We start from the raw sequence: 110,642 nt of genomic DNA, 5'->3' as shown, positions 1-110,642 counted from the left end.
TGTTCGCGAACGTTCCCACAGGTTCACCCTCGCGCAAGCCGCTCGACAGCTTTCTCACGCTGCGGCTGCAGCGCATGGAAGCGGTCCTTTCGGAACGTGAGTGGCTGGCCGGCCGCTTCTCCATCGCCGACATCGTGATGGCGGACGTGCTTCGCCTCGTCGAACGCTTCGGCGGGCTGGTGGATTATCCGGCCTGCCATACCTACATGACCCGCGCCACCGCCCGTCCTGCCTTTGCCAAGGCCCATGCCGACCAGATGGCGCATTTCGCGGCGGCGGACTGAGTGGCGAGGCACGTCAGGATACAGGGATCAGCATGCTCAAGGTCATCGCACAGGATTTCATTCGCCCCGAGGCGGTCGATATCGTCCGGCCGCTCTACCGGGAGCTCATCGAGCTCACCCGCCGGGAGCCGCTGTGCATCAGCTACGATCTCTTCACGGACCAGAAGAATCCCGGCCACTTCGTCTTCATCGAAACCTGGCCGGACCGTGCGGCGCTGGATGTGCACTGCGCCACCGAACACTTCCGCCGCCTCGTCCCGCAGATCGACGCCCATCAGCGGGAAAAGGGTACCTATATCTTGATGGACGGCTTCGATCCGGCCGGCTGAAATCGGAAAGACGGGAAAATCATGCAGAAAATCGCCGCGATGCTCGAACGCGCCCAATGGGCGGAAAAGCCCGACGTCTGGCAGGGCGAGTTCGAAGGCCAGGCCTTCGGCACCGACGTCTCCGTCGTGTTCTACACCACGGACGAGATCGGGCGCGGCCCGCCGCTCCACCGGCATCCCTATGACGAGATCTTCATCGTGCGTCAGGGCCGTGCGCTCTTCACGGTGGGCGACCGGCAGCTTGAGGCAAGCGCCGGGCAGATCGTCTTCGGGCCGGCCAATGTGCCGCACAAGTTCGTCAATCTCGGCCCCGGCCGGCTGGAGACGACGGACCTGCATGTGACAGCGGTGTTCGCCCAGGAGGATCTCGAGTAGCAGGCATTCACGGTGCCATGCAAAAAACGCATGCCTACGCTGCAAGCATATGCATTTTTTCCGGGCACGCGATTGTTTATATCATTGGCAACACAAAGGAGTTGACCAATGAACATCTTCGCAAAGCTCAAGAAGAACGCCGCCGACCGCCGTGCCGTCCGTGAACTCAACGCCCTCGACGACCGCGCCCTCCAGGACCTCGGCATCTCGCGCTCGAACATCCAGTCCGCCGTCAAGGGCCTCGTTGTTTTCGGCTGAGCCATCCGGCAGGAAAGCCGGGCGCCAGGCCTGATGACGGGGCGCGCTTGATGAAGCGCTCGAACCGGTCGTCCCGCCCTCACCGGAAGGTGGAGCGCCGATGGCTTTGAAGACGCAACCCGCCGCAAGGCGGGTTTTGTTTTTTCGGGACTTTTCCCGCCACGCCGAGGCCCCAGTCCCCCCGGACCATTTGACGCCGGTGAGCCTCTCGGCATAATCTTGTCCGACAAGGCACGCCACGCATCGGCGCGCGCGGAGGGCGAATGGCACGGTCGGTTTTTCGGTTTCTGTCCCGGCAGTCCGACACCGTGGAACTTGCCGACGATCGGCACCTCCTGCGCCTGCCCCGCTTCCAGGACTACCGGCAATGGTATCAGCTGCGCTCGGAAAGCCGCCGCTTCCTTGAGCCGTGGGAGCCGACCTGGCGCAACGACGAGTTGACGGAGAGCGCGTTTCGCGCCCGTGTTCTCAGAAATGAACAGGAATTTTCCTCCGGCCAGGCCGTGCCGCTCTTCGTGTTCGCGCGCGAGGAAAAGGCGCTGCTCGGCGGGCTGACCATCGGCTATATCAGGCGCGGCGCTGCGCAATGCTGCATGATCGGCTACTGGATGGGCGAGCGGCATGCCGGCCAGGGCCATATGCATGGTGCCCTGAAACTGGTCATACCGTATATCTTTTCGAGCCTTCAGTTGCACCGTATCGAGGCAGCCTGTATTCCAGACAATCAGAGAAGCATCCGTCTCCTTGAAAAGGCCGGCTTTCGGCAGGAAGGCTACCTTCGGGAGTATCTGAAGATAAACGGGGAGTGGCGCGACCACGTGATGTTTTCGCTTCTGGCGGCCGACAGGCGGCCGTAGGCGGCACCCGGGGCGCGACAGGACTGGGCAGACCTAAGGACCATGCAGTTTCAATGAAGCCTCTATCCGTGCCGCAAACGCTGCATGCCAGCCGGTTGCTCGCTCTCATCCTTCTGGCCACGATGCTCCTTTCCGGCATGATGACGGGACGCGCCTTTGCCGTCGAACCCGTCAAGATCTCCCGTGACGACACCGCGCTCGACCTCACCGCCACCACGGAAATCTATACCGGCCGGGGCGAGGCCTTCCAGGTCTCCACGGCACCCGGAACGGACGGCATCGTGCGCCGCATCGAGGTGCGCGCCACCTCGCAGGACCATCAGGGCGACTGGGCCGTCTTCGCGCTCGCCAACGTCTCTGAAGAGCAGATCGACCGCCTGATCGTCGCCCCGCATTTCCGCCTCGTGCAGTCGAAACTCTTCTGGCCGGACCTTGGGGCAAAGCGCATCATCTCGATCACCCCGAGCGAAGGCTTCGCGCTCGACCGCCAGCCGAGCGACGAGGCGGACGTCTTCCGCATCACGCTCAACCCCGGCACGGTCGTCACCTTCGTCGCGGAGCTGGCGACGCCCGATCTGCCGCAGATCTATCTCTGGGCGCCAGATTCCTACAAGGACACGGTCAACGCCTTCACGCTCTATCGCGGCATCGTGCTCGGCATTGCGGGCCTGCTCGCCGTCTTCCTCACCATCCTCTTCGTGGTGAAGGGCACCTCCATGCTGCCGGCGACGGCCGCGCTCGCCTGGGCCGTGCTCGGCTATATCTGCGTCGACTTCGGCTTTCTGTCCAAGCTCATCAGCATCACCGCGGGGGACGAGCGCATCTGGCGCGCCGGCACGGAGGTGTTCCTCGCCGCAGGCCTCGTCGTCTTCCTCTTCACATACCTGAACCTCAACCGCTGGCACGCGCATCTTTCCTATGCGACGCTCGCCTGGATTCTTGGCCTCGGCCTGCTCTTCGGCGTCGCGATCTACGATCCGCCGATCGCTTCCGGCATCGCCCGTCTCTCCTTCGCCCTGACCGGCACGGTCGGCATCGTGCTGATCGCCTATCTCGGCTTCAACCGCTACGACCGCGCCATCCTGCTCGTGCCCGCCTGGGCCCTCATCCTCGTCTGGCTGTTCGGCGCCTGGCTGACGGTGACGGGACAGCTCAACAACGACATCATCCAGCCGGCGCTCGGCGGCGGCCTCGTGCTGATCGTGCTGCTCATCGGCTTCACGGTGATGCAGCACGCCTTTGCCGGCGGCGCCTACAGCCAAGGGCTGTTCTCCGATCTCGAGCGCCAGTCGCTGGCGCTGACGGGCTCCGGCGACACGGTCTGGGACTGGGACGTGGCACGCGACCGCGTCGTCACCATCCCCGACATCTCCATCCAGCTCGGCCTTGCCCCTGGCGTCATGCACGGCCCGGCGCGCAACTGGCTGCCGCGTCTGCATCCGGACGACCGCGACCGTTTTCGCGCGACGCTGGACGTGCTCCTGGAGCACCGCAAGGGCCGGCTCAACCATCAGTTCCGCGTGCGCGCCGAGGACGGCCACTATCACTGGCTCGCCATCCGCGCCCGGCCGGTGCTCGGCGCGAACGGCGAGATCATCCGCTGCGTCGGCACGATCATCGACATCACCGAACAGAAGAACTCCGTCGACCGCCTGCTGCAGGACGCCCTGCACGACAACCTGACGGGCCTGCCGAACCGCCAGGTCTTCCTCGACCGGCTGCAATCGATCCTGTCGCTCACCGCAAGCTCGGACACTGTGCGCCCGACAGTGCTGACCATCGACATCGACCGCTACAAGCAGGTCAACGATGCGCTCGGCATCGCCGCCGGCGACAACATCCTCATCGCCCTCACCCGGCGTCTGCGCCGCCTCCTGAAGCCGCAGGACACGCTGGCACGGCTTGCCGGCGACCAGTTCGGCCTTATCCTGATGTCGGAGCGCGACCCCGCCAAGGTCGCGGATTTCGCCGATGCGGTCAGCAAGGCGATCATGGTGCCGATCAATTTCGGCGGCCGCGAGATCATCCTGACCGCCTCGATCGGCCTCGTCTCCTGGGTCGACCAGCAGGAAGACGCGCCGGGCCTGCTCAACGATGCGGAACTGGCCATGTACCGGGCCAAGAAGGGCGGCGGCAACCGCGTCGAACCCTTCCGTCCCGCCTTCCGCACCTTCGGCGCGGATCGCCTGCAGATCGAGACGGACCTGCGCCGCGCCATCGAGCGCAAGGAACTCTCGCTCGTCTATCAGCCGATCGTCCGCCTTTCCGATGCCGAGATCGCCGGCTTCGAGGCGCTGATGCGCTGGGACCACCCCAAACGCGGCAACATCTCGCCGACGGAATTCATCCCGATCGCGGAAAGCTCCGACCTTATCAACCAGCTCGGCCTCTTCGCCTTCGACAAGGCGGCGAGCGACCTGATGGACTGGCAGCTCCAGACCGGCGACCTGCCCGTCTTCGTCTCGGTCAACCTCTCCAGCGCCCAGCTCCTCAACAACGAGCTCTACAACGACGTGCGTGCCGCGCTCGCCAAGACGCGCTGCGCGCCGGAAAAGCTCAAGCTGGAACTCACCGAATCCGTGGTGATGGAGAACCCCGAGCAGGCCCGCCTGATCCTCACCAAGTTGAAGGATGTCGGCCTCGGCCTCGCGCTCGACGATTTCGGCACGGGCCATTCCTCGCTCTCCTATCTCACCCGCTTCCCCTTCGACACGATCAAGATCGACAAGGCGCTGGTGCGCGACGGTTCCGACAAGCGCACCGTGCTGCTCCGCTCCGTCATCTCCATGGCGCGGGAACTGGAAATGCAGGTCGTCGCCGAAGGCATCGAGTCCGAAGAGGACGCGATCGAGCTCGGCAACATGGGCTGCGAATTCGGCCAGAGCTATCTCTTCGGCCCGCCGATCGGCTACGATTCCGTGCTGCGGCTGCTGAAGGAGCGCTTTCCGCTGATGAAGCGGGCATAGACGCCCGCTACGAACGCCTCACCAGCCTGTTGATGAAATCCAGCTTCTGCACGACCGGTGGCGGCAGGACGAAGGGGTAGCTGTCGGGCTGGCCCATCGAACGCTGGATGGCGTTCATGGCGACGCTGAGCGGGATCCAGGCTTCGACGAGGCGACCGGCATCCGGGGCACGGTAGGGATCGAAGGTGACCTCGGCCTCCAGCTCCTCGTGGCCCTTCGGATCGGTGTTGAGGCCGAAGGCGCGGGCGGTTTCCAGCGTATCGACGATGTGGAAGAAATGTGCCCAGCACTCGGCGAAATCTTCCGCCGGGTGGCAGCTGGCATAGGCGCTGATGAAATGTTGCGGCCAGTCGGCGGGCGGCCCCTGTTCGTAGTTGCGCCGGAGGGCGGCGGCGTAGTCCGCGCGCTCGTCGCCGAAGAGGCGGCGAGCCTCTTCCAGCGTCGCCTCCTCGCGGATGAGCCGGGTCCAGTAGAAGTGGCCGATCTCATGGCGGAAATGGCCAAGCAGCGTGCGGTAAGGTTCGTCCATTGACACGCGCACGCCCTCGCGCACCTCATCGTCGGCCTCGGCCGCGCGTAGACTGACGAGGCCGTCCTCGTGACCGGTCATGGCGGCCTGGACGACATTGCCGCCGGCATCCAGCTCGTCGGCCAGAAAATCGAAGACGAGGCCGCCGGCAGGGTCGTCCTCGCGCGTCGGGTGCGGCAGCTTCCAGCGCAGGATGGAATAGAAGAGATGGCGCTGGGCTGCGCCGATACGCCGCCAGCGCTCCAGCCCCTTCGGGTCCGTGGTGGGCACGATGCGGTTGTGGCGGCAGGCCTCGCAGAAGGCGTGCGCGCTGTCAGCCAGCAGCAGCCAGTTGCAGACATCCTGCGCGGCGTTGTCGCAGAAGCGGTAGACGCCCTCGCCCGGCGCGATCTTCCAGAGCCCCTCGCCCTCCGGCACCAGGGCATGCAATGTCATGTCCTCGGCAAGAAACCCGAGCGTGGAGCCGCAACGCACGCAGACGCGGTTGTCGAAGTAGGTGGTCTGGCCGCATGTCGCACAGGTGAAAAGTTTCATGATGCCTCGATACGGCGATGGCCCTTCGACAAAATACCCGCATCGGCCGTTGGCGATACGGGTATTTAGGCTTTGCGCTGGCGGGATGACGCGGCGCGCCGTCCCGCAAGTCGTTGGTCAGAGGCGATCGACGGCGCCCTTGACGACATCCTTGGCCTTGCCGACCGCTTTCTGGGTCTTGCCCTTGGCCTCCTGGACGGCGCCTTCGACGCGCAGTTTCGGGCTGCCGGCGGCCTTGCCTGCGGCCTGCTTTGCCTTGCCGGCCAACTCGTTGGCCGTGCCCTTGATCTTGTCGCTCGTGCTACCCACCATCGTACTCCTTGTTAGAGGCGCAATTGTTGACGCGCTCCATAAACGGCAGGCGTTGCGACAGGTTCCGGCAGCATTGGAGAAAATTTGCCGCGCCGCTCAGGCGTGGCCGGCCTCGGCGGAGAGCATGGCGGGCGAGATGCCCATCAGGGCGAGCGCACGCTCGTATTTGCTGTCAAGATTGGTGTCGAAGATCAGCTCCTCCTGGGCCGGGCAGGACAGCCAGCCATTGGCGCCGATCTCGTTTTCGATCTGGCCTGCGCCCCAGCCGGCATAGCCGAGCATCATCAGGCCCTTCTCCGGCCCGCGGCCGCGGGAAATGGCACGCACGATATCCAGCGTCGCCGTGAGGCAGATGTCGTCGCTGACGGGAATGGAGGATTCGGACATGTAGTCGTCCGAATGCAGCACGAAACCGCGCCCGCTCTCCACCGGCCCACCGCAGCGGATGGGAAAATCCAGCGTCGCGCCGGGCAGGCGGATCACCTCGTCCTCGCCGAGCAGGTCGAGATGCAGCAGCACATCGGAGAAGTTCAGCTGCTGCGGGCGGTTGATGACGAAGCCCATGGCGCCATCGTCCGAATGGGCGCAGATATAGACGACGGTGCGGGTAAAATTGGCGTCGGCCATGCCCGGCATGGCGATCAGGAACTGACCGTCAAGAAAGCCGCGTTCTCGCCTGTTTTTCAGAACCGACATAGCCATAATGGATGTAGCCTACCAATTCGCCATCAAATGAAAAGCGTTCTTTTCGCCGGCGCAGAACGCCAGCCCTGCAAGAAAGGTATGGTGTCCCGGCGGGCGATCAAGCTTTTATGATCGGTCCGTGCATTTTTGTTGCTGGAAAGCATTCCGCCGCAGCGCTAGATGTTGACCCATGAAACGCCTGCAAACTGCTGCAATCGCGCTGCTTTTCCTGTCCTCCGCCGCCTCGGCGGCAACCTCGCCCTGGGTGGAGACGCCGGGCGGCGACGTGCGCCTCGTGGTGCTTCCGGCGGAAACCGACGGTTCGGCGCGCGCCATGCTGGACATCCGCCTGCATGACGGCTGGAAGACCTACTGGCGTGACCCCGGCGGCAGCGGCATTCCGCCGTCCATCACCGTCTCCGGCGCAACGCTGACCTCGATCGGCTTTCCTGCGCCGCGCCGGCTCGGCGACGAGGCGAACCACTATATCGGCTATGACGCGCCGGTGCGCCTGCCGATGAAACTCGCCACGGCGGCGCGCGGCACTGTCACCGCCACGGTTTTCCTCGGCGTGTGCAAGGATATCTGTATCCCCGTGCAGGCCGAGCTGACGGTCGAGCCGGGCGGCGACGGCTTCACCAACCCGCTGGAGGAGACGGCGATCGCCGCCGCCGAGGCGACCCTTCCCGGGATGGCGGGCGACGGCTTCCGGCCACTCGACGGCCATTGGTCGGCGGACGGCAAGACGATTTCCGTGCGTTTCGAGGCACCGGCGGACGCGGCACCCACGGATGTCTTCCTCTCGGGCGCCCCGTTCGAATTCGGCGCGGCCGGCCCCGTGCGGCGGGACGGCAATGCCTTCGTCGCCGACATTCCGGTGCTGCACCGGCCGAAGGTGTTCGACCTTGCGAAGAACCCGATCCAGCTGACGCTCCGCTCCGGCGAGAAGACGATGGAAGCCCCGCTCGCCGTCGAGTGAACCCGCGGCGTTTCGGGCGGAAAACCGCTTCGCACTTTTGCCGGCGCTGCTTATAGTGCCGCCGGCAGGCCCCTTCCGGCCTTCGCCATTCCCTATCAGACAGGAGAGACTCCGTGACCATTTCCGTTGGAGACAAGCTGCCCGAGCTCAAGATCAAGGAGCGCACGCCGGACGGTCCCGCCGACATCTCGACCGCAGACCTTTTCGCGGGCAAGCGCGTCGTGCTCTTTGCCGTGCCGGGTGCCTTCACGCCGACCTGCTCGCTGAACCATCTTCCGGGCTATCTCGAAAACCGCGACGCGATCCTCGCCAAGGGCGTGGACGACATCGCCGTCGTCGCAGTCAACGACCACCATGTGATGGGCGCCTGGGCGACCTCCACGGGCGGCGCCGGCAAGCTGCGCTTCCTCGCCGACTGGGATGCCGGCTTCACCAAGGCGCTCGGCATGGACATCGATCTCTCCGCCGGCACGCTCGGCGTGCGCTCCAAGCGCTATTCCATGCTCGTCGAGGACGGCGTGGTGAAGGCGCTGAACATCGAGGAAAGCCCCGGCCAGGCGACCGTTTCCGGCGCGGCGGCGATGATCGAGCAGCTTTGAGATCAAAGGGGGGCTAGGCCCCTCATCCGGCTACCGCCCCTTCTCCCCGCTCGCGGGGAGAAGGTCCCGGCAGGGGAACGAGCGGCAATCAGCCGGAGCGCCCTACCCCTTCTTGAACGGCGCCATGCCCTTGCGGGCGAGCTCGTCGGCGCGTTCGTTTTCCGGGTGGCCGGCATGGCCCTTGACCCAGTGCCATTCCACCTTGTGGCGCAGGCGTTCGGCATCCAGCGCCTGCCAGAGGTCGCCGTTCTTCACGGGCTTCTTGTCGGCGGTCTTCCAGCCGTTCTTCTTCCAACCGAAGATCCATTTCGAAATGCCGTCCATGACGTATTTCGAATCCGTGTAGAGATCGACCTCGCAGGGCGTCTTGAGCGCGGCAAGCGCACTCATCGCCGCCGTCAGCTCCATGCGGTTGTTGGTGGTCTCGGCCTCGCCGCCGCACAGGTCCTTCTCGACCGTACCGTAACGCAGCACTGCGCCCCAGCCGCCGGGGCCGGGATTGCCCGAGCAGGCGCCATCCGTGAAAATATCGACATGCTTCATCGCGACAGACCGTATTCCGCAGGGTTTTGGATCTGACGGTGGAAGCGCAGCTTGCGCAGATATTCCAGCGGATCCTTCTTGACGACAAGCGCGCCGGGCGGCGTCATCAGCCAGTCGTAGAGCCGCGTCAGGAAGAAGCGCAGCGCCGAGCCGCGCGCCAGCAGCGGCAGGGCCGCGGCCTCCTCCTGCGAAAGCGGGCGCACGCTTTCGTAGCCTTCAAGCAGCGCCATGCCCTTGGTCAGGTTGAACGCACCGTCCTTCTCGAAGCACCACGCGTTGAGGCAGATGGAGACGTCGTAGGCGAGCAGGTCGTTGCAGGCGAAATAGAAATCGATGAGACCCGACAGGGCGTCGCCGATGAAGAACACATTGTCCTGGAAGAGATCGGCATGGATGACGCCCGACGGCAGGCCCTTCGGCCAGTTCGTCTCCAGGAAGGCGAGTTCGCCGGCGATCTCATCCTGCAGGCCGGTCTCCACCTCGTCGGCGCGGTCCGCCGACTTTTCCCACAGTGGCCGCCAGCCACCGACGGAGAGCGCGTTGGCGCGGGTGATGTCGAACCCTTCGCCGGCCAGATGCATTTCGGCCAGCGCGCGGCCGACCTCGCGGCAATGTTTCGCCGCAGGCTTGCGCAGCCACATGCCCTCGAGGAAGGAGATCATCGCGGCAGGGCGGCCCGAAAGCTCGCCAAGCAGCGCGCCGTCGTTGCGCGGCAGTGGCAGCGGGCAGGAAAGACCCCGCTCGGCCAGGTGATGCATCAGACCGAGGAAGAACGGCAGGTCGTTTCGGTCGACGCGCTTCTCGTAGAGCGTCAGGATGAAGGCGCCTGCCGTCGTGTGCAGCAGGAAATTGGAATTCTCCACGCCCTCGGCAATGCCCTTGTAGGACAGCAGCGTGCCCGCGTCATAGGCAGTGAGGAAGCGGGCGAGATCGTCTTCGGTGATATCGGTATAAACGGCCACGGTGGGTCTCAGGCTTGCGGGGTGGTAGGATCGACGGGACGGGATGGCATGGACGGCCGCCCCTCACCTGCCTGCCGGCATCCTCTCCCCGCAAGCGGGGCGAGGAGCGATGGGCGCACCGCTCTGCTCCTTCGCCCCGCTTGCGGGGAGAAGGTCCCGGCAGGGGGATGAGGGGCAATAGACGGCAGGGCCTGCAGGATTTTATTCCCCATTGACGAAGGCCATGTCGGCGGAGGTGAGTTCGATGGTGCGAAGCTCACGGTTGACGAGGAAGTGCTCGTTTTCCTCGACCGTGTCGGCAAGCTCCACGACGGCGTTGTAGCGCGCGCGGAAAGCCTCGATGATCTCGTTGACGATGACCTCGGGCGCCGATGCGCCGGCCGAGAGACCGACGGTCCTGATATCGCCGATGGTTTCCCAGTCGATCTCGGCGGCGCGCTGCACGAGCACGGATTTCGTCGCCCCGGCCCGCAGCGCCACTTCGACGAGGCGCTTGGAATTGGAGGAGTTCGGCGCGCCGACGACGAGGAAGAGATCGCAGCCCGGCGCGGCCTGCTTGACCGCTTCCTGCCGGTTGGTGGTGGCGTAGCAGATGGAATCGGCGGCCGGAGCCGTCAGATTCGGGAAGCGCTCGTGCAGGCGCTTGATGACGCCGGCCGTGTCGTCCACCGAGAGCGTCGTCTGGGTGACGAAGCCGAGATTGTTTTCGTCCGGCGGAACGTATCTGTCCGCGTCCTCGACGGTCTCGACCAGCGAGACGGAGCCTTCCGGCAACTGGCCCATGGTGCCGATCACCTCGGGATGCCCGGCATGGCCGATCAAAACGACGTGACGGCCAAGGCGCTGGTGGCGCATCGCCTGCTTGTGGACCTTGGAGACGAGCGGGCAGGTCGCATCGAGATAGAAGAGATTGCGCGCCTCGGCATCGGCGGGCACGGATTTCGGCACGCCATGGGCGGAGAAGACGACAGGCTGCTGGCGGTGCTCTTCCGGGATCTCGTCGAGCTCTTCGACGAAGATCGCGCCCTTGGCCTCCAGCCCCTCGACGACATAGCGGTTGTGCACGATCTCGTGGCGCACATAGACCGGCGCACCATAGGCCTTCAGCGCCAGCACGACGATCTGGATGGCGCGATCGACGCCGGCGCAGAAGCCGCGCGGGCCACACAGCCTGATGGTCAAGTCCGGTCGGGTATCAATCATGCTTCACTGTATCCGGCAATGGTCGGGGCCTTGCGCCCCATATAGGCCGGCAAGCGCCGCCGCGCCAAGAAAAAACAACTTGATCGCCCGCTTTCAGGCCCCTGGACGAGCGGTCTTCCGCCGCAGCACGGCAAAGAGGCCGACGCCGACCAGTGCGGCCGCCAGGCCATACCAGGTGACGGCATATTGCAGATGGTTGTTGGGCAGGTCGAACTGGGTAACGGCGCCGATCGGCAGCCCCTTGGGGTTCGGCGCATCCCCGGCATCGACGAAGAAAGGCACGAGCCTGTCTGCGGGAATACCGGTCGTCGCCGCCATCGCGTCGAGGTCCTTCCAGTAGAAGATGTTCTTCGACAGGTCGTTGTCTGGCACGATGGAGGACGGTTTTTCGGCAAGGCGGGCACGGGCAAGACCCGTCACGCTCTGCAGGCCAGTGAGCTGGCCCTGCTTGCGCATTTCCGGCTCCTTCGCCTCGAAGGGTGTAAAGCCCCGGTTGACGAAGAGGAAGCGCCCGTCGGCCAGCTGGAGCGGCGTATAGACGTGATAGCCGGTCTGGCCGCGCCAGGTGGCAAAGAAGTGCCGCTCCTTGTTGTTGGCGAAAACGCCCGAGACAGTCACGGGGCTGTATTCGATATCCTCGCCCCGCGCCGCCATCGCCTCGATATCGGCCAGCGACACCGGCGCGGCGATGCGGCGCGCCGCCATGTCGGAAAGAAGCTGCTCCTTCCAGTAGAGGCGCTGCAGCTGCCAGGTGCCGAGCGACAGGAGGATGGCGAGAGCGACGACGAAGGCAGTTCCCATGAGGATCGCCACGCCCCTGCTCTTTCGCGGCATCGCGCCGGCCGGGACCTCAGCCACGGTCGATCTCGCCCGGCCGGGCGTTGTTGCGGTATTGCAGCGTGATCAGCAGGCCCTTGAGCACGCGCGTCAGCCCGAGGCCGAGAATGATGACGAGCGGGATCCACAGAAGGAAATGCACCCAGAGCGGCGGGTTGACGTTGACCTCCATCCACAGCGCTGCACCGACGACGATGAAGCCGACGATGAGCAGTACGAAGACGACCGGGCCATCGCCCGAATCGGCGAAGGAATAGTCGAGCCCGCAGCTTGTGCAGGACGGCTTCACCTTGAGCAGGCCGTCGAACAGCTTGCCCTGGCCACAGCGTGGGCAACAGCCACGCAGCCCGGTGCTGAAAGGGTCGACGGGGGGATAAAGTGCCTTGTCCTCGTCCATGCTCGTATCCGTATGTTCACGCCCGGGTGGGCTGCCGCGGGCTCTTGCTTCAGGCGGCAAGGCCCCTCACCTGCCTGCCGGCATCCTCTCCCCGCAAGGGGATGAGGGGCCAAAGCGGCGCATATGTTCCTATACCGTCCTGCCCGCCGCCCGTCCAACCGAAAGGCCGCGACAAAGGGGCCCGAAACGGGAAACGGCCGCATCGCTGCGGCCGTTTCGACAAATCGAGCAAGGCTCGCTTACATGTGCGCGATCGGCGCGCCCCAGCCACCCCAGATGTAGATGGAGAAGAACAGGAAGAGCCAGACGACGTCGACGAAGTGCCAGTACCAGGCGGCCGCCTCGAAGCCGAAATGCTGCTTCGGAGTGAAGTCGCCGCGCATGGCGCGGATGAGGCAGACGATCAGGAAGATCGTGCCGACCAGAACGTGGAAGCCGTGGAAACCGGTCGCCATGAAGAAGGTCGCGCCGTAGATGGATTCCTTGAAGGCGAACGGTGCGTGGGCATATTCATAGCCCTGGACGAAGGAGAACAGCACGCCGAGGACGACCGTCAGGGCGAGGCCGTTGACGAGGCCCTTGCGGTCGTTGTGCAGCAGCGCATGGTGCGCCCAGGTCACGCAGGTGCCCGAAAGCAGCAGGATGACGGTGTTGTAGAGCGGCAGGTGCCAGGGGTCGAGAACCTCGATGCCCTTCGGCGGCCAGACGCCACCGGTGTGCTCGACGCGCGCGGCCTGGATGGCTTCGGCCGGGAAGAGGCTGGCATCGAAGAAGGCCCAGAACCAGGCGACGAAGAACATCACCTCGGAGGCGATGAACATGATCATGCCGTAGCGCAGGTGCAGCGAGACGACGCGGGTATGGTGGCCCTCATGCGCTTCCTTCACCGTGTCCGCCCACCAGGCGTACATGGTGTAGAGCGTGATCAGCAGGCCGATGTAGAAGATCCACGGATTGGCCAGGTTCAGGCCGAACAGGTGGAAGGTACCGCCCGACAGGTAGCGCATGTAGCCGATGCCGCCGAGCGCCAGGACGAAGGCGCCGATGGAGGCAAGCAGCGGCCACGGGCTGGGGTCGATGATGTGGTAGTCGTGTTTCTTCTGATGCGCATCGGCCATCTGACTTATCCCCAATGTATCGCGTTCCGTTCCCGGCATAGCCGGAAACGCTTGGTATTCAAAGCTTGTTCGCGTCGTCCGCCTTCACCTCCGCAGCCGAAGCCACCGGCTTCGACGCCTCATGCGGATAGAAGGTATAGGACAGCGTGAGCGTGTGGATGCCCTTCGTCTCGACCGGCTCGACGATCGCGGGATCGACGAAGAAGACGACGGGCATGATCAGTTCCTCGCCGGGCTTCAGCGTCGTTTCGGTGAAGCAGAAGCACTGGACCTTGTTGAAATAGGCGCCGGCCGCCTGCGGCGTGACGTTGAACGTCGCCTGGCCTGTCGTCGGCGTGGAGGCGAGATTGCGCGCCTTGTACATGATCTGCACGGTCTCGCCGATCTTCAGCTCGACCTCGCGCTGCACCGGCTCGAAGCTCCAGGCAAGGCCCGGGCCGACATTGGCGTCGAAGCGCACCTTGATCGTCTTGTCGAGGATGACGTCGGAGGCCTGCTCGACACGCTGCGTCGTGCCGCCGTACCCCGTCACCTTGCAGAACATCTCGTAGAGCGGCACGGCCGCATAGGCCATGCCGACCATACCGATGACGAAGGAGCAGCAGATGGCGACGATCGTGCCATTTCCCATCCTGCTCTTTTCGGTCTTTTGCATCTCGCTCATCGTCAGCCCGCCATTCCGCCGGAGAACTTCACGAGCGTGACGATGTAGAACAGCACGACGAGGCCCAGAAGCACCGCGCCGAGCGCGATGTTGCGGCCGCGGCGTGCCTTCTTCTGATTTTCCGTGAGATTTACGGTTTCCATTACAGCCCCCATCCGAATGACGCGATCATGTGATCGACCATCAGGCCGGAGAAGACCGCGAACAGATAGACGATGGAGAAGGCGAAGAGCTTCTTGGCCGGCACCATCGCGACGTCGCCCTCCGGCATGCGCAACACGCCGACAGAGTACCACACGAAGCCGAGGCCGAGGGCTGCGGCAAAGAGACCGTAGCCGAGGCTGGCGAAGCCGAGAAGGGTCGGCACGACGGCGATCACGGCGGTCAGCACCGCATAGATGAGGATCTGCACCTTGGTGGTCCGCTCACCGGCGACATTCGGCAGCATCGGCACGCCGACGGCGCCGTAGTCGCGCATCTTGAACAGCGCGAGCGCCCAGAAATGCGCCGGGGTCCACAGGAAGGTGATGAGGAAGAGCACGACGCTCTCGATGGAAACGCCGCCGGTGACGCAGGCCCAGCCGATCATCGGCGGAAAGGCGCCGGCCGCGCCACCGATGACGATGTTCTGCGGCGTCGAGCGCTTGAGCCACATCGTGTAGATGACGGCGTAGAAGAAGATGGTGAAGGCAAGCAGACCGGCCGAAAGCCAGTTGACCGCAAGGCCGAGGATCGCGACCGAGAAGGCGGAGAGCGTCAGGCCGAAGGCGAGCGCTTCTTCCGGGCGGATGCGGCCGGAGGGAATGGGACGCTTGGCGGTGCGGGTCATGACCGCATCGATGTCGGCGTCGTACCACATGTTGAGGGCGCCGGATGCTCCCGCGCCCACGGCGATACAGAGGATCGCGATGGCGGCGATGAACGGGTTGATCTCGCCCGGTGCAAGAATGAGGCCGGCGAAGGCCGTGAAGACGACGAGCGACATGACCCGCGGCTTCAGGAGCTCGAAGAAATCACGCGGCGACGCTTCGGAGAGGTAGACCTCGCCGCCGCCCGGAACCGTTTCGTGATGCTCGATGACCGCCATGTTCTTTCCGTCGCGTTCGGCCGATTCATTCGGCCTTTTCTACTGGCGGAGCCGCCGTTTCCGGCGGCTCCGATCTCAAGGGTCTTACTTGACCTTCGGGAGCTGTTCCCACTGGTGGAACGGCGGCGGCGAAGAGAGCTGCCATTCCAGCGTGTTCGCACCTTCACCCCACGGGTTGTCGCCGGCGACGCGCTTCTTGGCGAAGGCTTCAAAGACGCCGAAGAGGAAGATCAGGACGGCGAAGGCCGAGATGTACGAACCGTAGGACGACACCGCGTTCCAGCCGGCAAAGGCGTCCGGGTAGTCGATGTAACGGCGCGGCATGCCGGCAAGGCCGAGGAAGTGCTGCGGGAAGAAGATCAGGTTCACGCCGACGAACATGACCCAGAAGTGCAGCTTGCCGAGGAATTCCGAGTACATGTAGCCGGTCATCTTCGGGAACCAGTAGTACCAGGCCGCGAAGATCGCGAAGACGGCGCCGAGCGACAGAACGTAGTGGAAGTGGGCGACCACGTAGTAGGTGTCGTGCATGGCGCGGTCGAGGCCGGCATTGGCGAGCTGAACGCCCGTAACGCCGCCGACGGTGAACAGGAAGATGAAGCCGATCGCCCAGATCATCGGCGTCGTGAAGCGGATCGAACCACCCCACATCGTCGCGATCCACGAGAAGATCTTCACGCCCGTCGGAACCGCGATGACCATCGTGGCGAAGACGAAGTAGCGCTGGGTCTGAAGCGACATGCCGACCGTGTACATGTGGTGCGCCCACACGATGAAGCCGACGGCGCCGATCGCGACCATGGCGTAGGCCATGCCGAGGTAACCGAAGATCGGCTTGCGCGAGAAGGTCGAGACGATGTGGCTGACGATGCCGAAACCGGGCAGGATCAGGATGTACACTTCCGGGTGACCGAAGAACCAGAACAGGTGCTGGAAGAGGATCGGGTCACCGCCGTTTTCCGGCGCGAAGAAGGCCGTGCCGAAGTTGCGGTCGGTCAGCAGCATGGTGATGCCGCCTGCCAGAACCGGCAGCGAGAGCAGAAGCAGGAAGGCGGTGATCAGCACCGACCAGGCGAAGAGCGGCATCTTGTGCAGCGTCATGCCCGGAGCGCGCATGTTGAGGATCGTCGTGATGAAGTTGATCGCGCCGAGGATCGAGGAGGCGCCGGCGATGTGCAGGCCGAGGATCACGAAGTCCATGGCAGGACCCGGCTGACCCGACGTCGAGAACGGCGGATAGATCGTCCAGCCGCCGCCCGCGCCGTAGCCGCCCGCCGGGCCTTCGACGAACATCGAGAGCAGGACGAGCAGGAAGGCCGGGATAATCAGCCAGAACGAGATGTTGTTCATGCGCGGGAAGGCCATATCCGGCGCGCCGATCATGATCGGCACCATCCAGTTGGCAAAACCGCCGATGAGCGCGGGCATGACCATGAAAAAGATCATGATGAGCGCATGCGCCGTCGTGAAGACGTTGAACATGTGCTTGCCGCCGTCGATGGCAGCATCACCCTCGAAACCGTAGACCATCGAGGCAAGACCGTGGAAGATCTGGATGCCCGGCTCCTGCAGCTCCATGCGCATCACCACCGACAGCGTGCCGCCGATGATGCCCGCACAGATCGCGAAGATCAGGTAGAGGGTGCCGATGTCCTTGTGGTTGGTCGACAGGAACCAACGCTGGAAGAATGTGAGCGGCTTGTGTTCGTGGTGATCGTGGTGATCGCCGTGGGCAGCGGATGTTCCGGCCATGGTCTCTCTCCCTTGGAATTACTGCGCGGCGTTTGCGGCGACGTTGACGGACTTTGCCGCACCGTCGACCGACGCCATCAGGGCTTTGTTTGCATCGCCGAGGTTCGTCGCGGCGGCTGCGAGCCACGTATCGTACTTCTCCTGCGAGACGACGCGGATGGCGATCGGCATGAACGCGTGGTCCTTGCCGCACAGCTCGGAACACTGGCCGTAGAACAGGCCTTCACGGTCAGCCTTGAACCAGGTTTCGTTGAGGCGGCCCGGGACGGCATCGATCTTCACGCCGAAGGAGGGCATCGCGAAGGCGTGGATCACGTCGGCAGCGGTGACGAGGAGACGGACATGCTTGCCGACGGGGACGACGACTTCGTTGTCGACAGCCAGAAGGCGCGGATAGACGCCCCTGTCTTCCTTGCCGGCAGCAGCGCGATCGCCGTCCTGCAGCAGGATGCTGTCGAAGGAGAGCGGGCTCTCGCCGACCTGATACTCATAACCCCAGTACCACTGGTAACCGGTGGCCTTGATCGTCAGCTCCGGCTCTTCCGTCGGGGCGAGCTGCCTGGTCAGAAGCTGGAAGGAGGGAACGGCGAGGAACAGGAGAACGATGACCGGGCCGAGCGTCCAGACGACTTCGATCGCCGTGTTGTGGCTGGTCTTGGACGGAACCGGGTTCTTGCTCTCGCGGAACTTCACGACGACGACGATGAGCAGGACGAGAACGAACAGGGTGATCGGGACGATGAACCACAGAGTGTACTGCTCGAACCAGCGGATCTCTTCCATGATCGAGGTCGCGGCGGGCTGAAGGCCCTTCTGCCAGTCGAACGGCTGATCAGCGAAGGCGGTCGAAGCAAAGAGCAGACAGCCGATCGCGGCCAGAACTGCAAAAGCTTTGTTTTTCACAACGTATCTCCCCAAGGCGTTTGATCGGGATCAAACAGACGCGCAGAATCCCTGCTATACTGAGTGCTTAAAACCACAGTTTCATGCTCGCCGCAACAGCCATGGGGGACACCCCGTGCGGCATTTTTGCGCAAAAGCAAAAGCATGGGCCCGCTCCCCACAGTTTCTTCATAATTCCCTATAGCATGAAAGGTTTGGCCGCGGCGATCCTGCGTAAAGCCCCCTTGCTTCCCCTCATCCACCGTCTGCACCGGCGATCCGGCCCCGGGCAAGGCCCCTATTATAATGAGTAAAGAACCGGTCCAATTTCCGCCTTCAATCAATTGGAAATGAGCGCCCGGGGCTTTTCATTTCACCCCTGCCCCTTCAAAGATAGCCCGACTGATTCGAGATTCCGAGGTTTTCATGGGTTTTGCTCCCCTTTCCCGGCTGTCCCGCACGGCACTTGGCCTTGCCGCGCTCGGGTTCGGCGCTCTCGCGCTCCCTTCCCTTTCGGCAGCCCAGCAGCCCGGCACGGTGAAGTCGAACCACGGCGCCTGGTCGATCGTCTGCGACCAGCCGGCCGGCGCCTCCGGCGAACAGTGCGCGCTGATGCAGAACGTGCTCGCCGAGGACCGGCCCGAGCTCGGCCTGTCCGTCGTCGTGCTGAAGACCGCCGACCGCAAGGCGAAGATCCTTCGCGTGCTCGCGCCGCTCGGCGTGCTCCTGCCGAACGGGCTCGGCCTCAATGTCGACGGCAAGGATATCGGCCGCGCCTATTTCGTGCGTTGCTTCTCGGACGGCTGCTATGCCGAGGTCGTGCTCGAGGACGAACTCCTGAAGACCTTCCGCTCCGGCGCGACGGCAACCTTCATCGTCTTCCAGTCGCCCGAGGAAGGCATCGGCATTCCCGTCGATCTCAAGGGTTTCGGCGAAGGCTACGACGCACTGCCGTAAGCCCGCACCGGGCGGGCTTGCCGCCCGCCTTCCGGGGACTTACATGAGGCCCCAAGTCCAATGCTTGCGGAGCCTCCCATGAACACCGACCTTCTCTCCCTCTTCGATGTCGACGAGGCGTCCGTACAGGCGGTGCTCAAGGAGACGTTGAAGAACGCCGACGACGGCGAGCTCTTCCTCGAACACGCCCAGGCCGAATCCCTTTCCTTCGACAATGGCCGCCTCAAGGGCGGCAGCTTCAACACCGACCAGGGTTTCGGCCTCCGCGCCGTTGCCGGCGAAGCCGTCGGCTATGCGCATTCCGGCGAGATGACCCAGTCGGCGCTGAAGCGCGCGGCCGACGCTGCAGGCGCCGTCACGCGCGGCTTTTCCGGCGACTACGCCGCCGCCCCGCAGGGCACCAACCGGCAGCTCTATACGCCGGACAACCCGATCGGCACACCAAGCTTCGAGCAGAAGGTCGCCCTTCTCACCGAGATCGACGCGTATCTCCGCGCCAAGGATCCCAAGGTGCGGCAGGTAACCGCCTCGATCGCCGCAAGCTGGCAGGTCGTCAACATCCTGCGCGCCGACGGGCACCGCGTTACCGACATCCGCCCGATGACGCGCGTCAACATCTCCGTCGTCGCCGGTGAAGGCGACCGGCAGGAGACCGGCAGCTACGGCGTCGGCGGTCGCACCACCTTCGACGCATTCCTCACCGAGGAAAGCTGGCGTTTCGGCGCCGACGAGGCGCTGCGGCAGGCGCTGGTCAATCTCGAGGCCGTCGAGGCACCGGCCGGGACGATGGACATCGTGCTCTCCTCCGGCTGGCCGGGCGTCATGCTGCATGAAGCGGTCGGCCACGGGCTGGAAGGCGACTTCAACCGCAAGAAGACGTCGGCCTTCGCCGGTCTGCTCGGCGAGCAGGTCGCGGCCAAGGGCGTCACCGTCGTCGACGACGGCACGATCGACAACCGCCGCGGCTCGATCACGGTCGACGACGAGGGCACGCCGTCCGCCTACAATGTGTTGATCGAGGACGGCAAGCTGGTCGGCTACATGCAGGACCGGCAGAACGCGCGCCTGATGGGCATGAAGGCGACCGGCAACGGCCGCCGGCAGGGTTATGCCTATCGCCCCATGCCGCGGATGACCAACACCTACATGCTCTCCGGCGACAGGACGCCGGACGAAATCATCGCCTCGGTGAAGAACGGCCTCTACGCCGTCTCCTTCGGCGGCGGACAGGTGGACATCACCTCGGGCAAGTTCGTCTTCGGCTGCACCGAAGCCTATCTCATCGAGAACGGCAAGGTGACGGCCCCCGTCAAGGGCGCCATGCTGATCGGCAACGGGCCGGACGCCATGCGCCGCGTCTCGATGGTCGGCAACGACACGAAGCTCGACACCGGTATCGGCAATTGCGGCAAGGCCGGCCAATGGGTCCCGGTCGGCGTCGGCCAGCCGCATCTGCGCATGGACCAGGTGACGGTCGGCGGCACCAAGGCCTGATCCCGAAATCGCTCTACCGAGCCTCGACTTCAAGAACCAGAGACCGCAAAGCGCAGCAACAGCCATTCCCGGAAGGCGCGCGCTTCCGGGGAGAGGCGCTTGAAGTCACGGGCGACGAGCCAGTAGGCGCCATAGTGAATGGATATGTCGAAGAGCTGCACAAGGCGCCCTTCGGCGATGTCCTCGGCCGCGAAGGCGCGGTCGACCAGCGCGACGCCGTGGCCGCGCAGCGCTGCCTGCAAGACGAGATTGCCTTCGGTGAAGATCTGCGCGCGCCCGGGCGGCACATCCGCCAGGCCGGCGGCGGCAAACCAGCGCTGCCAGGCGCTGCGGTTCTCCTCGTGCAGCAGCGTGTAGGCGAGGATGTCGGCCGGCGTGCGCAGCGGCGCCCCCTCCTCCATCAGGCAGGGCATGACGACGGGCACCAGCTCCACATCCGCCAGGTGCTCGGCTGCAACGCGCGGCCAGGCTCTGGCGTCCATACCATGCCGGATGGCGACTTCCGGCTCGTGCGTGCGAAACTCGATGAGCCGCATGTCGGATTCGACCACGACGTCGATCTCGGGATGGTCGGCGTGGAAATCGTCGAGATGCGGCACGAGCCAGCTCGCCGCGAAGGAGGGTTCGGAGCTGATCTCCAGCAGCCCGCCGCCACGCCGGCCGCGAATCTCCGACAGGCTTGCATCCATCGCATCGAAGGCGCGCGACAGGACGTCGAGCAGCGCTTCGCCGGCGGAGGTGAGGCGGACGCTGCGGTGACGGCGCTCGAAGAGCGGTTTGCCAAGCTCGGCCTCCAGCTCCTTGACCTGCCGGCTGACGGCGGCCTGCGAGACGAGCAGCTCCTCGGCCGCCAGCGTGAAGCTGCCAAGCCGGCCCGCCGCCTCGAAACTCCTGAGCGCCGTGAGCGGCAACCGTCCGCGTTTCATCGCATAACCTCAAGTCATCCGAAATCGACGATAAACTCGTTTGAGCAAAAAGGGCAAGCAGGCGGACAATCCGTGCAGACAGAAAACACGGAGAACCACGATGTTCGACCCCATCACGCGCATCTTCATGGATGTGATCCGCATCCTCACCTTCCAGGCCGGGCGGCCGGCGCCGCCGCGCCACAGGAAAGCCGTTGTTAACCACTCGGATACCGACCGGGTGCGATAACGGCCGCGAGAGACGAAAAGGGACGACGAAGACGACATGCCGATTCGCAGCGTCATGCGACAGGGGCTGAGGCGCGCCATGATCACCGGCGGGCTGGAGTTCGCGCATCTGGCCGAGCGCGTCGGGCTGATGGCGTCCGCGCGCGGCATGGGTGCGATCTTCACGCTGCATCATGTGCGGCCGAAGACGCCGCAGACCTTCGATCCGAATGCGCATCTGGAGATCACGCCGGACTTTCTCGACGCGGCGATCGAACACCTGACGGAAGAAGGCTACCAGTTCGTGGCGCTGGCCGACATGCCGGCACGACTGGCTATCGCACGCGGTGGCGAGCGTTTCGCAGCCTTCACGCTGGACGACGGCTATCGCAACAATGCGGTTCATGCCCAGCCGGTCTTCACACGGCACAAGGTGCCCTTCACCGTCTTCGTCTCGCCGGGCTTTGCCTGCAAGACGCACGGCATCTGGTGGGAGACGCTGACGGAGCTTTTGCGCGTCGCGCCGCATCTGGAGTTCGATTTCGGCTCCGGCGCGATCGCCCTTCCGCTCGCAACCCTCTTCCAGAAGCAGACCGCCTATGTCCGGCTCGCCCATTTCATCCAGGCGGAGATGGATGAGGCTATGGCGATCGAGCGGCTCGATGCCGCCGCAAGGGCCCATGGCATCGACCCTCTGATGATCACCGAACGGCTCGTCATGCGCGAGCCGGAGCTGAAAAGCCTCGTCGTCAACCCCCTCGCCTCGATCGGCGCGCATACCGTGAGCCACCGGGCCCTCGCCCGCCTTGGCGACGCGGAAGCATGCCAGGAGATGGAGCAGTCGGCCGAGCGCATCGCCGCCATCATCGGCCACCGGCCGGACACGCTCGCCTATCCCTATGGCGGCCGCGCCTCCGTCTCGCCCCGCGAGCATCGACTTGCCAGGGACCTCGGCTTCCGCGTCGCCGTCACGACGGATCCGGGCACGATCTCGGCCCGCTCCTTCGACGCGCCGACGACGCTCCCGCGCATCTCGCTGAACGGGCACTACCAGAAAGCCAAATATGTCGGGGCACTGGCTTCAGGCATTCCCTTCCGGCTGATGCGGCGCTGAGCTTGGGCATGCGCCTTCCCCGTGATATGCTGGCGCACACTCGGAGACCGTTCCATGCTAGCCCTGCGCCTGCCTGCCGATATCGAAAAGCGCCTTGAAGAGCTTGCCCGGAAAACCGGGCGCAGCACGAGCGAACACGCACTCGAGGCCATCGTCGAGCATCTGGACGACCTAGAAGATCTCCACCTTGCCGAGCAGCGGCTTGCCGAACTGAAAAAGGGGCAGGCAGGCACCATCTCTCTTGCCGAGATGATGAAGGCCCATGGCGTGGAAAATTGAGTTTCACCCCGGCGCGGACAAGGAGCTCGAAAAACTCGGCACCGCGGCCGCCCGGCGTATCCTCCGCTTCCTCAGTGATCGCATCGCCCCGCTCGAGGATCCTCGTGCGATCGGGCAGGCGCTGAAAGGATCCGAACTCGGCGCCTTCTGGAAGTACCGCGTCGGCGACTATCGCATCATTGCGCGGATCGAGGATTCGGTCGTCACGATCTTCATCATTCGCATCGGCGACCGGAAATCCGTCTACCGCTGACCATTCACGGATACATCCTGACCTTCGTCCAGCCGGCACCGTCCGCCGTGCGGCGGAATTCCATGCGGTCGTGCAGGCGGAAGGGGCGATCGTGCCAGAACTCGATCGAGACGGGCTTGATGCGGAAGCCGGACCAGTGCGGCGGGCGGGGAATCTCGCCGATGGCGTAGCGGGCCGTGTATTCGGCAACCGCCCTTTCCAGCGCGAAACGGCCTTCCAGCGGGCGCGACTGCTTCGATGCCCAGGCGCCGATGCGGCTGCCGCGTGGGCGCGAGGCGTAGTATTCGTCCGCCTCGGCATCGGTGACGATCTCCACCTCGCCGCGGATGCGCACCTGGCGGCGCAGCGACTTCCAGTGGAAGCACATGGCGGCCTTCAGTGCGCCAAGGATTTCCACACCCTTCTGGCTCTCGAAATTCGTATAGAAGACGAAGCCGCGTGCATCGAACCCCTTGAGCAGGACCATGCGCACATTCGGCAGGCCCGCCTCGTCGACGGTGGCGAGCGCCACCGCGTTCGGGTCGTTCGGCTCGGTCTTCGCCGCCTCCTCCAGCCATGTGCCGAAGAGGGCGTAGGGTTCGTTTTCCTCGGTGAAGTCACCGCTTGTTAACGCATTTTCGCTCATATTCGATTCAATGCCGATCTATTAACTGCATGAGGCAGGTTGGAGTGGACGTCATAGCAAAGTCGCGCGCGCAGACAAAGCCATACAGGGCACATTGCCTTGCGGTTGTTGTCGTGACCCTGTGCGGCGCCTCTCTCTCCGGCTGCATGGGCGGTCTCGACATCTTCGACGGCAGCAAGGTCGATACCCTGCGCACCAGTTCCGTGCCCTCGGGCACCGAACGCCTGACCGACGAGATCACCGTGCGCAACGCCGTCTCCTCTGCCGATCTTGCCCGCACCGGCGGCAGCGCCATTCCGTGGGCGAACTCCGCCTCGGGCAGCGCCGGCGTCATCAGCAGCATTGCGGAAAATCGCGACACGACCGGGCGGCCGTGCCGCGACTTCGTGACGACACGCCATTCCTACCAGGGCATCGCCAACTATTCCGGCCGCACCTGCCTTGGCAATTCCGGCGAATGGCTGCTGCTCGCCTTTGATCTGCAAGGTTGAGGACACGCGATCTTTGCACTTTTTCAACTCTGGCCCGTAACCAGTGATTAGGACGTTCATCGCTATCATGGCCGGCAAAACGGCAACGGGTGGAAGTTATGCGTGACCCCTATTCGGTGCTCGGCGTGAAGCGAAACGCCGGGCAGGAGGAAATCAAGGCGGCCTGGCGCTCGCTGGCGAAGGCCGTGCATCCCGACCAGAACCATGACGACCCCAATGCCACCGTGCGCTTCACGGAGGCCGGCCGCGCCTACGACATCCTGCGCGACCCCGACAAACGCAGCCGCTACGACCGCCAGCAGCGCGAGGCCGAACTGCGCCGCATGGAGCAGATGCGCCGCCAGCAGGCCGAGCGCAAGGCAAGGAGCGAAGCCCCGCCGCGCGTGTCGAACGAGGATGCCGAGGACATGATCGCCCGCATCTTCGGCGTCGATTCGCGCGGACAGCCGGCAGAAGCAAAAGTCCAGGGGCAAGCGCAGTCCCAGCCGCGCCCCCAGCAGCAGGCACAGGCCGCCGGCGCCGCCGCGCAGGACGCCCGCAAGGCGGCCGACGAGCCTGAGATCGAAGAGGCGCCGCAGGGCCGCGGCGTCGCCCCGGCAAGCAGCCTCATCTCCGCCATCATCCGCCGCATCCGCGGAAGCCGCGTCAAGGTGGAGACGGCACCGGACTTCGTTGCCGACGTCACCGTCAGCGTCGAGGACATCCTCAACAAGGTGCGCCCGACAATCGAGACCCCGGACGGGCAGACGCTGCGCGTGCCTGTCGGCGCCGGCTCGACGGATGGCCAGGTGATCCGCCTCAAGGAGGCCGGTTACCGCATCGAGAACCTGAAGCGCGGCGATGCCGTCATCACCTTGCGCGTTGCCCCCGGTCGCTTCCGGGTCGATGGTTTCGACCTGAAGGTCGATCTGCCGGTGACGATCGAGAATGCCGTGCTCGGCTGCGAGACGACCATCGACGGCCCGCTCGGACCGCTGCCGGTAACGGTTCCGGCCTGGTCGGGCTCCGACCACCAGATCCGTATTCCCGGTGAAGGTCTGCTCATGGAAAACGGCGAACGGGGCGATCTCGTCGCCGAAATCCGCCTTCTCCTGTGGGAAAAACCGGATGACAAGATGATCGACCTGATGCGCAGCCTGCGCGAAGGGCTTTATCTTTGAGCCCTTTGTGACGCTTTCATAAAACATGCACCCATTGTTACGAGTGCTAACAGTTCCTGAACCCTCCCGCGCTTGAACCCCAATGCCGCCTATGCCATAGGCAAATCTGACTTAAGTATCAGGGGGCAAACCATGGTTCAGGCATCTGGTCTGATGAAGGGCAAGCGCGGCGTCATCATGGGCGTCGCCAACAACCGTTCCATCGCCTGGGGCATCGCCAAGGCTATCCACGCACAGGGCGGCGAGATTGCCCTGACCTATCAGGGCGATGCGCTGAAGAAGCGTGTGGAGCCGCTGGCCGTCGAAATCGGCGCCGTGCTGGCCGGCGATTGCGACGTTTCCGACGAGGCATCGATCGACGCCGTCTTCGAGAATATCGAGAAGACCTGGGGCAAGATCGACTTCCTCGTGCATGCGATCGGCTTTTCCGACAAGGACGAGCTGACCGGCCGCTACGTGGACACCACACCGGCGAATTTCGCCAAGACCATGCAGATCTCGGTCTATTCCTTCACGTCGGTCGCCCGTCGCGCGGAAAAGCTGATGACCGACGGCGGCTCGATGCTGACGCTGACCTATTACGGCGCAGAGAAGGTCATGCCGAACTACAACGTCATGGGCGTCGCCAAGGCCGCGCTCGAGGCGAGCGTGAAGTATCTCGCCGTCGACCTCGGCCCGAAGAACATCCGCGTCAACGCGATTTCCGCCGGCCCGATCAAGACGCTCGCAGCCTCCGGCATCGGTGACTTCCGCTATATTCTCAAGTGGAACGAGTACAATGCGCCGCTGCGCCGGACCGTCACGATCGAGGAAGTCGGCGATGTCGGCCTCTACATGCTGTCCGATCTGTCGCGCTCGGTGACCGGCGAAACCCATCATGCGGACAGTGGCTACCACGTCGTCGGCATGAAGGCCGTCGACGCGCCCGACATCTCCGTCATCAAGGACTGATACGAACGTCCGCCCCGGGGTTTTCGCCTTGCTCATCTACATGATCCGTCACGGCCAGACCGCGTGGAATGCAGAGGGCAGGCTGCAGGGGCAGAAGGACATTCCGCTGAACGAGACCGGCCGCCGCCAGGCGGCCGGCAACGGCGCCGCCCTCAAAGGCATTCTCGGCGCCGCGGCCGCCGATTTCGATTTCGTCGCAAGCCCGCTGGGCCGCACGCGCGAGACGATGGAAATCCTGCGCCGCGCCATGGGGCTCGATCCCCTCGCCTACCGCACCGACGACCGTCTCGTCGAATTGTCCTTCGGCGACTGGGAAGGCCATACCCTGCCCGAGCTGATGGCCGAAGCGCCGGCACGGGTCGAAGAACGCAGCCACGCGAAATGGAACTTCATTCCGCCCGGCGATGCGGCGGAAAGCTACGAGATTCTCTCCTGGCGCATCGCGTCCTGGCTTGCCAATGTCCGTGGTCCGACCGTCTGCGTCAGCCATGGCGGTGTTTTCCGCGCGGCCTTCCGGCTGAACGGCATGGACGAGGAAGAAGCGGCCAACACGCCGATCCACCAGGATCGCCTGCTGCGCATCGATGCGACGGGCATGCACTGGCTCTGAGGGACAAGAGCCCGCCTGGAAAAGCCGGACGGCCGTGGCGGAATGAAAGGCAAAGCCTTACTGGATGATCTCGAGATCGTTGATGACGCGCTTGCCGTCGACTTCGGTGTAGAACACCAGCACCTTCACGCCCGGTTCCAGCCCTTCGAAATTGAACTCTTCCGGCGCCTGGTACTTCTTGCCGTCATCGAGCGAGAGGCTGAGGTTCGTCGTGTCGACATTCGTGATCACGGCCTCCACGTCGGCGCTTTCGGCAGAAGCTGCGAGCGGCGAAAGGAAAACGGCCGTGGCCATCAGCGCGGCGATCAGAAAGCGCATCTTGCGAACCCCTGGGAATGAATCAGTCTTTTTGCTGGCCATGTCAGATGCCCCCCAAATATGGCGAAATTCGCCCGCCCCCGCGTGCGCTGGTGAAATGGATGGCCGGAAAGATCATACGAAGCAAGGCAGGCTGCCCGCTCATCCCCGGAATTGTCGGACAAGGGCGGCGGAGGGCCCGGAAAGCGGCTTGGCAACACTCTCCCGTATCGGGACGGAAATGCAAGTATTTCAGCTGTTTATAAATGCAATCTTAAGGAAGCCTCCCTTACCGTTTTGCGACCACCGGGGATTCTCTTTTTGCGCGTTCCAGCCGCCTTTCGCCACGCTCTGGCGTCCATAGCAGAATGGGCGAAACCGTCGCTCATTCCGGCGGCGATCGCCGGTTGCGTCATCCTGACGGCGGGCATCGTCTACGAGCGGCAGAACGAGCATATCTACCGCAACGAGCTGCAGAACCATGTGGCGGGCGACCTCGCGCTGGTCGCAGCCCGGCTGCAGAGCCAGGTGAACGGCAATGTCGCGGCCCTGCGCAGCGTCGCCAACATGTTCGCGGTGGCGCCGGAGCAGGCGACGCTGCAGTTCAACGTCTTCGCCCGCAAGCTGATGCTGCAGAACACCCATTTCCGCCGGGTCGGCGTCGCGCCGGAGGGCACGGTCCGGCAGGCCTTCCCGCTCGACGGCAACCAGCATTACCTCGGTACCAATTTCAACCGCTTCCCCTCCTTCCGCCGGGCCGCCCAGATGGACCGTTCGCGCGGGCGCCCGCTGATGTTCGGGCCGGTGCAGTTCGCCAAGGGCGGCCGCGGCTTCAACCTCTTCATACCGGTCTTCACCAATGTGGAGGCGCGGCACTATTTCTGGGGCTACATCGACGGGCTGATCGACGAGCGCAAGCTCTTTACCGACGCCGGCCTGTTCGATGCCGACCAGCCCACGCGGCACAGCGCGCAACGGCACGAAACCGATATCCAGCTCGCCATCCGCGACGTCAGCGTGCCCGACAATATCGTCGATCCGTTCTTCGGCGATGCGGAGGTCTTCGAGAAGGAACCCGTCCTCCAGGCGCTGGATTTTCCCGGCGGGCGCTGGCAACTGGCGGCCATCCCCTCCAAAGGCTGGCAGCACCCGCCTGAAAACCTCACCCAGATCCGGCTGATCATCGCCGCTGCGGCACTCGTCATCATCGTGCCGATCTTTCTGACCGGCGGCCTCGTCAGCGAACGCCAGCGCAACATCGCCCGGCTGCGGGCGCGCGAGCGGCAGGTGCAGTCACTCTCCCAGCGCCTCGACATCGCGCTCGACGCCTCCAAGATCGGCATCTGGGAAGTCGAGCTGTCGACCGGCGCGCGCAACTGGGACGAACAGATGCACCGTCTGCACGGCTTCCCGGAAAACGAGACGCCGAACGACCACGAATGGCGTTCCGTTCTCCACCCCGACGACGTCGCCATCGCCAGGGGCGAGATGGACCGGATCCGCGCCGGCGGCAACGACTACAAGTCGCAGTACCGCATCCTCATGCCCGACGGCAACTGGCACCATATCCGCAATGTCGGTTCACGCCTCACCGGTCCCAACGGCGAGGACAAGCTGACCGGCATCAGCTGGGACGTGACCGAGGACGTGCTGCTGAACGAGGCGCTGAAGAGTGCCAAGGACCATGCCGAGGTGCAGAACGCCGAGCTCGCCAAGCTGACGCAGCGCCTCGACCTCGCGCTCGATTCCTACGAATGCGGCCTGTGGGAGGCCGATCTGGAGGATGGGCTGACGCTGTGGGACGACCGCATGCACCAGCTCTACGGGATCACCAACACCGGCAAGCGCATCACCCACGACATCTGGATCAACGCCATCCATCCCGACGACCGTGCCGAGGCGGAAGGCAAGGCCAGCCGGACCATCGACGAGAACGTGCCCTATTCGCGCACCTCGCGCGTCGTGCATCCGGACGGATCCATTCGCCATATCCAGTCGGTCGGCAAGCTGCATACCGGGCAGGACGGCCGCCGCAAGCTGGTCGGGCTCGCCTTCGACGTCACCGACGACATGCAGATGACCGCCCGCCTGCGCCAGGCCAAGGAACAGTCCGAACGGCAGAATACCGAACTGGAACAGACCAGCCGCCGCCTCGACCTCGCACTCGATTCCTACCAGTGCGGCCTCTGGGAAGCCGATCTCGACCTCCGCCGGACCTACTGGGACGAGCGCATGCACCAGCTTTACGGCCTGGTCTTCACCGACGGCACCGTGACGCACGAGGAATGGCTCGCCGCGATGCACCCGGACGACCGGGAAGAAACGGTCCAGACCGTCAATCACTGCGTCGAACACGATTTGCCCTATGTGCGCGAGGCCCGCATCCTGATGCCGGACGGCGAGATCCGCCATGTGCGCTCCGTCGGCAAGGTCCACCACGCTCAGGACGGCGGCCGCAAGCTGATCGGCCTTGCCTTCGACGTCACGGAAGACGTGATCCTGAAGGAAAACCTGAAGGCGGCCAAGGAACAGGCGGACGCCAAGAACATCGAGCTGGAACAGGCCAAGGTCCGCATCGAGCACAACGCGCTGCACGACCCGCTGACCGGGCTCGGCAACCGCCGCAAGCTCGACGACGAGCTGACGGACATCGCCACGCGCAGCGAGACGAAGGATGCGCGCGTCGGCATCCTGCATATCGACCTCGACCGCTTCAAGCAGATCAACGACACGCTCGGTCATGCCGCGGGCGATGCGCTTCTCGTGCATGCCTCGCAGGTGCTTCGCGCCTGCGTGCACACCGGCGACCTCGTGGCACGCATCGGCGGCGACGAATTCGTCGTGGTGGTGACCAACACGACCGATCAGGTCTATCTCAGCGCGCTGTCGCGGCGCATCATCAGCCTGATGCAGCAGCCCGTCGAATATGAGGGCCATCTCTGCCGCTTCGGCGTCAGCATCGGCATCGCCCTTGCCGAGGGCCGGTCGATCGACACGGCCAGGCTGCTCGTCAATGCCGATATCGCGCTCTACCGGGCCAAGGCGCTCGGGCGGAACCGGCATGAATTCTTCACCGAGGCGCTGCAGGCCGAGATCATCTCGAACAAGCGCATCGCCGACGATATCCTGGCCGGCATCGAGAACAACGAATTCGTGCCCTACTACCAGCCGCAGATCGACGCAGGCACATTGAAGCTCGCCGGCGCCGAAGCGCTGATCCGCTGGAACCATCCGCGCGAAGGCCTGCTGACGCCTGACCACTTCCTGAAGATCGCCGAAGACCTCAACGTCATGGCCACGCTCGACCGCATCGTCCTGGAAAAGGCGCTGCTCGACTGCGCCCGCTGGGCGGCGCAGGGCCTGATCATGCCGAAGATCTCGGTCAACGTGTCGGCCCGGCGCCTCCGGGACGAGAGCCTGATCGACAGCCTCACCGGCCTCTCCATCCAACCCGGCCAGATCGCCTTCGAACTGGTCGAATCGATCTTCCTCGACGAGAGCGACGACGTCGTTCTCACCAACCTGGAACGCATCAAGGCACTCGGCATCGACATCGAGATCGACGATTTCGGCACCGGCCACACCTCCATCGTCAGCCTCCTGAAGCTGAAGCCGAAGCGGCTGAAGATCGACCGCCAGCTTGTCGCCCCCATTCTCACCGCCCGCAACGAACAGGCGCTGGTGCGCTCGATCATCGAGATCGGCCGCTCGCTCGGCATCGAGATCGTCGCCGAAGGCGTGGAGACGATGGAGCATGCCGAGATGCTGGGCCTGCTCGGCTGCGATCTCCTGCAGGGCTACGCCTTCGCCAAGCCGCTCTCCCGCGACGCCTTCCTCGCCTTCGGCAGCGAGATGCGGTGGAAGCTGGCGTCGTAAGGGCCTGGATCGCCCCTCATCCGCCTGCCGGCACCTTCTCCCCGCAAGCGGGGCGAAGGGGGTGTCGCGCCCGTTTCCCCAGACAGCGGCATCGTTGTTGGGGAGAACATCGCCCCTTGCCCCTTCTCCCCGCCTGCGGGGAGAAGGTCGCGGCAGCGGGATGAGGGGCAATCACCGGGCATGCTGACGGTAAAAGCGCGAAACCCTTGTCCCTACCCCGCCTTTTCCACTAAGAGAGGTCGCACTTTCCTGTGGGGTCCGGTTCCGCTCATGTCGCACAATACCTTCGGTCATCTCTTCCGCGTCACCACCTGGGGCGAAAGCCACGGGCCGGCGCTTGGCTGCGTGGTGGATGGCTGCCCGCCCGGCATCCGCTTCACGCTGGCCGAACTGCAGGCCTGGCTCGACAAGCGAAAGCCGGGCCAGTCGCGCTTCGTGACGCAGCGCCGCGAGGACGACCTCGTCAAGGTGCTCTCCGGCGTGATGCTGGACGACGACGGCGAGACGATGATCACGACGGGCACGCCCGTCTCCATGCTGATCGAGAACACCGACCAGCGCTCCAAGGACTACGGCGAGATTGCGAAACGCTACCGCCCCGGCCATGCCGACTATACCTATGACGTCAAATACGGCATCCGCGACTATCGCGGCGGCGGGCGCTCCTCCGCCCGCGAGACCGCGGCACGCGTCGCCGCCGGCGGCCTTGCCCGCAAGGTCGTGCCGGGGCTCACCGTCCGCGCCGCGCTGGTGCAGATCGGCAAACACAAGATCGACCGCAGCAACTGGGACTGGAACGAGGTGAACAACAACCCGTTCTTCGCGCCCGACCCTGCCATCGTGCCCGTGTGGGAGGACTATCTCGACGGCATCCGCAAGGCGGGCTCCTCGATCGGCGCGGTCGTCGAAGTGATCGCCGAGGGCGTTCCCGCCGGCATCGGCGCACCGATCTACGGCAAGCTCGACCAGGACATCGCCTCCCTCCTCATGTCGATCAACGCCGTCAAGGGCGTCGAGATCGGCGAAGGATTTGCGTCTGCCGAACTCACCGGCGAGGACAATGCCGACGAGATGCGCATGGGCAATGACGGCAATCCGATCTTCCTGTCCAACCACGCCGGCGGTATTCTCGGCGGCATTTCCACCGGCCAGCCGGTCGTCGCCCGCTTCGCCATCAAGCCGACCTCCTCGATCCTCACCGAGCGCCGCTCGATCGATGCCGACGGCAACAATGTCGACGTGCGCACCAAGGGCCGGCACGATCCCTGTGTCGGCATCCGTGCCGTGCCGATCGGCGAGGCAATGGTCGCCTGCGCCGTTGCCGACCACTACCTGCGCGATCGCGGCCAGACCGGCCGCCTGAAATAATCGGCTGAATAGGAGCCTGCCATGAGCTACGATCAGAAGCGTGTCGTCGATGCCATCCGCGCCTTCGAGGCCGGCGAGATCGTCGTCGTCATGGATGACGACGGCCGCGAGAACGAGGGCGACCTCATCGTCGCCGCCGTGCACTGCACGCCCGAAAAGATGGCCTTCATCGTGCGCCACACCTCCGGCATCGTCTGCACCCCCATGCCGCGCGAGGAGGCCAAGCGCCTCAACCTCAACGCCATGGTGGCGGAAAACGATTCGGCGCACACCACCGCCTTCACCGTCTCGGTCGACTTCAAGCACGGCACGACGACGGGCATTTCGGCCGACGACCGCACGCTGACGGTGCGCAACCTCGCCAATCCCAATGTCGGCGCCGCCGACTTCGTGCGCCCCGGCCACATCTTCCCGCTCGTCGCCCGTGAAGGCGGTGTCCTCATGCGCTCCGGCCACACGGAAGCCGCGGTCGACCTCTGCAAGCTCGCAAGCCTGCCGCCGATCGGCGTGATCAGCGAGCTCGTCAACGACGACGGCACCGTCATGCGCGGGCCGCAGGTGGCAGGCTTTGCCGAGCAGCACGGCCTCAAGCAGGTCTCCGTCGCCGACCTCATCGCCTATCGCCAGCGCAAGGAAACACTGATCGAGCAGGTCGACGGTTTCGACATCGATACGCCCTACGGCAAGGCGAAGGCCCTGACCTACACCCTGCCCTGGGACCCGATGCAGCACCTTGCCGTCGTTTTCGGCGACATCAGGGACGGCGTCGACATTCCGGTGCGCCTGCATCTCGAAAATGTCGGCGGTGATGTCTTTGGTGCGAGCCGCCAGATCGACGCGATCATGAAGCGCATCGCCGAACAGGGCCGCGGCGTGATCGTCTATCTGCGCGAGGGTTCCGTCGGCGTCGGCCAGTCCTCCACCGCGCGCAAGGGCAAACACGACCGCGAGGGCCACGACGAGGCGCAGGCGCGCGAAAGCGAATGGCTGGAAATCGGCCTCGGCGCGCAGATCCTGAAGGATCTCGGCATCACGTCGATCCGCCTGATGGCCTCGCGCGAGCGCCACTATGTCGGCCTCGAAGGGTTTGGCATCCAGATCAGCGCCACCGACCTCTGCTGAAACCGAATATCCCGCCTCCCCGAAACGTCTGAGTTTCACGCGGCAATCGGGGATCGCGGGATTTTCTCGGGGGATGGCGGGGCATGTGGGATTTCAGCATCGGCAGGACCATCGGTATCCTCGCCAGAACCATGCCGTTCATCTTCCTGCGGATGGTGATCTACTTCGTCATCACGCTCGCCTTCATCCTCGCAACGGGTGCGGGAGCCGGTATCGGCTACGGCGTCGGCTCGCTCAGTGAAAGCCCGGAATCCTACGCCGCCTGGGGCGGCTTCATCGGCATGGGCTTCATTGCCGCCGCCGTCTACTGGGCGCGCGAATGGCTGCTCTACATGGTCAAGGCCGCCCATATCGCCGTCATCGTCAAACTGATCGACGGCGAGGCGCTGCCGGACGGCAAGGGCCAGGTTACCTATGGCCGCGAGGTCGTCACAGCCCGTTTCGGCGAGGCCAACGTGCTCTTTGCACTCGACCAGCTCGTCAAGGGCGTCATCGCCGCCATTACCGGGCTCATCGGCGGCGTCGCCGCCTTCCTGCCGATCCCCGGGCTCGACGCCATCGCCCGCTTCGCCAACACGGTCATCCGCCTGTCGCTGACCTATGTCGACGAGATCATCCTCGGCTACAACATCCGCACGAACAGCGACAATGCCTGGGACGGCGCCCGCCGCGGCCTCGTGCTCTACGCGCAGAACGGCCTGAAGATGGTAAAGAACGCCGTCTGGCTCGCCGTCTTCCTCTGGGTGCTGTCGATCGTCGTCTTCCTCCTCGCCCTCGCCCCCGCCGGTGCGATCCTCTACGCCTTTCCGGGCGAGATCGCGGGCTACAGCTTCGTCGTCGCCATCGTCTTCGCCTGGGCCTTCAAGGCCGCCGTGCTGGAGCCCTTCGCGATCGCCGCGCTGATGGCCGTGTATTTCGACACGATCCGCGGCCAGGTGCCCGACCCGGAATGGGACGCCAAGCTGACGGGCGCCTCCGAAAAATTCCGTGCGCTTACGGAAAAGGGCAAAGCCGCCTTCGGCGGGCGGCCGGTGACGGCCTAACCCGCGTCCCCGCGCCAGCCGTCCAGATACCGCACCGTCTCCACGCCCGCGAACTTCGCAATGCGGGCCAGCTCTGCCTCAAGCTTCTCCTGCCTGCCGGCAGAGGCGCGGACCTTCGGCTCCCACCACAGCCGCTTGACGTCGAGCGTACCGGCCTTGCGGTCGGCCTTCATGTCGATGCGGCCGACGAGGCGGTCGCCCTCGAGCAGCGGGAAGACGTAGTAGCCATATTGCCGCTTGGGCTCCGGCACGAAGATCTCGATGCGGTAGAAATAGCCGAACAGCCGTTCGGTGCGGTTTCGGTCGCGGATCAGCGGATCGAAGGGCGAGAGCACGCGCAGGCGGGCGGGCGGTTCGGGCACATTGCCAAGGCAGGCCGGGAAATCGGCAAAGGCGTGCGAGGCGCGCGGCTTGCCGCCGTCCGCCGGCTCGATCGAGACCGGGCGCAGCTCCTCGCGATGGTCCTCCACCCAGGCCTTCGCCTCCTCCGGCGAGATGAGGTCCCAGAAGGCGGCGATCTCGCCATGGGTGGCAAAACCCAACCGCTCCAGCGCGCTGCGGCAGGCCCAGTCGACAAAGGCATCGTGCTCGACGTCCGGCGCATGGTGATGGGCCGGCACCACGCGCTCGACGAGATCGTAGACCTTCTGGAAGTTCTCGCGCCGGGCGATCGCCAGCTTGCCCGTGTGCCAGAGATATTCCAGCGCCGTCTTGTTCGGATGCCAGTTCCACCAGCCGCCGGATTTGTGGTCGTCGGCCTTGAGGTCCCGCGAGAGGACCGCGCCGCCGGAGGCGATGCGCTCGTAGGTCTCGCCGAACGCCTTGTCGAAGCCCTCGCCCTGCCATCGGCGCCACCGCTCGGTCATCGAGGCCTCCTTGCGGCGGAACCGGTGTTTCCAGTAGCGGAAGAAGCTGCTCGGGATGACCGAGGCATCATGGGTCCAGTGTTCGAAGAGGTCGCCGTCCTTCTCCAGCAGCGCCGTCAGATGCTCGCGGCGATAGGTCTGGTTGCGCGAGAACAGGATCTGGTGATGCGCCCGCTCCACGGTGGCGATGCTGTCGACCTGCACGAAGCCGATGTCGTGGATGAGGTTCAGCAGGTCCGCCTTGCCGAGCAGGCGGCCGGGCGGAGCGCTCAGACCCTGGCGGGCGAGAAAGATGCGCCGGGCCTCGGCATTGGAGAGAAGAATCGTCATGGAGGATGATAGACACATATTCTTGGTTTGTTCTACACATTTTCGATGGCCAAGCGGGATCGGACCGCTGTGCCCGTCACACGAGTGTCGCTTATCGAACAGACCGGCGCGGAAAACCTCTTCGCACATGCAGTAGAATTGCCTATAGCTCCCCCACCATCCACGAAACGGGACCCCGCTTTTGGATATCGTCTTTTCCGCCGCAACGGTGACCTATGCCGGACGCACCGCGCTGCACCCGCTGACGCTTGCGCTGAGCGAGCCGCGCATCGGCGTCGTCGGGCTCAACGGTTCGGGCAAGACCACCATGGCGCGGCTGATCAACGGCCTCGTCAAGCCGACGGGCGGCACGGTGACGGTCGCCGGGCTGGACACGGTGGCCGACGAAGCGGCTGCGCGCGGGAAAACCGGGTTCATCTTCCAGAACCCGCAGCACCAGATGATCCTGCCGATCCTGGCCGAAGACATCGCCTTCGGCCTCAAGAACCGCGGCTTCGACAAGGCGGAGATCGCGGCGCGGACGGAGGCGGTGCTCGCGCGCTTCGGCATATCCCACCTCGCACGGCGGCGCGTGCACGAGCTTTCCGGCGGCGAGACGCAACTCGGCGCCATCGCCAGCGTGCTCGTCACCGGTCCGGACCTCCTGATCCTCGACGAGCCGACCAACCAGCTCGACCTGAAGAACCGCGCGCTCATCGAGCGCACCGTTGCGGGCCTGCCGGAACAGGTGCTCGTCATCACGCACGATCTCGCCCTGCTGGAGGGGTTCGACCGGGTACTGGTGTTCCACGAGGGCCGGCTTGCGGCCGACGACCGGCCGGCCGAGGCGATCCGCGCCTATCGGGGGATCGCGGCATGCTGAACGGGCTCGACATCGAGGGCGACTCGCTGCTGCACCGCATGCCGGTGCGCGGCAAGCTGCTCACGCTCTTTGCCGCCGCGATCGGGCTCTTTGTCGTTGCCGACCTGCGCATCCTCGTGCCGGCGCTCGGGCTTTCGGCCGCCCTCTGCCTTTCGACCGGCATTGGTCTTCGCGAGGCCTTCCGGCGCGTGCGCTTCGTGCTCTTCACGGTGCTCCTCGTCGCAATCGCGAACTACGCCTTCCATTCGCTGCACGAGGCGCTGGTTGTCTTCTCCCGGCTGAGCGCACTGGTTCTGCTGGCTGCCGCCGTTACCGCCACGACCTCGATTCCCGCCTTCATGGACGAGATCACCCGGCTCCTGACACCGCTCGAACGCTTCGGCTTCGTGCGCGCGGCCGATGTGAGCCTCGCGGTCGGCCTCGTCATCCGCTTCGTGCCGGAGATCTTCGCGCGCTACGGCGAGATCACCGACGCCCACCGGGCGCGCGGCCTGCCGGTCCGGCCCTTGACCACTCTCGTGCCGCTCATCATCCTGACGCTGAAGGACGCCGATACGATCGCCATGGCGATTGACGCGCGCGGCTTTCGGCGGCACTAAGCATTCGACCCAATTTTGTCCACCGGGGAACCTGACATGACCACCAGAGACATCGTCCTCGTCGCCCTCTTCGCCGCGATCATCGTGGTGCTGGGCCTGCTGCCGCCGATCACGCTCGGCTTCATTCCGGTGCCGATCACCGCGCAGACGCTCGGCGTCATGCTCGCCGGCTGCATTCTCGGCGCAAAGCGCGGCGCGGCCGCCGTGCTGCTCGTGCTGCTGCTCGTGGCCATCGGCCTGCCGGTCCTGTCGGGCGGGCGCGGCGGCCTAGCCGTCTTTGCCGGCCCGACCGCCGGCTATCTCGTCGGCTGGTTCTTCGGCGCCTATGTCTGCGGCCTCATCGCCGAGCGCTTCGTGAAGGAAGACCAGCCGGAGCTGACCCAGTTCGCCGCCTTCCTCGGCGCCTCGATCGTCGGCGGCATCGCGGTCGTCTACCTCTTCGGCATTCCGTGGCTGGCCTATATGAGCGGCAAGGCCTTCTTCGAGACGGCCCTCGCCTCGATGGTCTTCGTGCCCGGCGACATCATCAAGGCCGGCGTCGCCATGCTGGCCGGCCGCGCGGTGCTTGCCGGCTATCCGCTGCTGCCGCAGCGCGCCTGAGCCGATGCCGCTTTCCGGCGCCCTCGAACGGCACGCCGCCGAAAACCCCTCGAACCCGGCCTTCCACCTGGAGGACCGGGTTCTTTCCTATGGTGCACTGGCGGCAACGGCCCGGCAGTTCCTTGCGGCCTTCTGTGATCTCGCGCCCGAAGGCCGCAGCACCATCGGGCCGAAAACCCGGCTGGTCGCGATCATGACCGGCAACCACGCGCTCTTTCCCGCCGCGTTTGCGGCTGCAACGGCCGGCATCCATTGCGCCGCCCTGATCGACCCGCACCTGCCGGAAGCCCAGCGTACACGCCTGATCGGCAAGATCGACCCCGACCTCGTCGTCACCGCCCACGGCGCCGATCTTGCCATCGAGAGTCGGCGCGACGGTGCCCGGCGGGTCATCGCCGAAAGCGCCGCGCTGGACACGCCCGTGCTGCCGGAAGGGGCCGACGACGACCCGTTCCTCATCGTCTTCACCTCGGGCACGACGGCCGATCCGAAGCCGATCATCCGCGACCGGCGCTCTTGGCGCGTCAGCCTTGCCACGGGCGCGCCCTTCTTCGGCATCGACCGGGCGCTGGATACCTATGCCCCCGGCCCCCTCGCCCATGGCCTTGCGCTCTATGCGATGACCGAGACGCTGCTTGCCGGCGGCGCCTTTCATTCCGCCGCGCATTTCGATCCGGATGCGGCGCTGGCAACGATCCGGGCCAACGCCATCCGCCGCCTCGTCCTGGTGCCCACCATGCTGCGCCGGCTCGCCGCAGAGCCCCCGGCAACCGGCGTTGCCGCCATCACGATTGCCGGCGCGAAGCTGACGGCGACGGACCACGCCCTGTGCACGGCGCACTTTCCCGCCGCAGCGCTGCGCGAATATTACGGCGCCTCCGAACTCGGCTTCGTCACCGTCGCCGCACCGGGCGATGCCGTCTCCTCCACCGCGGTCGGCAAGGCCTTTCCGGGTGTGAACATTGCCGTGCTGGACGATGCCGGTAACCCGCTGCCGGCGGGCGAGACGGGCACGGTCTTCGTCGAAAGCCCGCTGGTCGCCACCGGCTATCTCGGACAGGGCGACGGGGCGGGACTTTCCCGCTTCGGCACATTGGCGACGGTTGGCGACCTCGGCTTCCTGGAGGCGGACGGCACGCTGCACCTCCTCGGCCGCTCCGGCGGCATGGTGCTGTCAGGCGGCAACAACATCTATCCTTCCGAAGTGGAGACGGCGCTGCGCGATACGGCCCTGGTGCGTGCCGCTCATGTCTTCGGCATCGAGCATGCCGATCTCGGCAGCGAGCTCGTTGCCGTGATCGAACCGGAACAGCCGGGCCTGACACCAAAGGCGCTGACGGCGGCGCTCTCGGCGCTTCTGCCGCGCTACAAGCAGCCGCGCCGCATCTGGCTGTGCCGTGCCATACCCATGACGCCCTCCGGCAAGGTGGCAGCAAAGACCGTCCGGCAATGGGTGGCGGAGGAGAGCGATGCACTCGACCGTTTCCTCTGACCGCATTCCCGTCGTCGCCGCGGCCTTCCGCACGCCGATCGGCCGCATCGGCGGTTGGCTTTCTGCCATCGAGCCGGCCAGCCTCGCCGCGCCGCTCATCCGAAAAATCCTCGAGGAGACGGGACTGCCGCCGGATGCCGTTGACGACGTCATCCTCGGCAATGCCGCCAACAGCGCCGGCAATCTCGCGCGCCTTGCCGCGCTGGAGGCGGGCCTTCCGGTTTGCGTGCCCGGCATGACGATCGACCGGCAATGCGGCTCCGGGCTGGAGGCGATTACGCTGGCAGCGCGACTGGTGCAGGCAGGCGCCGGGCGCGTCTATCTTGCCGGCGGCACCGAGAGCACCAGCCGCGCGCATCTGCGCTTCCGTCCACCCTCAACGCCGGGCGGCGCGCCCGAGCCTCTCCGCCGCGCCCGCATGGCGCCGGATACGGTGGGCGATCCGGACATGGGCATCGCCGCCGAAAACGTCGCCGCCCATGCCGGCATCAGCCGGGAGCGGCAGGATCGCTTCGCGCTCGAAAGCCACCGCCGCGCCGTGGCGGCGCGCAAGGCCGGGCGCTTTGCCGGCGAGATCGTACCGATCGTCACACCCACCGGCCCGGTCCCTGACGATGAGTGCCCGCGCGAAAATACCTCGCTGGAAAAACTCGCCGCCCTGAAACCCGTCTTCCGTCCCGACGGAACGGTGACGGCGGGCAATGCGTGCCCGGTCAATGACGGGGCCGCCGTCGTGCTCGTCACCTCGCGCGCCGAGGCGCTAAGGCTGGGCCTGACGGTGCTGCTGGAAATCGTCGACAGCGCAGTCGCCGGCGTCGATCCGAACCTGCTCGGCCTTGGCCCCGTGCCGGCGATGCAGAAGCTCGCCGCGCGCCATCCCGGCCTTGACGCAGCGCGGGGCCCCTTCATCGAATTCAACGAGGCCTTCGCCTCCCAGGTACTTGCCAGCCTCGATGCGCTGGGCATCGATCCTGCCGCCGTCAACCGTGAGGGCGGGGCGCTGGCGCTCGGCCACCCCTATGGAGCCTCCGGCGCCATCCTCGCCACGCGGCTGTTCGCGCAGATGCGGACGGCGGACGCGGGCACGGAGGGGCTTGCCATGATGGGCATTGGCGGCGGCATGGGAATCGTGACACTTTTCCGGAAATTGTGAGGGGGATTATGGGCGAGAAGATCTATTCCGGCGGCTGCCTGTGCGGCGCCATCCGTTTCGAGGCGACGGGCGTGGCGGAAAAGCCGCATACCTGCTCCTGCCGCTTCTGCCAGCAGCACACCGGGGCCCCGACCGCCGCCTGGGTGGAGTTTCCCGCCGGGCGCCTCGCTTGGACCGGCAGCGGCGGCAAGCCTGCCACCTGGCGCTCCTCCGACTATTCCAGCCGCGCCTTCTGCCCGGCCTGCGGCAGCTCCATCGGGGCGATCGACGACGAGCCTGTCGTGGCGCTGCTGATCGGCGGCTTCGACGATCCGGCCGATCCCGCGCTCATGCCGCAATACCATTCCTTCGAGGATTGCCGGCCCGGCTGGCTGCAGGTCGAAACCGCGTCAGGCGAGGAATGACTTCAGCCAGTCGCGCACCGGCTGCGGCACGTTGACGGGCTGGCGGCCTGCGGGATCGACGGCGACCCAGACGATCTCCAGGTCGGCGACCGGTGCGCCCTCCGCGGAGATCGCCACGGCAAAGCTCAGCGAGGTCGCGCCGATGCGCGTGACGGACACCTCGAAGCGGGCGCGGTCGTCAAGCCTCAGGCCGCGGTGGAAGGTGCAGCAGGACTTGCGCACGAAATAGACCGGATCACCGGCGCCTTCCGGCCGGTGCCGCCAGAGCCCGGCGACGGCCGCCTCGGCATGGGCATAGTAAGCGGCATTGTGCATGTGGCCGTGCATGTCTATATCGCGGAAGGGTATCCGGACTTCGCTGACCGTGATGTCTGCCGCGTGTTCCACGTCTTGTCCCGGGGTAAACCATGCTTCGTGCCGTTGTTAGAGCGTTCGGCGATCCCCGGCAAGTGATCCGCCTCGAGGAGGCCGAGCGCACGTCACCCGGTCCCGGCGACGTGGAGATCCGCATCCGCCGCGCGGCGATCAACCCGTCCGACCTCATTCCCGTCACCGGCGCCTATCGCAGCCGCACGACGCTGCCCTTCGTGCCCGGCTTCGAGGGCGTCGGGGAAGTCGCCGCCCTCGGCGCGGGCGTCACCGGGTTTTCCATCGGCCAGCGCGTGCAGCCGATCGGCGCGAGCGGGTTGTGGCAACCCTTTCTGCTGCGCCCGGCCGACTGGTGTTTTGCCGTGCCGGACGACCTTTCCGACGAGGCCGCCGCGATGGCCTATGTGAACCCGCTCACCGCCTTCCAGCTGGTCGAGGCCGCCAGGACGCATTTCGGCGCGGTGGAGGGCCAGCGCGTCGGCGTGACCGCCGCCGCCTCTGCCATCGGGCGCATGCTGCTGGTGCTGCTGGCCGAGGCCGGCTTCCGGCCTGTCGCCCTCGTGCGCAGCCCGGCGAGCGCGGCGCGGCTGGCGGAGACGTTTGCCGGCGAGATCGTCCCCCTTGCCGCCCCGCCGCTCGATGCGGTGCTCGACGCGGTCGGCGGAGAGCCCGGCAACGCGCTGTTCCGGCAGATCCGCGACGGCGGCGCCTTCATCCAGTATGGCGCGCTGAGCGGCGCACAGCTCGACCCGGCGCTGGTGGCGAACCGGCGCGAGGCGGTGGCCTTCTCCTTCCTCTGGCTGCGCGGCTGGGTGCATTCGGCGCCGCGCGCGGCGATCGAAGCAGCCTTCGAACGCAGCTTTGCTGGCATCCGCGCCGGCTTTCTCGGCTCGGCCGTCGACCGCGTCTTCGCGCTTTCCGACCTTTCCGCCGCACTCGCCCGGCAGGACGATCCCGCGCGCGCCGGAAAACTGCTTCTTGCGCCCTGACGGTTGAAAAGCCGTGGACACCGGCCCATTTCCCGTGGACCTCGCGAACCGCAATGGGTAGCTTCCGGCCATGACGACGTGTCTCTTCGAGAACCCGATCTTCCTCGAGCACCATACGCCGGAGGGCCACCCGGAGCGGTCGGACCGCATCCGGGCGATCAATCTTGCGCTGGAGCACGAGCGCTTTTCGCCGCTCCTGCGCGAGAAGGCGCCGCAGGCGAACGAGGATTTCGTCCTGCTCGCCCATCCCGAGCGGCACCTCACCGCCGTCATGTCCGCCATGCCCGAGGAGGACATCGCCCAGGTCGAGGCCGATACCTATGCGAGCCCCGCGACGCTGCAGGCGGCACTGACCGGCATCGGCGGCGCCATCGCGGCGGTCGACGCCGTCTTCACCGGCAAGGCCGACAACGCCTTCGTCGTCGCCCGCCCGCCCGGCCACCACGCCGAACGCGACAAGGCGATGGGCTTCTGTTTCTTCAACAACGCCGCCATCGCCGCCCGCCATGCCCAGAAGGCGCACGGCGCCGAGCGCGTCGCCATCGTCGACTGGGACGTGCATCACGGCAACGGCACGCAGGACATCTTCTTCAACGACCCGTCGGTACTGTTCTGCTCGACGCACCAGATGCCGCTCTATCCCGGCAGCGGCGCGAAGGACGAGACAGGCGCCGGCAACATCGTCAACGCGCCCCTTTCGATGAACGACGGCAGCGACCATTTCCGCGATGCCTTCAGGTCGCGCGTCCTGCCGCGCGTCGCCGATTTCCGGCCGGATGTCATCATCATCTCCGCCGGCTTCGACGCGCACCACCGTGACCCCCTGGCGCAGATCAACCTCGTTGCCGACGATTTCGACTGGGCGACCGCCAAGCTGATGGAACTTTCCGAAAAATCGGCGAACAACCGGGTGGTCAGCCTGCTGGAAGGCGGCTACGACCTCACGGGCCTCGCCGAATCCGCCGCCACCCATATCTACCGCCTGATGAGAGGCTGACCATGACCAACGCCACCACCCCCGACGTCTCCGCCCTCTCCTTCGAACAGGCCGTGGAGGAGCTGGAAAAGATCGTCGCCGCCCTCGAGCGCGGCGACGTGCCGCTCGACCGCTCCATCGAGAACTACGAACGCGGCGAGGCGCTGAAGAAGCATTGCGAGACGCTGCTCTCGGCCGCCGAGAACCGCATCGAAAAGATCCGCCTCGACCGCGCCGGCAAGCCGCAGGGCACCGAGCCGCTCGACGGGGCATGAGCCTCTAGTCCGGCGCCGTCCCTGCCTCTGGAAAAATCCCCGTGAGCAGGGAGGCGCATTGCGCCGCTCGCGAGGCGGGGCGGTGCTCCCCGACATCGGCAAGCAGCCGAACCCGGCGACACACCGTCAACGCCCGCCGCCCTATCCACGCCCCTCCCCGCCCGCTAGCATGTGGGTCACACGGCAACGACAGGAGGGCGCCATGAGTTTCTTTCCCGGAAAGGACCCGGAGGCCGGTGATGCGGCGGCGTGCGATGCGCTGGAGCATCTGATCATTCCGCGCACGAGCGATATCGGCGGGCTGGAAGTGCGGCGGGCGCTGCCGACGGCCAAGCGCCGGCTCGTCGGGCCGTTCATCTTCTTCGACCGCATGGGCCCGGCGCTGCTGCGCGCGGGTGAGGCCATCGACGTCAAGCCGCATCCGCATATCGGGCTGTCCACCGTCACCTATCTCTTCGACGGCGAGATCAAGCACCGCGACAGCCTCGGCACCGAAATGGTCATCGCGCCCGGCGACGTGAACCTGATGACGGCAGGGCGCGGCATCGTGCATTCGGAGCGCTCGCCGGAGAACCTGCGCGGCAAGCCGCAGTCGATCTCCGGCCTGCAGACCTGGCTCGCGCTGCCGGACAGCCACGAGGAGATCGCCCCCGTCTTCGCCCACACGACCAAGGCGGAGCTTCCTGCCTTTTCGGCGGACGGCATCACCGGACGCACCATCATCGGCTCCTACGAGGGCTATGCATCGCCGGTCGCCGTTCCGACGCAGACGCTCTACACCGACCTGACGCTGGCGCCCGGTGCCGCCGCACCGCTTGCGGCAGACTGGGAGGAGCGGGCGGTCTACGTACTGTCCGGCACGCTGGATGTCGCCGGCGACGTCTTTGCACCCGACCAACTGCTCGTCTTCCGTCCCGGCGATGCGATCACGCTGAAGGCCGGCCCGCAGGGCTGTCACATCATGCTCTTCGGCGGCGCGGCGCTCGGCTCGAAACGCTTTATCTGGTGGAACTTCGTCTCCTCCTCCAAGGAGCGAATCGAGCAGGCCAAGGAGGAATGGCGCGCCGGTCGCTTCGACATAGTACCCGGTGACGAGGAGGAGTTCACACCGCTGCCGGCCGGCTGACCTATAGATGAGCGGGCATATGTTCGAGTGAGCCGAGCCGATGGTTTTCGGCTCCTCGTGCCCATCTTGACTTATTCATAGCCATACGGCTATAGAAAATCCATAGCTATCGAGGTATGGATCAACGTGGCCGAAGCACACGACGCGCTCTTCCGCACGCTTGCGGATCCCACTCGCCGGGCGCTGTTCGAGCGGCTGTGCCGCGAGGGGGAGAAGACGGTGGGGGCGCTGACGGCGCAGGCCGGCGTTTCCCAGCCGGTCGTTTCCAAACATCTCGCTTTGCTCAAGCAGGCGGGCCTGGTGCGCGACCGGCACGAGGGCCGGCAGACGCATTACAGCGCACAGCTCGATGCGCTCGCCCCGCTCGTCGACTGGACGAGCCAGATGGCCGGCTTCTGGCAGAGCCGGTTCGATCGCCTGGAAGACCTCCTGAAGAGAATGGATCAATGACAGAAACGCTTTCCGTCGTCCTGGAACGGCAAATTCCCCATCCGCCGGAAAAGATCTGGCGCGCGCTGACCCAGCCCCATCTCATCGCCGAATGGCTGATGGAGACCGATTTTGCGGCCAGTGTCGGTCACCGCTTCGATTTCCAGGCGGAATGGGGCTCGGTGAACTGCGAGGTGCTGGAGGTCGAGCCGCACCGCAGCCTTTCCTACACCTGGGGCGATTCGCGCCTGAAGAGCGTCGTCACCTGGACGCTGACGCCGGTCGGCGCGGGCACGACCCTGCGCATGGAACAGACCGGCTTCAAACCGGACCAGCCACGTTACTTCCAGGGCGCGCAGGCCGGCTGGCCGCGGTTCCTCGACAATCTCGACCGTGTCCTGAGCGATCTGGACTGATCGGCGGGCACCCCCTTCACCGTTGCGAGGAGGCAACCATGAACTGGAACATACGGATCCGGCAGATACACCGCTGGCTCTCGATCGTCTTCACCGTCGCCGTGCTGATCAACATCGCGGCCATGACGCAGGAGAACCCGGCCCTCTGGATCGGCCTTCTCGCGCTCTTTCCGCTCATCCTGCTGCTCGCAAGCGGGCTCTATCTCTTCGCCCTGCCCTATCTGGCGCGGCGACGCAGCCCGGAGGGCCTGCGATGACCGGGGACCCCAAACTCCTTTCCGGTGGCAATCCGCAGATCGCCAAAGGTTATGGCGACGGCCCGATCCAGGCCTATATCGCGGCGATGCCGGGCTGGAAGAGCGATGTCGGCCGCAAGCTCGACGCGCTGATCGCGAAGGCAGTGCCCGACGTCCACAAGGCCGTGAAATGGAACTCGCCGTTCTATGGCATCGAGGGAGACGGCTGGTTTCTCAGCTACCATTGCTTTGCGAAATACATCAAGCTGACCTTCTTTCGCGGCACGTCACTCGATCCGGTGCCGCCGGTCGCCTCGAAAACCCCTGAAACGCGCTATTTCCATATCCAGGAGGGCGACGATCTCGACAAGACGCCGCTTGCCGACTGGATCGCGCAGGCGAGCCGGCTGCCGGGCGAGCGCCTGTGACGAAGGAGACGACGACCATGGACGAGACGAAAAGCGAGACGGCCACCCCTTCCGCGCAGATCGACGCGCGCATTGCCGAACTTGCCGACTGGCGGGGCGAAACGCTCGCCCGGCTGCGCGCGCTGGTCAAGGCGGCCGACCCCGATATCGTCGAGGAATGGAAATGGCGTGGCGTGCCGGTCTGGGAGCATGACGGCATCGTCTGCACCGGGGAGACCTACAAGGCCGTCGTGAAGATGACCTTTGCCAAAGGCGCCGCACTGGAGGACCCGGCAGGCCTCTTCAATTCCAGCCTGGAGGGCAATACCCGCCGCGCCATTGACTTCCGCGAGGGCGAGGCCATCCGCGAGGACGCCCTGAAGGCGCTCATACGCGCCGCGGTGGCGCTGAACCAGGCTTCCCGCGCCAAGCCGCGGGCGAAAAGGGCCTAGGGGAATCACGACAGCGTGACTGCGAGCACCTCGTGTCCGCAAAATGCCCCAATTGCCCGGGAGAACGCGGGAATGCGTCGGTTTGCGCGGTATCAATCCGGCGAAATACGCTCTAGACTTGCTGAAACGGTTGAAATCGCGCGCCGCATTCTGCATGTGACAGGTGAGCGCGGCATGAGACCGCATGTCCGGGCCGGGTTCCGCAACGGAGCCAGGGCACACGGGCGAGAACACGAGGCATGAGAGTGACCCAAGCACCCGCCACCCCCCTGCTCGACAAGGTTCGCATTCCCGCGGACCTGAAGGCCGTGGACGACCGTGACCTGCCGCAGCTTGCCAGCGAACTGCGCGCCGAAATGGTCGATGCCGTCTCGCGCACCGGTGGACATCTGGGTGCTGGCCTTGGCGTGGTGGAGCTGACCATCGCCATCCACAAGGTCTTCGACACGCCGAAGGACCGGCTGATCTTCGACGTCGGCCACCAGTGCTATCCGCACAAGATCCTTACCGGCCGGCGCGAGCGCATCCGCACGCTGCGCCAGGAGGACGGCCTGTCCGGCTTCACCCGACGCGCAGAGAGCGAATACGACCCCTTCGGCGCGGCGCATTCCTCGACGTCGATTTCCGCCGGCCTCGGCATGGCCGTCGCGGCCGACCTTTCCGGCGAGCACCGCAACGTCATCGCCGTCATCGGCGACGGCGCGATGTCCGCCGGCATGGCCTATGAAGCGCTGAACAATGCCGGTGCGCTCGATGCCCGCCTCATCGTCATCCTCAACGACAACGACATGTCGATCGCCCCGCCGACCGGCGCGATGAGCGCCTATCTCGCACGCCTCGCCTCCGGGCGCACCTATATGGGCTTCCGCGATCTCGGCAAGAAACTGACGGCCTATCTCGGCAAGAAGGTCGACCGGGCGATCACCCGCGCCGTGGAGCACGCGCGCGGTTATGTCACCGGCGGCACGCTGTTCGAGGAGATGGGTTTCTACCATATCGGCCCGATCGACGGCCATTCCTTCGAGCATCTCCTGCCCGTGCTGCGCAATGTGCGCGACAATTCCAAGGGTCCGGTGCTGATCCACGTCGTTACCCAGAAGGGCAAGGGCTATCCGCCGGCGGAAGCTGCCGCCGACAAGTATCACGGCGTCAACACCTTCGACGTCATCACCGGCACGCAGGCGAAGGCAAAGCCGAACGCCCCCGCCTATACCTCCGTCTTCGCCGAGGCGCTGGTGCAGGAGGCGGGCTTCGACGAGAAGATCCTCGCCATCACCGCCGCCATGCCGTCCGGCACCGGGCTCGACAAGTTCGCCAAGGCCTATCCGGCCCGCATCTTCGATGTCGGCATTGCCGAGCAGCATGCCGTGACCTTTGCGGCCGGCCTTGCCTCCGAAGGCTACAAGCCGTTCTGCGCGCTCTATTCCACCTTCCTGCAGCGCGGCTACGACCAGGTGGTGCATGACGTCGCCATCCAGGGCCTGCCCGTGCGCTTCCCGATCGACCGCGCCGGTTTCGTCGGCGCCGACGGGCCGACCCATGCCGGCTCGTTCGACACGACCTATCTCGCCACCCTGCCCGGCTTCGTGGTGATGGCAGCCGCCGACGAGGCGGAACTGAAGCATATGGTGCGCACCGCCGCCGCCTATGACGAGGGCCCGCTCTCCTTCCGCTATCCGCGCGGCGAGGGCGTCGGCGTCGACATGCCTGTTCGCGGCGAGATCCTTCAGATCGGCAAGGGCCGCGTCGTCAAGCAGGGCTCCAAGGTGGCTCTCCTCTCCTTCGGCACGCGACTGGCCGACTGTTTGCTCGCCGCCGAGGACCTCGATGCGGCCGGCCTGTCCACGACGGTCGCCGATGCGCGCTTCGCCAAGCCGCTCGACCACGACCTGATCCGCCAGCTTGCCCGCCACCACGAGGTGCTGATCACCATCGAGGAAGGCGCCATCGGCGGTTTCGGCAGCCATGTGTTGCAGTTCCTGGCGCTCGAAGGCCTGCTCGACCATGGCCTGAAGGTGCGCCCGATGGTGCTGCCGGATATCTGGATGGAACAGGCCAAGCCCGAGGCGATGTATGCCAAGGCGGGCCTCGACCGTGCCGGCATCGTCTCCACGGTCTTCCAGGCCCTCGGCCAGAAGGCTGTCGGCGTGGGCGTCGCCGGCTGATCTCCGCGGCTTTTCCGCTGTTTCCGGCAGCGCAAAACGCTCTCCCTCACTGTTTTAAAGAAAGTGCGGCGCAATCTGCGCCGCGCGTTTGCGGGGATTGCCCTATTGGCTGCCCAGGATGCGGTCCGCCGCAGCCTGAAGGGCCTTGGCGTCGATGTCCATCGCCCGCAAGGCACGGGCCGCAACGCCATGCGGCATGGCGGCAACGATCGCAACGACATGGGCGCCAAGCAGCGGGTTGTGGCTGCCCCGCCCTTCCGCCAGCGTCTGCATGACCGCCTTGCCGGAGGGCGCGGCGTCGAAGACGGCATGCTGCGCGGGTGCCGGCTCCGGTTCCGTCAGGCCCGCGGCAAGCCCGGCGGGAAGCCCCAGCATTTTCAGCGCATCCGCATATTGGCGCGCGATGGCGGGACGAAACGCATCGGGATCGGCGCCGATCGCCTCGAAGGCGCGGCGGGCGGAGCCATCCGGCAGATCGAGCGCCGCGAGCAGGAAATGCTCCGCGCCGGGCTCCTTCTGCTGGTCCTGCCTTGCATGCTGTTCCGCCTGTTCACAAAGGGCCTTGATCGTGCCCATGCTTTGAAAGCGTTCCTTGATCCGGTCGAACACAAAACCTCCTATGCGGGATCGTCGCCCGCGGCGATATCCGAAAGCCGCTTGTGGGCGGCCTGTTTGGTGACGCCGAGCGCCTGCGCGATCCGCGCCCACGACCAGCCCTGCTTCAAGGCCGATCGCACCGTCCGCCGCTCCAGCCCGTCCGCGAGGCGACGAAGCGCAATCACCGCCGCAAAGGCGTTTTCCGGATCTTCGGGATCGGGCAGCTTTTCGAGATCGACCATGCGTCAACATTAGTTGACGATTCGATTTCCGTCAACCAAGGTTGACGCAGAGGATGCCGACTATGTGCGGCTTGGCTTCAGGAGCAGGATACCGGCCCCCGCTTCCGGCATTGCCTCCACCATCTTTCAGACCCTCCGCCGGACGGCTGTCAGGGTGGGCGCCGCGAATAGTCGCATCTCCGCCCTCAGTCTCCCGCTGAAAACAAAACGCCCCGGCGGATGGGCCGGGGCGCTTTCCTGTCGTTCAGGCAGAGATCAGAATTCGGTCCATTCCTGCGCGAGGGCCGTGTTGCCGCGGGAGACCGCCACCGGCCGGTGACCTGGGCGCGCGGCCGTCTCCATCGTGCGGTGCACGGCCCGGAGTTCGCGCGCCGCGCCAGGCAGGACGAAGCGGGAAATCTGATCGCGCAGGCGCACCGCCTCGTTGGCAAGCGATGCGCTGGCAGCATTCGCCTCCTCGACCATGGCGGCGTTGCGCTGCGTGACCTGGTCCATCTGGTTGACGGCCGTGTTCACCTCGCTGAGGCCGACGGACTGCTCGCGGGCGGAAATCGCGATGGCATCCATGTGCTGGTTGATGGTGGCGACATGCATGCCGATCGCCTCCAGCGAAGCACCCGTATCCTGTACCAGCCGCACGCCGCCCTCCACTTCGGCGGCCGAATTGCGGATCAGCTCCTTGATCTCGCGTGCTGCCTGCGCCGAGCGCTGTGCAAGTTCCCGCACCTCCTGCGCCACGACGGCGAAACCCTTACCGGCCTCGCCCGCGCGCGCCGCCTCGACACCCGCATTGAGGGCGAGCAGGTTGGTCTGGAAGGCGATCTCGTCGATGACACCGAGAATGTTGGAAATCCTGCTGGACGACGTCTCGATGCGCTTCATCGCCTCGACCGCGCCGGCAACGATCTCGCCGGATTTCAGAGCGCTGCGGTTCGCCTCGCTGGCGACGCTGCGCGCCTCTTCCGCCCGCTTCGTCGAACTCGCGACATTGGCCGTGATCTCGTCGAGTGCTGCGGCCGTTTCCTCCAGCGAGGCGGCCTGTTGCTCCGTACGCTTGGAGAGATCGTCGGCGCTCTCGCTGATCTCGCGCGAACCGTCGTCGATGGAGGTGCTGGAGAGCGCGACGGAGCCGAGCGTTTCGCCAAGCTGCGCGACGGCCGAGTTCAGGTCATGGCGCAGCTGTTCGAAATCGGGCGCGAAGGGTTCGGTCAGCTGGAAGCTGAGATCGCCGGACGCAAGGCGGCGCAGGCCGCCGGCAAGCCCCGAGGTGGCCTGCTGCAGACGCGCCTGCGCCGAAGCTTCGGCCTCGTCCTGCAGGCGGACACGCTCGGCCTCGGCACGAGAACGGTTCTCCGCGGCTTCCGCTTCCAGACGGCGATTGGCGATGGCCGCCTGACGGAAAACCTCGACCGCGCTGGCCATCTGGCCGATTTCATCCCGGCGGCTGGCGAAAGGGATGGCCGAGGCGGTGTCACCGCCGGCAAGCTGCGTCATCGCCTTTGTAGTGGCGACGATCGGGCGGGAAATCGAACGGCCGATGAGAAGGACCGTGGCGGCGATCGCCGCGATGGCCGCAAGGATCGCGACGATCGCGATCCTGTGCGTCGTCTCCAGGGCGCTTGCGCTTTCCGACTCGGCCTTCGCCTTGTCCGAGGCGATGGCGGCCGATACCCGGTCGAAGAACGGCTCGATGGCGGCAAAGGCCCCGGAGACACCGGCGCTGGCTGCAGCCTCGGTCTCGGCAATCGCCGCATAGTCCTCGAAAGCCTTGCCGTAGGTGTCCAGCGCCTTGAGGATGGTCGCCTGGTTTGCGGCACCGCCGAACCTGTCCACCGGCGCGCTGGCAAAAGCCGCGCGCTCCTCGGCATGCCTGGCGACGTACTTCGCGTCGCGGCGCATGATGAAGTCCTTCTCGTGGCGGCGCATCATCAGCATGCTGACCTGGAGGCCCTTGTCGTCGACGGTCTTCAGCAGCTCCTCGATCGAATGCACGGCCGACCGCATGGCGCCTTCCCGCCCGGACGACGGATCAAGCCCGAGCGCAATGCTCGCATCGGCGAGCGTTGCGAAACTCTTGCGGTAGGCCGCATACCCTTCCGAGATCGCCTGGAGGTCCGCACGGGTCGCCGGCGCTTCGATGAGGCCGTCGAGCGTGGCAAGCGTCTTCTCCGCCCGCGCGGAAATCTCCTTGTGGGCGGCGGTGTATTTCTCGTCCCGTCGCAGCAGGAAGTCCTTCTCCGCCCGCCGGTTCTGCAGGAGCTCGGTCTCCAGCACCCGCAGCTGCGCGTCGGCGCTGCGATGGCGCTCGACGGTGACACGGTAGTCGTCGGAGATGCGCTTTTCGACTTCGAAAATGCCGACGATGAGAAGGATGCCCGCGACAGCAATCGGCGCCATCAGGCCGATGCGGTGTGACAGACGAAAGGTCATACATGCTCCTTGCGCCCGCACCGGGCGGGCCGCTCGTTCATGGGAATTTGTGGATGCCCCCTGCTCGGGGGTCATGGGACAAGGCGCCGTCGTCATGCCGGCTTATGCTTAACAAATGCTAATTGTCATAATTTAAGGAGCGATGAATATAGCTCAACAGTTTTAGGGTTTTCATCTGTTCCAGCGAGCCTTGCCGGGCGCAACACACCGTATGGGGCTTGCCACCCGGGGCGTGAGGCGTCATGAGAGGCGATGTCCCAAACTACAGAAACCATCCGCCTCGACCAGCTCCTGCTGAATGCCGGCCTTGTCGCCAGCCGCTCGCGGGCGCGCGACGCCATCACGCGCGGCACCGTGCGCGTCAACGGCCGCGTCGTCACCAAGCCGAGTTCGAGCTTTTCCCCCTCCGTCACCATCGAGATCGACGATCCCGCCCAGGCCTATGTCTCGCGCGCGGCGCTGAAACTGAAGGCCGCGCTGGAGACCTTCGGGTTCGATCCCGCGGGCCTTGACTGCCTCGACATCGGCGCCTCCACCGGCGGCTTCACCGAGATCCTGCTGGAGCGCGGCGCAAGCCACGTCGTCGCGGTCGACGTAGGCCACGACCAGCTTCACCCGCGGCTCATGGCGGATGCCCGCGTCACCAGCCACGAGGGCCTCAACGCCCGCGTGCTCGACGCGGACCATCTCGACGATCGTACCATCGGCGGCGTCGTCTCCGACGTTTCCTTCATCTCGCTGAAACTGGCGCTGCCGCCGGCCCTCTCGCTCGCCGAGCCCGGCGCCTTCTGCGTGCTGCTCGTCAAGCCGCAGTTCGAGGCCGGGCGCGAGGCGATCAGCAAGGCGGGCCTGCTGAAAGACCCGGACAGCGCGCCGGCTGTTGCGGCCGAACTGGAGCGCTGGCTCGTCGAGGACATGGGCTGGCAGAGCCTCGGCCTCATTCCCTCACCGATCGCCGGCGGCGACGGAAATGTGGAGTTTCTTCTGGGAGGCCGCAAGCCATGACGACGGAAACGCTCACCATCGCCCGGCTCGGCAGCGGCGGCGACGGTATTGCGGAGGCAGCCGGTGGCCCGGTCTACGTGCCCTTCACCCTGCCGGGCGAGACGGTCGCCGTCGCGCGCGTCAAGAACCACGGCACGGTCATGTCCATGTCGGTCGCCTCGCCCGAGCGGGTGGAACCGGCCTGCGCACATTTCGGCCCCGACGGCAAGAACGGCACCTGCGGCGGCTGCACGCTGCAACACGCCTCCGATGCGCTCTACCACGACTTCAAGCGCGACCTCGTCGTTCATGCTTTGAAGAGCAAGGGCCTGACGCCCGAGGTCGCCCCGCTCGTCATCGCCCGGCCGGGTGAACGCCGCCGCGTCGTCTTCACCGCACGCCGGACGGAAAAGGAGATGCTGCTCGGCTTCAACCAGGCCGGCAGCCACCACATCGTCTCCATCGACCACTGTCCGATTTCGAGCGACGGCATCATGTCCATGCTGGAGGCGGTCCGCCGGGTGGCCGCCGCCATTGCCACCTCGGCCGAGCCCTTCCGCGTAACCGTGCTCGAAACCCTTTCCGGCCTCGACCTTGCCTTCGAGGGCGTGAAGAAGGTGGGCGACAAGGAGCGGCGCGCCGTTACCCAATGCGTCCTGTCACTGCGCGGCATTGCCCGGGTTTCCAGCGACGGCGAAATCCTCATCGAGCCGCAGAAGCCGGTGATCGATTTCTCCGGCGTGCGCGTCTTCCCGCCCGCCGGCGGCTTCACCCAGGCGACGAAACCGGCCGAGGACGCCATGGCCGAGCTGGTGCTGGCCGCGCTCGGCAAGGCCAAGCGCGTCGCCGATCTCTTCGCCGGCTCCGGCACCTTCGCGCTGCGTATCGCCCGGCAGGCCAAGGTGCATGCGGTGGAAGGCGAGGAAAAGGCGCTGAAGGCGCTCGACCAGGCCGCACGCAACACGCAGGGCCTGAAGCCGGTGACGCTGGAGCGGCGCGATCTCTTCCGCCGCCCGCTGATGGCCTCCGAGCTGAAGGTGTTCGACGCCGTGGTCTTCGATCCGCCGCGCGCCGGGGCGGAGGACCAGTGCAAGGAGCTTGCCCGCTCCGGCGTCAAGACCATTGTCGCCGTCTCGTGCAATCCCGTGAGCCTTGCCCGCGACCTCGCGATCCTCACCGCCGCCGGCTACCGCATCCGCCTCGTGACACCGATCGACCAGTTCTTCTGGTCGGCCCATGTCGAGGCGGTGGCGGTGCTGGAGAAGTAGGCCTCGTTCAATCGACCTGCGTGGCGAACACCCCGCCATCGTCCGCGTCCAGCACGATGGAGAGGGAGACGTGGCGCGGGCGCGTGACGGCGAAGAGCACGGCTTCGACCACATCCCGCGTGGTGCCGCGCGCGCCCTTCGCCCGCTCGGCCACCGCAGCCCATTCCGGCGAACCCGGCTGAACGTCATCGAGATAGGGCGGGTGCACCACGATGGAGCGCAGGGGCGTTCCCGCCAGCATCTGCTGCAGCCCCTCCGCGATGGCAGCCTGGGCGCGCTTTGCGGCGTAGAAGGGCACGGACACATCCCGCATGAGCGCATTCGGCAAGCCACTGATCGAGCCGATCGTCACGATATCGGGATGGCTGGACTGCCGCAGCAGCGGCAAGAGGCCCTGCGTGAACAGAAACGTACCGGTAACGGCGGAATTGACGGTGCTCAGCACGTCTTCCGCCCTGTGCGGCTCGTCGCTCGCCCCCAGCCACATCGCGCCGTTGTTCACGAGGAGATCGACACCACGCTGCAACCGGTTGATCGCCTCGACGCCGCGCTGCACGCTTTCGCTGCTGGCAAGGTCGACCTCGATGCAGGTCGGACGGGCGCCCGTTGCCTGCCAGACGGTCTCCGCGACGCGCTCAACCGCCGCCAGGGTGCGACCGCACAGGATGAGCTCGCACCCCGCTTGCGCAAGGGACATTGCAAGCGCCGCTCCCAAGCCGCGGCCCGCGCCGGTGATGACGGCCGTACGTCCCTGTAATTCAACCATTTTCTGCCTCTGCTATCTGAACTGCGTTCGGGTCGCCTATAGATGGAGCGCCATCGGCCGCACGGCAAGAAGTGGCCAAAAAAGAGAAAGGCCCGGGATCGCTCCCGGGCCTTTCCATGGTTCCCTATGCCTCAAGCCGCGCGGCGTGCCGGCGTTGCGGCGTAGCCGGCACCGCCCGAGCCAAGCTTGAACTGGGCGAGCAGCGCGGAGAGTGCGGCTGCCTCGCCGGCAAGGCCGTGGCTGGCGGCGGTCTGCTCCTCCACCATGGCGGCATTCTGCTGCGTGCCCTGGTCCATCGTGTTGACCGCAGTGTTGATCTCCTGCAGGCCCGTCGACTGTTCGCGCGCGGCAAGCACGATGGCGTTCACATGGCCGTTGATCTCCTGCACCTCGCGCACGATGGCTTCCAGCGCGGCGCCCGTCTCGTCGACGAGGGAAACACCGGAGCGGACCTGCTCGCCGGAGGCGGTGATCAGCGCCTTGATCTCCTTGGCCGCGTTGGCCGAGCGCTGGGCGAGCTCGCGCACCTCCTGTGCGACGACGGCAAAGCCCTTGCCCGCCTCGCCTGCCCGGGCCGCTTCCACGCCGGCATTGAGCGCGAGAAGGTTGGTCTGGAAGGCGATGTCGTCGATGACGCCGATGATGTTGGAAATCTCGTGCGAGGACTTTTCGATGCCCTGCATGGCCGAGACGGCGCGGCGGACGACGTCGCCCGACTTTTCCGCGCCCTGACGGGTGCGCGAGACGAGCGAGCCGACTTCTTCCGCGCGGCGCGTGGAATCCTTCACCGTCGTGGTGATCTCTTCCAGTGCGGCGGCGGTTTCCTCCACGGAGGCGGCCTGCTGTTCGGTCCGCCGGGCGAGATCGTCGGCGGCCGAGCGGATTTCCGTGGCGCCGGCATCGATGGCGCGGGCGTTCTGGCCGACCGTCGTCATTGCCGTGTGGAGCTTGGTGAGCGAGTGGTTGAAGTCGGTGCGCAGGCGATCGAGATGGCCGACGAAGGGCTTTTCGATACGGTGGGCAAGATCGCCCTCGGCAAGACGGCCGAGGCCGTCCGCAAGCGCCTCGACGGCGTGCTGGATCTCGCCGGCTTCGCGCGCCTTGACGGCTTCGCGCTCGCGGCGCTCGCTTTCGGAGAGCACGCGGCCTTCTTCCGCAGCGTTTTCAAGACGGGTGCGCTCGATGGCATTGTCGCGGAAGACCGCGACGGCAGCAGCCATGCGGCCGATCTCGTCGGTGCGGTTCTCACCGGGAATATCCGTGCGGACGTCACCCGCGGCGAGCTTGTCCATGGCCGATGTCATATCCTTGACCGGGCGCACGACGAGGCGGGAGAGCACGGTGGCAAGGAAGCCCATCATGACGACGACGGCAAGGATCGTGGCGATCGTCGCGGCGATGCGGAACTGGTCGATCGCCGCATAGGCCATGCCGCTGTCAATGGTGAAACCGAGATACCATTCGACCGACGGCAGACCGGTGACCGGCACGAAGGAGACGAGCACCGGCTTGCCGGCATAGGTCGTGTGCGTGATGCCGCCGCCGATGGCCGGCGTTGTCTCGGGGAAAGCATCGGTGAGCGTCTTGGTGACGAGCGCCTTGTCCTGGTGCACGAGGATCTGGCCGTTCTTGCTGACGAGGAAGGCGAAGCCCGTGCCGCCGAGATCGACCGAATTGACCATGTCGACGAGGGACTTCAACGAGAAGTCGCTGCCGGCGACGCCCAGCAGCTTGCCGTCGTGCTTGACGGGTGTCGCGGCGCTGATGATCAGGTCGTTGGTGGAAGCGTCGATATAGGGCTCGGTCAGCACGCTGCCGTTTGCCTTGACGGCATCCTGATACCACGGGCGCTTGCGCGGATCGTACCCCTCGGGCATCTCCGATTTCGGCCACTGGGTGAAGAGGCCCGTCTCGTCGCCCACATAGGTGGTCATGAACTGGCTGACGAGAACGTCATTCTGCAACACGGCTTCGATGCCCGTCGCATCCACGGCCTTGCCGGCGGCATTGCCGGCCATCTCGGTCAGCGAGACGCGGGCATTCAGCCAGTTGGCGATGCTCTGGGCGGCCTGTTTGCCGGAACTGTCGATGCTTTCCTCGACGGAATTCGTCAGGACGCTGCGCTGCAGGCTGTCGATATAGAGGGAAAAGCCGGTGAAGGCGGCAACGACGACGAGGGACGCGACAACGAGAATGCGCGTCATCAGATTGGAGCGCTTGGCCATGGGCGATGTTCTCTGGGGCGCCGCGCCGGAAACGGCGGGGACGCGATGCTGAACGGCATGCCGGAAGGCGGAAAATCGGGCGCATCATGCGGCCGCCGGCTGGACGCCGGAGAATGCCGCACAATAGGAAAACGTGTTTAAGGCGCCGTTAAAATTGACAGACCACAAATGGGGTGCAACCGGTGCCTGCGGAACGGGGTGCGGAAAATCGCCCGGATCGGGAGGTGCCGAAAGGCGCTCCAACCCACCAATCTGCCGGTTTTCCAGGTGGAAGAGCGGTTCCCGCTTTCAGGACCGGTTCTAGCGACGGGCCATGAAGGCTTCGAAGGCGGCGCGGGCTTCCGGGCTCTTCAACTGCGCCGCGAAATGTTCGGCCTCCTCGTCGATCCGCCTTGCCACATCCGCGCCGTCGCCCCGGATAAGGGTGCGGGCGATGGCGAGCGCCTTCGGCGGCTTGGCGGCAAGGCGCACGGCGGCGGCGAGCGTGTCGCGCTCCACCGCGGCGGGCTCGACGACGGCATAGACGAGGCCCGCCTCCCGCGCTGCGGTGGCGGAGAAGCCCTCCCCCGCAGCCAGCAGCGCGAAGGCCCGCTGGTGGCCCATCAGGCGGGGGGCGAGAAGGCTGGACGCCGCCTCCGGCACCAGCGCCAGGTCGACGAAGGGCGTGCGGAACTCGGTGCGGATCGAGGCATAGGTGAGGTCGCAGTGCAGATGGATCGTCGTGCCGATGCCGATCGCCAGACCGTCGACGCCGGAGACCAGCGGCTTGCCGTGCGCAGCGAGCACATGGAGAAAATCGACCACCTCGCGCCCCATCGTGCCGCCCATTGCGAAGGCGAGGAAATCGTTGAGATCGTTGCCGGCGGAAAAGCAGCCTTCCGAGCCGAGGAAGACGGTGGCGCGCACGCTGTCATCCGCATTGCCGGCCTTCAGCGCGTCGGTCATCGCCTGGTACATGGCGCGGGTGATGGCGTTCTTCTTGTCGGGGCGGTTGAGGCGGATCACCTGGACGCCCGGCGCGTTTTCCGGGTGCTCGATCAGGATGTGGTCGGTCATGGGTATCGGTTTCCTTCGCCGGATGGCAATCGTACGGGGCCGCCCCCTCTGCCGTAGTCCTATCGGTTCGATCGCGGCATCCTATCCCAGCACCACACGTGCGGCTTCAAGGCTCCCGGCACCGGAGATCACCCGGTCGCGCAGCGCAGCCGTCTCGCCGATGATGTTTTCCGCGGCGAAGCGGCACAGGGCGGCCCGTTCGCCGTTGCGGCCGTCACCGCCATCGGCAAGCGCGCCCTTGACGAGATAGGCCCCCGTCAGCACCAGGCCGAAGAGGCGCTGGTAGGGCGTGGCACCGGCAAGCGCTTCGGCCTGCCTGCCCGCGGCGAGCGTGGCGAGCAACCATTCGGTGGCGGCTTCGAGATCAGCGATGGCAATATCGAGGCGCTCGCCGGTTTCGCCGAGATCCGGCGCATTTGCCGTGCCTGCCCGAAGACGGGCCTTTTCGGCAATCTCGCGCAGTTCGGCGACGAAACCCCGCACATGGCCGCCGTCCGACAGCGGCAGCTTGCGCGTGACGAGGTCGATGGCCTGAATGCCGTTGGTGCCCTCGTAGATCGGCGCGATGCGGGCGTCGCGATAGAGGCGGGCGGCGCCCGTCTCCTCGATGAAGCCCATGCCGCCATGCACCTGCACGCCGAGCGAGGCGACGTCGACGCCGGCATCGGTGGCGAAACTCTTGGCGATGGGGGTGAGCAGGCTGGCGCGCTCGGCCCAGTGCCGTGCCTCCGCGCCATGGCTCATGTCCACCGCGTGGGCGCAGGCATAGGTGATGGCGCGGGCGCCCTGGGTCAGCACCTTCATGGTCAGGAGCATGCGGGCGACATCGGGATGCTCGATGATCGGACTCATGCCCGAACCCTGGTCGCCACCCTGCCAGCCCGGCGCCTTGCCCTGCGTGCGCTCCTTCGCATAGGCGATCGCCTTCTGCGTCGCGGCCTCCGCGATCGCCACGCCCTGCATGCCGACGGCGAGGCGTGCGTTGTTCATCATGGTGAACATGCAGGCGAGGCCCCGGTTCTCCTCGCCAACCAGCCAGCCGATGGCGCCCGGCTCGTCACCGAAGCGGCCGTCGCCGTAGATCATCGTGCAGGTGGGCGACGCATGGATGCCGAGCTTGTGCTCGATGGAATGGCAATAGGCATCGTTGCGGGCGCCGAGCGATCCATCCACGCCGACCAGGAACTTCGGCACGAGGAAGAGCGAAATGCCGCGCGTGCCGGCCGGCGCATCCGGCAGACGGGCAAGCACCAGATGCACGATGTTGTCGGTGAAATCATGCTCGCCATAGGTGATGAAGATCTTCTGGCCGAAGAGGCGATAGGTGCCGTCGTCACGGCGTTCCGCGCGGGTCTTCATCACGCCGAGATCCGAGCCGGCATGGGGCTCGGTGAGGTTCATCGAGCCCATCCATTCGCCCGACACCATCTTCGGCAGATAGGTGGATTTCAGGTGGTCCGAGCCGTGCGCCGTCAGCGCCTCGATGGCGCCGATCGTCAGCGTCGGGCCGATCGCAAAGGCCATGGAGCCGCTGTTCCACATTTCGAGCGCGGCGACGTGCAGCATGTGCGGCAGGCCCTGCCCGCCGAAATCGGGCGAAGCCGTCAGCGAGTTCCAGCCGCCTTCCGCCCAGGCCTTGTAGAGCGCCGGCCAGCCGTCGGGCATCGTCACCGCGCCATCGGCGAGGCGGGCACCCTGTCTGTCGCCGATCTCGGCAAGCGGCGCCACGGCTTCCGTGGCGAACCGGCCGGCTTCTGAGAGGATGGCATCGACGAGGTCGTCCGAGAGATCGCCGAGATGGCCGCCTTCGAGCGCGGGCGCAAGGCCCGCCACATGCTTCAGCGTGAACGCAATCTCCTCGACCGGCGCCTTGTACATCTCTATCCTCCTCCGGCCGCCTGCCCGCTTCGGCGGGGCGATCCGCTGGCGCACAGATTATTGATTTTTACGTAAACGTCAACTTGCGATGAGGCCCCAGAAACGGAAACGGGCCGGCCGGCCTCAACGACCGGTCAGCCCGTTCCAGGAGCCGGGGGACCGCCGGCTCGGAGAGGATTGCCCTATCAGCTATAGGGCGAGATGCACTGGCGGCGCGGACCGTTGTAGGGCTGGAACGTGTTGTCGTAGGCCCTGTACGAACGATAGCGGTTTGCGCACCAGTTCACATGCGAGCCACCACCGCCGACATAGGTCCGGTCGTTGGCAATCGCGCCGCCGATGATGGTGCCGATGCCGAAGGCGGCAAGCGGGAACCAGTAACCGTCATAATAACGATAGCCCGGGCGCTGATAGCGGTAGCCGCGATGGCCGCGGTACCAGCCGTAGCGGTCGCCGCGGTCACGCCAGCCCACATCCCGGTCGCGATAACGGTAGTCGGGGCCACGGTAGCGGCGGATATCGCGCCAGCCCCGATCGTCGTTCCAGCTGCGCCCGCGGCGCCAGCCGTCGTCGCCCCGCCCGCGGTCAGCGCGCCAGCCACGATCGGAATTCCGGCGCACCCAGATACGGCGGTCATGGTCGCGAACGAGCTGCACATCGTTGCCGCCGGCCGCGGTCGTCTGCACCTTCGGAACCCCAAGCGGCATGGCGCTGGCCGGCACGACCGGGGTGGCGGCAAAGAGCGCCGACATGGCGACCGCCAGGCATTTGTTGAGAAATCTCATGACACTTCTCCCTGAGAGGGCCTTTCGACTGTTGCTCGAACGGCAATTTGAACGCGAAACGCACCAAAGTCCCTTTCGTTCCATATGCGATCTTCTCGCGCGCGATTCAATGTTCAACGCCGGGTTTTGTGCATGTTAGCCATCCGTTAACCATGTTTCGCGCACCATGCGCACTTGCGCCGGCGCGATATCGAACAGGAGCGTCCATGAACCCGAAGCATCTTTCCGGCCTGGCCGCCCTTCTCCTGCTGGCCGCCCTGCCCTTTTCAGCAAGCGCCGCGAACGTCGAACCGTGGAAGAAGCCGGAAAACGCCATCGTCATCGATGCCTATGAGCTGAACGAGATCGACTGGTCGGAAATGCTGTCCGACACGCGCATTGCCGGCTTCATCTCCAAGGCGTCCGACGGCCTGCCGGAAAGCTTCAGCTGCAAGGGCGAGCACAGCGGCGACACGGTGGCGCATTGCAAGACCATGTGGCGCAAATATGCGGTGAGCCGCGAACTCTACGAGACCCGCCGGCTGCTCGCCCGCTCGAAAGGGCTGCTCTGGGGCGCCTATCACCTCGCCCGGCCGGGCAATCCGGTCGATCAGGCCAACCATTTCCTCGACTATGCCAATCCCCAGGACGACGAGATGATGGTGCTCGATATCGAAGGCATCGATCCCGACAACTACATGTCGCTGGAGGATGCGCAGGTCTTTGCCGGACACATCAAGACGCGCACGGGCCGCTATCCCGTGCTCTACACCAACCATTCGACCGCCCGGTTCATCGCCCTCAACCGTGACAGGTACCGCATCCTCTCGCGCCTGCCGCTCTGGTATGCCCGCTACAAGCCGGGCATCGAGGACGCCTTCCCGATGGGCAACTGGGACAATTACGCGCTCTGGCAGTTCTCCGCCGGCGTCAACTGCTCGAAACGGCGCTGCCCCTACCGGGTGAAGGGCGCGCTGACCGATATCGACGTCAACGTCGCGCCGATGACCAAGGCGGCGCTCGGCAAGGCCTGGGCCTTCGGCGAACTCCTGCCGGAAAAGCCCTTCGAGCCCGTCGACACCATGCTCACCGCCTCCATCCCGTCGGGCGGCAGCTTCAAGGCAACGGTAAGGGCCGAGGCCGAAGCCGGCACCGGCGCACAGACGGCCGGCGCCGTCACGCTCGCCTCGGGCGCGACAGCATCCTTCCCCGTCGCCGTGACGGCCGAAGTCCGCGCCGGCATCATGGCCAAGGGCACCGCGACCACCACGGTCGGCCGCCGCCTGGTGGAGGTGACGCCGCTGAACTATCAGGATTTCTGAAACGCTTGCGGCGGGCGCAGGCCCGCCCCCTACGCCTCGATCTGCACGTCGCCGACCGGCCGCGAGCAGCAGGCAAGGATGTAGCCTTCCTCGATCTCATCGTCGAGGATGCCGCCGTTGTGGCGCATGTCCACCTCCCCAGAGAGCTTCATCACCCGGCAGGTGCCGCACAGGCCGCCTTCGCAGGCCGCGCCGATGCGCACGCCGGCCGCCCGGGCGGTCTGGAGGATCGTCTGGCCGGGCGGGCATTTCGCATCCTTGCCGGCCATGGTGAAGGTGACGGTCGCAACGGCATTGGCATCGACGTCGTGCTCACCGGCACCGGCGCGGATGGCGATCTCCTCCGGGGCGGGCGCTGCGGCCGGCTGGAAGCTCTCCTCGTGGTAGCGCTCCATGTTGAAGCCGCAAACCTTGAGAAGGTCTCTGACGCCGCGCATGAAAGGTTCCGGGCCGCAGCAGAAGACGGTGCGCTCGCGAAAATCCGGCGCGAGCAGCGAGAGACGGGCGGCATCGATGCGGCCGCGCAATCCGTGCCAGCCGTCGCGCGGATTGTGCCCCTCGACGACGAAGCCGAGCGTCAGGTTCGGCATCTGCGCGGCAAGACATTCAAGCTCCGCCTTGAACAGCAGATCCTCCGGCTTGCGCGCGCAGGTGACGAAGGCGACGTCGGACTGCGGCGCGCAATCCGACATCCAGCGCGTCATCGACATCATCGGCGTGACGCCGGAGCCGGCCGAGATGAAGAGATACTTTTCGGCGGGATAGCGCACGAGGGAGAAGTCGCCGAGCGGGCCGAAGGCCTTCAGCTTCATGCCGGGCTTCAGGTTGTCGAACATCCAGCGCGTCCCGATCGAGCTCTTCTGCGCCTTCACCGTCACGGAAACGGAGAAGGGCCGCGAGGGCGTCGAGGAGAGCGTATAGGTGCGCAGGACGGGATCGTCCTGCGCAACCGGAATTTCCAGCGTGACGAACTGGCCGGGCAGGTATCGGAACCAGTTGTCGCGGTCGGACCGGAAGGTGAAGGTCATCACGTCTGATGTCTCCACCGTTGCGGCAATGCATTCCAGCATGTGCTGGCGATCGTTCCACGGATGAAGCTCGTCGAAATGACGGAAATGGCTTGCGATCGTCATGTCATGCCACCCGCGAGAGCGGCTTCTTGGCGCCGTCGAGCCGGTCGACCATGAAGTTCACGTACCATTCGACGAACTGCATGACGCCCCCCTCGTCTTCCGGCGAATAGGGGCCGGGCTGGTAGGCCGGCGAGCGGATGCCGAAGGCGTTTTCCTCGACGATGCGGCGGTCCTGGTCGTTGGTCTCAGTCCAGACATGGGTGAGCTCGTCAAGGCGGTAGTCGACGCCCTCGACCGCGTCCTTGCTGACCAGCCATTTCGTCGTGACCTGCGTCAGCTCCGGCCCAAGCGGCAGAACGCGGAAGGTGATGGCATGGTCGGCGAGCACATGGTTCCAGGTCGTCGGATAGTGGAAGAGCAGCAGCGTGCCGATGTGGTTTTCCAGCACGTCGTTCGACAGCGGGCGGTTGACGGCGCGGGCGCCGGACATCGTGTAGCTCTCGGCATCCTGGATGAGCGGCATGCGGGCCGCGCGGAACTGGCCGGTCGGCGACATGCGGAATTCGCTCGGCAGGCCCGCCGCCTCGCATTTTTCCCAGTGCGCGGCGATGACGGGATCGTCCTTGGCGCCCTGCACGCCGGTGGCGCTCGGCGCCTCGGGATAGGTGCGGCAAAGCTCGGGATGGTTGGCGGCGCAGTGATAGCACTCGCGGTTGTTTTCCCAGACGAGCTTCCAGTTGCCCTTCTCGACGATCGTGCTTTCGAAGGCGACCTTGGTCTCGCCGAGGCGGTGACGGGCAAGATAGGGCTCGACCAGGCTGCGGAAGGCGGAAAAGTCCGGCGCCTCGTTTGCAAGGCAGATGAAGATGTATCCGCCGACGGTCTCGCAGTGCACGCGCTTCAAACCGTGCTGGCTCTTGTCGAAATCCTCGGCCATGTGGCGGGCGAAGAGCAGCGAGCCATCCAGTTCGTAGGTCCACTGGTGGTAGGGACAGACGAGCTTGGCCGAGGCCCCCTTGTGCTGGGTGCAGACGCGCGAGCCGCGGTGGCGGCAGGAATTGTGCAGGGCGCGCACGGTCCCCGTGCGGTCGCGGGTGATGACCACGGGATAGTCGCCGACCTGCACGGTAAAATAGTTGCCGGCCTTCGGGATCTCGCAGTCATGGCCGATGAACAGCCAGTCGCGATACCAGATCGTCTCGAGATCGAGCCTGTAGTGATCGGGGTCGATGTAGAAGGCCTGCTCGAGGCTGTGGCCCTCGCGCCGGTTCTTGAGCTTGCGGAGCACGTCGCTGCTGATGTCCATGCCGGATCCTCGATATCCTGTTGGGGATGAGGCGCACGGAAGGAGACGGCATCCGGGCGCGGGGGCGCCGGACTGCACGCTTCCCGGCCGCCCGCCGCAGCCAGTCACGATCATTCCCAAGGCTGGTTTCCGGGCTCAGGAGCGTCCGTCAGGACCGTCGCGGCGCCTTCCCGGACTTTCTGTCCAGTGGCGTCTCGCCGCGCGTTTCTCCTACACCGTTGCGGGGGCAGCGCCGGATTTCAACCGGCTTCCCAATTCTCCGCTCTTCGTCAGAACGGCACCTCGAGTGTCCTTATCTAAACGCAAGACCGGGCAAACGACATGTCAGTTAGCGACATGCCATTCCGATTTGGCGACAGAGATAAAATGGGCAGAGGCAAGCCAACCTCAGGCCTAATTGCATATATTTCAATCAATTATGCAAAGGAAACGAGCAACATGAATACCCTTTGGGCCACCTGGCCTGCCCGGTGACACAATTGTCATATTGCGACCCCTCCGGAACCTTTGGAAAAAGCGGGGGCGGATTGGCAAGGAATGCTTAACGCCGTTTCCATAAACTTCATCGCATCGGGGCGCGAGGATGGAGTGCCGACGCGTGCAGCAAACCAAGTTCCGTTACTACGACGCAGTCGCCTACAAGCGCGCGAACCAGCCGAAATCGGCCGCCCATACCGAGTTCCTGCGCACCGGCCGCATCGACCGGAATGTCAGCTGGAGCCCGAACGAGAAGCGCTACCTCAGCTACCAGGAAGTGGCCGAGCGTACCGGCCGCAAGCTGGAGAATGCCGGCAGCGTCACGCATGACCGCATCAACGGCTTCCACCAGTCGATCCGCTTTCCCAAGCTGATCTTCCACCGCACGCTCGCCCAGACACCGCATCTCGGCTATTGCCACATCACCGTCGCCAATTCCCGCTTCGCGGAATTCGAGAATGTGCAATGGGCCTTCTACATGGCCAATTTCTTCGCCGAGATCGGTGAGGAGGAGCAGTTCTTCGCCGACATCTCGAAGAAGGCCGGGCGGATGTATTTCGCCGTCGCCATCACGCCGGCAGAAGAGGAAGGCCGCCTGCAGATCGACCGCAAGGTGCGCGGCAACGGCGTGCTCTTCCGCACCGACGATCCGAAGCTTGCCATGAAGAACGTGCTGATGCTCGGCGCGCACAACGAGGCGCTGCGCAAGATCATCCGGGCGCTCTAACCCCTACCCTGCTGCGTCAGGCCACCCCGGACGGCCGGTAGATCAGCCACTCCTTGCCGGCCGGCACCTCGTCGCCGCGGCCATAGACGACGATCTGGTCGCCGCCCGCGCCCCGCGCCTCCGCCAATGCCCGCTCGCAGGCCGCCGAAAGGTCGAGCGCGCTGTCGGCGCGGTCCGTCATGCACACGCCGGCAGACAAGGTGAGGTGACCCAGATTGCGCCCGGTGCGCGGATCGCGCAGCGCCACCGTCTGGAAGGCGGCGCGCAGCAGGTCGATCAGCCGCGTCACCTCCCCTTCGTCCGCGGTGTGAAACAGGAAGCCGAAGCGCAGGCCGTCGAAACGCACGGCCAGCTCGCCGGCGGGAAAAGCCTGGCGGATAAGGCCGCCGTAGAAGGTGACGAGATGATCGGACAGGGCCTCGATCTGGCCGGCGGAGAACCGCCGCTCGGCATCCACCTCGGCGATCGCGACGCCGCAGAGCATCGGCAGGTCCGGATTGACATAGACCCGGGCGAGCGCCTTGTTGAAGGCACGGCGGTTGCCGAGCTTCGTCGGCGGATCGACGAACTTCATCGCCTCGAATTCCGCCATCTCCCTCTGGATGCCGTCCATGACGACCGATTGCGCGGCGACCTTCTCCGCCATCTCCGCCGTATGGGTGACGCGCAGTTCGGTCGCGCGCTGCAGCGCCTCGAGCGAGGAGCCGAGTGCGCCCTCTCCGAGGCTGCCGGCATCACGGATGACCTGCGAGGCCTCGCCGATCAGGCGGCCGTAATCCGACAGCGAGGTGCGTTCCTGGCTGAGCAGATCCATGAAATTTGCCATCTCGTTGCTGATGGCGCCGGCCGAGCGCTGCAGCACGCCCGCCTCATGCTGGTGCGGCAGATACTTGCGGCCGAGTTCGTCGAGCGCGCCCTGCGTCTTGTATTTGCCGAGCGCGATGAAATCGCGCACCAGATCGGGATTGCACCCCGCATAGGCCTCGTAGACCAGTTCATAATTGCGCGGCAGGCCGTCGATGCCCATCTGCTTCATCGCCGTTGCGACGCGCAGGGCGATATCGGTCGTCGAGGATTTCTTATGCGCCATCAATGCGGACCTGCTGCTTGATTTTTCAACCCTCCATAGCAGCCACCACTTTCGGCCGATCTAATCCGGTCGCTCGCATTTTAGGCAATGGGCAACCCTTGGCTTTTGCGGGAAAAGCCCTGTAAAGGAAGCCCGGACAAGGAAGGACGACATGGCTGATATCGTGGATACGCGGACGGATGCAGAGACGGCGCTGGCCCGGGCCTGCGAAGCGCTCGGCCGGGGCGTGCCGGTCGCCATTCCCACCGAGACGGTCTACGGCCTTGCCGCCGACGCCACCAACCCGCTGGCCATCACGCGCATCTACGAGATGAAGGGACGGCCACGCTTCAATCCGCTGATCTGCCACATGGCCGACCTCGCCATGGCAGAGGAGCATGCGGTCTTCGATCCGCTGTCGCGCGCGATCGCCGAGGCCTTCTGGCCGGGGCCGCTGACGCTCGTGTTGCCGATCCGCCCGGAAAGCGCCATCCATCCGCTCGCCCGCGCCGGGCTCGACACGATCGGCATCCGCGTGCCCAAGGGCTTTGCCAGCCGCCTGCTGTCGGCCTTCGGCCGACCTCTTGCAGCGCCGAGCGCCAACACGTCCGGCCGCATCAGCCCAACCACCGCCCGGCATGTCGCCGAGGATTTTGGCGCAAAGCTCGAGCTGGTTCTGGATGCCGGGCCGGCCGTCGTGGGGCTGGAATCCACCATCCTCAAGGTCGAGGGTGACACGATCCGGCTGTTGAGGCCGGGCGGGCTGGATGCCGCCGAGGTCGAGCGCGTCACCGGCCTGAAGGTGGTGCGCAACGAAAAGGCGGGGGCCGCGATCGAGGCGCCGGGCATGCTTGCCTCGCATTACGCGCCCGATGCACCGGTGCGGCTCAATGCACACAACGTGGCGCCCGGCGAGGTGCTGATCCGCTTCGGCGGCGCGGCATTGCCCGGCGAGGCCGATGCCGCACTGGTGCTGGACCTCAGCCCCAGCGGCGACCTTGCGGAGGCCGCCGCCAATCTCTTCGGCTACATGAAACGGGCGGATGCGGCCGGCGCGCGCGCGATCGCCTTCGCGCCGATCCCCTCCCGCGGCCTCGGCGAGGCGATCAACGACCGACTGCAACGCGCGGCTGCCCCGCGCGGCTGACCGCTGCGAACCGATCCAAGCGCACCAGCCCTGTGCGAGGCGGCGCCAACGAGGACAGAGCCATGACCCAGGCGACGCTTGCCCCAGATCTCATCGACCGCTTTGCCACCATCACCGGCCCGGCCCACGCCCTGACGGCGGAGCGCGACATCGCGCCCTATCTCGTCGAAAGCCGGGGGCTCTATCACGGCACCTCGCCGCTGGTGCTGCGGCCGGGCTCCGTCGAGGAGGTCTCGAAAATCCTCGCGCTCGCCACGGAAACGCGCACGGCCATCGTCCCGCAGGGCGGCAATACCGGCCATGTCGGGGGCGCGGCGCCGCGTGAAGGGGCGACGGATGTCGTGCTGTCGCTCTCCCGGCTCAACCGCATCCGCGATGTCGATCCGGTCGGCAATGTCGTCGTCGCCGACGGCGGCTGCGTCCTCGCGGAGATCCAGAAGGCGGCCGAGGCCGCGGACCGGTTGTTTCCGCTGTCGCTCGGCTCGGAAGGCTCCTGCCAGATCGGCGGCAACCTTTCCACCAATGCCGGCGGCACCGCGGTGCTCGCCTATGGCAACATGCGCCAGCTCTGCCTCGGCCTCGAAGTCGTTCTGCCGACCGGCGAGGTCTGGAACGGCCTGCGCCGGCTGAAGAAGGACAATACGGGCTACGACCTGCGCGACCTCTTCATCGGCGCGGAAGGCACGCTCGGCGTCATCACCGGCGCGGTGCTGAAACTCTTCCCGCGGCCGCTCGGCCACGAGGTGGCCTTTGCCGGGCTGAAATCCGTCGCGGATGCGCTCGCCCTCTTCGAACGCGCCTCCAGCCGCTGCGGCACCGCGCTGACCGGCTTCGAGCTGATGCCGCGTCTCGGCGTCGATTTCACCACGCGGCACATTCCGGGCGTGCGCGACCCGCTCGCCAGCCGGCATGACTGGTACGTGCTCGTCGATATCTCGACATCCGACGCGGCGGAGACCGCCGCGCGCATGATGGAGGCCCTGCTGGCCGAGGGCATCGAGACCGGGCTCGTCGAGGATGCGGTGATCGCCGCCAGCGAGGAGCAGCGCCGGGCGCTGTGGCACATGCGCGAAAGCATGTCGCCGGCGCAGAAGCCGGAGGGCGGCTCGATCAAGCACGACGTCTCCGTGCCGGTCTCGACCATCCCGGCCTTCATGGCGGAAGCGGATGCGGCGGTCATGAAAGCCATCGACGGGGCGCGCATCTGCTCCTTCGGCCATATGGGCGACGGCAACATCCACTATAACATCTCCCAGCCCGTCGGCGCCGACAGGGACGCCTTCCTCGGCCGCTGGCGCGAGATCAACGACCTCGTGCACGCCATCGTGCTGAGCTATGGCGGGTCGATTTCCGCCGAGCACGGCATCGGCCAGCTGAAGCGCGACGAGCTCGCGGCGGTGCGCGCGCCGATCGAGATGGACCTGATGGCAAGGATCAAGCACGCCTTCGACCCCGCCGGCATCATGAACCCCGGCAAGGTCGTCAGGGGCTAGCCTATTTCCGCTTTTCTTCGAACAGCAAAAACGCTCTCTCTATCTGTTTGATGCAGTTCCGGGCGTAAAACCGCGCCGCGCTTCTGCTGGAATTGCGCCAGGCGATCAGCCGCCGGTGCGCAGCTGCGCCAGCGACATCATGAGATCGGCACTGATGCCGGCCGAACCCGAACTGGTGAGCACGGAGAGCGCCGGATCCGTCGTGCTCTGGTTCTCGAGATCGTAGAGCACGGAGAACTTCACGATCATCTTGGAGACCTTTTCCGAATCCTGCAGGTCCTTCAGCTCGAGATAGCGCTCGACCATGTCGGCCTGGGCGTCGACATCCGCGCTCGCGATCTCGTCGGGCAGCTGGTAGAGCACCTTGAAGACTTCGAAGAGCGCGTCGTCGGCCAGCAGGTCGTAGGGGCTCGAAACCGTTTCCGCCTTGCGCTCGAAATAGAGCGCGAGGCGCACGCCGGCATTGTCGTTGCCCGCATCCGCCTCCAGCTTCTGGCGCACGTAGCCGTCGATCGTCTGGTAGATGCCGCGGCGCGACTGAATCTCGGCATCGTCCTGCCGCTCGACCTGGCCCTCGGCATTGAAGTTGAACGAGGCCACGATCTGGCGATAGGCGCGGTCGGGCTGCTGGTTGGCGAAACTGTCGGGGTCGTCGAGGTCGGAGGTGAAGATCTTCGCCATGAACTCGGCATCGACGCTCTTCGTATCGATGCCGTTGGCCGTCAGCACGAAGGCGACGAGGCGCGGATCGGACAGGAATTCCTTGACGCTGTCGATCTTCTGCATCTGAAGGGAGTAATATTTCGCCTCCTCCTCCGCCAGTTTCTTGTCATCTTCCGTTCCGAAACGGGATTTGGCCGTCACATAGGCGCGCGACATGACGAGGATCTCGGATTCGGACTGTGCCAGCTTCGGCGCCGTGATGTTGCCGTCCGACCCGAAATTGAACGCCTTGGCGAATTCGACGAAGCGCGGGTCGCCGAGCTGGTACACGTAGCTCTTCGGATCGTTGAGATCGCTCTTCAGCACGTTCTTGACCGTCAGGGCCGAGACCTTGGCCGGATCGAAACCGAAGGCCTTCAACGCGAAGTCGTAGAGGCTCGCCTCGCCGACGAACTCGTTGACGGTCTTCACCGCGCCGATCTGGCTCTTGAACCGCCGGATGGCCAGCTCGTCCGCCTCGTCGTCCTTGTCGTTGTAGCGGCTCATGTAGCCGGAGGCGACCGTTGCGGTCTGGGTCGCGGTCTGCGCCGCATCGCCGGCGGCCAGCGTGCCGTCCTCCTGGAAGTTGAAGGCGGCGCGCAGGGCGAAATAGGCTTCCTTGTCCGATCCGCCGAACTTGTTGATGTAGCTGTTGGCGTTGTTCGGGTCAGGATCGCTGGTCAGGATGTTGGCGATGGTCGAGCTGACGATCGACAGCTTGTCGAGGCCGAAGGCCACCTTGAGATAATTGACCATGCGCGGATTGCCGGCAACCTCGCTTGCCGTCGTGACGCTGCCGATCCGGCTTTCGAAATACTCCTTGTGGATCAGCGCGGCGGCCGATGTCGCGCGCGGATTGGAGAGTGTGTAGAGCTCGGTTGTGCTCGTCTTCTGGCTGGCGTTCTGCACCGTGCCGGCGACCGCCGTGCCATCGGCGGCAAAATTGAAGGCGCTGGCGAGCGTGCCGTATTTCTCGGCATTGGCGATGATGGCGCTCTGGCGAACGATCTCGGCCCTGAGCTGGGCGATGCGGGCCGCGTTGGCGTCGTTGGGTTCGAGTGTCGCCAGCTCGTCATTGGCTGCCTGCATGGCTGCCTGCGCGGCGGTCGCCTTGGCGCCGAACTCCGTGTTGAAATAGCTGGCGGGATCGTCAAGGTCGCTGGTCAGCACCCCGCGGATCGTCTGGCGCGACCAGGTCGACGGATCGATGCCGAAGGCCGTGAAGACGTAGCTGCGCAGCCGGTCGTTGTTGAGCAGCTGATCGACGCTGGTGACCGTGTCGATGACGGCATTGTAGTAGCGCGTCTCCTCCTTGATCGCCGCGCCGGCATTGGCCGCCGTCGCCGAATAGAGGCCGATGATCTCGTCGAGCTGCACCTCGGTCTGCGCCGAGGCGGTCGACGCCTCGAAGCTGAAGGCGGTGGCGAATTCCCGGTAGCGCGAATCCGTCAGGAGGTTGACGAAGCTGTTCGCATCCGACGTATCGCTTTCCAGCACCTTGCGCATGAAGGCGGTGGCATAGGTCATCTCCTCCAGGCCATAGGCTTTCATGGCATAGGAATAGAGCTGGTAGTCGTCGAGGAACGCGTCGACGCTGGTCACCTTTCCGATGTTTTCCTTGTAGTACTCGGCCTCGCGCGCGGTGACCGTCTCGCTCGCCGTGCGGTCCAGCGACACCAGCATGTCACGCGCGATGAGGTTGTAGCTCGTATAGGTGGACAGCATCGGAGGGGTCTCTTTCGACAATGCGGGCGGGCCGATCGGGGGCCACTCTCGCGCGCGAGGCTTGTCCCGACCTGTCGCACGCGTTCACCTCTCCTAAACCCTAGCCCGTGCGGTTTTGCTAACCATCAGGAACTGCAAAGTTTTCTTAACCGCGATTTTTAAGCGGCTCGGAAGGGGGTGCGCCTATTCTCGCCCTCAGAGGACGAAAAGTCCCGATGAGAAGACCGGACACCGGCTCTCAAGGAAAACAAGGGCGAAAGACATGCTGAATACCGTTTCCAAGCCGGCCTGGGCCGGCACCACGCTCCGGCTCGATCCCAAGCGCTTTCCGCAGCAGGTGACCTTCGAGCTGCGCGCCGAGGGAACCGACGCCACCATCACGCTCGACGAACGCGGCGCCGTGCTGCGCAAGGTTCTGCCGTCCAGCGGCCTGCCGCTCTCGATCGCCCTGCCGGCCCGCGCCTTCAAGGGCGTCGCCGCCCGCGCCATCGACCACGGCAACGGCGACGTGACCGTCACCCTCGAACTGCACCACGACGATCCGGACCTCTGCATCCCGCTCCTGGTGGCGCACGACCTGTGCGACATCGCCGCCGACTGGCGCAGCTGGGCCGAGGCCTACCGCATCCCCATGCTGATGGTCGAGGCCGACGGCATCGCCCGGCCGCTCGACGACAACCTGACGGTCGGCAGCCGCCCCGCCAAGCAGCGTCGCCGCCACTCCTACTTCGCCGACCGCCGCCCCCGCTTCCTGGTGCGCCGCACCACCGGCAAGCTCGGCGTGCAGATGAAGATCGACGGCCGGGAAATCATTGCCCGGCGTTGAGCCTGGGACAGCCGCATGACCTCCAGAAAAGCCGGCCGTTCCCTGCGGCCGGCTTTTTCGTGCGCCCTTGCCTGTTCCCTCCGGAACACTTTTCCCGTGCCCGGCGTGGGAAACAGCGTTCAACACACCGGGTTCGTACCGGGGAACGCGAAGCAAGGGACAGATCACGATGGCAAAGTTCTTCACCACCCTCCTCGGCCGCATCCGCACCGTCGACAGCGCGACCGTCGATCGCGTTCGCCCGCCACGCCGCGGTTTCGAGATCGCCCTTCATCCGACGACGCTGCGGCGCGGCGAAGACCGTCCGCAGACCGGCTCGCGCGGGCCGCGGCACCGCTGATCAGGCGAACGGGATGGCGACGGTGAGCGCAAGGAAGAGGCAGAGGCCGACGACGCCGTTGAACTTGAAGAGTGCGAGGCACTGTTCCGGGTCGTCGATGTCGAGCGTGGCGATCTGCCAGGCGAGCATGGCGGCAGCCACGCCGAGGCCGAGCCAGGCGACGATGCCGATGCCGGCAAGCCAGAAGGAAAGCGCGATCAGCACGACCGTCAGGCCGTAGAGGCCGATGAGCCATCCCGCGGTCTTCTCGCCGAAGAGGCGCGCGGTGGAACGCACGCCGATCAGTGCATCGTCCTCCTTGTCCTGGTGGGCGTAGATCGTGTCATAGCCGATGGTCCAGGCGATGGCGGCGACGTAGAGCGCCAGCGAGGCAGCCGACACTTCGGAAAATTCCGCCGCCCAGCCCATCAGCGCCCCCCAGGAGAAGGCCATGCCGAGGAAGAATTGCGGCCAGTCGGTGAAGCGCTTCGCGAAGGGATAGATGGCGACGATCGCCAGCGAGGCGATGCCGAGCACGATGGTGAAAAGATTGAACTGCAACAGCACGACGAGGCCGACAAGCGCCTGCAATGCCATGAAGATCTTCGCCTGCCGGCGCGTGACGCGGCCGGAGGGCAGCGGACGCGAGCGGGTGCGGGCCACCGCCTGGTCGATCTCGTGGTCGACGAGGTCGTTGTAGGTGCAGCCGGCGCCGCGCATCGCGACGGCCCCGACGAAGAAGAGGAAGAGCTGTGTGACGAAGCGCGCAAGATCGAAGGTGCCGATCGCCGCCGAGACATTGGCCGCCAGCGCCGCCGACCAGAGGCACGGCAGGAGGAGAAGCTGCCAGCCGATCGGCCGGTCCCAGCGGGCGAGCTGCGCATAAGGCCAGGCCGCGCGCGGCAGCACGCGGTAGACCCAGTTTCGGGACGGCGCATCGGCGACGCGGCCGGAATCGGAGGGAGAGCTGATCATTCCCCTAGATCGCAAGCCGCCCGGCGCCGGTCAAGCCGGCACCGCGCCGCAGGGTAGGTCGCGCGCGCCGAAAAGGTTACGGCAGCGTGAAATCGAACCGGTAGGTGGCGGAAAGGCCGATCAGCACCTGATCGCGGCTGCCGCGCTCCTTGACGAGGCTCGACTTGGCCGCGTCGCCAACGAGGCGCTTGTATTCGGCAAAGGCGCTCGTCTCGATCTTCTCGTTGACCTGCCAGGTGATCGCCGCGCCCGCGCCCACCGAGTGGATGCCGCCGTCGGGATCGTAGGCGGAAAGACCGGACTTGGCGACCTGGTTCGGCTTCACGCCATAATAGGTGTCCATATAATCGTTCGAGGCGAGCGTCACACGCGGGCCGGCCGAGATGCGCACATCAGGGCGCACGTCGACGAAGGCGTCGGCCGCGATATCGGCAACGATACCGTCATGGCTGCGGATGCCGTGGCGCACCTCGCCGCGCACGCGCAGCCAGTCCGTCGGATAGGCTTCGGCGAAGGCGCCGAGTTCGCCGCCGAACTTCACCGGGGTCAGGCCGCGCAGATCCTTCGAATCGTCGTCGTCACGCGGCATCACGAGTTTACCCGTCGCACCGGCACGAAAGCCGCCATTGTCGATCAGCGCGAAGGACGGGTTGTCATTGCGCGAGGAGAAGCGGACGGTGCTGCCCGCCTTGCCGAGCGAGATCATCGGCGTGACCTGGAACAGGTATTTTTTCGCCCCCTCGTAGCGCGGCGCGGCAAAGCCGGCGGCGCCGACCTTCAGATACCAGTCGCCGGACCAGAAATAGCCGCCTTCGCCGGCAAGGGCGGAAACGGGCACAAAAAGGAGAGCGGCCGCAGTCATTGCGGTCGAAACACGGATACTCAAGACACAATCCTCGCTTCACCGGCAGACCCGCCGCGGGCTGCCGAAACCTTTGATTGCGTGAACATTAGCTGCGTTTCATTACCGCTTTGCTAACCATCCGGCCCGGCGGCGCGCGGAACGATTCGGCCGCGCCGACGTTTTTACGGGGAACGAACAAGGAGTTTCCCGATGACCGTCAGCACGATGGAACTGAAGCTGCAGGCGATCCGCAACGACAGCGGCCTTTCCCGCAAGGAGAAGATCGCCAGGCTGGAAAAGCTGCGCACCGAAGCCCGCGCTCTCCAGCGCGCCGCCACCGAAAGCGCCATGGTGGAGGATGACGGCTGGTACGAGGACGTGCACCTGATCGACACGGAGCTGGAGGCGCTCGGCCGTACCGTGGAGGAAAAGGGCGCGGCGACCCTATAGGGGCGGTACCGTGCAGTCACGGCAGCGGGATGAGGGGCAAACCTGACATTCTCCTCCCCGCGCGCACTCCCGGTCCCGGCAGCCCTTGACCTTTCAGCCCCATCCCCTTAACCCGCCAGCAACGAAGGACGGATCGAGGATATGGGCATGAAGGTTCTGTTGATCGGATCGGGCGGGCGCGAACACGCCCTTGCCTGGAAGCTGGCGCAATCCCCCTTCCTCGAAACGCTCTACGCCGCCCCCGGCAATCCCGGCATCGCCGACTGCGCCACGCTCGTCGCGCTCGACATCGAGGATCATGCGGCCGTCGCGGCCTTCTGCAAGAAGAACGGTGTGACCTTCGTGGTGGTCGGACCGGAAGCCCCGCTGGTCGCGGGCATGGCCGACGAGCTGCGCACCGCCGGCATCGACGTCTTCGGCCCCTCGGCCGCCGCCGCGCAGCTCGAAGGATCCAAGGGCTTCACCAAGGATCTCTGCGCGAAATACGACATTCCCACCGGCGCCTACCAGCGCTTCACCGACGCCGCGGCCGCCAGGGCCTATGTGGAGCGCGAAGGCGCGCCGATCGTCATCAAGGCGGACGGACTTGCCGCCGGCAAGGGCGTGACGGTCGCCATGACGCTCGACGAAGCGCTGGCCGCCGTGGACGACTGCTTCGACGGCGCCTTCGGTGCGGCGGGCGCGGAAGTCGTGGTGGAGGCCTTCCTCGATGGCGAGGAGGCGAGCTTCTTCTGCCTGTGCGACGGCGTGAACGCCCTGCCGCTTGCTTCGGCGCAGGACCACAAGCGCGTCGGCGACGGCGACACCGGCCCCAACACCGGCGGCATGGGCGCCTACTCGCCCGCCCCCGTCATGACGCCCGACTTGGTCGCGCGCACCATGAAGGAGATCATCGAGCCGACGATCCGCGGCATGGCGGCAGACGGCCATCCCTTCCAGGGCGTGCTCTTCGCCGGGCTGATGATCACCGCCAAGGGCCCTGAGCTCATCGAGTACAATGTGCGGTTCGGCGACCCGGAATGCCAGGTGCTGATGATGCGGCTCGAAAGCGACCTGCTCCCGATCCTGCATGCGGCCGCGACCGGCCGGCTCGACACGGTTTCCGCCAGCTGGCGCGATGCCCCCGCGCTCACCGTCGTCATGGCCTCGAAGGGTTATCCCGGCGCCTACGAGAAGAACACGCCGATCCGCGCGCTGCCGACCGACGACGCAGCCAGCAAGGTGTTTCATGCCGGCACAGCCCTGAAGGACGGCCAGCTGGTGGCGACCGGCGGGCGCGTGCTCAACGTCACGGCCGTCGCCGCGACTGTCGCGGAGGCGCAAAAGGCCGCCTATCAGGCGCTCGACCGGGTGGAATGGGACAACGGCTTCTGCCGCCGCGACATCGGCTGGCGCGCCGTCGCGCGCGAAAAGGCGTGAGGTCCGGCACGAAAAACCCCGGATCGCTCAAATTTTACCATTTCCCCTGACGGGACCGTAACCGGCGGGCGCTATTCTCCCTACAACCATAAGGGAGAACCGTTGATGCGTACCCTGCTGCCGACCTTTGCTTTCATGCTTCTCGCCGCCCCCGCCCTTGCGGGTTCGATCGAGCCCGTTGCCGGCGCATCGTCCGAGGGTTCGAGCATTTCGGCGGTCCGCTGCGGCGACTGCCCGGCGCTGAAGCCGAAGCCCAAACACGCCACCTACCAGGTCGATGCCATCGACCCCGGCACGCAGAAGGTGGAGATCCGCGAGGAGAACGGCGAGCGCAAGATCTTCCGCACCGAAGCCTGGATGGGCGGCTCGCCCGTGCTCTTCGTCAGCAAGGCCCCGGCGGAAGTCCGGCAGGCGGCCGCTGTCGAAACGACGGTGGACGAGAAGGCCACGGCCGTGGAAACCGTCGATGCCGGCGCCCATACCAGCGCGCTCGACGAGACCGCCGCCCGCAAGACGGCGGCGGCCGGCATGGCAACTTCACAGGAGTTTGATCCGTCAGGGTTTGAACTTCGGGTCAACTGACCCCATAGTGGGCACGCCCTGCCTCTCAGTCCCTCCAGGCTGACAGGAATCCGCGGAAGCGGACGTTTTGCGCCCCTGACCTCAAGCGGGGGCGCAGGCGTATCAGCCCCTCTCTCCGAGATCGCCGACCAGCCGATCGACCTCCCGGTCGGAATAGACCGCGATGCCGCCGCGCCGCAGCAGCGCCGCCGTCACTCCCTGCCCCGCATGCCGGATACCTGAAAACGTGCCGTCATAGACGAAGCCGGACCCGCAGGACGGGCTGCCGTCGATGAGCAGCGCATGCCGGCAGCCATTCTCCCGCGCCACGTCGAGCGCAATGCGCGCGCCCGCGATGTAGGCGGCGGAAACATCCCCACCGGACACTTCCAATACCCGCGCCCGGCCGTCGAGCACATCCTCGCCGTCAAGCCCGTTCTCGATCTCCGCTGGCGGCCGCGGCACCTGGAAGCCGCCGGAAAGCTCCGGACAGAGCGTCACCAGCCGCCCCTCCACTCGCCAGCGCTCGACCGCGCCATGGACAAGCGGCTTGGCCGACCCGTTGTACCGCACCGGCAGACCGGCAAGACAGGCGCTGATGAGGATCTTCGCCGACATCAGCGCCCTTCCCTCATCCCGCGATCTTGGAGAAATCCGCGACCGTGCCGGTTGCGGCGCGGATGGCGGAGAGCAGGGCGAGGCGGTTGGCGCGGATGGCGGGGTCCTCGTCGTTGACGAGCACGTCGTTGAAGAACTGGTCGACCGGGGCACGCAGCGCCGAAAGGGCTTCCATGGCGGAACGGAAATCTTCCTTCGAAACGGCGGCAGCGGCGTCCTTCGTCGCGGTCTCGACGGCGGCGTGGAGGGCCTTTTCGGCATCGAGCAGGAGAAGGTCGGCCGAGACGGCGCCTTCGACGACGGTGCCTTTCTTCTCTTCGGCGGCGAGAAGCTGCGTGGCGCGTTTGGTGCCGGCGAGCAGGTTCTGCCCCTCTTCCGAGGTGATGAAGGCCGTCAGCGCCTCGACGCGGCGGGCGACCATCAAGAGATCATCGGCTTCGGGCGTCAGCACGGCATCGATGAGATCGTGGCGCGCGCCCATGTCGCGGAGATAGACCTTGAGGCGATCGTGGAAGAAGACAACGAGGTCCGGATCCTTCGCGACGGAGGCGAGCGGCAGGCGGATGTTCTTTTCGAGCAGCATGCGGATGACGCCGAGGGCGGCGCGGCGCAGCGCGTAGGGGTCCTTCGAGCCGGTCGGCTTCTCGTCGATCGCCCAGAAGCCGATCAGCGTGTCGAGCTTGTCGGCGAGTGCGACGGTAAGACCGACCTTGCCGGCCGGTACGCGGTCCGAGGGGCCCTGCGGCTTGTAGTGATCCTCGATCGCCTCGGCCACCGCGGCGTCCTCGCCCTGGAGCGCGGCGTATTTCCGGCCCATGATGCCCTGCAGCTCCGGAAACTCGCCGACGGCCTCGGTGCGCAGGTCCGCCTTGGCGAGCACCACGGCCCGGTCGACGAGCGCCGCATCGGCGCCGATGACGGGGGCAAGTTCGCCTGCAAGCGTGCGGATGCGCTCGACGCGGGCGCCCTGGGTGCCCAGCTTGGCATGGAAGGTGACGTTCAGCGCGTCGAGCTTGGCCATGCGCTGGTCGAGCGGCTTCTTCAGGTCGAGGCCGAACTTTTCGGCCGATGCCTTCAGCGTGTCGAGGTCCGGCAGGTCGCGCTGGTCGCGCAGCCAGAAGTGCTTTGCATCGGAAAGACGGGCCCGAACGACCTTGCCGTTGCCGTGCACGATCTCCTTACCGCCGTCCTTCGCCTCGATGTTCGAGATGAGGATGAAATGGTTGGAAAGTGTTTCGGCGCCCGGCTTGCGAGTGACGAAGCATTTCTGGTTCGTCTTGATGGTGAGGCGGATGATTTCCGAGGGGATCGCCAGGAACTCCTCCTCGAAGGTACCCATCAGCACCTGCGGCCATTCGACGAGGCCGGAGACCTCCTCCAGCAGGCCCTCGTCCTCGACCAGTTCGAGGCCGTTCGCAAAGGCGATGTTGCCCGCATCCGTCGCGATGATCTGCTTGCGGCGTTCGGCATCGAGCACGACCTTCGCCTTCTCCAGATTGGCGACATAATCCTCGAAGCGCCGCACGGTGATCGCGCCCGGCGCATGGAACCGGTGGCCATAGGTGACATTGCCGGCGACGAGCCCGTCGACCTCGAAGGGCACGATGCGGGTTTCCTCCGTCTCCGAGCCGAAGGTGCAGACGATCGACTGCAGCGGGCGCACCCAGCGCAGCGCACCGGGCTTGGCCGAGGCGGCGCCGGAGCGCATCGATTTCGGCCAAGGGAAGTTGCGGATGATGCCCGGCATCACCTCGGCGATGATCTCGTCGGCCGGGCGGCCCGGCTTGACGATGTGGGCGACGTAGAAATCGCCCTTCTTCGGGTCCGAATGGACATGGGCTTCGGAAACCGAGGCGAGGCCCGCCTTGCGCAGGAAGCCCTGGATCGCCTGTTCGGGGGCCGAGGTCGTCGGGCCCTTGATGTCCTCGCGCACGTCGCTCGAGCGGGCGTTGAGGCCGCGGATATCGAGCGTCAGGCGGCGCGGCGTCCAGTATTCGCGCGCACCCTCATAGGTCAGGCCCGCATCCACCAGCGCGTCCGTGACGAGCTTCTTCAGATCGCCCGCGGCCTTCCGCTGCATGCGGGCGGGGATTTCCTCGGAGCGGAGTTCAAGCAGAAGATCGGGCATGTCAGCTTTCCTCGCCCTCCCCTTCGCCGGAGAGGGCCGGCGCAGCGGCCGGAGTGGGGTCAAAATCGTGCGCCTCTGCTAGCAAAGTTCGGCGGTGCTGTTCAACGGCAAATGTGCGCCCCGCCGCCCAATCGCGCCGAATAGGCGGACCGGACGGCGTTCCCGCCGGCCCGCGCTTGCCGTTCAGGCGGCGACGCTGGCCGCCACTTCCCTCGCCAGCTGCTCGAGCAGCCCCCGCGTTCCCTCCTTGCGGCCTTCGATGTTGCCGTCGCGATAGGCGCCCTGCTCGGTGAGGAGAAGACGCGTTCCGCCACCCTCCGCCTGAAACTCGGCCGTCAGCAGCGAGGCGGAGAGTGGTGCCCCGTCCAGCGTCATCGCATAGGCGAGGATGACGCATTCCCCCTCGCGCACCTCCAGGAAAGTCGTCTCGTTGGTCAGCACGACATCCGCGCCGGGCGGGCTGAACTTGCTGAATTCCTGCGCGCCGGCAGCGACGCGCCCGGCGGGCCGATATTCGTGCACCGTCCAGCCGTCAGAGCTGATGAGCCAGCGGTAACGCGCCTCGGCTTCCACATAGGCGGCAAAGACCTTTGCCACGGGCGCATCGTAGAGACGGTCGAGCGTGAAGCTGCCGTGAATGATCTTCGGATCGGTCATGTTCATTCCTCTTCCTTGGTTTCTTTCAGATAGGCATCGAGATGGTCGAGCTTGCGCTCCCACGGCCGGCTTTGCGCGGCAGCCCAGCGTTCCAGATCCTTCAAGGCCCCCGGCTTCAACGACACGGTCCGCACGCGGCCGACCTTTTCCGACACGATCAGCTTCGCCTCTTCGAGCACGCCGAGATGCTGCATCACCGCGGGCAGCGAGATCGGCGCGACCTGCGTAAGGCCGCTGACGGAGCATGGCCCCTTGGCCAGCCGCTCGACGATACGTCGGCGCACGGGCTCGGAAAGGGCGTTGAGCAGGATGTCTATCGGGTCTGAATGGTTAGGCATGCACTTAAGTATTGGAAGACGACCTTCCCTGTCAACAAAAAAACTTCAGCCGCGACTTAAGTGTTTGAGAAACGAGCTCCTGCGGCATGTGCCGTCGACGGAGCAAGCCAGCTGCCAATGATTGTGCCTGAGCCGGCCGGCTACCAGCCGCCGCCTCCGCCGCCACCGCCGCCGCCCCCGGACGAGCCGCCACCGCCGCCCGAGGAGAAGCCGGAAGAGGAGCTTTTCGGCGGATCCGGCAGGGAGGAGGTCATGGTGCTCGCCATGGAGCCGGCAAAGCCGCCCATACGATCGGAAAACCGGCCGGAGGAAAAGCCGTCGCCGCGGTACCAGACGGGCTGGTAGGCGGCAGCGGCGGCACCGGCTGCCGCGGCGGCGACGAGCCAGCGGTCGAAGGTTTCAGACCAGGGTTTCTCGACGCCCAGCGCCACGGCATAGGGCAAGAGGGTTTCGTAGTGGCGCGGCGACATGTCCGGCACGCCGGCCATGTTCATGCGGTCCTTCTCGGCAAGCGTCAGATACTGGCGCAGGCCCTCGATGCCGTCCATCATCCTGCGGCCGAGCGGCGTCGGCGCGCCCATCAGGAAGAAGAAGACGAGATTGGTGACGACGATGCCGCCGACGGCGGCAAAGAGCGGCATCTGGCCGGCGGCGGCGCTGGTGACGAACAGCGCAAGGATGATGCTGCCGAAGACCGTGAGGAAGACGAAGCCGACGAAGGCGATCATAACGACGGCGAGGATGCGCGCGCCGAGCGACTTCGCCCGCCGAAAATTCTGCCCGAGCGCCAGCGCGAAGATGGAGATGAAGACCGAGGCGAAGACCGGCAGGATGACGAGCGCGATGCCCTCCTCCGGCAGCGAGCCGAAGATGAGGAGAGCCGCAAGGCAGACGAGCGACAGGAGAATGCCGCAGATCACCTGCGGCCAGTTGGCAAGGTAATACTTGTAGCGGTGCTCCTTCTCCATCGCCTCGCTGAAGTCCAGGCCGAGCGTCTGCACCCGCTTGCCGTTCGACTTGTCGATGATGAAGGTGCTTCCCGCCGAGCCGACGGTCTTCAGCAGGGTCGCCTCGCCGGTCGGCAGCGCGCCTTCGACCGGCTTTTCCGTCCGGGTGACGGTGATCGAGGTCTTCAGGTCCTTCAATTCGACGAGACCCTTGACCGCAAGGTTGAGGAAAGCGGCGGAAATCGCCGTCCAGCCCTGCCCGCCGAAGCCTTTCTCGTCGATATAGTTGACGAGCGCCGGCGACAGGCCCTCCGGCGCATCCCAGCGCGGCACGATGACGCCACGCGCCGGATCGCGGCCCACGGAAAGCCAGGCCCAAAGGTAATAGCCGACGACCAGCACGAGCCCGCCGAAGGCGAGGAAAAGGTTGCGGTTGTCCTTGAGGAACAGGGTCCGCTCTTCCGCCGCCGTCGGGCGGTCGATGCTGCCGGCCGGCATTTTCACGCCGATCGTCAGCCCCTCGTTCGGGCCGAGTTCGCGCGTGGTCTCGAACGTTGCCCGGTTGCCCTGGTTTTCGCCGCGCGCGTCCTTGCCCGTGGCACCGAGCGGTCCGGTGAAGACGGTCAGTTCCTCCGCCCGCACCCCCTCGGGCAAGGTCACCGTCGCCGTGGCCTTGTCTATCGGAAAGGCCCATTCGGTGCCGGTGACGTTCCAGAAGAGTTCGTCATGCGTGTCGAAGAAACGGATCTGCCGCGTCGTCTCGTAGGTCAGGCGATACTGGTGGAAGCCGGGATCGAGGAGCACGTCGGCCGAGCCGAAATAGATGCGGATGCCGCGGCGGATGGTTTCCGTGCGGTAGGGCTCCGGCCGGCCGTCCCGCTCGACGCTGAGGATCTTGAAGCCCACCTCCCGCTCCCGCCCGCCGGCGTCGACGAAGGTCAGCGGAAAATCGCGATAGATGCCGCGGCGGATCTGGTTGCCCTCGGCGTAGACGCGGATCGTTTCCGTCACGGTCAAGGTGCCGTTCTTCGCGACAGCGATGTCGGAATGATAGCGGTCGAAATACTCCTCCGCCCGCGCCGCGTTGCCAGCCAGAAGGCAGAGCCACAGCGTCAGGACAACGGCAATCCGCATCATGAAGGGCTCCGGTATTAGAACTTGACGGTCGGCACGGCCCGGTCGGCCGGGTTCTCGATCTCGAAATAGGGCGCCTTCAGGAATTTGAAGAGGCTGGCGACGAGATTCGAGGGGAAACTTTCGACCTTGACGTTGAGATCGCGGGCGGCGCCGTTGTAGTAGCGGCGGGACATCTGGATCTCGTTTTCCAGTGTCTCCAGCGTCTCCTGCAGCTCGGCGAAGTTCTGGTTGGCCTTGAGGTCCGGATAGGCTTCGGCCAGCGCGAAGATGCGACCCAGCGCCTGGCTGAGCAGGCCTTCCGCCTGCGCCCTGCCCGCGACGTCCCCGGCCGGCACGGCCTGCGCCCGGTTGCGCAGCTCCACCACCTTTTCCAGCGTGTCCTTCTCGTGCGCGGCGTAGCCTTTCACGGTTTCGATCAGGTTGGGGATGAGGTCGGCGCGGCGCTTCAGCTGCACGTCGATGCCGGACCAGGCCTCCTCCTTCACCTGACGGGCTTTGACGAGGCCGTTGTAGAGAATGATGGCGTAGAGGACGACCACCGCCGCGATTGCCAGACCGATCATGAAAGCCTCCGCTCGTTCTTTGTCCCGGGCACGACCTTAGCATCCGCATCGCCGCAGAAAAGCCCCCCAAGGGGCCTGGCGCCGTCTCCTCTTTCTCAAAGCAGGCGAGCGCCCGCAAACCCTGTCACCCCGGGAACCGCGCCACCGCGCGCTTTGGCCGATAGTCGCTTCACCACCACACGAACCCTGAAGCAACCGCCATGAAAGCCCTCGTCCTCACCATCAACGTTCTCGGTTTCACCGCCCTCTTCCTCGCCTACACGATGGGCGCTGCGGTCGACCGTCCGAAGGGTGTACGCCGGGCGCTCCAGACCTATGCGGGCCAGCTTCCCACCGGCGCAATGCCGACGCTGAAGCCCGTCTGGGAACTCGGCGTGAAGGTTTCGACCCTCGCCTGAAGAAAATGCCGGACCGGCCGGACCGGAGAGGCACAACGAGGCATCCTGCTTTCCGCCTCAGATCGCGCGCGTGATGCCGCCATCGACGCGGATGTTCTGGCCGGTGATGTAGGCGGCGCCATCGGAGGCGAGGAAGGCCACCGTCGCGGCGATCTCCTCGCTCGTGCCGTAACGCTTCATCGGCACACCGTCGCGCCGCTCTTCGGTCGCCGGCAGGCTGTCGATCCAGCCGGGCAGCACGTTGTTCATGCGGATGTTGTCAGCCGCATAGGTATCGGCGAAGATCTTGGTGAAGGAGGCAAGACCCGCGCGGGCGACGGCCGATGTCGGGAACATCGCGCTCGGCTCGAAGGCCCAGGCGGTGGAGATGTTGATGATCACGCCGGACTTCTGCTTCTGCATGACCGGAGTGACGAGGCGCGTCGGGCGCACGGCGTTGAGGAAATAGACGTCGATGCCAGCGTGCCAGTCCTCGTCCGTCAGATCAAGGATCGGCTTGCGCGGGCCGTGGCCGGCGCTGTTGACGAGGACGTCGATACGGCCCCAGCGTTCCAGCGCCCCATCGACGAGCCGCTTCAGGTCGTCAATCGACTGGTTCGAGCCGGTGACGCCGAAGCCACCGGTCTCGGCGGCCAGCGCCTCGCCCTTGCCGGAGGAGGAGAGGACGGCGATCTTGAAGCCATCCGCCGCCAGCCGCTTTGCCGCCGCCGCACCCATGCCGCTGCCGCCAGCCGTGATGATTGCCACTTTTTCTACTGCCATCGCTTGTCTCCCTCTTGAGAACCGGTTGCGGGAAAGCCGCCTTTCTTCATTTTCCGCCAAGTGATATCATTGCTCCAGCAGGAGTGCGAGCCAGTTCCACTCTCATCATCCAGTAGAAAATCTACTCCATGACAGACGCCATACGACGCCTCCCCCCACTCAACGGCCTGCGTGTTTTCGAGGTGGTGACACGGCATCTCAATTTCCGGCTGGCTGCCGAGGAGCTCGGCGTCACCCAGGGCGCGGTGGCCCAGCAGATCCGCGGGCTGGAGGCCGAACTGGGGCTAAAACTGTTCGACCGCCAGCCGCGCATGCTCGCGCTCACCGAGGCCGGGCGCAGCTATGTCGCCAACGTCCGCCGCGCCTTCGAGCTGATCGCCGAGGCGACGGAGGCCCTGCGACCGGAGCCGCAGCACCTGACGATCAGCGTGACGCCGACCTTCGCCTCGAAATGGCTGATCCCGCGCCTGCCCGAATTCACCGCAGCCCATCCGGACATCGACCTGCGCATCCTGGCGACGGACCGGATCTCCAATTTCCAGACGGATGCGGTGGATCTCGCCGTGCGTTACGGCCGCCCGCCCTTCGGCCCGGGGCTCGATGTGGACCTCCTGTTCGAGCAGGTGCTGGTAGCCGTCGCCAGCCCGCTCCTCATCGAGAAGCTGGGGAACCCGACACGCCCGGAGACCTTCGCCCGCTACGCGCTGCTGCACGATGCGCATGACTTCTGGCCGCAATATCTCGAAACGGTCTTTCCGGATGGCACCCCCGCGGCAGCGAAGAACATCCGCTTCAACCAGACAGCCCATGCCATCGAGGCCGCGATCGCCGGCCAAGGCATGGTACTGGCGAGCCGGTTCTTCGTCGAGGAGGATATCCGCACCGGGCGGCTGGTTCGCCTGTTTGCAGGCGACATGCGTGCGGGGGCGGACTTCTATGCCGTCTCGCCCCGCAAGCCGCGCCACGCCGCATCCGTCGCAGCGGTTCGCGCCTGGCTGGCCACCACCGGCGGCCAGGCCTTTCGGAGCCCGCGTTTCCGCTGAAAGACGGAAACGCGGAAAAACAGGCTCAGGCCGCGTCCTTCGTCCAGTTCACGCCGCCGGCATCCGTCAGCAGGAAGGCCTCGCCGCAGGCCTTTGCCAGCGTGCGCACGCGCAGGATATAGCTCTGGCGTTCGGTGACGGAGATCACGCCGCGCGCATCGAGCAGGTTGAAGACGTGGCTGGCCTTGATGCACTGGTCATAGGCCGGCAGCACGCATTTGTGCAGGCGCTGGTTTTCCGCATCGCCCGGTGCGCCGGCCGCGAGCAGCGCCTGGCATTCCTTCTCCGCATCGATGAAATGGCGGTGCAGCATGGCCGTGTCGGCGAACTCGAAATTGTGGCGGGAATATTCCTGCTCGGCCTGCAGGAAGACGTCGCCATAGGTGATCTTTTCAGCGCCCTCTCGGCCGTTGAAATTGAGGTCGTAGACATTGTCGACGCCCTGAACATACATGGCGAGGCGCTCGAGACCGTAGGTCAGTTCGCCCGCAACGGGGGAGCACTCGATCCCGCAGACCTGCTGGAAATAGGTGAACTGCGAGACTTCCATGCCGTCGCACCAGCATTCCCAGCCGAGGCCCCAGGCGCCGAGCGTCGGGCTTTCCCAGTCGTCCTCGACGAAGCGCACATCGTGCAGCAGCGGATCGAGGCCGATGGCGGCCAGCGAGCCGAGATAGAGCTCCTGCAGGTTCGACGGGTTCGGTTTCAGGATGACCTGGTACTGGTAATAGTGCTGCAGGCGGTTCGGATTCTCGCCGTAACGCCCGTCGGACGGGCGGCGCGAGGGCTGCACATAGGCGGCGCGCCACGGGCGCGGACCGAGCGCACGCAACGTCGTTGCCGGGTGGAACGTGCCGGCGCCCACTTCCATGTCATAGGGCTGAAGCACCGCGCAGCCCTTGTCCGCCCAGTAGTTGTGCAGCGTCAGGATCAGCCCCTGGAAGGAGCGCGTCGGGTTCATGTGGTCAGGCAGGGCGGCAGGGGTCATCGGTTTCGTCCGGGCATTCTGGAAAAAGGTGACGGACTGGTGCCACGATGCGCCTTGGGGGTCAAGGGTTTCGGCCCCCGGCCCCGCATGCGTCAATGCCGTTCGAGCGAACGGAAGAGCCCGGAGCCGGCCGCCTGGGTGACGGCCTGCACGCGCTGCGGGGCGAGATCCGGCACATGCCGCACCTGACGGCGCAGGCCGACCGGAATGCGTGCGCCATACCAGGCGGCAAGCATGGGTAACTCGCGGCGCAGTGTGCCCTTCGCCTGCCAGCCGAGCGCCTTCAGCGCCCGCGTGTCGAGCGGCGGACGGCTGACATTGTCCGGCCGGCCAGCCGTGAAGCTGACGCCGGAAACCGGGTCCTGCACGGCGTCGAGGACAAGGCGGGTGATTGCAAGAATGTCGAGAAAGTCGTCGCCGGCGACATTGTAGGTGGCGTTCTCCGCCCCGCGCGTCACCACTGCCCGCAGCGCCGAACAGAAATCCGCCATGGTGACGAAGCCGCGCGTCTGCAGGCCGTCGCCATGCACCGGAAGCGGGCGGCCGACGGCGGCAAGCTCGAGGAAGCGCGGCAGCAGTTTTTCCGTGTTCTGACGCGTGCCGACGATGTTGACGGGGCGCAGCACGCGGATATCGAGATCGAACGAGCGGCGCAGGCCGGCGATCAGCATTTCGGCGGCGGCCTTGGAGGCGCCGTGCGGGTTGTCCGGCAGGAGCGGCGCAAGCTCGCCCATCGGCTGGCCATTGCCGGCGCCGTAGACCTCGGCGGAGCTGACATGGATCATCAGCGGCACGCGGCGGCGCCCCATCGCCTCGACCAGCACCTGCGTGCCGAGCGCATTGGCCAGCGTGAACCGCTCCGGCACCGAGAAGGCGCGCTCGACATGGCTTTCGCCCGCCGCATGCACGACGAGGTCGGCATCCTTCAGCATTTCGGTGACGAGATCGAGATTGCCGACATCGCCATCCTGCAGCGTCACGCGGCCGGTGCGGAAGGCGGCATCGAGATGCGACATGTCGGCGGCATAGGTGAAGGCATCGAGCACGCGGATGCGCGCATTCGGGCAATGGGCGAGCAGATCATCAACGATGTGCGAGCCGACGAAGCCGGCACCGCCCGTTACAACGATGGTGCGAATCCAATCGAGGTCGAGCGAGGCCATGCGCATTCTCCGTTCACTGCCGGGCCTCCCTCATGGCGGCCCTGACCGCTAGATCGGCCTTCCTGCGCGCGGGGGCAACGCCGGCCGGCAGACGCAAAAGCATAAATCCCGCGTTAACCTTACGGAGCGTGGTTAATGTGCCGGGGCCGCACGGCAGGCCTTCTCCTCCAGTCCCGCGCTGGCACACAGTCGTATCGCGACGACCGGTTTTTTCAACGTGCCCGCGAACCGAAGGTGTAAAATGCTTGCAAGCCGGGCTGACACAGCCCTAGTCGTCGTCACGGCGCAGGCGGTATTCGCCGGTTTCCGGATCCTTGACGAGCGTGCCGTTGGCGCCGGTGCGGCGCTCCTCCTCGGAACGCTTGCGCGCCTTGCTGAGGCGCTCGGCATCGGCCACGAACTTGCGATAGCCGAACCAGGCAAGGCCGACGAGCAGCAGCAGAAAGATGATCTGGGCCATCGCCCCTCCCCTCGTTTTCCCGACGCCTTATCCGGAAAGGCCGAAGCGGCCCCACAGCGCCTTTTCTTCCGCGAGGCCCGCCACGGCGGCCACGCCCGCAGAGCCTATACGCTCCGCCACATCCGATGAAAGCCCCCCGATGCCCGGCGCCTTGCGACCAAACAGCCCCTTGGGCGCGGAGACCAGCTCCAGCCGCGTCTTGTCGCCATACCGCTTCTTCAATTCCGAACGCATGTCGGCAAGGCCGTCGACGAGGCCGAGCGTCACGCCGCGCCCGCCGGTCCAGAACAGGCCGGAGAAGAGATCGGGATCGTCGGCGAGTTTCGCACCGCGGCGCTCCTTCACCATGTCGATGAACACCTGATGGATCTCGAGCTGCAGGGATTTGAGATATTCGATCTCGTTTTCACGCTCGGGCTGGAACGGATCGAGGATCGCCTTGTTCGTGCCGGCCGTATAGACGCGGCGCTCGACGCCGATCTTCTTCAGCATTTCCGGAAAGCCGAAACCACCCGAGACGACGCCGATCGAACCAACGATGGAGGTCGGGTCGGCATAGATCTCGTCGCCAGCGAGCGCGATCATGTAGCCGCCGGAGGCCGCCACGTCCTCGACGAAGACGAGCACACGCTTGTTTTTCTCCGCCGCGAGCTCGCGGATGCGCTGGAAGATCAGTCGCGACTGCACGGGCGAACCGCCCGGCGAATTGATGGAGATCGCGACGGCGGGCGCGTCCTTGTAGGCGAAGGCCTTTTCGAGCGCCGGCGCGGCGGTGGCCAGATTGAGCGGCGGCCGGAACTGGCTGCCCGATGCCATGATCGCCCCGTGCAACCGGACGACCGGGATCGCGACACCCTCCTTGCGGAACCTCTTCGGCACCAGCGTCTTCAAAAATCCGGCCATCGCGCGATCCTGTCTCCTGTTCGTTTGCCCGGCTGATGTATGCACGACGAGCGAAAACGCAAGACAATCACGGAATATTCAGGGCTTCGACAGGCGTGGATAGCTTGTTCGACCGTTGTTGAGATCGTCGACGAAGGGGGTGAAGGCGTGCCGACCGGGCTCGTGCATGACGAACGGCATGCGCAGCGCCAGTCTGGCGCGCGAGCCCTTGATGGCGGTGACGAGGATGCGCAGGGCCGGCTCGCCGGAGCGGGGATGGAGCGCCGTGATCTCGATGCCGCCGAAGCGACGGCCACAGGCGGCGACGATATCGGCGATCGATTCCGGCCGGGCGATGAGGGAAAGCTGGCCGCCCGGCTTCAGGATCGCGCCCGCCGTCCGGATCCAGCGTTCGAAGAGGTTCTGCTCCATGGCATGGGCCTCGGCCTTCAGCGCATCCGGCGTGCGGCTGCCGATGCGGTCGTTGAAGGGCGGGTTCATGATGACCTGATCGAAGGCCTCGTCGGCAAGGCCCGCCGCGACACGCGCCGTGCCCGCGAGCCCGACATCGGCCTCCAGCACGCCGACACGGGCGGAAAACGCGGCGTTTGCCGCAAGCGCTATCGACTTGCGGGCAAAACCTGCCATCAGCGGCGAGCGCTCGACAAGCAGCACCTCCGCCTTTTCGTTGCAGGCGGCAACGGCAAGGCCGGCAGCCCCCGCCCCCGCACCGAGATCGGCGACACGCGTCGGCCCCTCGCCGTCCACCAGCGCGGCGAGCAGCATGGCATCCATGCCGGAGCGATGGCCGATACCCTTCGGCTGGACGACGTGGAAGCGGCCACGATGGAAGGCGTCGATGGTCTCGGTGACCGGTTTTTCCGGCGCCGGGTCGGCTTCGCTCACGCCCGCAGCTCCGCCACCAGACCCGCATCCGTCAGGATCTGCCGGGCCTCGTCCTCCCGGTCGCTTTCGACCAGGAAGCGGCGCGGCAACATCCCGAGCGAACCTTCTAGGATGCTCATCGCCTGATCGGCGATCAGGCAATGGATTCCGGCCTCCTTCATCAGGCTTTCCGCGAAGGAGAGCAGAACGGCGTCGTTGGTGCGGATCAATTCGATCATTCCGGTCGTTTTCCAGCCATAATTGGGGAGGCGGGACAATTCGCCTCTTGCCGCAGGAAGCCCCGCTTTCTATTGTCTTTCAACAAAAATGAACAGGAGTCCGGGCATTTGGGCGTCGTGATACCGCTTGAAGAAGGCAAAAACAAACAGGCATCGGTGAAGCCGCTCGTCGATCTGACAAAGGCCGACATGGAGCGGGTGAACCAGCTCATCCTGTCGAAAGCCGGCTCCGACGTCGCGATGATCCCGGAGGTCGCCAATCACCTGATTTCGTCCGGCGGCAAGCGTCTGCGCCCGATGCTGACCCTCGCCTCCGCCGCAATGTTCGGCTACGACGGCGACCAGCATATCAAGCTCGCGACCAGCGTCGAGTTCATGCACACGGCGACGCTGCTGCATGACGACGTGGTGGACGAGAGCGACATGCGCCGCGGCAAATCCACCGCCCGCATGATCTGGGGCAACCAGGCGAGCGTACTCGTCGGCGACTTCCTGCTCGGCCAGGCCTTCAAGATGATGGTGGAAGTGGGGTCGCTGGAGGCGCTCGATGTGCTCTCCACAGCCGCCACCGTGATTGCGGAAGGCGAGGTGCTGCAGCTCTCCGTCGCCAAGAACATGGAGACGACCGAGGACGACTACCTTCAGGTCATCCGCGCCAAGACGGCGGCGCTCTTCGCCGCGGCCGCGGAAGTGGGCCCCATCATCGCCAATACCAGCCGGGCCGAGCGCAATGCGCTGAAATCCTACGGCATGAATCTCGGCCTTGCCTTCCAGCTCGTCGACGATGCGCTCGACTACGGCGGCAAGGCGGCCGATCTTGGCAAGAACACCGGCGACGATTTCCGCGAGGGCAAGATCACCCTGCCGGTCATCCTCGCCTGGCGGCGTGGCACGGCGGAAGACCGCGCCTTCTGGCGCGAGGCCATCGAGGGCGGAAAGAGCGACGACGCGAACCTCGAGCGCGCCTTCGGCCTCATCACCCGTTATGGCGGGCTGACGGACACCATCGCCCGTGCGCAGCACTACGGCATGATCGCCCGCGATGCGCTGGCGCCTCTGCCGGCCTCGCCGTGGAAGAACGCCCTGCTCGAAGTCATCGACTTCTCCATCGCCCGCGTGAGCTGATCGGCGGCCACCCAGGCCTGTTGCCATCAGAGGCGGCCGTGGCGGAACGGCCGCCCTCTTGTGACGCTTTCATAGCGGCAACGTCGGTGCCCGAAGCGCGCCGTTCCATCTCGCGCAAGACGAAAACGATCCAGCAGGATTTTCTTGCCGCACCGCGCCAAAAAAGCCATTCTCTACCGTCATGAGTCCGTGACTGATTTGGGTGCCATCGTGGCTGAATTTGCCGCGGCAGGTCCTATATGAGGGTTGCGGCGTCCTTGCGAGGATGCCGTACGGGGCGGACTCCATAGATTCTGGCGAAAGGCATTTTGATGCGGCATTCCCTTTTCCTTCGGCTTTTCTCCGGCGTGGCGCTTGCGGCCAGCATAGCGTTCACCGGTCCTCTGGCGGCATACGCGGAGGAAAAGCCCGCAGCCGCGGCCGCAGAGGAAACGCCGTTCGACCCCTTGAGCGTCAATACGTTCTCCGGCGCCTTCCTTGCCGCCCGCACGGCCGACTATGACAAGGAATACGAAACCGCCGTCGCGCTCTACAAGATCGCCCTGCAGTTCGACCCCACCAACAAGGACGTCAAGCAGCGCCTGATGGTGACGCAGCTGATGAACGGCGAGTTCGAAGAGGGCGTCAAGCTGGCCGACGCGCTGCGCAACGACCCGGCCGTCGAGCGCATCACCGCCGTGGTGCGCGGCATGGAGGCGATCCGCAAGCGCGAATACAAGAGCGCCGAAAAAATCCTCGTCTACAAGGGACCGAACGACCTCGACCGCATGATGAACGACCTCCTGCTCGCCTGGGCCAAGTTCGGCGACGGCAAGTCGAAGGAAGCAATCAAGCTGATCGGCGGCATGGAGGGACCGGACTGGCTGGCCATCTTCAAGAACTACCATGCCGGGGCGCTGGCCGCCGCGGCCGGCGACAAGGCGACGGCGCGTGCGCGCCTCAACGACGCCATTCTCGACCGCAACGGCGCCAGCGCCGCGCCGGACACCTTCATCCGCGCCGTGATGGCGCTTGCCCGTCTCGAGGCTCATGAGGGCAACAAGCAGAAGGCGCTCGATGCCATCTCGGTCGGCGACAACTTCATCACCAGCTATGCGCCGCTGAAGGCGCTGCGCCAGAGCATCGAAGCCGGCGAAAAGCAGGAACAGCAGGTCCGCAACGCTGAACAGGGCGCTGCCGCCGTGCTCTTCTCCATCGGCGGCGCGCTCAACCGCGACGGCGCGGAAGACATCGTCTCGCTCTATCTCCAGGCCGCCCGCGCGCTCGACCCCGACAGCGACGACATGCTGGTGCTGCTCGGCGGGCTGGCCGAGAACCAGAAGAAGCCGGAGCGGGCGATCGAATATTACCGCGCCGTGCCGGAAAAATCGCCGATGCGGCGCATTTCCGAGCTGCAGCTCGGCCTCAACCTCGCCGATACCGGCAAGGTTCCCGAGGCGAAGAAGCACCTTCAGGCACTGATCGAGGCCGATCCGTCGGACCTTCGTTCCTACCTCGCGCTCGGCAGCGTGCTGTCGGATGCCAAGGACTACAAGGACATGGCCGCGCTTTACGATCGCGCTGTCGCCGCCATCGGCCCCGTTCCGACGCGCAACCACTGGAGCATCTTCTTCCAGCGCGGCATCGCCTATGAGCGCCTGAAGGAATGGGAGAAGGCCGAGCCGAGCTTCCGCAAGGCGCTGGAGCTGAACCCGGAGCAGCCGCAGGTGCTGAACTATCTCGGCTATTCCTGGGTCGACATGAACATGAACCTCGACGAAGGCCTGGACATGATCCGCCGGGCCGTCAGCATCAAGCCGGATGACGGCTATATCGTCGATTCGCTCGGCTGGGCCTACTACCGCCTCGACCGCTTCTCCGACGCCGTGGCGGAGCTGGAGCGGGCGGCGGAACTGAAGGCCGGCGACCCGACGATCAACGACCATCTGGGTGACGCCTACTGGCGCGTCGGCCGCAAGCTGGAAGCCACCTTCCAGTGGAACCGCGCACTCGGCCTGAAGCCGGAAGAGGCGGAAATCCCGAAGATCAAGCTGAAGATCGAGAACGGCCTGCCGGAGCTGAAGAAGACCGAGCCGGCCTCCGCCGAAGCCAAGGACGAAAAGCCGGTGCAGACCCCCTCGCCCGAGGGCACGGCGGCCGACCGCAAGTCCTGACGCCCTATGGCTGACGCCGACGCCTTGTCGGGGTTTGCGGTGGTCGAGCCGGCCCCGGCCAAGATCAACCTCGCGCTTGCCGTCACCGGCCGGCGCGAGGATGGCTACCACCTCCTCGACAGTCTCGTGACCTTCACCGCCTTCGGCGACCGCATCGGCCTTGCGCCTGCCGCCGAGGACCGCTTCACCCTGTCCGGCCGTTTTGGCGAAGCGCTTTCGGCCGACGCCGACAACCTCGTGACCCGTGCCCGCGACCGGCTGCGCGCGGCGCTCGCCCCGATGGGCCAGGCGACCCCGCCCGTGCACATTCATCTCGAGAAGAACCTGCCCATCGCGTCGGGCATCGGCGGCGGCTCGGCGGACGCGGCCGCGACGCTGCGCGGCCTCCTCTCGCTGTGGCGGGCGGTTCTGCCTGGCGACACGCTGGAGGCGCTTGCCCTCGGCCTTGGCGCCGACGTGCCGATGTGCCTTGCCAGCCGTCCGCTGCTCGCGCGCGGCATCGGCGAGGCAATCACCCCCGTCGCCCTGCCGGCCCTTCCCATGGTGCTGGCCAATCCGCTCGTCGGCGTTTCGACGCCTGCCGTCTTCAAGGCACTCGCCTCGCGGAACAACCCGCCGCTTGCCCTTGCGGGCGCCGCTGGCTGGGCGGAGGCGCTTGCGGGCCTGCGCAACGACCTGGAGCCCCCTGCCCGCACGCTCTGCCCGGAGATCGTCGCGCTCTCCGAAAGCCTTGCGACAACAGGTCCCGGCCTGGTGCGCATGTCCGGTTCCGGCGCGACCTGCTTTGCGCTATACGATACGGACACGGCCGCAAGAGGCGCGGCAGCGGCACTCGCGCGCCGGCATCCGCACTGGTTTTTCACCGCCACGCGCACGCTTGAAGCGAAAGGCAAAGGAGCCGACGATGGCGCATGTTGACGAGACGAGACCCTTCATTCCCGTCGGCATCGCCGTGCTCACCGTCTCCGACACGCGCACGCTCGACACGGACCGTTCCGGCGACACGCTGGTCGCACGCATCACCGAGGCCGGGCACCGCCTTGCCGACCGCGCCATCGTGACGGACGACGTGGCCGCGATCCGCGCCAAGGTGGAAGCCTGGACGCGCGACGACGCGGTGGACGTGGTCATCACCACGGGCGGCACGGGCTTTACCGGCCGCGACGTGACGCCGGAGGCACTGGAACCGTTGTTCGAAAAGCGCATGGACGGATTTTCCGAAGTCTTCCACCGTATCTCCTACGACAAGATCGGCACCTCGACGATCCAGTCGCGCGCGACCGGCGGCGTTCTCAACGCCACCTTCATCTTCGCGCTGCCGGGCTCGCCCGGCGCCTGCAAGGACGCCTGGGACGGCATCCTGAAGGCGCAGCTCGACTATCGCCACATGCCCTGCAACTTCGTGGAAATCATGCCGCGGCTCGACGAGCACCTGAAGCGCACGGCCGGCTGACCTGTTCCCCGGGGGACTGCGCGCCTCCCGCCGCACCCCTATGACTTTCCCGGCATCACGGAGCTGAGGAGAGACAAATGGCACGCACGATCACCGGAACCAACGGCGCAGACCGCATCGTCCAGGGCGGCAACATCAACAACACCGAACTGACGATCTTCGCCCGCGGCGGCGCGGACACCATCATCCTCAACCGCACCGACGATTTCGGCGGCCGCAACCAGGTCGATGCCGGCAAGGGCAACGACAGCGTCGTCAACATGAAGGAAGACGGCAACGTCATCCTGCTCGGCGCCGGCAACGACACCTATGTGGGCACCGGCTTCGGCTCCTTCGTCAACGAGCGTGCCGATATCGTCAAGGGCGGCTCCGGCAACGACAAGATCGTCGTCAGCACCTTCAAGAGCAGCTATTTCGGCGAGAGCGGCAAGGACAGTTTCTTCTCCGTCGGCCAGCAGAACACCTTCCACGGCGGCTCGGGCACCGATTCGATCAGCTACATCGCGCGCGACGACGACACCGTGCTCGGCGGTTCCGGCGTCGCCATCGATCTCGGCGCAGGCCTGGCGCAGACCGGCGCCAATCGCTTCGAACGCCTCATCAGCATCGAGAATGCCGCCGGCACGGGCGTCGCCGACGCCATCGCCGGCTCCAGCGTCGGAAACGTCCTGAGGGGGCTTGGTGGCGACGACGAGATTGCCGGGCGCGGCGGCAACGACGTGCTCGTCGGCGGCCGCGGCCGGGACCTGCTGCAAGGCGACAGCGGTGCCGACCGGTTCGACTTCAACGGCGTGCTCGATACGGCGTCCGGCGCGCGACGCGACGTCATCCTCGATTTCAACAGCGGCGAAGGCGACCGCATCGACCTGCGCGACATCGATGCCGATGCCGGCCGCGGCGGCAACCAGGCCTTCGATTTCATCGGGGGGAACAGCTTTTCCGGAACGGCCGGAGAGCTGCGCTTTTCCGGCGGGATCGTTGCCGGCGACACCAATGGCGACGGCGCGGCCGATTTCGAAATCGAGCTTTCCGGCGTCGGCAGCGTCTTCCGCAGTGATTTCCTGCTCTGAGAAAGGCACGGCACGGCCGCCGTCAGCCGGGGTTGCTCAACCGATCTCCGCCCGCATGGCCTTTGCGACCCAGGCCGGCACCAGTTCCACGGCGAGGCGGCGAACGCCGGCGCCCGTGGCGATGTCGGCGAGCGTCATGCCGGTGCGCACGGCGGCCGAGGCCTGGCGCTTGCTGACGAGATACCCCTGCTCCAACGGCGCGCGGCGGCGCGCAAGGCGCTGGAAGAACGGCCGGCGATGGCTGCGCGAGCCCAGGAACTGCGCCGGATTGCGGTTGACCGCCACATGGTCGACGACGGCGTCCACCCAGCCCGACATCGGCCGGGCACCCGGCTCCAGCAGCAGCAGCCAGTCGCCACGGGCCGAGCCCACCACGTCCTTCATGTCCCAGCTTGTCAGGAAGCGGCAACCCGCGGCGTCCGCCACCTCAGAGGAACCGTCGCGCGAGCCGTGATCGAGCACGATCACCTCGCGAACGACCCCCTCGACGGCGCCGGAAACCAGCGCCGACAGCGTCTGCGCAAGCTCGGCCTCATTGTCCCGGCATTCCATGATGATGGTCAGCATGTCCTCCCATACCGCATTGCAGCATCGATTTCCACCGCAGGCTTCCGTGATGTTTCCTGCATGGTTAGGCAGCATGGTTAGCGGCACCCTGAAATTTGTTCTTGCATTGTTCTCATTCGCGCGATAGGAATATAGTCATTGAATCGGGGCCTGTCCCCGGCGGAGACACCCATGAACGATCTGGCCAGCCTCAGGCAGGGCGCCCTTGCGCCCGGCCATGCGAAAGACGTTGCCGAAGCGCTGATGGCCGAGACGGGCATGCGCGTCGAGAGCGAGCGCCGGCGCGGCCGGGGTGCGGGTCTCAATTTCACCGGCCGCTTCGAGCCGATGACGCGGGAGACCTTCGACGACGGCTGGCAGACTCTGGAGGAGCTGCCGCCCTTCCGCACCGAGGTGCAGGTGGAGAAGCCACGCACCATCATCACACGCAACGAATCGCCCGACATCCCCTTCGACCGGTCGATCAACCCCTATCGCGGCTGCGAACACGGCTGCATCTACTGCTTCGCACGGCCGACCCATGCCTTCATGGGTCTGTCCGCCGGCCTCGATTTCGAGGCGCGGCTGTTTGCCAAGCCGGATGCGCCGAAGCTGCTGGAGCGGGAGCTTTCCAAGCCCGGCTATAAGCCGCGCGTCATCGCGATCGGTACCAACACCGATCCGTACCAGCCGATCGAAAAGGAATGGCGCATCATGCGGCAGATCCTCGAAGTGCTGGATGCCGCCAATCATCCGGTCTCGATCGTCACCAAGTCGGCGCTCGTGCTGCGCGACATCGACATCCTCTCGCGCATGGCGGCACGCGGCCTTGCCTGGGTCGGGCTATCCGTCACCACGCTCGACCGCAAGCTCGCCCGCACCATGGAGCCGCGCGCCGCAACGCCGCCGCGCCGGCTGGAGGCCATCCGTACGCTTTCGGAGGCCGGTATTCCCGTCGCCATCATGATGGCGCCGATCATTCCCGGCCTCAACGATCATGAGATCGAGCGCGTGCTCGATTCGGGCAAGGCCGCCGGGGCGCTGGAGGCGAGCTATGTGCTGCTCCGCCTGCCGCTGGAGGTGAGCCCCCTCTTCCGCGACTGGCTGCTGCGCCACTACCCGGACCGCTACCGCCATGTCATGTCGCTGGTGCGCTCCATGCGCGGCGGCAAGGACTACGACGCTGAGTTCGGCAAGCGCATGAAGGGCGCCGGTCCCTATGCCTGGCAGATCGCCCGCCGTTTCGAAATGGCGGCCAAGCGGCTGGAGTTGACCCGCACCCGCCGCAGCCTTGCCTGCGACCAGTTCGTGCCGCCCTCGGGCAGCGGCGTGCAGCTCTCGCTGCTGTGAGGCGGAAAGTTTTCCGCCCGCGTTCCCCAACGCGTTTGGCAGGGCAAATCAGGCCGCCCTCCCGAAGGGACTGACAGCGCGGGGAGATCCGGTTCGGCCCGAGCCGGACGGACTGCAAAACGAAATCCCGCCGGGCGTCCGCGCCCGGCCTCTTCTTCCGGTCTGCCTTTCCCCGGGGCACACCGGCGCTCCTCCGGCGTCCGCCTCCTGCCGGAGGACTTGCAGGGAATCGGATGGATGTGCGAGGTTCGCCGCATGTCCCGTACCGCATCCTCCGATTCCCGCCTTCTTTTCGACCTGCCCGAAGGGCCGGATTTCCAGATGGAAATCACCGCCCGCAAGCGCGGGATCTGGCCGGTGGCCGGCACGGACGAGGCCGGCCGCGGGCCTTTGGCAGGCCCCGTCGTCGCCGCTGCCGTGGTGCTCGACCCGGACAACATTCCCGCTGGGCTCAACGATTCCAAGCAGCTCAATGCCGCAAGGCGCGAGGCGCTCTTCACGCTGATCCTGCAGTCAGCCTTCGTCTCCGTCGCCTCCAGCTCATCGCGCCACATCGATACCAGCGACATCCGCAAGGCGAGCCTCGACGCCATGCGCCGCGCCGTGGCCGGCCTGGAGGTTGCGCCGAAACTCGTGCTTGCCGACGGCCGCGACGTGCCGCCGGGCCTTGCCTGCGAGGGTCGCGCCGTCGTCAAGGGCGATGCCCGCTCGCTCTCCATCGCCGCCGCCTCCATCATCGCCAAGGTGATGCGCGACCGCATGATGGCACGCGCCGAGGACACCTATCCCGGCTACGGCTTTGCCATCCATGCCGGCTATGCCACCGAGGTGCACCGCAAGGCCATCACCGCGATCGGCCCCTGCCGGCTGCACCGCATGAGCTTCCGCCCGCTCCGCCAGGACTGAACCCGGCGAAGACCGGCCGCTCCTGCCGGCATGAAGGGCCATTGCAAATCAGATAAGTCTATGCTTATCTCATTCTCATGATCGAGAACGAGATATTCAAGGCCCTTGCCGATCCCACGCGCCGCACGATCTTCGAGAAGCTGGCGGACGGCGCCATGAATGCCAGCGCCCTGCGCGAGGGCATGGAGATCAGCCAACCCGCCATGTCCCAGCATCTGGCGGCGCTGCGCAATGCAGGGCTGGTGCGCGAGGAGCGGCAGGGGCGTTTCATCAACTACGAGGTCGATCCGGACGGGCTTGCGCTCATCGCCGGATGGCTCGCGAGGTACCGGGCCTACTGGCCGGCACGGATCGACGCCCTCAAGGATTTGCTGAAGGACATGGACCAATGAGCGGCAGGCAGGCCGGGCAGGCAACGGATCTCGTGCTCGAATACGACCTCGACGCACCGACCGAAAAAGTGTGGCGGGCGATCAGCATTCCGGCCTTCCGGGAGCGGTGGCTGCCCGACGGCGCGCTTGCCGATGCCGAGCCGATCCTGGCGGCGCCCGGCGAGGAAATCCGCTTCAGGATGCGGGACCGGGAACCGCCCCATCTCGAAAGCGTCGTGGCGTTCCAGCTGCGCCCGAATGAACAGGGCGGCACCACGCTCCGGATCGTCCACGGCCTTGCGGACGCGCGCGCCGCGCCGCGCCCCCTCAACGACAATGGCAACGACAATGGGCGCACGCTGATGCGCGCCGCCTGACCTACCCCCCTCCCCGAAACAATCCGGAAGACAGGAGTTCGCCCATGCGCGAAACGATGCAACTCGTCCCTATGGTCGTCGAACAGTCCAGCCGGGGAGAACGCTCCTTCGACATCTATTCCCGCCTTCTGCGCGAGAGGATCATCTTCCTCAACGGCGAGGTGAACGACACCGTGTCCGCACTCGTCTGTGCCCAGCTGCTGTTCCTGGAGGCCGAGAACCCGCAGAAACCGATCCAGCTCTACATCAATTCGCCCGGCGGCATGGTGACCAGCGGCTTTGCGATGTACGACACCATGCGCTACATCCGCGCGCCCGTTCACACGCTCTGCATGGGCACGGCCCGCTCGATGGGCTCGTTCCTGCTGATGGCCGGCACCCCGGGCATGCGGGCCGCCCTGCCCAATGCCAGCATCCTCGTCCACCAGCCCTCCGGCGGCTTCCAGGGTCAGGCCTCCGACATGCTCATCCATGCCGAGGAGATCCTGAAGACCAAGCAGCGCATGACACGGCTTTATGCACGCCATTGCGGGCGCAGCTACGAGGAATTCGAACTGGCTATGGATCGCGACCGGTTCATGACGGCCGAGGAGGCGCTGGACTGGGGCCTGATCGATCGCATCCTCACCGAGCGTGACGTTCTCGAGATACAGCACGCCGGTCCGTGAGCGGCGCTTCGGCGATCGATAGGCGCCACCAGTCTCACGACGACATGGCCCGTTTTGCCATCCACTCCGCCATGATCTGACGGCTGTCCACGGCAAACGTCGCCTCGAGCACCGTGGACCTGACGATGCGTTCGGCCCGGAAATGCCGGAAGTCTCCGCGCAATTCGCACCAGGCCGCAATCAGCGTGACATCGACATAATAGACCGTGGCGATCGGCCAGATCGTCCGCTGCGTGCGGCGATCCTGTTCGTCGCGATAGGTGATGCGGATCTTCCGGCAGGCACGAATGGCGTTGCGCACGTCGAGCAGAGCGATGCCCTCGGGGCGCACGGTGTCGCCTTCGGAGACCAGAAAGCGCGGGGCCTGCAACTGCGCACAGAGTTCCGCCGGAATGGCGTGCTGGAGCTTGCTCAGCACGCTTTCCGCCGCATCCTGCAACTTGGGATCCCGAATGCGGTGGACGAGGTGCGCGCCGATGGAGATGGCCTCCACCTCCTCCATCGTGAACATCAGCGGTGGCAGGTCGAACCCCTTGCGCAGCACATAACCGAGCCCCGGCGCGCCCTCGATCGGCACGCGCCGGGCCTGAAGGGTGGCTATGTCGCGATAGATGGTGCGGGCCGTCACCTCCAGCCGCTCCGCCAGCGCCGCCGCCGTCATCGGCTTGGCGCGGCCGCGCAGCGTCTGGATGATGTCGAACAGGCGATCGGCGCGGCGCATGCGAAACTCCCGAACACCACTGACAAAACGCTGTCAGCAGCATGGGCCTATAGACATCCCGAGACAAGGGAGGGCGTTATGCGCGACGACCAAAACACCTGGCTGGGCACGGTCCTGATCGTCGGATCAGCGATGGCCTACAGCCTGTCGGGCTACTTTACCCGGCTGATCACATTCGACGTCTGGACGATCCTGTTCTGGCGTGGCCTTTTCGGTGGGCTCTTCATCGCCGCCTTCCTCGCCTGGCGCCATCGGCACGAGGGGTGGGCCGCCATCCGCGCCATGGGCCTGCCCGGCCTGTGGGTGACGATGCTCTCCACCCTTGCGACGATCTGCTTCATCAATGCCCTGCGCTTCGCGCCGGTCGCCGATGTCATGACGATCCATGCGGCGATCCCGTTCATGACCGCCATTCTCGCCCTGCTTGCCACCGGCGAGCGGGAGGACTGGACGACATGGGGCGCCAGCATCGTCGCGCTCATCGGCGTGGTCATCATCGTCGATCCGGGCGCCTCCGGCGGCCATCGCCTGGGTTATGTCTTCGCAACGGTGATGGCCCTCGCCTATGCGGCGATGATGGTGATCATCCGCCAGAACCGGCATGTCTCCATGCTGCCGGCCGCCGCGCTCTCGGCGTTTCTCTGCGCGGCCATCGCCCTACCCTTCTCCCGGCCGTTGCAGGTTCCCCTGGCGGACATGCCGGATCTCGTGCTCTTCGGCGCCGTACAGTTCGGCCTTGGCCTTTTGCTGATGACAATCGGAACGCGGTTGATCTCGGCCACCCGCTCGGCCCTCATCGGCAGCATGGAAAATCCGCTCGCCCCGCTCTGGGTGTGGCTTGCCTTCGGGGAACGCCCGCTGCCGGCGACCTTCATCGGCGGCGGGCTGGTCATGGGGGCGGTGGTGCTGGATGTGCTGGCGAAGTCGCGGCGCCAGAGACGCGCCGTCATAGCGGCGCAATGATATCCGCCGGGGTCTTCAGGCAAAGAAAAAGGCCGGATCGCTCCGGCCTTTTTTGAAATTGGTCGTCCGGCAACCTCAGTTGAGGCGGGTCTTGACTTCGCTGATGGCGTTGTCGAAGAGCGCCTTGCCGGTCGTGGCATCAGCCTTGGCAGCGATCACCTTTTCGGCGGCGGCGACGGCGAGGTCGACGGCGGCGGCGCGCACGGCATTGATCGCGTCGGCTTCGGCCTGGCGGATCTTCTGCTCGGACAGCGTCGTGCGACGGGCGACGTATTCCTCGGTCTTCTGCTTGGCGTCGGCCGTCAGGGCGCTTGCCTCGCGTTCAGCGGCGGCAACGATGCTTGCGGCTTCCGCCTCGGCATCCTTGCGCTTGCGCTGGTATTCGGCGAGCAGGTGCTGGGCCTCCTCGCGAAGACGCTTGGCTTCCGCCAGCTCGTTCTGGATCTTCTCGGCGCGGGCGTCGAGACCCTTTGCCATCATGCCGGGAACCTTGAGGTAGGCGATGAGGGCAAGGAACAGAAGGAGGCCGACAAAGGCATAAAATGTTGCGTCGAATGCCATGATGTCCTCCTTATTCGCCCGCTGACGTCTTCACGGCGGAAGCGATCTCGGCTTTGGTGGCCTTGGCACCGAGCACCTGCTCGACGAGGGCTGCCGTGGTGTCCTCGGCGATCGAGCCGACATCGGCGAGGGCCTTGGCCTTGATCTCGGCGATACGGGTCTCGGCACCGGCAATCTTTTCCTGCAGCGAGGCTTCGATCTTGGCGCGCTCGGCGTCGGCCTTGGCCTTGGCTTCTTCGCGGGCGGTCGAGGCGATCGCATTGCCCTTGGTGCGGGCGCTGGCAAGGTCCTGCTCGTAGGAAGCAATCGCGGCGTCGGCTTCCGCCTTCAGGCGCGAGGCCTCGTCTAGATCCTGCGCGATACGGTCATGACGCGTCTCGAGGATCGAGCCGATGCGCGGAATGACGACCTTCGACATGAGAAGGTAGAACAGACCAAAGGTAATCGCCAGCCACAGGAGCTGCGATGCGAACGTGGTCTGGTCGAAAGGCGGGAAAACGCCGGAACCGGCTTCTTCACCATGGGCAACACCCGTTTCGGTGTTGACTTCGCCTGCCGGCTGAGCCGCATGCGCATCCGCAGGGGTCTCATGCGACGTCGCAGGGGTTTCCACCTGGGCGATTTCGAAAGGGGCGGACTCGGCCGATGCCGGGGTCACGGACATGCTCACCTCCAGGGGGCACTCTCAGATCTTGTACGGAACGTACGATGGACCACGGCCCGAAGGCCATGGTCCAGTCCTCGGCCGATATCAGACGGCGAAGAGGAGGAGGAGAGCGATGAGCAGCGAGAAGATGCCCAGAGCTTCCGTAACGGCGAAGCCGAATACGAGACGGCCGAACTGGCTGTCAGCAGCAGACGGATTGCGAAGAGCGCCGGCCAGGTAGTTGCCGAAGATGTTGCCGAGGCCGAGAGCCGTGCCGGCGAGACCGAACGTGGCAAGACCTGCGCCGATGAACTTTGCTGCTTCCGCTTCCATGTTGAACTCCTTGAATGGGTTGTTGCGGCTTATGAGCGACGCCCGAAGGCGCCGACGACTGTTTCCTTAGTGACCACCCGGATGCACGGCATCGTTGAGGTACATGCATGTCAGAACTGCGAAGACGTAGGCCTGCAGGAACGACACGAGGAATTCGAGACCGGTCAGGGCGACGGTCATGAGAAGAGGCAGGATCGCACCGGCGACACCGACGGCGCCGAGCGCGCCGAGCGAGGTGACGAAGCCGGCGAAGACCTTCAGCGTGATGTGACCCGCCAGCATGTTGGCGAAGAGACGGATCGAGAGGCTGATCGGACGCGAGAGGAACGAGATGACCTCGATCGAGACGACCAGCGGCAGCAGCGCGCCGGGAACGCCCGACGGCACGAAGAGCTTCAGGAAGCCGAAGCCATGCTTGTAAAAGCCGTAAACCACCACGGTGCCGATGACCAGGATGGCAAGGGCGAAGGTGACGATGATCTGGCTGGTGACCGTGAAGAAGTAGGGAACCATGCCGAGCAGGTTCGCCGTCAGCACGAACATGAAAAGCGAGAAGACCAGCGGGAAGAACTTCATCCCGTGGCTGCCCGCCCCTTCGCGGAGCATCGAGGCGATGAACTCGTAGGACATTTCCGAGACGGACTGCATGCGGCTCGGAACGAGGCCGCGCTGACCGGTCGTGAAATAGAGGAAGCCCACAGCGGCCGCGACGGTAGCGACCATGAACAGCGAAGCGTTGGTGAACGAGAAATCGATACCGCCGATTTCGATCGGAACAATCTTGTTGACCAGGAACTGATGGGTCGGATCGTTTGCCACCGTGTATCTCTCTCGCTTGCCCGCCTTGCGGCGGAAGTCACCCGTGAATGGGACAACGCCGTCAGGCGCCGTCCTTCGTGTCTTTCTTGTCCCGTCCGCTGCCGGCCTTGCCGGGCTCTCGCCCCGCCAGCCTGTCGACCGGATGGGGCGCTGCCACCATGCCAGCCGCGCGCATGACGTTCAGAACGCCGGCACAGAAACCGAGGAGCAGGAGTACGATCATCCCCCACGGCCCTGTACCCGCAAAATGGTCCAAAAGATAGCCCAGAAGCGCCCCGACGATAACGGCAGCGACGAACTCGCTCGAGAGCTTCATGGCCACCGCATAGCCCTTGCGGCTCTCCGATGCCCGTGCCTCGGCGGCTGCTTCCGCCCCGTCATCCTTGCGCCGTTCCGCGAGTTCCGCGTCCAGGCGCTTCAGCCGGTCTTCCAGACTTGTCTTTTGATCGTCGGCCATGGCGCGTTCCTCATACCCTTCCGCGGGGCTTTCGCCCCATTGCGGACATATTGCAGGCTAGGATTCAAGCCATATCCGACCCCTTTCGAAGTCGGCCGCAACATAGTTTTAGGTGCCAGTATAGTCAAGGCATGGCGAAGCTTTGCGCAACAGCAAATATTTTGAGGAAAATCAATAGATTAGCCGGAATCGCACATCAGGTGTGACCGATCGCCCCGGGAATCGCGAAGGCTGTGGCACGGACTCACCACACGCCGCCCTCAGCTCCAGCCGCCGCCATAGGTGCGGTAGAAGATGTGCTTGCCGATCTTGGCCACCCGCTTCATCGTGCGGCCCCACGGCGGCTTCACATAGGTCGCGTGGTAGTGGGTGGAAGAGCCCACGTCATCAAACCAGATCTTTCCCGCGGTGACCGCCATGGCGATCTCCTTGGCGGTCTTCCAGTGCCAGGGCGAGAGGATCAGGTCGGGAATGCGGTCGCAGGCGAAGGAGAACTGGCAGCGGTTGCGCCAGTTTTCGTTCTGGTAGACGACGCCGCAGATCGTGTTCGGATAGGCAGGATTGCGCACGCGGTTGAGGATGACCTGCGCGACGGCGGCCTGGCCCTTCAGCTCCTCGCCGCGCGCCTCGAAATAGATGCCCTCGGCCAGGCATTTCTGCTCCTTGGCGGTGAAGACTTCCGCCGGCAGCGGGGTGGCGGCCCAGGCGTGGTCGTCCGGCGAGATATCGGGCACGAAGCGGCCAAGCTCCTTCTTCGGCTTGAGAATCGAATCGAAGGGCGATTCCCGGGCATAATCCGGCTCGACGCGGGCATAGGCAGTCGCGAGAACGTCGGCCTTGTCGTTGGTGACGAGGCTCGCGATCATCGGCGAGACACCGGGATCCTTGCGCACGGGCTCCTTTTTATAGAAGGCGGTGGCGATCTCGATTTCCTTGCCCTTGATCCTGGGCTTGTCGAACGCCATGCGCTGGCCGCTGTCAAAGGCCGGGGACAACAGGAAACTGGTGCGCTCGAGGATGGAGCCGGCGGCGAACCCCTTCGGCGGCAGGACAGGCAGGACGGCGATGATGCGGCCCTTCTTGTCGCGGCGGTTGACGCGATCCTCGTCGGGAATGCCGCCCGCACCCTTGTGCTCGCTGCGCAGCGCCGCCGTCACGCCGCCCGGAAGCTCGACGCCGGCACCGCTTTCGACACCGCCCGTCGTCATGGCGTCGGCAAAGTCGATCTCGATCTCATGGACGGAACCGGCGGGCGAACGGGTGAGCACCATGGTCTGGTTGCCGCCCTTGCGGTTGAGGCCGGCGAGATAGGTGGCAAGGTCCGTATGGGCGATGGGCGTCGGAAAGGTGGCGACGAGGCCGAGGCCGACGGCCAGGGGAATTTTCCATTCCCGCTTCAGATAGGCGAGGAAACGGCCTGCCCCTGCATGACGAATGCTACGCTTACGCAACTTTTTACTCCGCACGCATGCGCAGGCGCGCCGCCCCTGTCTGTGGCGTGTCTCCTGCCCGAAACTGACTGTATGGGAGCCCTGCCGCACCGAAGCACGGGCCCGAAGCGGCTCGTTGTCAGGGTAAAATGAAGCATTAACCTTGATGGTTGGTTAATGCTGATAAACGGCTTTCGGGGAGGCACCCGCCTCCCCTTCACGTTTTCGTCAGATCACCACATGCGAGCCGAGCTCGACCACGCGGTTGGTCGGCAGGCGGAAGTAGTCGGAAGGGTCGGTGGCGATGTTGGCGAGCGCGATGAAGAGCCTGTCTTGCCACATGGGCATGCCCGATTCGGCATCGGGCACCAGCTTGCGGCGGCCGAGATAGAACGAGGTCGACATGATGTCGAACTTGTGCCCTGCCTTGCGCATCAGGCCGAGGGCGTGGGAAACGTTCTGCGTTTCCATGAAGCCGAAATGCATCTCTATGCGCGAAAAGCGCTCGGAGACCTTCTCGACCGAGAATCGCTCTGCCGGAATGACGCGCGGCGTGTTGGCGGTCTTGATCGTCAGGATGAAGTTGCGCTCGTGCAGGACATGGTTGTGCTTGATGTTGTGCAGGAGCGCGGCAGGGGCGAAATCCGGATCGCTGGTGAGGAAGATCGCCGTGCCGGTGACCTGCACCGGGGCATGCGCGCTCTGCTTTTCCACCGACTTGACGAAGGCCGGCAGCGGCACCTCGATGCGCCGGGTCTTTTCGCGCAGGATCTTCGTGCCGCGTGTCCAGGTCCACATCAGGACGACGACGACGCCGGCGATCATGACCGGCACATAACCGCCGTCATGCACCTTGAGCAGGTTGGCGCCGAGGAAGGTGAGTTCGAGCAGGAAGAGCGGCAACAGCACGGTGGCGGTGGCCAGCAGCGACCAGCGCCAGCGCTTGCGCAGGAACTCGAAGGCGAGCACGGTCGTCACCACCATCGCGCCGGTGACGGAAATGCCATAGGCGGTCGCCAGCGCTTCGGAGGAGCCGAAGATGAAGACCAGCATCATGACGCCGAAGAGCAGCACCGTATTGACGCCCGGCAGGTAGATCTGGCCGGTCTGGGTTTCCGATGTGTGGAAGATCTCCATGCGCGGCAGGAAGCCGAGATGGATCGCCTGGCGCGTCAGCGAGAAGGCGCCCGTTATGACAGCCTGGCTGGCGATGATCGTCGCGAAGGTCGCAAGGACGACGACCGGCAGCAGCGCCCATTTCGGGAACATCAGGAAGAACGGATTGGCGATCGTCTCGGGATGGGCGAGCACCAGAGCGCCCTGGCCGAGATAATTCAGCGTCAGCGCGGGGAAGACCAGACAGAACCAGGCCCACTGGATCGGCCGGCGGCCGAAATGGCCGAGATCGGCATAAAGCGCTTCCGCGCCCGTCACCGTCAGGAAGACCGCGCCCAGAACGACGAGGCCGACATAGCCTTCGTTGTACATGAACAGCACGGCGTAATACGGGTTGAAGGCGGCAAGGATGCCGAGGTCGTCGCTGATATGGTTGATGCCGCCTACGCCCATGACGATGAACCAGAGGGCGGTGATGGGACCGAAGAACTTCGACACCGCCGCCGTGCCCCAGGACTGTACGGCAAAGAGCAGGACGAGGATGACGACGGAGATCGGAACCACATAGTCGCCGAGCGTCGGCGTCACCAGCTTCAGGCCCTCGACGGCCGACAGGACGGACAGCGCCGGCGTGATCATCGCATCGCCGATGAAGAGCGCAGCACCGGCAGCGCCCATGAAGAAGAGCACGGTGGCATGGCCACCCGCCGTCTTGGTGAGCAGCGCCAGCAGGGAGAGCGTGCCGCCCTCGCCATGGTTGTCGGCGCGCAGCAGGAAGAGCACGTATTTCAATGTGACGATGATCGTCAGCGTCCAGATCATCAGCGAGATGAGGCCGACGACCTCCTCGCGCACGAGACCGTCATCGGCGACCGGACGCAGCGCCTCGCGAAAGGCGTAGAGCGGGCTGGTGCCGATGTCGCCATAGACGACACCGACGGAACCAAGGGCGAGGAGAAACAGCGTGCGCGCCCTGCTGCGGGAATGCGGAGCGCTAGCGGCATGTGCTTGCATGGGACGATCAGGCCTAGAGCCAGCCTTTCCAGCGGAAGAAGAAGAAGGGAACGATTGCCGACAGGACCATGGCCGCCAGCGTCAGCGGATAGGCGGCAGCGATGCGCAGTTCCGGCATGAACTCGAAATTCATGCCGTAGATGGAAGCGATCAGCGTCGGCGGCAGCAGCACCACGGAAGCGATCGAGAAGATCTTGATGATGGCGTTCTGCTCGAGGCTGATGAGGCCGAGCGAAGCATCGAGCAGGAAGGTGATGTTGCCGGCGACGAAGTTGGCGTGCTCGGACAGCGACTGCACGTCCCGCGTCACGGTGCGGCAGAGTTCCAGGCTGTCGCGATCGGACTGCAGCCCCGGCAGGCCGTGCAGGAAGGTCAGGACGCGCGAGAGCGACATCAGGCTGTCGCGCGTCTTGGCGACGAGGCGATGGAGCGCGGAGACCTGCACGACACGGTCTTCCAGATAACGCGGCGGGCGGCGGCTGAGATGCCGCTTGTCGCCGAACACTTCGAGCGAGAGCTTGTCGGCACGCGCAACCGCGGTTTCCAGAATTTCGGCGGTGCGGTCAGCGACGGTCTCGAGCAGCCGCGTGATCATCACCGTCGGCGAGCTGCAGCCGCCCGGAATGCGGTGCATGGCGCTCTTGAACAGGGAGAACGAGCGCGGCTCGGCATAGCGCACCGTCAGCAGCCGGTCGGGCATGAGGATGAAGGCGACGTCGGTGAGGTGCGGCAGATTGCTTTCCGCCTTCACCATCAGCGAGGCGGTCATGTAGGCCGCGCTGCCGTCCGTGTAGAGACGGCTCGACGGCTCGATGTCCTTCAGCTCGTCGCGGGTCGGCACCTCGATCGACAGGATCCGCTCGATCAGCGCCTCCTCGTCGCGGCTGGGTTCGAGCAGGTCGACCCAGACGGCGCCGGCAAGCGCTTCGGCGACCTCAGAATCGGTTGCTACCGGCAGAGTGCGCGCCTCGCCGTTGGGACGGAAAACCGTGATCACCGGCGAGTGGCTCCGGGAAGGACCATCGCTCACACTCCTGATTGGACGCCACCTTTCAGCGGTCGGCCGCGCATATTGCGCGGCGCAACATAAAAAGCAAGGCCGTCCCCGGCAACCTCCCGGGACGCGAAAGGTTCGGTTATTCGAAGACGATGGACGGCGCGCCGCGGGCGCCCTTGCCTTCGATTGCCTGCAACTCCTGCCAGACCCGGGTGGCGATGGCGCGATAGGTCTTGGCGGCCGCGCCCTCCGGATTGGAGACGACGACGGGCGTTCCGGCATCCGACGTCTCGCGGATGTCCATGGTCAGCGGCACCTCGCCGAGGAAGGGCACGCCGATGCGCTCTGCCTCCTTGCGTGCACCGCCGTGGCCGAAGATGTCGTAGCGGTTGCCCGTATCCGGCGCGATGAAATAGCTCATGTTCTCGACGAGACCGAGCACCGGCACCTCGACCTTGTTGAACATGTTGAGGCCCTTGCGCGCATCGATGAGGGCGAGGTCCTGCGGCGTGGAGACGATGACGGCACCGGCAAGCGGCACCTGCTGGGCCATGGTGAGCTGCGCATCCCCCGTGCCCGGCGGCATGTCGACGACGAGCACGTCGAGATCGCCCCAGGCGACCTCGCGCAGCATCTGCATCAG

At 65.6% G+C, this 110,642-nt stretch carries 119 protein-coding genes and 1 riboswitch (2 of these 120 only partly in view); of the genes, 62 read left to right on the top strand and 57 right to left on the bottom strand.

What is annotated here, in order from left to right:
* From K0P03_RS04090 to K0P03_RS04065, 6 genes are all read left to right on the top strand, one after another.
* Positions 1-284, top strand: partial view of a glutathione S-transferase family protein gene (locus K0P03_RS04090; RefSeq protein ID WP_272788970.1) — the 3' end only. The gene continues 355 nt to the left of window position 1, outside the view; only the last 284 of its 639 coding nucleotides appear in the window; its start codon lies beyond the left edge, outside the window; it ends in the stop codon at positions 282-284.
* 32 nt (positions 285-316) lie between these two features.
* The gene (locus K0P03_RS04085) at positions 317-613 is read left to right on the top strand and encodes a putative quinol monooxygenase (protein WP_272788969.1); all 297 of its coding nucleotides are present in this window, start codon (positions 317-319) and stop codon (positions 611-613) included.
* Between the two features lie 21 nt (positions 614-634).
* Positions 635-988, top strand: coding sequence for a cupin domain-containing protein (locus K0P03_RS04080; RefSeq protein WP_050743469.1), 354 nt, complete (start codon positions 635-637; stop codon positions 986-988).
* A 108-nt stretch (positions 989-1,096) separates the two neighbouring features.
* Positions 1,097-1,246, top strand: a complete 150-nt coding sequence (locus K0P03_RS04075; RefSeq protein WP_023512596.1) for a DUF1127 domain-containing protein — start codon at positions 1,097-1,099, stop codon at positions 1,244-1,246.
* A 263-nt stretch (positions 1,247-1,509) separates the two neighbouring features.
* A complete protein-coding gene (locus tag K0P03_RS04070) occupies positions 1,510-2,103 on the top strand; it encodes a GNAT family N-acetyltransferase (RefSeq protein WP_023512597.1) in 594 nt (197 codons plus the stop codon).
* A 122-nt stretch (positions 2,104-2,225) separates the two neighbouring features.
* Positions 2,226-5,069: an EAL domain-containing protein gene (locus tag K0P03_RS04065; protein WP_371260047.1), complete on the top strand. Its 2,844-nt coding sequence runs from the start codon at positions 2,226-2,228 to the stop codon at positions 5,067-5,069.
* A gap of 7 nt (positions 5,070-5,076) precedes the next feature.
* Here the strand turns inward: K0P03_RS04065 and K0P03_RS04060 are convergent, their stop codons facing one another.
* From K0P03_RS04060 to K0P03_RS04050, 3 genes are all read right to left on the bottom strand, one after another.
* Positions 5,077-6,132: a zinc-binding metallopeptidase family protein gene (locus tag K0P03_RS04060; protein ID WP_272788968.1), complete on the bottom strand. Its 1,056-nt coding sequence runs from the start codon at positions 6,130-6,132 to the stop codon at positions 5,077-5,079.
* A 117-nt stretch (positions 6,133-6,249) separates the two neighbouring features.
* Positions 6,250-6,441, bottom strand: coding sequence for a CsbD family protein (locus K0P03_RS04055; protein ID WP_272790443.1), 192 nt, complete (start codon positions 6,439-6,441; stop codon positions 6,250-6,252).
* A gap of 99 nt (positions 6,442-6,540) precedes the next feature.
* Positions 6,541-7,146, bottom strand: a complete 606-nt coding sequence (locus tag K0P03_RS04050) for a YqgE/AlgH family protein (protein WP_023512601.1) — start codon at positions 7,144-7,146, stop codon at positions 6,541-6,543.
* Positions 7,147-7,318: 172 nt separating this feature from the next.
* Between K0P03_RS04050 and K0P03_RS04045 the strand changes: the two genes are divergently transcribed.
* Together K0P03_RS04045 and K0P03_RS04040 are read left to right on the top strand one after the other, a co-directional pair.
* Positions 7,319-8,107, top strand: coding sequence for a protein-disulfide reductase DsbD domain-containing protein (locus tag K0P03_RS04045; RefSeq protein ID WP_272788967.1), 789 nt, complete (start codon positions 7,319-7,321; stop codon positions 8,105-8,107).
* Positions 8,108-8,220: 113 nt separating this feature from the next.
* Positions 8,221-8,706 (top strand): peroxiredoxin, encoded by a 486-nt coding sequence (locus tag K0P03_RS04040; RefSeq protein WP_023512603.1) that lies wholly within the window; start codon positions 8,221-8,223, stop codon positions 8,704-8,706.
* A 102-nt stretch (positions 8,707-8,808) separates the two neighbouring features.
* On the opposite strand, the gene rnhA is transcribed toward K0P03_RS04040, so the two are convergent.
* The 11 genes from rnhA to coxB form a co-directional block, all read right to left on the bottom strand.
* Positions 8,809-9,249 (bottom strand): ribonuclease HI, encoded by a 441-nt coding sequence (rnhA, locus tag K0P03_RS04035; protein ID WP_023512604.1) that lies wholly within the window; start codon positions 9,247-9,249, stop codon positions 8,809-8,811.
* Entirely contained in the window at positions 9,246-10,211 is a 966-nt protein-coding gene (locus tag K0P03_RS04030; protein ID WP_023512605.1) for a homoserine kinase, read from the bottom strand. The genes rnhA and K0P03_RS04030 overlap by 4 nt, the downstream gene beginning before the upstream one ends.
* A gap of 201 nt (positions 10,212-10,412) precedes the next feature.
* Entirely contained in the window at positions 10,413-11,414 is a 1,002-nt protein-coding gene (gene ispH, locus K0P03_RS04025) for a 4-hydroxy-3-methylbut-2-enyl diphosphate reductase (RefSeq protein WP_023514564.1), read from the bottom strand.
* A 93-nt stretch (positions 11,415-11,507) separates the two neighbouring features.
* Positions 11,508-12,272: an SURF1 family protein gene (locus tag K0P03_RS04020; RefSeq protein WP_443020529.1), complete on the bottom strand. Its 765-nt coding sequence runs from the start codon at positions 12,270-12,272 to the stop codon at positions 11,508-11,510.
* Complete coding sequence (locus tag K0P03_RS04015; protein ID WP_050743466.1) at positions 12,265-12,648, bottom strand: DUF983 domain-containing protein; 384 nt, start codon at positions 12,646-12,648, stop codon at positions 12,265-12,267. Before K0P03_RS04015 ends, K0P03_RS04020 begins: the two co-directional genes overlap by 8 nt.
* Positions 12,649-12,887: 239 nt before the next feature.
* The gene (locus K0P03_RS04010) at positions 12,888-13,766 is read right to left on the bottom strand and encodes a cytochrome c oxidase subunit 3 (RefSeq protein ID WP_024271149.1); all 879 of its coding nucleotides are present in this window, start codon (positions 13,764-13,766) and stop codon (positions 12,888-12,890) included.
* A 58-nt stretch (positions 13,767-13,824) separates the two neighbouring features.
* On the bottom strand, positions 13,825-14,430 hold the full coding sequence (locus K0P03_RS04005; protein WP_023512273.1) for a cytochrome c oxidase assembly protein: 606 nt from the start codon (positions 14,428-14,430) through the stop codon (positions 13,825-13,827).
* 2 nt (positions 14,431-14,432) lie between these two features.
* The gene (locus K0P03_RS04000; protein WP_023512272.1) at positions 14,433-14,573 is read right to left on the bottom strand and encodes a hypothetical protein; all 141 of its coding nucleotides are present in this window, start codon (positions 14,571-14,573) and stop codon (positions 14,433-14,435) included.
* On the bottom strand, positions 14,573-15,517 hold the full coding sequence (locus tag K0P03_RS03995) for a heme o synthase (protein WP_272788966.1): 945 nt from the start codon (positions 15,515-15,517) through the stop codon (positions 14,573-14,575). Before K0P03_RS03995 ends, K0P03_RS04000 begins: the two co-directional genes overlap by 1 nt.
* An 84-nt stretch (positions 15,518-15,601) precedes the next feature.
* A complete protein-coding gene (gene ctaD, locus K0P03_RS03990; protein ID WP_023512270.1) occupies positions 15,602-17,269 on the bottom strand; it encodes a cytochrome c oxidase subunit I in 1,668 nt (555 codons plus the stop codon).
* Positions 17,270-17,287: 18 nt separating this feature from the next.
* Positions 17,288-18,172, bottom strand: coding sequence for a cytochrome c oxidase subunit II (coxB, locus tag K0P03_RS03985; RefSeq protein WP_023512269.1), 885 nt, complete (start codon positions 18,170-18,172; stop codon positions 17,288-17,290).
* A gap of 405 nt (positions 18,173-18,577) precedes the next feature.
* Here coxB and K0P03_RS03980 point away from each other — a divergent pair, with 405 nt between their 5' ends.
* On the top strand, positions 18,578-19,108 hold the full coding sequence (locus K0P03_RS03980) for an invasion associated locus B family protein (protein ID WP_023512268.1): 531 nt from the start codon (positions 18,578-18,580) through the stop codon (positions 19,106-19,108).
* Positions 19,109-19,186: 78 nt separating this feature from the next.
* Positions 19,187-20,602: a metalloprotease TldD gene (gene tldD / locus K0P03_RS03975; protein WP_272788965.1), complete on the top strand. Its 1,416-nt coding sequence runs from the start codon at positions 19,187-19,189 to the stop codon at positions 20,600-20,602.
* Positions 20,603-20,631: 29 nt separating this feature from the next.
* Here the strand turns inward: tldD and K0P03_RS03970 are convergent, their stop codons facing one another.
* The gene (locus K0P03_RS03970; protein WP_272788964.1) at positions 20,632-21,528 is read right to left on the bottom strand and encodes a LysR substrate-binding domain-containing protein; all 897 of its coding nucleotides are present in this window, start codon (positions 21,526-21,528) and stop codon (positions 20,632-20,634) included.
* A 100-nt stretch (positions 21,529-21,628) separates the two neighbouring features.
* On the opposite strand from K0P03_RS03970, the gene K0P03_RS03965 reads away from it, so the two are divergent.
* The 4 genes from K0P03_RS03965 to K0P03_RS03950 are packed head-to-tail and all read left to right on the top strand — an operon-like array spanning position 21,629 to position 23,381.
* Positions 21,629-21,757, top strand: coding sequence for a hypothetical protein (locus K0P03_RS03965; RefSeq protein WP_023512265.1), 129 nt, complete (start codon positions 21,629-21,631; stop codon positions 21,755-21,757).
* A 36-nt stretch (positions 21,758-21,793) separates the two neighbouring features.
* Positions 21,794-22,849, top strand: coding sequence for a polysaccharide deacetylase family protein (locus tag K0P03_RS03960; protein WP_037408578.1), 1,056 nt, complete (start codon positions 21,794-21,796; stop codon positions 22,847-22,849).
* A gap of 54 nt (positions 22,850-22,903) precedes the next feature.
* Entirely contained in the window at positions 22,904-23,128 is a 225-nt protein-coding gene (relB, locus tag K0P03_RS03955) for a type II toxin-antitoxin system RelB family antitoxin (RefSeq protein ID WP_272788963.1), read from the top strand.
* The gene (locus K0P03_RS03950; protein ID WP_023512262.1) at positions 23,112-23,381 is read left to right on the top strand and encodes a type II toxin-antitoxin system RelE family toxin; all 270 of its coding nucleotides are present in this window, start codon (positions 23,112-23,114) and stop codon (positions 23,379-23,381) included. The genes relB and K0P03_RS03950 overlap by 17 nt, the downstream gene beginning before the upstream one ends.
* Before the next feature lie 4 nt (positions 23,382-23,385).
* On the opposite strand, the gene pdxH is transcribed toward K0P03_RS03950, so the two are convergent.
* The gene (gene pdxH / locus K0P03_RS03945) at positions 23,386-24,006 is read right to left on the bottom strand and encodes a pyridoxamine 5'-phosphate oxidase (protein ID WP_272788962.1); all 621 of its coding nucleotides are present in this window, start codon (positions 24,004-24,006) and stop codon (positions 23,386-23,388) included.
* Between the two features lie 44 nt (positions 24,007-24,050).
* On the opposite strand from pdxH, the gene K0P03_RS03940 reads away from it, so the two are divergent.
* From K0P03_RS03940 to K0P03_RS03925, 4 genes are all read left to right on the top strand, one after another.
* Positions 24,051-24,497, top strand: coding sequence for an RT0821/Lpp0805 family surface protein (locus K0P03_RS03940; protein WP_023512260.1), 447 nt, complete (start codon positions 24,051-24,053; stop codon positions 24,495-24,497).
* Between the two features lie 98 nt (positions 24,498-24,595).
* On the top strand, positions 24,596-25,657 hold the full coding sequence (locus K0P03_RS03935) for a DnaJ domain-containing protein (protein WP_272788961.1): 1,062 nt from the start codon (positions 24,596-24,598) through the stop codon (positions 25,655-25,657).
* Positions 25,658-25,789: 132 nt separating this feature from the next.
* A complete protein-coding gene (gene fabI, locus K0P03_RS03930) occupies positions 25,790-26,608 on the top strand; it encodes an enoyl-ACP reductase FabI (protein ID WP_023511844.1) in 819 nt (272 codons plus the stop codon).
* A gap of 28 nt (positions 26,609-26,636) precedes the next feature.
* A complete protein-coding gene (locus tag K0P03_RS03925; protein WP_272788960.1) occupies positions 26,637-27,218 on the top strand; it encodes a histidine phosphatase family protein in 582 nt (193 codons plus the stop codon).
* Positions 27,219-27,275: 57 nt separating this feature from the next.
* On the opposite strand, the gene K0P03_RS03920 is transcribed toward K0P03_RS03925, so the two are convergent.
* Positions 27,276-27,536 (bottom strand): DUF1344 domain-containing protein, encoded by a 261-nt coding sequence (locus K0P03_RS03920; RefSeq protein ID WP_023511842.1) that lies wholly within the window; start codon positions 27,534-27,536, stop codon positions 27,276-27,278.
* A 300-nt stretch (positions 27,537-27,836) separates the two neighbouring features.
* Between K0P03_RS03920 and K0P03_RS03915 the strand changes: the two genes are divergently transcribed.
* From K0P03_RS03915 to K0P03_RS03900, 4 genes are all read left to right on the top strand, one after another.
* Positions 27,837-31,391 (top strand): bifunctional diguanylate cyclase/phosphodiesterase, encoded by a 3,555-nt coding sequence (locus tag K0P03_RS03915; RefSeq protein WP_272788959.1) that lies wholly within the window; start codon positions 27,837-27,839, stop codon positions 31,389-31,391.
* Between the two features lie 270 nt (positions 31,392-31,661).
* Positions 31,662-32,759, top strand: a complete 1,098-nt coding sequence (gene aroC / locus K0P03_RS03910; protein WP_130519170.1) for a chorismate synthase — start codon at positions 31,662-31,664, stop codon at positions 32,757-32,759.
* 21 nt (positions 32,760-32,780) lie between these two features.
* Entirely contained in the window at positions 32,781-33,881 is a 1,101-nt protein-coding gene (gene ribB / locus K0P03_RS03905; protein ID WP_023514770.1) for a 3,4-dihydroxy-2-butanone-4-phosphate synthase, read from the top strand.
* Between the two features lie 83 nt (positions 33,882-33,964).
* Complete coding sequence (locus tag K0P03_RS03900; RefSeq protein ID WP_272788958.1) at positions 33,965-34,924, top strand: hypothetical protein; 960 nt, start codon at positions 33,965-33,967, stop codon at positions 34,922-34,924.
* Here the strand turns inward: K0P03_RS03900 and K0P03_RS03895 are convergent.
* The gene (locus K0P03_RS03895; RefSeq protein ID WP_272788957.1) at positions 34,921-36,120 is read right to left on the bottom strand and encodes a winged helix-turn-helix domain-containing protein; all 1,200 of its coding nucleotides are present in this window, start codon (positions 36,118-36,120) and stop codon (positions 34,921-34,923) included. The genes K0P03_RS03900 and K0P03_RS03895 overlap by 4 nt on opposite strands.
* Before the next feature lie 181 nt (positions 36,121-36,301).
* Here K0P03_RS03895 and K0P03_RS03890 point away from each other — a divergent pair, with 181 nt between their 5' ends.
* The 6 genes from K0P03_RS03890 to K0P03_RS03865 are packed head-to-tail and all read left to right on the top strand — an operon-like array spanning position 36,302 to position 41,230.
* Entirely contained in the window at positions 36,302-36,982 is a 681-nt protein-coding gene (locus tag K0P03_RS03890; RefSeq protein WP_023514773.1) for an energy-coupling factor ABC transporter ATP-binding protein, read from the top strand.
* Complete coding sequence (locus tag K0P03_RS03885; RefSeq protein ID WP_272788956.1) at positions 36,976-37,581, top strand: energy-coupling factor transporter transmembrane component T family protein; 606 nt, start codon at positions 36,976-36,978, stop codon at positions 37,579-37,581. The genes K0P03_RS03890 and K0P03_RS03885 overlap by 7 nt, the downstream gene beginning before the upstream one ends.
* A gap of 36 nt (positions 37,582-37,617) precedes the next feature.
* Complete coding sequence (locus K0P03_RS03880; protein ID WP_023514775.1) at positions 37,618-38,181, top strand: biotin transporter BioY; 564 nt, start codon at positions 37,618-37,620, stop codon at positions 38,179-38,181.
* Positions 38,182-38,185: 4 nt separating this feature from the next.
* Complete coding sequence (locus tag K0P03_RS03875) at positions 38,186-39,673, top strand: class I adenylate-forming enzyme family protein (RefSeq protein ID WP_272788955.1); 1,488 nt, start codon at positions 38,186-38,188, stop codon at positions 39,671-39,673.
* Positions 39,651-40,826, top strand: coding sequence for a thiolase family protein (locus K0P03_RS03870; protein ID WP_272788954.1), 1,176 nt, complete (start codon positions 39,651-39,653; stop codon positions 40,824-40,826). The genes K0P03_RS03875 and K0P03_RS03870 overlap by 23 nt, the downstream gene beginning before the upstream one ends.
* Before the next feature lie 8 nt (positions 40,827-40,834).
* Complete coding sequence (locus K0P03_RS03865; RefSeq protein ID WP_272788953.1) at positions 40,835-41,230, top strand: GFA family protein; 396 nt, start codon at positions 40,835-40,837, stop codon at positions 41,228-41,230.
* On the opposite strand, the gene K0P03_RS03860 is transcribed toward K0P03_RS03865, so the two are convergent.
* The gene (locus K0P03_RS03860; protein WP_272788952.1) at positions 41,216-41,617 is read right to left on the bottom strand and encodes an acyl-CoA thioesterase; all 402 of its coding nucleotides are present in this window, start codon (positions 41,615-41,617) and stop codon (positions 41,216-41,218) included. The genes K0P03_RS03865 and K0P03_RS03860 overlap by 15 nt on opposite strands.
* 20 nt (positions 41,618-41,637) lie before the next feature.
* Between K0P03_RS03860 and K0P03_RS03855 the strand changes: the two genes are divergently transcribed.
* The 10 genes from K0P03_RS03855 to dxs all read left to right on the top strand — a co-directional run bounded on the left by K0P03_RS03855 (position 41,638) and on the right by dxs (position 49,070).
* Complete coding sequence (locus K0P03_RS03855; protein ID WP_272788951.1) at positions 41,638-42,588, top strand: zinc-dependent alcohol dehydrogenase family protein; 951 nt, start codon at positions 41,638-41,640, stop codon at positions 42,586-42,588.
* A gap of 70 nt (positions 42,589-42,658) precedes the next feature.
* A complete protein-coding gene (locus K0P03_RS03850) occupies positions 42,659-43,585 on the top strand; it encodes a histone deacetylase family protein (RefSeq protein WP_272788950.1) in 927 nt (308 codons plus the stop codon).
* A 2-nt stretch (positions 43,586-43,587) separates the two neighbouring features.
* Positions 43,588-43,839 (top strand): exodeoxyribonuclease VII small subunit, encoded by a 252-nt coding sequence (locus tag K0P03_RS03845; RefSeq protein ID WP_272788949.1) that lies wholly within the window; start codon positions 43,588-43,590, stop codon positions 43,837-43,839.
* A gap of 202 nt (positions 43,840-44,041) precedes the next feature.
* Entirely contained in the window at positions 44,042-44,965 is a 924-nt protein-coding gene (locus K0P03_RS03840) for a pirin family protein (protein WP_272788947.1), read from the top strand.
* Positions 44,966-45,091: 126 nt separating this feature from the next.
* The gene (locus K0P03_RS03835; RefSeq protein ID WP_130519187.1) at positions 45,092-45,415 is read left to right on the top strand and encodes an ArsR/SmtB family transcription factor; all 324 of its coding nucleotides are present in this window, start codon (positions 45,092-45,094) and stop codon (positions 45,413-45,415) included.
* Complete coding sequence (locus tag K0P03_RS03830; protein ID WP_272788943.1) at positions 45,412-45,810, top strand: SRPBCC family protein; 399 nt, start codon at positions 45,412-45,414, stop codon at positions 45,808-45,810. Before K0P03_RS03835 ends, K0P03_RS03830 begins: the two co-directional genes overlap by 4 nt.
* A gap of 38 nt (positions 45,811-45,848) precedes the next feature.
* On the top strand, positions 45,849-46,067 hold the full coding sequence (locus K0P03_RS03825; protein ID WP_023514296.1) for a hypothetical protein: 219 nt from the start codon (positions 45,849-45,851) through the stop codon (positions 46,065-46,067).
* Complete coding sequence (locus K0P03_RS03820; protein WP_023514297.1) at positions 46,064-46,474, top strand: DUF1801 domain-containing protein; 411 nt, start codon at positions 46,064-46,066, stop codon at positions 46,472-46,474. Before K0P03_RS03825 ends, K0P03_RS03820 begins: the two co-directional genes overlap by 4 nt.
* Positions 46,475-46,491: 17 nt before the next feature.
* Entirely contained in the window at positions 46,492-46,905 is a 414-nt protein-coding gene (locus tag K0P03_RS03815; protein ID WP_272788941.1) for a DUF1801 domain-containing protein, read from the top strand.
* Between the two features lie 245 nt (positions 46,906-47,150).
* Positions 47,151-49,070: a 1-deoxy-D-xylulose-5-phosphate synthase gene (gene dxs, locus K0P03_RS03810; protein WP_037408303.1), complete on the top strand. Its 1,920-nt coding sequence runs from the start codon at positions 47,151-47,153 to the stop codon at positions 49,068-49,070.
* A gap of 102 nt (positions 49,071-49,172) precedes the next feature.
* Here dxs and K0P03_RS03805 read toward each other — a convergent pair whose 3' ends face one another.
* The 3 genes from K0P03_RS03805 to K0P03_RS03795 form a co-directional block, all read right to left on the bottom strand.
* Positions 49,173-49,679 (bottom strand): Clp protease N-terminal domain-containing protein, encoded by a 507-nt coding sequence (locus K0P03_RS03805; protein WP_023514300.1) that lies wholly within the window; start codon positions 49,677-49,679, stop codon positions 49,173-49,175.
* An 8-nt stretch (positions 49,680-49,687) separates the two neighbouring features.
* Positions 49,688-49,909 (bottom strand): hypothetical protein, encoded by a 222-nt coding sequence (locus K0P03_RS03800; RefSeq protein WP_272788937.1) that lies wholly within the window; start codon positions 49,907-49,909, stop codon positions 49,688-49,690.
* A 255-nt stretch (positions 49,910-50,164) separates the two neighbouring features.
* Positions 50,165-52,339, bottom strand: a complete 2,175-nt coding sequence (locus K0P03_RS03795; protein WP_272788935.1) for a methyl-accepting chemotaxis protein — start codon at positions 52,337-52,339, stop codon at positions 50,165-50,167.
* Positions 52,340-52,591: 252 nt separating this feature from the next.
* Between K0P03_RS03795 and K0P03_RS03790 the strand changes: the two genes are divergently transcribed.
* Positions 52,592-53,344: a TlyA family RNA methyltransferase gene (locus K0P03_RS03790; RefSeq protein WP_050743446.1), complete on the top strand. Its 753-nt coding sequence runs from the start codon at positions 52,592-52,594 to the stop codon at positions 53,342-53,344.
* Entirely contained in the window at positions 53,341-54,591 is a 1,251-nt protein-coding gene (locus K0P03_RS03785; protein ID WP_272788932.1) for a class I SAM-dependent RNA methyltransferase, read from the top strand. The genes K0P03_RS03790 and K0P03_RS03785 overlap by 4 nt, the downstream gene beginning before the upstream one ends.
* Positions 54,592-54,598: 7 nt before the next feature.
* On the opposite strand, the gene K0P03_RS03780 is transcribed toward K0P03_RS03785, so the two are convergent.
* The 5 genes from K0P03_RS03780 to K0P03_RS03760 all read right to left on the bottom strand — a co-directional run bounded on the left by K0P03_RS03780 (position 54,599) and on the right by K0P03_RS03760 (position 61,301).
* Entirely contained in the window at positions 54,599-55,357 is a 759-nt protein-coding gene (locus K0P03_RS03780) for an SDR family oxidoreductase (RefSeq protein WP_050743444.1), read from the bottom strand.
* A gap of 131 nt (positions 55,358-55,488) precedes the next feature.
* Positions 55,489-57,582, bottom strand: a complete 2,094-nt coding sequence (gene mcpU / locus K0P03_RS03775; RefSeq protein ID WP_024271033.1) for a methyl-accepting chemotaxis protein McpU — start codon at positions 57,580-57,582, stop codon at positions 55,489-55,491.
* A gap of 300 nt (positions 57,583-57,882) precedes the next feature.
* On the bottom strand, positions 57,883-58,638 hold the full coding sequence (locus K0P03_RS03770) for a crotonase/enoyl-CoA hydratase family protein (protein WP_272788929.1): 756 nt from the start codon (positions 58,636-58,638) through the stop codon (positions 57,883-57,885).
* A gap of 81 nt (positions 58,639-58,719) precedes the next feature.
* Positions 58,720-60,516 carry an acyl-CoA dehydrogenase gene (locus K0P03_RS03765; protein WP_272788927.1) on the bottom strand — a complete coding sequence of 599 codons (1,797 nt, stop codon included), beginning with the start codon at positions 60,514-60,516 and terminating at the stop codon, positions 58,720-58,722.
* A 185-nt stretch (positions 60,517-60,701) separates the two neighbouring features.
* Positions 60,702-61,301 (bottom strand): BA14K family protein, encoded by a 600-nt coding sequence (locus K0P03_RS03760; protein ID WP_023515275.1) that lies wholly within the window; start codon positions 61,299-61,301, stop codon positions 60,702-60,704.
* Positions 61,302-61,507: 206 nt separating this feature from the next.
* On the opposite strand from K0P03_RS03760, the gene K0P03_RS03755 reads away from it, so the two are divergent.
* A complete protein-coding gene (locus K0P03_RS03755) occupies positions 61,508-62,602 on the top strand; it encodes a glycoside hydrolase family 25 protein (protein WP_272788926.1) in 1,095 nt (364 codons plus the stop codon).
* Positions 62,603-62,631: 29 nt separating this feature from the next.
* Here K0P03_RS03755 and K0P03_RS03750 read toward each other — a convergent pair whose 3' ends face one another.
* Both K0P03_RS03750 and K0P03_RS03745 read right to left on the bottom strand, forming a co-directional pair.
* Positions 62,632-63,735 carry a hybrid-cluster NAD(P)-dependent oxidoreductase gene (locus K0P03_RS03750; protein ID WP_130520492.1) on the bottom strand — a complete coding sequence of 368 codons (1,104 nt, stop codon included), beginning with the start codon at positions 63,733-63,735 and terminating at the stop codon, positions 62,632-62,634.
* 1 nt (position 63,736) lies between these two features.
* On the bottom strand, positions 63,737-64,981 hold the full coding sequence (locus K0P03_RS03745; RefSeq protein WP_272788925.1) for an aromatic ring-hydroxylating oxygenase subunit alpha: 1,245 nt from the start codon (positions 64,979-64,981) through the stop codon (positions 63,737-63,739).
* A 103-nt stretch (positions 64,982-65,084) separates the two neighbouring features.
* Positions 65,085-65,281, bottom strand: a riboswitch (cobalamin riboswitch).
* Between the two features lie 298 nt (positions 65,282-65,579).
* Between K0P03_RS03745 and K0P03_RS03740 the strand changes: the two genes are divergently transcribed.
* Positions 65,580-66,185 carry a DUF6656 family protein gene (locus K0P03_RS03740; RefSeq protein ID WP_023515271.1) on the top strand — a complete coding sequence of 202 codons (606 nt, stop codon included), beginning with the start codon at positions 65,580-65,582 and terminating at the stop codon, positions 66,183-66,185.
* Positions 66,186-66,201: 16 nt separating this feature from the next.
* Here the strand turns inward: K0P03_RS03740 and K0P03_RS03735 are convergent, their stop codons facing one another.
* Positions 66,202-67,275 (bottom strand): GGDEF domain-containing protein, encoded by a 1,074-nt coding sequence (locus K0P03_RS03735; RefSeq protein WP_272788924.1) that lies wholly within the window; start codon positions 67,273-67,275, stop codon positions 66,202-66,204.
* 151 nt (positions 67,276-67,426) lie between these two features.
* Between K0P03_RS03735 and K0P03_RS03730 the strand changes: the two genes are divergently transcribed.
* The gene (locus tag K0P03_RS03730; RefSeq protein WP_272788923.1) at positions 67,427-68,401 is read left to right on the top strand and encodes an L-threonylcarbamoyladenylate synthase; all 975 of its coding nucleotides are present in this window, start codon (positions 67,427-67,429) and stop codon (positions 68,399-68,401) included.
* 62 nt (positions 68,402-68,463) lie between these two features.
* A complete protein-coding gene (locus tag K0P03_RS03725) occupies positions 68,464-69,894 on the top strand; it encodes an FAD-binding oxidoreductase (protein ID WP_272788922.1) in 1,431 nt (476 codons plus the stop codon).
* A gap of 105 nt (positions 69,895-69,999) precedes the next feature.
* Here the strand turns inward: K0P03_RS03725 and K0P03_RS03720 are convergent, their stop codons facing one another.
* The gene (locus K0P03_RS03720) at positions 70,000-72,321 is read right to left on the bottom strand and encodes a DUF1217 domain-containing protein (protein WP_272788921.1); all 2,322 of its coding nucleotides are present in this window, start codon (positions 72,319-72,321) and stop codon (positions 70,000-70,002) included.
* 262 nt (positions 72,322-72,583) lie between these two features.
* Between K0P03_RS03720 and K0P03_RS03715 the strand changes: the two genes are divergently transcribed.
* Positions 72,584-73,147 (top strand): DUF6101 family protein, encoded by a 564-nt coding sequence (locus K0P03_RS03715; RefSeq protein ID WP_023515266.1) that lies wholly within the window; start codon positions 72,584-72,586, stop codon positions 73,145-73,147.
* A 169-nt stretch (positions 73,148-73,316) separates the two neighbouring features.
* Positions 73,317-73,487 carry a hypothetical protein gene (locus K0P03_RS03710; RefSeq protein ID WP_024271035.1) on the top strand — a complete coding sequence of 57 codons (171 nt, stop codon included), beginning with the start codon at positions 73,317-73,319 and terminating at the stop codon, positions 73,485-73,487.
* Here K0P03_RS03710 and ubiA read toward each other — a convergent pair whose 3' ends face one another.
* Both ubiA and K0P03_RS03700 read right to left on the bottom strand, forming a co-directional pair.
* A complete protein-coding gene (gene ubiA, locus K0P03_RS03705; RefSeq protein WP_272788920.1) occupies positions 73,488-74,441 on the bottom strand; it encodes a 4-hydroxybenzoate octaprenyltransferase in 954 nt (317 codons plus the stop codon).
* A gap of 76 nt (positions 74,442-74,517) precedes the next feature.
* On the bottom strand, positions 74,518-75,303 hold the full coding sequence (locus K0P03_RS03700; protein ID WP_023515263.1) for a MipA/OmpV family protein: 786 nt from the start codon (positions 75,301-75,303) through the stop codon (positions 74,518-74,520).
* Positions 75,304-75,495: 192 nt separating this feature from the next.
* Here K0P03_RS03700 and K0P03_RS03695 point away from each other — a divergent pair, with 192 nt between their 5' ends.
* The 3 genes from K0P03_RS03695 (at position 75,496) to K0P03_RS03685 (ending at position 77,736) form a co-directional block, all read left to right on the top strand.
* Entirely contained in the window at positions 75,496-75,735 is a 240-nt protein-coding gene (locus tag K0P03_RS03695; RefSeq protein ID WP_023515262.1) for a hypothetical protein, read from the top strand.
* 147 nt (positions 75,736-75,882) lie between these two features.
* Positions 75,883-77,154, top strand: coding sequence for a phosphoribosylamine--glycine ligase (gene purD, locus K0P03_RS03690; protein ID WP_272788919.1), 1,272 nt, complete (start codon positions 75,883-75,885; stop codon positions 77,152-77,154).
* 105 nt (positions 77,155-77,259) lie between these two features.
* Positions 77,260-77,736: a plant virulence effector HPE1-like domain-containing protein gene (locus K0P03_RS03685; protein ID WP_023516157.1), complete on the top strand. Its 477-nt coding sequence runs from the start codon at positions 77,260-77,262 to the stop codon at positions 77,734-77,736.
* A 102-nt stretch (positions 77,737-77,838) separates the two neighbouring features.
* On the opposite strand, the gene K0P03_RS03680 is transcribed toward K0P03_RS03685, so the two are convergent.
* The 6 genes from K0P03_RS03680 to K0P03_RS03655 form a co-directional block, all read right to left on the bottom strand.
* Entirely contained in the window at positions 77,839-78,333 is a 495-nt protein-coding gene (locus tag K0P03_RS03680; protein WP_023516158.1) for a DUF523 domain-containing protein, read from the bottom strand.
* Between the two features lie 13 nt (positions 78,334-78,346).
* Positions 78,347-80,461, bottom strand: a complete 2,115-nt coding sequence (gene glyS / locus K0P03_RS03675) for a glycine--tRNA ligase subunit beta (RefSeq protein WP_272788918.1) — start codon at positions 80,459-80,461, stop codon at positions 78,347-78,349.
* Between the two features lie 183 nt (positions 80,462-80,644).
* Entirely contained in the window at positions 80,645-81,124 is a 480-nt protein-coding gene (locus K0P03_RS03670; protein ID WP_272788917.1) for an SRPBCC domain-containing protein, read from the bottom strand.
* Complete coding sequence (locus K0P03_RS03665) at positions 81,121-81,456, bottom strand: ArsR/SmtB family transcription factor (protein ID WP_272788916.1); 336 nt, start codon at positions 81,454-81,456, stop codon at positions 81,121-81,123. The genes K0P03_RS03670 and K0P03_RS03665 overlap by 4 nt, the downstream gene beginning before the upstream one ends.
* A gap of 140 nt (positions 81,457-81,596) precedes the next feature.
* Positions 81,597-83,540 (bottom strand): DUF2207 domain-containing protein, encoded by a 1,944-nt coding sequence (locus tag K0P03_RS03660; RefSeq protein ID WP_272788915.1) that lies wholly within the window; start codon positions 83,538-83,540, stop codon positions 81,597-81,599.
* 14 nt (positions 83,541-83,554) lie between these two features.
* The gene (locus tag K0P03_RS03655; protein WP_023515131.1) at positions 83,555-84,103 is read right to left on the bottom strand and encodes a LemA family protein; all 549 of its coding nucleotides are present in this window, start codon (positions 84,101-84,103) and stop codon (positions 83,555-83,557) included.
* A gap of 200 nt (positions 84,104-84,303) precedes the next feature.
* Between K0P03_RS03655 and K0P03_RS03650 the strand changes: the two genes are divergently transcribed.
* Positions 84,304-84,501 carry a hypothetical protein gene (locus K0P03_RS03650; protein ID WP_023515130.1) on the top strand — a complete coding sequence of 66 codons (198 nt, stop codon included), beginning with the start codon at positions 84,304-84,306 and terminating at the stop codon, positions 84,499-84,501.
* A gap of 57 nt (positions 84,502-84,558) precedes the next feature.
* Here the strand turns inward: K0P03_RS03650 and K0P03_RS03645 are convergent, their stop codons facing one another.
* Entirely contained in the window at positions 84,559-85,263 is a 705-nt protein-coding gene (locus tag K0P03_RS03645) for an SDR family oxidoreductase (protein WP_050743427.1), read from the bottom strand.
* A 128-nt stretch (positions 85,264-85,391) separates the two neighbouring features.
* Here K0P03_RS03645 and gcvA point away from each other — a divergent pair, with 128 nt between their 5' ends.
* Entirely contained in the window at positions 85,392-86,306 is a 915-nt protein-coding gene (gene gcvA, locus K0P03_RS03640; protein WP_207900536.1) for a transcriptional regulator GcvA, read from the top strand.
* A gap of 25 nt (positions 86,307-86,331) precedes the next feature.
* Here gcvA and K0P03_RS03635 read toward each other — a convergent pair whose 3' ends face one another.
* The 6 genes from K0P03_RS03635 to K0P03_RS03610 form a co-directional block, all read right to left on the bottom strand.
* Entirely contained in the window at positions 86,332-87,294 is a 963-nt protein-coding gene (locus K0P03_RS03635; protein WP_037405784.1) for a glycine--tRNA ligase subunit alpha, read from the bottom strand.
* Between the two features lie 92 nt (positions 87,295-87,386).
* Positions 87,387-88,457: a dTDP-glucose 4,6-dehydratase gene (locus K0P03_RS03630; protein ID WP_023515126.1), complete on the bottom strand. Its 1,071-nt coding sequence runs from the start codon at positions 88,455-88,457 to the stop codon at positions 87,387-87,389.
* 268 nt (positions 88,458-88,725) lie between these two features.
* Complete coding sequence (locus K0P03_RS03625) at positions 88,726-88,917, bottom strand: hypothetical protein (protein WP_272788914.1); 192 nt, start codon at positions 88,915-88,917, stop codon at positions 88,726-88,728.
* 27 nt (positions 88,918-88,944) lie between these two features.
* Positions 88,945-89,820, bottom strand: a complete 876-nt coding sequence (locus K0P03_RS03620; RefSeq protein ID WP_023515124.1) for a S49 family peptidase — start codon at positions 89,818-89,820, stop codon at positions 88,945-88,947.
* Between the two features lie 78 nt (positions 89,821-89,898).
* Positions 89,899-90,705: a tRNA1(Val) (adenine(37)-N6)-methyltransferase gene (locus K0P03_RS03615; RefSeq protein WP_272788913.1), complete on the bottom strand. Its 807-nt coding sequence runs from the start codon at positions 90,703-90,705 to the stop codon at positions 89,899-89,901.
* Positions 90,702-90,923 (bottom strand): putative signal transducing protein, encoded by a 222-nt coding sequence (locus K0P03_RS03610; protein WP_037405787.1) that lies wholly within the window; start codon positions 90,921-90,923, stop codon positions 90,702-90,704. The genes K0P03_RS03615 and K0P03_RS03610 overlap by 4 nt, the downstream gene beginning before the upstream one ends.
* Positions 90,924-91,031: 108 nt before the next feature.
* Here K0P03_RS03610 and K0P03_RS03605 point away from each other — a divergent pair, with 108 nt between their 5' ends.
* The 5 genes from K0P03_RS03605 to K0P03_RS03585 all read left to right on the top strand — a co-directional run bounded on the left by K0P03_RS03605 (position 91,032) and on the right by K0P03_RS03585 (position 96,724).
* Positions 91,032-92,048 (top strand): polyprenyl synthetase family protein, encoded by a 1,017-nt coding sequence (locus K0P03_RS03605; RefSeq protein ID WP_272788912.1) that lies wholly within the window; start codon positions 91,032-91,034, stop codon positions 92,046-92,048.
* A 311-nt stretch (positions 92,049-92,359) separates the two neighbouring features.
* A complete protein-coding gene (locus K0P03_RS03600; RefSeq protein WP_272788911.1) occupies positions 92,360-94,201 on the top strand; it encodes a tetratricopeptide repeat protein in 1,842 nt (613 codons plus the stop codon).
* A 6-nt stretch (positions 94,202-94,207) separates the two neighbouring features.
* Positions 94,208-95,119 (top strand): 4-(cytidine 5'-diphospho)-2-C-methyl-D-erythritol kinase, encoded by a 912-nt coding sequence (locus K0P03_RS03595; RefSeq protein WP_272788910.1) that lies wholly within the window; start codon positions 94,208-94,210, stop codon positions 95,117-95,119.
* Positions 95,106-95,654, top strand: coding sequence for a molybdenum cofactor biosynthesis protein B (gene moaB / locus K0P03_RS03590; RefSeq protein ID WP_023515118.1), 549 nt, complete (start codon positions 95,106-95,108; stop codon positions 95,652-95,654). The genes K0P03_RS03595 and moaB overlap by 14 nt, the downstream gene beginning before the upstream one ends.
* Positions 95,655-95,731: 77 nt before the next feature.
* Positions 95,732-96,724, top strand: coding sequence for a calcium-binding protein (locus tag K0P03_RS03585; protein ID WP_130520531.1), 993 nt, complete (start codon positions 95,732-95,734; stop codon positions 96,722-96,724).
* 36 nt (positions 96,725-96,760) lie between these two features.
* On the opposite strand, the gene K0P03_RS03580 is transcribed toward K0P03_RS03585, so the two are convergent.
* Positions 96,761-97,291, bottom strand: coding sequence for a glycosyl transferase (locus K0P03_RS03580; RefSeq protein ID WP_272788909.1), 531 nt, complete (start codon positions 97,289-97,291; stop codon positions 96,761-96,763).
* Between the two features lie 171 nt (positions 97,292-97,462).
* On the opposite strand from K0P03_RS03580, the gene K0P03_RS03575 reads away from it, so the two are divergent.
* From K0P03_RS03575 to K0P03_RS03555, 5 genes are all read left to right on the top strand, one after another.
* A complete protein-coding gene (locus K0P03_RS03575) occupies positions 97,463-98,620 on the top strand; it encodes a PA0069 family radical SAM protein (protein ID WP_037405793.1) in 1,158 nt (385 codons plus the stop codon).
* 237 nt (positions 98,621-98,857) lie between these two features.
* Positions 98,858-99,526 (top strand): ribonuclease HII, encoded by a 669-nt coding sequence (locus tag K0P03_RS03570; RefSeq protein WP_272788908.1) that lies wholly within the window; start codon positions 98,858-98,860, stop codon positions 99,524-99,526.
* 77 nt (positions 99,527-99,603) lie between these two features.
* Positions 99,604-99,918: an ArsR/SmtB family transcription factor gene (locus K0P03_RS03565; protein ID WP_023516710.1), complete on the top strand. Its 315-nt coding sequence runs from the start codon at positions 99,604-99,606 to the stop codon at positions 99,916-99,918.
* On the top strand, positions 99,915-100,274 hold the full coding sequence (locus K0P03_RS03560; protein ID WP_272788907.1) for an SRPBCC family protein: 360 nt from the start codon (positions 99,915-99,917) through the stop codon (positions 100,272-100,274). The genes K0P03_RS03565 and K0P03_RS03560 overlap by 4 nt, the downstream gene beginning before the upstream one ends.
* Positions 100,275-100,318: 44 nt before the next feature.
* Positions 100,319-100,942: an ATP-dependent Clp protease proteolytic subunit gene (locus K0P03_RS03555; protein ID WP_272788906.1), complete on the top strand. Its 624-nt coding sequence runs from the start codon at positions 100,319-100,321 to the stop codon at positions 100,940-100,942.
* Positions 100,943-100,976: 34 nt separating this feature from the next.
* Here K0P03_RS03555 and K0P03_RS03550 read toward each other — a convergent pair whose 3' ends face one another.
* Positions 100,977-101,663, bottom strand: a complete 687-nt coding sequence (locus tag K0P03_RS03550) for a helix-turn-helix transcriptional regulator (RefSeq protein WP_272788905.1) — start codon at positions 101,661-101,663, stop codon at positions 100,977-100,979.
* Positions 101,664-101,741: 78 nt separating this feature from the next.
* On the opposite strand from K0P03_RS03550, the gene K0P03_RS03545 reads away from it, so the two are divergent.
* Positions 101,742-102,626, top strand: coding sequence for a DMT family transporter (locus K0P03_RS03545; protein ID WP_272788904.1), 885 nt, complete (start codon positions 101,742-101,744; stop codon positions 102,624-102,626).
* Positions 102,627-102,701: 75 nt separating this feature from the next.
* Here the strand turns inward: K0P03_RS03545 and K0P03_RS03540 are convergent, their stop codons facing one another.
* The 9 genes from K0P03_RS03540 to K0P03_RS03500 form a co-directional block, all read right to left on the bottom strand.
* A complete protein-coding gene (locus tag K0P03_RS03540) occupies positions 102,702-103,187 on the bottom strand; it encodes a F0F1 ATP synthase subunit B (RefSeq protein WP_023517407.1) in 486 nt (161 codons plus the stop codon).
* Positions 103,188-103,197: 10 nt separating this feature from the next.
* Positions 103,198-103,851 (bottom strand): F0F1 ATP synthase subunit B, encoded by a 654-nt coding sequence (locus K0P03_RS03535; protein ID WP_272815998.1) that lies wholly within the window; start codon positions 103,849-103,851, stop codon positions 103,198-103,200.
* Positions 103,852-103,938: 87 nt separating this feature from the next.
* Positions 103,939-104,166: a F0F1 ATP synthase subunit C gene (locus K0P03_RS03530; protein ID WP_024270186.1), complete on the bottom strand. Its 228-nt coding sequence runs from the start codon at positions 104,164-104,166 to the stop codon at positions 103,939-103,941.
* Between the two features lie 66 nt (positions 104,167-104,232).
* Positions 104,233-104,985, bottom strand: coding sequence for a F0F1 ATP synthase subunit A (locus tag K0P03_RS03525; protein WP_024270187.1), 753 nt, complete (start codon positions 104,983-104,985; stop codon positions 104,233-104,235).
* Positions 104,986-105,046: 61 nt separating this feature from the next.
* Positions 105,047-105,442 (bottom strand): AtpZ/AtpI family protein, encoded by a 396-nt coding sequence (locus K0P03_RS03520; protein WP_272788902.1) that lies wholly within the window; start codon positions 105,440-105,442, stop codon positions 105,047-105,049.
* A 260-nt stretch (positions 105,443-105,702) separates the two neighbouring features.
* Complete coding sequence (locus K0P03_RS03515; protein WP_051758602.1) at positions 105,703-106,878, bottom strand: cell wall hydrolase; 1,176 nt, start codon at positions 106,876-106,878, stop codon at positions 105,703-105,705.
* A 222-nt stretch (positions 106,879-107,100) separates the two neighbouring features.
* The gene (locus K0P03_RS03510) at positions 107,101-109,002 is read right to left on the bottom strand and encodes a potassium transporter Kup (protein ID WP_050743417.1); all 1,902 of its coding nucleotides are present in this window, start codon (positions 109,000-109,002) and stop codon (positions 107,101-107,103) included.
* 13 nt (positions 109,003-109,015) lie between these two features.
* Positions 109,016-109,999, bottom strand: a complete 984-nt coding sequence (locus K0P03_RS03505; RefSeq protein ID WP_023512464.1) for a magnesium transporter CorA family protein — start codon at positions 109,997-109,999, stop codon at positions 109,016-109,018.
* A gap of 139 nt (positions 110,000-110,138) precedes the next feature.
* Positions 110,139-110,642, bottom strand: partial view of an Mrp/NBP35 family ATP-binding protein gene (locus tag K0P03_RS03500; protein ID WP_130518659.1) — the final stretch only. Its footprint extends 672 nt past the window's final position; only the last 504 of its 1,176 coding nucleotides appear in the window; its start codon lies off the right edge, out of view; the stop codon is at positions 110,139-110,141.

Source organism: Shinella sp. HY16 (assembly GCF_028534175.1).
Classification (GTDB): Bacteria; Pseudomonadota; Alphaproteobacteria; order Rhizobiales; family Rhizobiaceae; genus Shinella.
This window is presented reverse-complemented; position numbering and strand designations above follow the sequence as displayed.

Excerpts from the sequence above, each read along its gene's own strand:
- K0P03_RS04085 (WP_272788969.1), top strand. The coding sequence starts at position 317 with ATGCTCAAGGTCATCGCACAGGATTTCATTCGCCCCGAGGCGGTCGAT.
- K0P03_RS04080 (WP_050743469.1), top strand. The coding sequence starts at position 635 with ATGCAGAAAATCGCCGCGATGCTCGAACGCGCCCAATGGGCGGAAAAG.
- K0P03_RS04075 (WP_023512596.1), top strand. The coding sequence starts at position 1,097 with ATGAACATCTTCGCAAAGCTCAAGAAGAACGCCGCCGACCGCCGTGCC.
- K0P03_RS04070 (WP_023512597.1), top strand. The coding sequence starts at position 1,510 with ATGGCACGGTCGGTTTTTCGGTTTCTGTCCCGGCAGTCCGACACCGTG.
- K0P03_RS04065 (WP_371260047.1), top strand. The coding sequence starts at position 2,226 with ATGCTCCTTTCCGGCATGATGACGGGACGCGCCTTTGCCGTCGAACCC.
- K0P03_RS04060 (WP_272788968.1), bottom strand. The coding sequence starts at position 6,132 with ATGAAACTTTTCACCTGTGCGACATGCGGCCAGACCACCTACTTCGAC.
- K0P03_RS04050 (WP_023512601.1), bottom strand. The coding sequence starts at position 7,146 with ATGGCTATGTCGGTTCTGAAAAACAGGCGAGAACGCGGCTTTCTTGAC.
- K0P03_RS04045 (WP_272788967.1), top strand. The coding sequence starts at position 7,319 with ATGAAACGCCTGCAAACTGCTGCAATCGCGCTGCTTTTCCTGTCCTCC.
- rnhA (WP_023512604.1), bottom strand. The coding sequence starts at position 9,249 with ATGAAGCATGTCGATATTTTCACGGATGGCGCCTGCTCGGGCAATCCC.
- ispH (WP_023514564.1), bottom strand. The coding sequence starts at position 11,414 with ATGATTGATACCCGACCGGACTTGACCATCAGGCTGTGTGGCCCGCGC.
- K0P03_RS04015 (WP_050743466.1), bottom strand. The coding sequence starts at position 12,648 with ATGGACGAGGACAAGGCACTTTATCCCCCCGTCGACCCTTTCAGCACC.
- K0P03_RS04010 (WP_024271149.1), bottom strand. The coding sequence starts at position 13,766 with ATGGCCGATGCGCATCAGAAGAAACACGACTACCACATCATCGACCCC.
- K0P03_RS04005 (WP_023512273.1), bottom strand. The coding sequence starts at position 14,430 with ATGAGCGAGATGCAAAAGACCGAAAAGAGCAGGATGGGAAATGGCACG.
- K0P03_RS04000 (WP_023512272.1), bottom strand. The coding sequence starts at position 14,573 with ATGGAAACCGTAAATCTCACGGAAAATCAGAAGAAGGCACGCCGCGGC.
- K0P03_RS03995 (WP_272788966.1), bottom strand. The coding sequence starts at position 15,517 with ATGGCGGTCATCGAGCATCACGAAACGGTTCCGGGCGGCGGCGAGGTC.
- ctaD (WP_023512270.1), bottom strand. The coding sequence starts at position 17,269 with ATGGCCGGAACATCCGCTGCCCACGGCGATCACCACGATCACCACGAA.
- K0P03_RS03980 (WP_023512268.1), top strand. The coding sequence starts at position 18,578 with ATGGGTTTTGCTCCCCTTTCCCGGCTGTCCCGCACGGCACTTGGCCTT.
- tldD (WP_272788965.1), top strand. The coding sequence starts at position 19,187 with ATGAACACCGACCTTCTCTCCCTCTTCGATGTCGACGAGGCGTCCGTA.
- K0P03_RS03970 (WP_272788964.1), bottom strand. The coding sequence starts at position 21,528 with ATGAAACGCGGACGGTTGCCGCTCACGGCGCTCAGGAGTTTCGAGGCG.
- K0P03_RS03965 (WP_023512265.1), top strand. The coding sequence starts at position 21,629 with ATGTTCGACCCCATCACGCGCATCTTCATGGATGTGATCCGCATCCTC.
- K0P03_RS03960 (WP_037408578.1), top strand. The coding sequence starts at position 21,794 with ATGCCGATTCGCAGCGTCATGCGACAGGGGCTGAGGCGCGCCATGATC.
- relB (WP_272788963.1), top strand. The coding sequence starts at position 22,904 with ATGCTAGCCCTGCGCCTGCCTGCCGATATCGAAAAGCGCCTTGAAGAG.
- K0P03_RS03950 (WP_023512262.1), top strand. The coding sequence starts at position 23,112 with ATGGCGTGGAAAATTGAGTTTCACCCCGGCGCGGACAAGGAGCTCGAA.
- pdxH (WP_272788962.1), bottom strand. The coding sequence starts at position 24,006 with ATGAGCGAAAATGCGTTAACAAGCGGTGACTTCACCGAGGAAAACGAA.
- K0P03_RS03935 (WP_272788961.1), top strand. The coding sequence starts at position 24,596 with ATGCGTGACCCCTATTCGGTGCTCGGCGTGAAGCGAAACGCCGGGCAG.
- fabI (WP_023511844.1), top strand. The coding sequence starts at position 25,790 with ATGGTTCAGGCATCTGGTCTGATGAAGGGCAAGCGCGGCGTCATCATG.
- K0P03_RS03920 (WP_023511842.1), bottom strand. The coding sequence starts at position 27,536 with ATGCGCTTTCTGATCGCCGCGCTGATGGCCACGGCCGTTTTCCTTTCG.
- aroC (WP_130519170.1), top strand. The coding sequence starts at position 31,662 with ATGTCGCACAATACCTTCGGTCATCTCTTCCGCGTCACCACCTGGGGC.
- ribB (WP_023514770.1), top strand. The coding sequence starts at position 32,781 with ATGAGCTACGATCAGAAGCGTGTCGTCGATGCCATCCGCGCCTTCGAG.
- K0P03_RS03900 (WP_272788958.1), top strand. The coding sequence starts at position 33,965 with ATGTGGGATTTCAGCATCGGCAGGACCATCGGTATCCTCGCCAGAACC.
- K0P03_RS03895 (WP_272788957.1), bottom strand. The coding sequence starts at position 36,120 with ATGACGATTCTTCTCTCCAATGCCGAGGCCCGGCGCATCTTTCTCGCC.
- K0P03_RS03885 (WP_272788956.1), top strand. The coding sequence starts at position 36,976 with ATGCTGAACGGGCTCGACATCGAGGGCGACTCGCTGCTGCACCGCATG.
- K0P03_RS03880 (WP_023514775.1), top strand. The coding sequence starts at position 37,618 with ATGACCACCAGAGACATCGTCCTCGTCGCCCTCTTCGCCGCGATCATC.
- K0P03_RS03875 (WP_272788955.1), top strand. The coding sequence starts at position 38,186 with ATGCCGCTTTCCGGCGCCCTCGAACGGCACGCCGCCGAAAACCCCTCG.
- K0P03_RS03870 (WP_272788954.1), top strand. The coding sequence starts at position 39,651 with ATGCACTCGACCGTTTCCTCTGACCGCATTCCCGTCGTCGCCGCGGCC.
- K0P03_RS03865 (WP_272788953.1), top strand. The coding sequence starts at position 40,835 with ATGGGCGAGAAGATCTATTCCGGCGGCTGCCTGTGCGGCGCCATCCGT.
- K0P03_RS03855 (WP_272788951.1), top strand. The coding sequence starts at position 41,638 with ATGCTTCGTGCCGTTGTTAGAGCGTTCGGCGATCCCCGGCAAGTGATC.
- K0P03_RS03850 (WP_272788950.1), top strand. The coding sequence starts at position 42,659 with ATGACGACGTGTCTCTTCGAGAACCCGATCTTCCTCGAGCACCATACG.
- K0P03_RS03845 (WP_272788949.1), top strand. The coding sequence starts at position 43,588 with ATGACCAACGCCACCACCCCCGACGTCTCCGCCCTCTCCTTCGAACAG.
- K0P03_RS03840 (WP_272788947.1), top strand. The coding sequence starts at position 44,042 with ATGAGTTTCTTTCCCGGAAAGGACCCGGAGGCCGGTGATGCGGCGGCG.
- K0P03_RS03830 (WP_272788943.1), top strand. The coding sequence starts at position 45,412 with ATGACAGAAACGCTTTCCGTCGTCCTGGAACGGCAAATTCCCCATCCG.
- K0P03_RS03825 (WP_023514296.1), top strand. The coding sequence starts at position 45,849 with ATGAACTGGAACATACGGATCCGGCAGATACACCGCTGGCTCTCGATC.
- K0P03_RS03820 (WP_023514297.1), top strand. The coding sequence starts at position 46,064 with ATGACCGGGGACCCCAAACTCCTTTCCGGTGGCAATCCGCAGATCGCC.
- K0P03_RS03815 (WP_272788941.1), top strand. The coding sequence starts at position 46,492 with ATGGACGAGACGAAAAGCGAGACGGCCACCCCTTCCGCGCAGATCGAC.
- K0P03_RS03800 (WP_272788937.1), bottom strand. The coding sequence starts at position 49,909 with ATGGTCGATCTCGAAAAGCTGCCCGATCCCGAAGATCCGGAAAACGCC.
- K0P03_RS03795 (WP_272788935.1), bottom strand. The coding sequence starts at position 52,339 with ATGACCTTTCGTCTGTCACACCGCATCGGCCTGATGGCGCCGATTGCT.
- K0P03_RS03790 (WP_050743446.1), top strand. The coding sequence starts at position 52,592 with ATGTCCCAAACTACAGAAACCATCCGCCTCGACCAGCTCCTGCTGAAT.
- K0P03_RS03785 (WP_272788932.1), top strand. The coding sequence starts at position 53,341 with ATGACGACGGAAACGCTCACCATCGCCCGGCTCGGCAGCGGCGGCGAC.
- K0P03_RS03780 (WP_050743444.1), bottom strand. The coding sequence starts at position 55,357 with ATGGTTGAATTACAGGGACGTACGGCCGTCATCACCGGCGCGGGCCGC.
- mcpU (WP_024271033.1), bottom strand. The coding sequence starts at position 57,582 with ATGGCCAAGCGCTCCAATCTGATGACGCGCATTCTCGTTGTCGCGTCC.
- K0P03_RS03770 (WP_272788929.1), bottom strand. The coding sequence starts at position 58,638 with ATGACCGACCACATCCTGATCGAGCACCCGGAAAACGCGCCGGGCGTC.
- K0P03_RS03765 (WP_272788927.1), bottom strand. The coding sequence starts at position 60,516 with ATGTACAAGGCGCCGGTCGAGGAGATTGCGTTCACGCTGAAGCATGTG.
- K0P03_RS03760 (WP_023515275.1), bottom strand. The coding sequence starts at position 61,301 with ATGAGATTTCTCAACAAATGCCTGGCGGTCGCCATGTCGGCGCTCTTT.
- K0P03_RS03755 (WP_272788926.1), top strand. The coding sequence starts at position 61,508 with ATGAACCCGAAGCATCTTTCCGGCCTGGCCGCCCTTCTCCTGCTGGCC.
- K0P03_RS03750 (WP_130520492.1), bottom strand. The coding sequence starts at position 63,735 with ATGACGATCGCAAGCCATTTCCGTCATTTCGACGAGCTTCATCCGTGG.
- K0P03_RS03745 (WP_272788925.1), bottom strand. The coding sequence starts at position 64,981 with ATGGACATCAGCAGCGACGTGCTCCGCAAGCTCAAGAACCGGCGCGAG.
- K0P03_RS03735 (WP_272788924.1), bottom strand. The coding sequence starts at position 67,275 with ATGGCGCATAAGAAATCCTCGACGACCGATATCGCCCTGCGCGTCGCA.
- K0P03_RS03730 (WP_272788923.1), top strand. The coding sequence starts at position 67,427 with ATGGCTGATATCGTGGATACGCGGACGGATGCAGAGACGGCGCTGGCC.
- K0P03_RS03725 (WP_272788922.1), top strand. The coding sequence starts at position 68,464 with ATGACCCAGGCGACGCTTGCCCCAGATCTCATCGACCGCTTTGCCACC.
- K0P03_RS03720 (WP_272788921.1), bottom strand. The coding sequence starts at position 72,321 with ATGCTGTCCACCTATACGAGCTACAACCTCATCGCGCGTGACATGCTG.
- K0P03_RS03715 (WP_023515266.1), top strand. The coding sequence starts at position 72,584 with ATGCTGAATACCGTTTCCAAGCCGGCCTGGGCCGGCACCACGCTCCGG.
- K0P03_RS03710 (WP_024271035.1), top strand. The coding sequence starts at position 73,317 with ATGGCAAAGTTCTTCACCACCCTCCTCGGCCGCATCCGCACCGTCGAC.
- ubiA (WP_272788920.1), bottom strand. The coding sequence starts at position 74,441 with ATGATCAGCTCTCCCTCCGATTCCGGCCGCGTCGCCGATGCGCCGTCC.
- K0P03_RS03700 (WP_023515263.1), bottom strand. The coding sequence starts at position 75,303 with ATGACTGCGGCCGCTCTCCTTTTTGTGCCCGTTTCCGCCCTTGCCGGC.
- K0P03_RS03695 (WP_023515262.1), top strand. The coding sequence starts at position 75,496 with ATGACCGTCAGCACGATGGAACTGAAGCTGCAGGCGATCCGCAACGAC.
- purD (WP_272788919.1), top strand. The coding sequence starts at position 75,883 with ATGAAGGTTCTGTTGATCGGATCGGGCGGGCGCGAACACGCCCTTGCC.
- K0P03_RS03685 (WP_023516157.1), top strand. The coding sequence starts at position 77,260 with ATGCGTACCCTGCTGCCGACCTTTGCTTTCATGCTTCTCGCCGCCCCC.
- K0P03_RS03680 (WP_023516158.1), bottom strand. The coding sequence starts at position 78,333 with ATGTCGGCGAAGATCCTCATCAGCGCCTGTCTTGCCGGTCTGCCGGTG.
- glyS (WP_272788918.1), bottom strand. The coding sequence starts at position 80,461 with ATGCCCGATCTTCTGCTTGAACTCCGCTCCGAGGAAATCCCCGCCCGC.
- K0P03_RS03670 (WP_272788917.1), bottom strand. The coding sequence starts at position 81,124 with ATGAACATGACCGATCCGAAGATCATTCACGGCAGCTTCACGCTCGAC.
- K0P03_RS03665 (WP_272788916.1), bottom strand. The coding sequence starts at position 81,456 with ATGCCTAACCATTCAGACCCGATAGACATCCTGCTCAACGCCCTTTCC.
- K0P03_RS03660 (WP_272788915.1), bottom strand. The coding sequence starts at position 83,540 with ATGATGCGGATTGCCGTTGTCCTGACGCTGTGGCTCTGCCTTCTGGCT.
- K0P03_RS03655 (WP_023515131.1), bottom strand. The coding sequence starts at position 84,103 with ATGATCGGTCTGGCAATCGCGGCGGTGGTCGTCCTCTACGCCATCATT.
- K0P03_RS03650 (WP_023515130.1), top strand. The coding sequence starts at position 84,304 with ATGAAAGCCCTCGTCCTCACCATCAACGTTCTCGGTTTCACCGCCCTC.
- K0P03_RS03645 (WP_050743427.1), bottom strand. The coding sequence starts at position 85,263 with ATGGCAGTAGAAAAAGTGGCAATCATCACGGCTGGCGGCAGCGGCATG.
- gcvA (WP_207900536.1), top strand. The coding sequence starts at position 85,392 with ATGACAGACGCCATACGACGCCTCCCCCCACTCAACGGCCTGCGTGTT.
- K0P03_RS03635 (WP_037405784.1), bottom strand. The coding sequence starts at position 87,294 with ATGACCCCTGCCGCCCTGCCTGACCACATGAACCCGACGCGCTCCTTC.
- K0P03_RS03630 (WP_023515126.1), bottom strand. The coding sequence starts at position 88,457 with ATGGCCTCGCTCGACCTCGATTGGATTCGCACCATCGTTGTAACGGGC.
- K0P03_RS03625 (WP_272788914.1), bottom strand. The coding sequence starts at position 88,917 with ATGGCCCAGATCATCTTTCTGCTGCTGCTCGTCGGCCTTGCCTGGTTC.
- K0P03_RS03620 (WP_023515124.1), bottom strand. The coding sequence starts at position 89,820 with ATGGCCGGATTTTTGAAGACGCTGGTGCCGAAGAGGTTCCGCAAGGAG.
- K0P03_RS03610 (WP_037405787.1), bottom strand. The coding sequence starts at position 90,923 with ATGATCGAATTGATCCGCACCAACGACGCCGTTCTGCTCTCCTTCGCG.
- K0P03_RS03600 (WP_272788911.1), top strand. The coding sequence starts at position 92,360 with ATGCGGCATTCCCTTTTCCTTCGGCTTTTCTCCGGCGTGGCGCTTGCG.
- K0P03_RS03595 (WP_272788910.1), top strand. The coding sequence starts at position 94,208 with ATGGCTGACGCCGACGCCTTGTCGGGGTTTGCGGTGGTCGAGCCGGCC.
- moaB (WP_023515118.1), top strand. The coding sequence starts at position 95,106 with ATGGCGCATGTTGACGAGACGAGACCCTTCATTCCCGTCGGCATCGCC.
- K0P03_RS03585 (WP_130520531.1), top strand. The coding sequence starts at position 95,732 with ATGGCACGCACGATCACCGGAACCAACGGCGCAGACCGCATCGTCCAG.
- K0P03_RS03580 (WP_272788909.1), bottom strand. The coding sequence starts at position 97,291 with ATGCTGACCATCATCATGGAATGCCGGGACAATGAGGCCGAGCTTGCG.
- K0P03_RS03575 (WP_037405793.1), top strand. The coding sequence starts at position 97,463 with ATGAACGATCTGGCCAGCCTCAGGCAGGGCGCCCTTGCGCCCGGCCAT.
- K0P03_RS03570 (WP_272788908.1), top strand. The coding sequence starts at position 98,858 with ATGTGCGAGGTTCGCCGCATGTCCCGTACCGCATCCTCCGATTCCCGC.
- K0P03_RS03565 (WP_023516710.1), top strand. The coding sequence starts at position 99,604 with ATGATCGAGAACGAGATATTCAAGGCCCTTGCCGATCCCACGCGCCGC.
- K0P03_RS03560 (WP_272788907.1), top strand. The coding sequence starts at position 99,915 with ATGAGCGGCAGGCAGGCCGGGCAGGCAACGGATCTCGTGCTCGAATAC.
- K0P03_RS03555 (WP_272788906.1), top strand. The coding sequence starts at position 100,319 with ATGCGCGAAACGATGCAACTCGTCCCTATGGTCGTCGAACAGTCCAGC.
- K0P03_RS03550 (WP_272788905.1), bottom strand. The coding sequence starts at position 101,663 with ATGCGCCGCGCCGATCGCCTGTTCGACATCATCCAGACGCTGCGCGGC.
- K0P03_RS03545 (WP_272788904.1), top strand. The coding sequence starts at position 101,742 with ATGCGCGACGACCAAAACACCTGGCTGGGCACGGTCCTGATCGTCGGA.
- K0P03_RS03540 (WP_023517407.1), bottom strand. The coding sequence starts at position 103,187 with ATGGCATTCGACGCAACATTTTATGCCTTTGTCGGCCTCCTTCTGTTC.
- K0P03_RS03535 (WP_272815998.1), bottom strand. The coding sequence starts at position 103,851 with ATGTCCGTGACCCCGGCATCGGCCGAGTCCGCCCCTTTCGAAATCGCC.
- K0P03_RS03530 (WP_024270186.1), bottom strand. The coding sequence starts at position 104,166 with ATGGAAGCGGAAGCAGCAAAGTTCATCGGCGCAGGTCTTGCCACGTTC.
- K0P03_RS03520 (WP_272788902.1), bottom strand. The coding sequence starts at position 105,442 with ATGGCCGACGATCAAAAGACAAGTCTGGAAGACCGGCTGAAGCGCCTG.
- K0P03_RS03510 (WP_050743417.1), bottom strand. The coding sequence starts at position 109,002 with ATGCAAGCACATGCCGCTAGCGCTCCGCATTCCCGCAGCAGGGCGCGC.